Here is a 115,343-nt window from a genome sequence, read left to right as displayed (position 1 = left end):
TCGCCTCGAAAGCGAGTGTGGCGCAAGTCACCGAGGGTTCAAATCCCTCCGCTACCGCTGAAGAAGGGCCCCGTCGAGAGACGGGGCCCTTTGTGCGTGGACCTGGTGAGCATCGCGATCACCACAATTCCCGCGAACACATGCCCGAGATACACTCACCGCCGGCAATCAGGGCCCATGGGGCGCAGGAGACGGGGGAGGCCTCGTGGCAGTACAGGGAAAGAAGATCGCGGTGTATGTGCTCGTGGTCTTCGTGCTCTACGTGATCATCACCGATCCGGAGAAGGCAGCCGAGTACGTCCAGATAGGGTTCGAGGGCGTCTCGAGCGCCGCCCAGGCCATCGGCGACTTCATGACGTGGATCGTCAACGGGGGCGAGTGACCGCCCCGTACCCCTGGGAGCGCCCATGATCCGCCACCTGGTCCTCTTCAAGCTCAACGACGGCGTCGAGCGCGACGACCCCCGCGTCGTGGCGGGCGTCGAGGCCTTCCGCGCCCTCGGCGGCCTCATCGAGGAGCTGCGCTTCTGGGAGCTGGGCTGGAACATCTCCCCGCGGCCCATCGCGTACGACTTCGCGATCAACTCGGCGGTCGACGACGCGGACGCGCTCCAGCGGTACCTGGAGCACCCGGCGCACCAGGAGGGTGTCGCGCTGTGGCGCGAGTTCGCCACCTGGGTGGTCGCCGACTACCAGTTCTGAAGCCGCCGTTCCACTCCCGCCGGAGCTTTCCGCTCCCCCCCTCGCCGGAGCCTTCCGCCGAAGTGGTGGGGGGCTCCGCTGCGTCGTGCTGCGTCGTACGGCTCAACCCTTGGTCCCTCGTTCCCGCGCATCCTCAACACGGCGATATGCGGTGCTTGATCGCAACGCGCATGTCTTGTGATGCTATGACCGGTTTTGACGGATGCGTTGACGGATCACGAGGTGGAGTTGACCGTGCCGGCCAGTACTGCGCCTCAAGCACCGCACCAGTCGACGGGCGAACCGTCCCGCGTCCGGGCCGAGCCTTCCGAGTCGCCGTCCGAACCATCCCCGGAACCCGCGCCCCAGCGCAGGCGGGGCGCCGACACCCGTGCCCTCACCCAGGTGCTCTTCGCCGAGCTCAAGCACCTGGAGCCCGGCACCCCCGACCACGACCGTGTGCGCGGCGCGCTCATCGAGGCCAACCTCCCCCTCGTCCGCTACGCCGCCACCCGCTTCCGCAGCCGCAACGAACCCATGGAGGACGTGGTCCAGGTCGGCACGATCGGGCTGATCAACGCCATCGACCGGTTCGACCCGGACCGGGGCGTCCAGTTCCCCACCTTCGCGATGCCCACCGTGATCGGCGAGATCAAGCGCTACTTCCGCGACAACGTCCGCACGGTCCACGTCCCGCGCCGCCTGCACGAGCTGTGGGTGCAGGTCAACAGCGCCACCGAGGACCTCACCACCTCCTTCGGACGCACCCCCACGACCGCCGAGATCGCCGAGCGGCTGCGCATCACCGAGGAGGACGTGCTGTCCTGCATCGAGGCCGGACGCTCGTACCACGCGACCTCGCTGGAGGCGGCCCAGGAGGGCGACGGGCTGCCGGGCCTGCTCGACCGGCTCGGCTACGAGGACCCGGCGCTCGACGGCGTCGAACACCGCGACCTCGTACGCCACCTCCTCGTCCAACTCCCCGAACGGGAACAGCGCATCCTTCTGCTGCGCTACTACAGCAATCTGACCCAGTCACAGATCAGTGCCGAGCTCGGCGTCTCCCAGATGCATGTCTCACGCTTGCTCGCCCGCAGCTTCGCCCGGCTGCGGTCGGCGAACCGGATCGAGGCCTGAAGGCCACCGGCGGGGCACGGAACCGCGGCCGCCCGGGGGGCCGCGTACCCCCGTCGCAAATGATGTCCAGCATCCGGGATGACCTGCGAAAGCGGAGGTGGTTGGCGGGGCACGCGGGGCGCACAAGGGCAGACGGGGCGCACAGAAAAGCCGGGTCCGACATGGGCCCAGGCCATGACGGGTAACCGAAAGTAAGGCCGGGTTGTCACCTGCGCGAGCGAATTGCCCATCGGGCTATTTTCCGGCATCTCTGCGCTGAAACACCCTCAGACCCCCAGTTACCAGGGCTGATGCACCCTAGCAATGTCGACATGTCACTACAGCGCGTTGCCGACATGTGACATTCTGCGGGAAGCGCGTTTGCCGCAGCCGCGCCGCCGGTATTCAGGTGGAGGCTGCGTTCCCTACGACGGGAGCGTCCGCCGCGTCCGTCCGCGACCCAAAGGGGGTGGCATGTCCGCAGACCAGGGCAGCTCGAAGGTGCTCACGCTCGACAAGAGCGAGTCCGCGCCCGACGCTCTCCAGGCCCCTCAGGACCTTAAGGACCCGCAGGACCTTCCGGGTCCCCCGGTCCTCCCGGCCGTATCGGCTTCGGAGTCCATCGACACCCGCACCCTGTCCCGCTCCCTGTTCCTGCGGCTCGCCGCACTGGACGAGAACAGCCCCGAGCGTGCCTACGTTCGGGACACCCTCATCGAGCTCAACCTCCCGCTGGTGCGTTACGCCGCCGCCCGCTTCCGGTCGCGCAACGAGCCGATGGAGGACATCGTCCAGGTCGGCACGATCGGCCTGATCAAGGCGATCGACCGCTTCGACTGCGAACGGGGCGTGGAGTTCCCGACGTTCGCCATGCCGACGGTCGTGGGCGAGATCAAGCGGTTCTTCCGCGACACCTCATGGTCGGTCCGGGTCCCGCGCCGCCTCCAGGAGCTGCGCCTGGCGCTGACCAAGGCGAGCGACGAACTCTCCCAGAAGCTCGACCGCTCCCCGACGGTCACCGAACTCGCGGCCGTACTGGGCGTGTCCGAGGAGGACGTGGTCGACGGCCTCGCCGTGGGCAACGCGTACACGGCGTCCTCCCTCGACTCCCCGGCCCCCGAGGACGACGGCGGCGAGGGCTCCCTGGCGGACCGCCTCGGCTACGAGGACACCGCCCTGGAGGGCGTGGAGTACCGCGAGTCCCTGAAGCCCCTGCTCGCCAAGCTGCCGCCCCGCGAGCGCCGCATCATCATGCTGCGCTTCTTCGCGAACATGACGCAGTCGCAGATCGGCGAGGAGGTCGGCATCTCCCAGATGCACGTCTCCCGCCTCCTCACCCGCACTCTGGCCCAGCTGCGGGACGGGCTGATCTCGGACTGACCGAGGGGCTGAGCGACTCCGGGAAGTCCGGGCCGGTCCTCGGAGTTGCTCACGCCGGCGTTGCTGACGGGTTCAACCGGTTCCTAATTGACGCCCCGTCAGCCACACTGGCGCGATGCCTCACACGACGTGGACACGTGACCGTCGGGGTGCCCTCATCGGCGCCTCGGCGGTTCTCGTGTGTCTGGGCGGAGCACTGGCGTCCTGCGGAAGCGCCGACGGCGACGGCTACGTGGCCGTGGGTTCGGGAGCCGGCTCGTCCCGCCCGGCCGTGGCGCCGACGGGGGACGTGACCTTCGTACCACTCGACGACGGGGGACCGTCGGCCGACCCCGGGCGCCCCGGCGCGGCCGATCCGCCCGAAGGGCAGGGTGGTTCGGCCGCGGCGAACCCGCCGGGTACGGCGAACGGCCCGGCTATCGGGCCCGACCTCCCTGGCGCGTCGGGCGACCGGCCCGCAGACGATGCCGGCTCCGGCTCCGGTCGTACGACGACGGAGACGCCCTCCGCCTCGACGCCGCCGCCCTCCTCGGACTCCCCGGCCGACGGCGGTACGCCGGCACCGTCCCCCACCGGCCCCGCCGGACTGAGCGTGAGCGAGCCCGAGCGGGAACCCACCGACAAGCGGTGGTGCGAGAAGGTGACCGTGGAGTTCCGCAACACCGGTGGCACCGCGGTGCGTTCGGGAAAGGTGACCTTCGGTACGCATGTCATCGGCCCGCTCGGCATCGACTGGGCGACCGTGGAGTCCACGAGGAGACTCCCCGCCCCCATCACCGGCGGGTCGAGCCGCGAGAAGACCTGGACGGTGTGCGTCGAGGAGTGGCGGGTGCCGCTCGGCATGCACATCGAGACACAGGACGTCTCGGCGAAGTGGAAGTGACTGCTGAAGGCGACTGCTAAGACGACTGCTGAAGGTGACCGTTGAAGGTGACCGATGAAGGTGACTACTTCAGCGCGAGCCAGATGACAGCGGCGACGACCGCCACGGCCACCACGACGCCGACGATCACGCCGATACGAGGGCCGGAGGACGCGGCCGCCGCCTGCTGACGGCCCTGGGGCTCGTCGACGAAGGCACGGAACATCTGGGTGCTGCCGGCGGGGTCGTTGTTGCCCTGCGGGCCCTGGGTGTTAGCCATGGCCCAGGACCCTAGCGAATGAGAAGGGGATCGCCCCAGTGGGGTGCCCTCGCCCGGTGATCCTGGCTGTGGAATACCGGACGGGCCATCGGCACGGGCCCTGCCTGCGGGTTTACGTTCGCCAATGCTTGCCTTTGCCAAGGTTTTAGCCCGGAAGTACCCGTTCCTATTTGCCTGTAGCAACCAATCAAACTTATGGTTGCTCAAAGCAACAAGCTCGGGAGGCGACCGGCGATGGCCGAGAAGACGCAGTACGAGGAGCTTGCCCGTTCGTTCAGTGCCATCGGGGTCGTGAAGCGGGACATGGGGCGGATCCTGCCGCCGGACTGCCCCGGAGGGTCGGCCGGAGTGCTGACGCTGCTCGGACGGCACGGCGACATGCGGATGAGCAGGCTCGCGGAGCTGCTTTCCGTGGACATGTCGGTGACCAGCCGCCATGTCGCCCACGTCGCCGAGCGCGGCTGGATCGAACGGCTCCCCGACCCGGACGACAGACGCTCGCGCATCCTGCGCCTGACGCCCGCGGGCCGGGACCGGCTCGACGACCTCTACGAGCGCACCACCCAACTGCTCGCCGACCGGCTGGGCGACTGGTCCGACGACGAGGTCGGGCTGCTCATCGGACTCATGACCCGGCTGCGCGAGAGCTTCGACGACTGCCGGGCCGGGCCACGGATCACGCCCACCGCGCCCGTCACGGAAGCCATCGCACCCGTCGCAGAAGAGAACACCACCGAACCCACCCCCCGTACACCCGCATAAGCAGCAACGAAGAGAAGGAAGCCCATGGCAACGACCACACCAGCCGGTGTGCGGGCCCATGCCAAGCACGCGGGCGCAGCCCCGGGCGGCGCCGCGATGTCGCACCGGCAGATCATGGAAGCGCTGACCGGGCTGCTGCTCGGCATGTTCGTCGCGATCCTGTCGTCGACGATCGTGTCCAACGCCCTGCCCGACATCATCAAGGACCTCGGCGGCGGCCAGAACGCCTACACCTGGGTCGTCACCGCCTCGCTGCTGACGATGACGGCGTCCACCCCGCTGTGGGGCAAGCTCGCCGACCTCGTCTCCAAGAAGCTGCTGATCCAGATTGCCCTCGTCATCTTCGTGGCGGGTTCGGCGGCGGCCGGTCTGTCGCAGAACCCGGGCATGCTCATCACGTTCCGCGCGGTCCAGGGCATCGGCATGGGCGGCCTGTCCTCGCTGGCCCAGATCATCCTGGCCGCGATGATCTCGCCGCGTGAGCGCGGCCGCTACAACGGCTACCTCGGCGCCACCTTCGCCACCGCGATGGTCGGCGGCCCGCTGATCGGCGGTGTCATCACCGACACCAGCTGGCTGGGCTGGCGCTGGTGCTTCTACGTCGGCGTGCCCTTCGCCGTGCTCGCCCTGATCGTGCTGCAGAAGACCCTGCACCTCCCCGTCGTCAAGCGGCAGGTCAAGGTCGACTGGGCGGGCGCCTTCTTCATCAGCGCGGCGGTCTGCCTGCTGCTGATCTGGGTGACCTTCGCCGGTGACAAGTACGACTGGCTGTCCTGGCAGACGTACGCGATGGTCGGCGGCACGCTGGCGCTGCTGCTGGTGTTCCTCCTCGTCGAGACGAAGGCGAGCGAGCCGATCATCCCGCTGCGGCTGTTCCGCAACCGCACGATCACGCTGGCCTCGCTGGCCTCCCTCTTCGTCGGCATCGCGATGTTCGCGGGCACCATCTTCTTCAGCCAGTACTTCCAGCTGGCCCGGGACAAGTCGCCGACCATGTCCGGCGTCATGACCATCCCGATGATCGGCGGACTGTTCGTCGCCTCCACCGTCTCCGGCCAGATCATCACCCGCACCGGCCGCTGGAAGGCCTGGCTGCTGGCAGGCGGTGTGCTGCTGACCGCGGGCCTCGGCCTGCTGGGCACGATCCGGTACGACACCCCGTACTGGCACGTGGCGTCCTTCATGGCGCTGCTGGGTCTCGGCGTCGGCATGATGATGCAGAACCTGGTGCTGTGCACGCAGAACCAGGTGGCTCCCACCGACCTGGGTGCCGCCAGCTCGGTGGTGAACTTCTTCCGCTCGCTCGGCGGTGCCGTGGGCGTCTCCGCGCTGGGCGCGGTCCTGGCCCACCGGATCACCAACTACGTCGAGGAGGGCGTGGCCGGCCTCGGCCCCAAGTACGCGTCCGCGCTGGCCGGTTCGGACTCCTCCAACAGCATCCCGGACGTCGACGCGCTGCCGGCGCCGCTGCGCACGGTGGTCGAGAGCGCCTACGGCCACGGTGTGGCGGACGTCTTCCTCTACGCGACCCCCGTCGCGCTGATCGCCCTCCTCGTCGCCGCCTTCATCAAGGAGGTCCCGCTGCGGACGAAGAACGCGCTGGCCCAGGCCGCCGAGGAGCAGGCACCGGCCACGGCTGCGTCTCCGGCCACCGTGGCTTCGGCGCAGGCCGCCGAGGCTCCCGCGGCGCTCGCCACGGCCGAGTCCAGGGTCCCGAGCTGGGCCACCCCCGCCTCCACCGCCCCGGAGGCCGAGCCCGAGGGCACCCTGAAACTCGCGGCCGTCGCCACGGTGGCTCCCGGCTCCGAGTCGTCCGCCGCCACCGGTGGCACCCCGATCCACGGCCACGTCCGCGGCGCCGAGAGCACCCCCCTGCCGCTGGCCTCCGTCACGCTGATCTCCCTCGGGGGACGGCAGCTGGGCCGTGCGGTCGCCCATGCCGACGGCGCCTACAGGGTGGACGCGCCCGGCTCGGGCTCGTACGTCCTGATCGCCGCCGCCGACGGCTTCCAGCCCCAGGCGTCCACGATCGTGGTGGACGGCGGGCCGGTCACGTACGACATCCTGCTCAGCGGCACCAGCGGCCTGAGCGGCACGGTCCGCGACGCTGGAACGGCTGTCCCGGTCAAGGACGCGATGGTCGTCGTCACGGACGTGCGCGGAGACGTGCTGGCCACCGGAACGACCGGTCGGCAGGGCGAGTTCACCTTCGCCGACCTCGTGCCCGGCACGGTGACGGTCGCCGTGAACGCGACGGGCCACCGCCCCCGCGCCCTCCCCGTCGACATCGGCGGCACCGGCGTCACCCGGATCGAGGTCGACCTCCACGCCGGAGCCCGCCTCCAGGGTGTCGTACGGGCCTTGGGCGGCTCCCCCCTCGGCGACGCCCGCGTCACCCTGGTCGACGCGGCGGGCAACGTCGTCGGTACGGCCACGACCGGCACGGACGGGGCGTACGCCTTCACCGACCTGGACGGCGGCGAGTACACCGTCATCGCGACGGGCTACCCGCCGGTGGCGACCGCCCTCACGGTCACCGGCCCGGGAGTCGACGGCCACGACATCGAACTGGCCCACCCCGGCGAGTAGTTCACCCCGCTCACCAGAACCCCGGCCCGTGGAGCCAGGGCCTGTGTCGAAAGTGGCGCCTGCCGGGCGACGCCTGGCACGCTCCCCCACTGCCTTAAGGGCGTGGGAGGTGCCCCCACTCGCCGCACCGAGCGAAAGCCCAAGTACGTCCAGTACGAGGGCTTCCGCCCGGTACGCCGAGAGCACGCACCAGACGCCGCCCGGCCCGCCCTCCGGGCGGACGACGCCACTTTCGACACAGGCCCTGGCGCAGAGCGGACGCGTGCTCCACGGGCCGGCCTCATCCAAGGAGTCACCCACGATGGGACTGACGGCGAAGATCCGTACCCGTGACGGTTGGGCCGTGTCACACGCGGTCGTCACGCTGACCGACATGACGGGCAGGCAGATGCTGCGTGCCGCCGCCGACGACGAGGGCACGGTACGCGACACCACCGCCCTCGCCCCCGGCGCGTACACCGCGATCGTCACGGCCGTCGGCTACACACCCACCGCGTCCACCGTCATCGTCACGGCCGGTACGGGCCGGGCCGAGATCGGCACCGTGACCCTCACCCGCCAGGGCGGGACCGAACTCCCCCCGCCCGGTCCGTGGACCATCGACCCGGCCCACTCCTCGATCACCGCCACCACCCGTCACCTGGGCATCTCCACCATCCACGGCCGCTTCACGGACTTCTCCGGCCAGATCGAGGTGGCCCCCGACGACGCGGCCAAGTCCCGGGTGGAGGCCGTCATCACGGCCGCCTCCATCGACACGGGGAACGGCATGCGGGACGACCACCTCCGCTCCGCGGACTTCCTGGACGTCTCGGCCCACCCGGAGATCACCTACCGCTCGACCGGCCTCACCCCCGGGCCCGGCCCCGACCGCTGGACGCTCCACGGCGACCTCACGATGCGCGGCGTCGCACGCCCCGCCGACCTCGCCCTCACCTATCTGGGCACCGGCACGGACCCCTGGGGCGGCATCCGGGCCGCCTTCCACGCCACCACCGAACTCCACCGCGACGACTTCGCCATGAACTACAACCAGGTACTCCAGGCAGGTATCGCCGCGGTCGGCACGACCCTCAAGGTGGAGCTGGACATCCAGGCGGTCCAGGGCGAGACGCTGCCGCAAGCGTAGGACTGCCGGAAGCATGAACGAAAGGGTCACGCTCGGCAGGCGCACCAGGGCCTAGGCTGCGGCCATGGCACCGAACATCGCGACGAACACCTCCGTCACCCTCGACGAGCTGCTGGACTTCGTACGCCCGCGCCACCGCGCGATCCTGCTCACCCGCCGCACCGACGGAAGCCCCCAGGGTTCGCCCCTGACCTGCGGTGTCGACGACTCGGGCCGCATCGTGGTCTCGACCTACCCGGAGCGCGCCAAGACCCGCAACGCCAAGCGGGACGCCCAGGTCAGCCTGATCGTCCTCAGCGACGAGTGGAACGGTCCCTGGGTCCAGATCGACGGCACGGCCGAGGTCATCGACTCCCCCGACTCCGTCGAGCCCCTCGTGGAGTACTACCGGAACATCGCCGGCGAGCACCCGAACTGGGACGAGTACCGGGCGGCCATGGTCAAGCAGGGCAAGTCGATCATCCGCGTCACCCCCACGAAGTGGGGCCCGGTGGCCACGGGGGGCTTCCCGGCGCGGCTTGCTCCGCAGGAGTAGGGGGTCGGCGTCTGCCCCGCTGGGGCCGGTGGGCGGCTGCGGGTTTGTGGTGGCTGGTCGCGCCCACGCGGCGGAGCCGCACATTCAAAGCAGCCCCGCGCCCCTGAAAAGCACGGGCGCACCCAAGCCCGCGAGCGCACCGCACCGCACGCCGACCGCACCGCCCACGCACCGCAGCCGTGCCCGCACCCGCCACGCACGGGCAGCCGTGCCCGCAGCCGCCACGCACGGGCAGCCGTGCCCGCAGCCGCCACGCACGGGCAGCCGTGCCCGCAGCCGCCACGCACGGGCAGCCGTGCCCGCAGCCGCCACGTACCGGCAGCCGTGCCCGCACTCCGACGCGCCCGGCAGTCGCGTACGCGCGGCAGGGGGTGTGTCGGGAGGTGTCCGCCCGCAGCGGCCGGCGTCCGCCGCCGGGCACCTCGCACCTCCCAGAACCGCCGGACCGAGGACGGAGACCTCCCGGCGCGCCCCCGACCCCGTACGAACCCCGGGCGCCCAAGCCACAACGGCGGGAAACGCGCGGGCCGAACACGCACTCCCACCGGCAGAACTCATCCGACCCGCGCCACCCGCGCCTCGATCCCGCCGATCACGATCTCCAGCGCGGTGGAGAAGTCCCGCTCGAACATCTCGCCCACCGTGTCACCCCCACGGGCCTCCATGATCGCCTTGGACCTCTCCATGACGTGGCTGATCTCCGGCACCTGCATCACCGCGGCGATGGCATCGCTGAAGTACTCGTCGTGACTCACTCCGGCCGCCGCGCAGCGCTCGATGAAATGCCCCTCGATCGTGCCGAACCCGTACACGAACTGGAAGACCGCCGAGATCGCCGCCGTCTGCTCGGACATTGGCAGCCCCGTCCGGCGGATCACGCGCTGAACGGCGAAGGAGAACTCCAGGTAGTTCGGCCCGATGTTGAGGAAGGTCCCGGCGAGCGGCGACACCCACGGATGGCGGACCAGCACCGCCCGGTAGTCCACGGCGAGCTCCCGCAGCAGGTCACGCCAGTCCGCCGTGGACTCCTCTTCGTCGCCCGGGATGGTGGCGGGCACCCCCGTCTCACCGAACACCGTGTCGAGCGCCAGCTCCAGCAGATCGTCCTTCGTGTCCACGTACCAGTACACGGACATCGCGGTGACGTTCAGCTCCGCGGCCAGCCGTCGCATCGAGAACTTGGCCAGCCCCTCGGCGTCCAGCAGTGCCACCGCCGTCGCGACGATCCGGTCCCGGTCGAGGCCGGAGGGCTGCCCGCCGCGCGCCGCCCCGCCGCGTCGCGCCTTGTCCTCCAGCCAGACACTGGCCCGAGCCGAACGACGCTTCGCCCTCTCGGCTGCCACCATGGCGCACCTTCCTCGACACTCCAACAGCTGGTCACGATGCTAGGCGCCCGCGCCCCTTTGAGGCGCGCCGCAAAGGGGCGCGGGGCAGTGCCGATATGCGGCTCCGCCGCGTGGGCGCGATCAACCACGAACAAACCTGTAGTCCCACGCACAGTTTCGACGGAGCTATCGGGCGCCCACCCGCTCAGCCCTGCGCAGCAGCACCGCCGCGACCACACCACCGAGCAGCACCGCCAGGGCCCCCACCAGCTGACTGGTCTCCAGACCTGAGGAGAACGCCTCGGTGATCCGGTCCCGTTCGTCCTCCGACCCGGCCGCGGCCAGCGCCGCCGGCAAGGAGGACGCCGCGACCGGGATCAACGCCGCGAAACGCGAGTTGAGGACGGCGCCCAGCACGGCCACGCCCAGCCCGTTGCCGAACTCCGCCAGCGTGCCGTTGATGCCCGCGCCCACGCCCGCCTTCTCCGGCGGGATGGCGCTCATGATGGCGTACGCCATGGCCGGGCTGGCGATCGCGGCACCGGCGCCGATGAGCACCAGACCGAGGAGCGTGCCCGGGTAGCCGTACTCGGTCAGCGTGGCGATCGACACCAGTCCGCCGGACGTCAGGATCATGCCGACGAGGATGGCGATCGGGGTGCCGAGCCGCGTCGCCCACTTCGCCGCCAGACCCGAGAAGTTCAGCACCACGATCGTGACAGCGAGCGGAGCCATGCGCAGACCGGCCTCCATGGCGTCGTAGCCGAGGACGAACTGCAGGTACTGGGTGAGCAGGAACAGCGAGCCGGCCATGCCGAAGGCGATGAGCACCGCGCCCGCGACGGCGCCCGTGAACCGGCGGTCGCGGAAGAAGTGCATGTCGAGCATGGGATACGGGATGCGGCTCTCCCAGTACGCGAAGCCGGCCAGTACCAGCGCGGCCACCGCCGCGGTCGCCAGGACCCGGCCGGAGGTCCAGCCGTGCTCCGGCCCGGAGATGATCGCGAAGACGAGCGAGCCCATACCGATCGTGGACAGCAGCGCGCCCAGCAGATCCGGACGGTCCCCACGCGGGTCCTTGGACTCGGGCACGAGAGCCGCCACGGCCACCACGCCGAGCGCCGCGACCGGCAGGTTGATCATGAAGATCGCACCCCACCAGAAGTGGTCGAGTACGAAGCCGCCGACAAGGGGGCCGGTCGCGAAGCCGAGCGCGTTGACCGCTGCCCAGATGCCGATCGCCTTGGGCTGCTCCTCGGGCGTGAAGATCTGCATGGCGACCGCCAGCGTGGTGGTCATCAGCAGCGCACCGCCGATGCCCATGCCCGCGCGGGCGGCGATCAGCTGGCCGGTGGAGTCGGCGAGTCCGGCGACCAGCGAGCCGACACCGAACAGGGCGAGTCCCGCGATCAGCATCTTCTTGCGGCCGTAGCGATCGGCGGCGCTGCCCGCGGTGAGCAGCAGACCGGACTGCACGAGCGAGTACGCGTTGATCATCCACTGGATGTCGGAGGTGGCCGCGCCGAGTTCCTCGGTGAGGGACGGGATCGCCACGTTGAGCACCGTGTTGTCGAGCACCACGGTGAGCAGCGCGAGGCTGAGGACGCCCAGGATCAGCCAGCGTTGGGGGTGCCCCTGGGCGGTGGGTGGGGAGGTGTCGGCGGTGGTCGGCGCCGTCATGGGAGGGCCCTTCTACGGTGTACGGGAATGGGTCGTCGTACACCGTAGAACGACTCCCATACGCCGTACAAGGAAATTTCGGCGGCGTACGGAAGGGCGGTGGCCCGGGGCGTGAAACCCCGGGCCACCGCCCTTGAGGACCCCCGAACGATCAGGCGCCGCTCGTCGGCTGGGTCAGGTCGTAGAAGGTGGAGTTGCCCACCGTTACCTCCTTGAAGTTCTCCTGGACCCAGGAGCTGATCTGCGAGGCGGTGCCGTTGCTGCCGCTGCCGCTGCCGCTGCCGCTGCCGCTGCCGCTGCCGCTGCCGCTGCCGCCCATGCCGGGCCCCATGCCGCCGCCGAAGCCGCTGGACACGAAGTAGTGGATCCTGCCTTCCTCCACGTACTTCTTGAACTGGGCCAGTGTCGGGGACGGGTCGCTGCCGTTGAAGCCGCCGATCGCCATCACCGGCTCACCGGTGGAGAGCTGGTAGCTCGCGGCGTTCTGGGCGCCGATGGCCGCGGCGACCCAGGTGTAGTCACTCGCGTTCTTCTCCAGCAGTTCCTTGGCCTCGGAGCTGACGGAGGCGCCGTTGAGCAGGCCGCCCATACCGCCACCGCCGCCCATGCCGCCCTCGGCCGGGCCACCCTGCGGGCTCTGGCCCTGCTGCCCCTGCTGCCCTTGCTGGCCCGGCTGGTTCTGGCCGCCGCCGGGGAAGCCGCCACCCGGGAAACCGCCGCCGGGGAAGCCGCCGTTGCCGCCGGTCGGGGGTCGGCCCGTCTGACCGTTCTGGCCGTCGCCGGGGAAGCCGCCGTCACCGGGACCGCCCCCCGGGAAGCCACCCCCACCCGGGCCACCGCGACCGCCCGCGACGGCGGGACCGGCCGTGACGATCGAGCCGCTGTGGCCCTCGTTCAGCGTGGTGAGCGTGTAGGCCGTCGGACCGGCCAGCGCCGCGACGAAGCTCAGCCCGACGACACCCATGGTCAGTTGACGACCGAGTTTGCCGACGAAGACCAGGCCCAGCGCGGCGACGAGACCGCCGACGAGCACGACCCACTTCAGCCAGGGGAGGTAGTCCGAGGAGCGGTTGAGGAGGACGTACCCCCACACGGCGGTCGCCGTCATCGCGCCCGCCAGTGTCAGCGACGCCCAGGCCCTGCCGCGTTCCTCCCACAGGACGGCCGCGCCCATACCGATCAGCGGCGCGACGTAGGGAGCGAGGGCCACGGTGTAGTACTCGTGGAAGATGCCCTGCATGAAGCTGAAGATCACCACGGTGATCAGCAGCGAGCCGCCCCAGACGAGGAAGGCGGAGCGGGCGGTGTCGGTCCTCTTGGCCCTGCGCGTCATCCAGAGTGCCGCCACGAGCATGATCAGCGCGGCCGGGATGAGCCAGGAGATCTGGCCGCCGATGTTGGAGCTGAACATCCGGTCCCAGCCGGACTCGCCCCACATGCCGCCGCCGTTGCCGCCACCGCGGCCGCCGCCTCCTCCGACGCTGCCGGTCTCGTCACCGTTGATGCGGCCGAGGCCGTTGTAGCCGAAGGTCAGCTCCAGGAAGGAGTTGTTCTGCGAGCCGCCGATGTACGGGCGCGAGGACGCCGGCCACAGCTCCACGATCGCGACCCACCAGCCGCCCGCGACGACCATCGCGAGCCCGGCGAGCAGCACCTGGCCGACGCGCTTCTTCCAGGGGGCAGGCGCGAGGACCACGTACACCAGCGCGAGGACCGGCAGGATCAGGAAGGCCTGGAGGGTCTTCACCAGGAAGGCGAGGCCGATCGCGGCACCGGCCCACATCAGCCACTTCGTCTGCGCCTTCTCCAGCGCGCGCAGCGTGCAGTGGACCGCGGTGGCCATCAGCAGCGCGAGGGCCGCGTCCGGGTTGTTGAAGCGGAACATCAGCGCGGCGACGGGCGTGAGCGCGAAGACCGCCATGGTGATGAAGCCGGCCGCGGCACTGAACCTGCGGCGCACGGACGCGTAGAGCACGGCCGCCGTGGCGACGGCCATCAGAACCTGCGGGAACAGGATCGCGAAGGAGTTGAGGCCGAAGACCCTGACCGACAGCGCCATCGGCCACAGCGAGGCCGGCGGCTTGTCGACGGTGATGGCGTTGGCCGAGTCGAGCGAGCCGAAGAAGAAGGCCTTCCAGGACTGGCTGCCCGCCTGCACGGCCGCCGAGTAGAAGGAGTTGGCGTACCCGGAGGCCGTGAGGTTCCAGGTGTAGAGGCCGCCGATCACCAGCAGCGCGAGGAGGAACGCGGGGCGCACCCAGCGGTTGTCCTCGGGGCGCCCTCTCCAGAGGCGGCGCCCGAGGGGCTGCTTGGGTTCGCCGGCGCCGTCGCCGACATCGGTGCCGGCACCGGGGGCAGGGGCAGAGACCGGGGCAGGGGGCGACGGAGTGCGGGAGGCCTGCGGAACCCCCGGCTCCTGGGCGGCCGTTCCGGTCGGCGGCCCCCAGGCGGGACTCGCCCCTCGTGGGGGAGTGGTGTCGGGCTGAGTGGTCATCGTGCGTTCCTCGAATCGTGATCGTGCGGGCGCACCGGCTCCAACTGCACGGTCGCGTCCCCCCAGGTGCGGTCCGCGGCGTCACCGGCGCGGAACTGGGATGCGGAGTCCGGGTTGGTGGAGTCCGGCGTGGCGGAGTACGGGGCGGAGGAGTACGCGGCGGCGGAGTACGGGCCGGCGGCATACGGCGACGGGGCGACGCCGGTCGGGACCCCCGGACCCTCAGGGCCCTGAGGGCCCTCAGGGCCACCCGGACCTCCCGGGCCCCCGTCACGCCGGTCGGCAAACACCCACGCCCTGAAGAGCAGAAACCGCAGCACCGTCGCCGCCAGGTTGGCGGCGATGAGGACCGCCAGTTCCGTGGAGTGCGAGGGGCTGCTCGTCGCCGCGTTCAGGGCGGCGAGCGAGCCGCTGGTGAGGGCGAGCCCGATGCCGAACACCACCAGGCCCTGGGCCTGGTGCCGCACGGCACGGTCCCGGCCGCGGACGCCGAAGGTCAGCCGCCGGTTGGCCGCGGTGTTGGCGATCGCCGAGACGAGCAGGGCGAGCGCGTTGGCGAACTGCGAGCCCATGAACGGCCGGAAACCGGTGTAGAGCAGCAGGTAGAAGAGGGTCGACAGGGCGCCCACGACAAGGAAGCCGAGGAGCTGACGGGCGAGGCCGCGCGGCACGCCCTGGATGTCGCGGTCGCGGGGGTCGTCCCCGAAGGGCCGGGCGAGCCGGTCCAGCGGCAGTGAGCCGCTGGCCAGGGCCTTGCCCACCCGCCAGACCCCCTTGAGGTCGTCGGTGGCGGTCTTCACGATGTGGACCGTCGAGTCCGGGTCGTCGACCCAGTCGACCGGCACCTCGTGGATCCGCAGGCCCGCGCGCTCGGCGAGGACCAGCATCTCGGTGTCGAAGAACCAGCCGGTGTCCTCCACCAGCGGCAGCAGCAGCTGGGCGACGTCACGTCGTATGGCCTTGAAGCCGCACTGGGCGTCCGAGAAGCGGGCCTGCAGCGAGCCGCGGAGGATGAGGTTGTACGCGCGGCTGATGAACTCCCGCTTGGGGCCGCGCACCACCCGCGAGGAGCGGGCGAGCCGGGAACCGATCGCGAGGTCGGAGTGCCCCGAGATCAGTGGCGCCACCAGCGGAAGCAGCGCGTTGAGGTCGGTGGACAGGTCCACGTCCATATAGGCGAGGACCGGCGCGTCGGACGCGGACCACACCGTCCGCAGGGCCCGCCCGCGCCCCTTCTGCTCCAACCGGAAGGACGTGACCTCGGGGAGCTCCGCCCCCAGCCGTGCGGCCACCTGCGGGGTGGTGTCCGTCGACGCGTTGTCCGCGATCGTGATGCGGAACGCGTACGGGAACGTGCGTGTCAGGTGCTCGTGCAGTCGGCGGACGCACGGCTGGAGGTCCTTCTCCTCGTTGTAGACGGGGATCACTACGTCCAGGACAGGCGTACCGGCATCTCCGGCCGGGAGGTGCTCCCGCGCCGGCAGATTGCCGGGAGAAGAGTCGGTTCGCATGGAGACGACTCTTGTCAGGCCCCCTGTTGTACCCGTGTGGTGACGCTGTGCTGTGCCTGTGAGTCCGACTGCCGGTTTGTTGCCCAGTTTGTTGCGCGGTCGAGCGAGGGCAACGGCCTGGCGAGGGCGGGCAGATGAACCGTGAAGACGGTCCGCCCGGGAACGCTGTCGACGGTCACGGCACCGCCGTGCGCGGTCGCCACGGCCTGCACGATGGCGAGGCCCAGACCGGTCGACCCGGAGGCTCGGGAGCGCGACGAGTCGCCGCGCGCGAACCGCTCGAAGACGTGCGGGAGCAGCTCCACCGGGATGCCCTGCCCGTCGTCCTCGACGTCCACGCACATCCACGGCCCGCGCCGCTGCACGCGCGCGGTGACGGTCGTACCGGGTGGTGTGTGCGTGCGCGCGTTCGCGAGCAGGTTGACGAGGACCTGCTGGAGCCGTGCGCTGTCGGCCGACACGAGCGCGGGTTCGTCGGGCAGGTCGAGCCGCCAGTTGTGGTCGCGGCCTGCGGCCCGTGTGTCGCTGATGGTGTCCACGACGAGCGGGATGAGATCGGTCTGCTCGAACTGCAGCGGCCGCCCCGCGTCGAGCCGAGCGAGCAGCAGCAGATCCTCCACGAGGAGCGTCATACGCCCCGACTCGGACTCGATCCGCCCGAGCGCGTGCCGGGTGTCGGGCCCGATCTCCTCCCTGCCGCGTCTGGTCAGCTCGGCGTATCCGCGGATGGACGAGAGCGGCGTCCGCAGTTCATGGCTGGCGTCCGCGACGAACTGCCGTACCCGCGTCTCGCTCTGCTGACGTGCGTGCAGGGCGCCGTGGACGTGGTCGAGCATGCGGTTGAGGGCCGTGCCGACCTGGCCGACCTCCGTGTGGGGGTCGGTCTCGGATTCGGGGACCCGCTCGTTGAGGGTCACCTCGCCGGTGTGCAGGGGGAGTTCGGATACCCGGGTCGCGGTGGCGGCCACCTTGCGCAGGGGGCGCAGGGCGACTCCGACGAGCACGGAGCCGGCGATGCCCGCGGCCACGAGACCGGCGGCGGTGACGCTGACCTCGACGAGGATCAGGGTGTTGACGGTGCTGGTGACGGACTCGGTGGGCAGGCCCACGTAGAAGGTGTCGCCGCTGCCGTTGGTGTGGAAGATGACCTGGTATTCACCCTGGTCGGGAAGGGCGACCGAGTGTGCCTTGCCGTCGCGCGGGACCTGGGCGAGCGCGCTGAGGTCCGCCCTGCTCAGCGTGACGGCCTCCATGTCCTGCTGCTGGCCGGTGCTGGAGCTCGCGAGCTCGGAGACGACTCCCTTGACGATGGTGCCGTTCTGCACCAGGGCGCCGATGGTGTTCTCCGGCGACCCGCCCTTTGTCACGAACAGGAGTTTCTCGTTCGTCGTCAGGGTGCCGGTGCCGCCCGGGAGGGGTACGGGGAGGCCCGCGGGCGGCTTGGGCCCGTCGGTGCGCTTGGCGACGTCCTCGATCTTGGTGCCCAGCTGCTCGTACAGATGGGAGCGCAGCGCGAGGGTGGTCACCGTCCCGATGACGGCGCACACCACCGCGATGAGCGCCACCGCGGAGACGACCAGCCGGGTCCGCAGAGTGCGCGGCCGGCGTTCCCGCCTCAGCCCCTGCGTACGCGACCGTCGTCGTCCGCTCACGACGCCCCGGGCTTGATCAGGTATCCGGCGCCCCGCCGGGTGTGGATCATCGGCTCGCGCCCGGCGTCGATCTTCCGGCGCAGGTAGGAGATGTACAGCTCGACGACGTTGGCCTGGCCGCCGAAGTCGTACGACCACACGCGGTCGAGGATCTGCGCCTTGCTGAGCACGCGCCGCGGGTTGCGCATCAGGAAGCGCAGCAACTCGAACTCGGTGGCGGTGAGATGGATGTCCTGCCCGGCCCGCGACACTTCGTGACTGTCCTCGTCGAGAGTGAGGTCCCCGACGACGAGCACGGAGTCGGAACGCCGGTCGGCGGCGCCGGAACGCCGTATGAGCCCGCGCAGCCGCGCGACGACCTCTTCGAGGCTGAACGGCTTGGTGACATAGTCGTCCCCGCCTGCGGTGAGCCCGGCGATACGGTCCTCGACCGCGTCCTTGGCGGTCAGGAAGAGAACGGGCACCTCGGGCAGCTCCCGCCGCAGCCGTCCGAGAACGGCCAGCCCGTCCATGTCCGGCAGCATCATGTCGAGGACGACCGCGTCGGGCCGGAACTCACGTGCGGTCTGCACAGCCCCCTGCCCGTCACCCGCGCTGCGGATCTGCCAGCCCTCGTAACGGAGGGCCATGGACAGCAGCTCGGTGATCGACAGCTCGTCGTCCACCACCAGCACTCGGACGGGGCTCCCGTCCGGCCTCAGCAGTTCGGTGCGCCCCTGGGGCGAGGTCGTGGTCATGCTGGAACCATGGCGCTCCCCTCTGAGAGCGCCCTTTCCGCAACCTGTGATTTCCCTGAGAAACACACAGGCACCTTTCAGCCCTGCCCGCCGCCCCACCACCCTGATCAGGCGCTTGGGCTTGTGGGTGCGGTCGTCCGGGGACGCAGTGGGCGATGCGGACGGACTCTGTGCGTCTGCTGATGAGGCCGTCAGAGGAATCCGTTAAACGAATCCGTCAGAGGTATCTCAGAGGTATCCGTCAGAGGAATCCGTGCGGAGAGTTCGTCAGAAGAGCCCGCCCTGAACCCCACCCCCGCCGTTCCTCAACTCCCTCACAGGAACTCCGAGCACGTCCTGTTCCCCCGCCTCCACCGCGACCAACTCCCACCCCGTCATCAGCCGTGTATCGAGGACGACGACCCCGCGCCCGGTGGCCAGATGCAGATCGGGCCCGGCAACGGCGACCACCGCACCGCCCACAACCCCTCCCGCGACCAGCTCGGTCACCACCCCGTCCGCGCCCGGCAGTCCGTCGAGCCCGAACACCTCGGCGTGGTCGACCGTCCGGCACGGCATCCGCTCCAACGACTCCGGCCAGCCGTCGAGCGCCACCGCTCGCGCGTGCAGCTCCGCCACCTCGGCCGCCCGCTCCCCGGCCTCGGGCAACGCGGACCGTACGACCCGCTTGTCGGCGTACGGGATCCGGTCCGGCACCCCGAGCGCGGCCCGCAGGACTTCCTCCACCCGCCGCGCTGCCATCAACGGTCCACGCCCCAGCCGGCTGAAGCAGACGGCTCCCTGCTCCAACAGCCGTGCGTCCCCGCGCTCGACCGCGGTGATCCCCACCTTCACCATGCCGGGCCCGAACCACGCGAGATACACGTGATACGGCCGCGGATCGTCCGCGATGGTGTCGGCGGCGACGGAGTGCGCCCGGTCCAGTCGCGCACACTCCTCACACCGCGCCCCCGTGCTCCGCCCCGACACTCCGGCCCGCGTGGGACACCCGTGCCCCCGGGCTCCCACACACGTCCTCACACCCCCTGCCACCACCCCGAAGGCCACCTTCTTCCCCCGTGGCAGAGCACTCCCGCGCCCGCCTTTCCACAGCAGCACGGGCTCGGCGCCGGCCCACCGCAGCCCCGCACATCTCCACGCCTGTGTCATCCCTCACGAGACTAGGCGCTGCCACTGACAATGCGCCTTGACCTGGCAGAACGCGAGACCACGGCACCAGCCCACAGGGACAGGCCCACAGGGACAGGCCCACAGGGACAAGCCCACAAGGACCAGCCCACAAGGGTCAGGCGCCGGTCTTCTCCTGCGGAGGGCGGTAGGCGGTGAAGGGCAGCGCCGACGTGCGGTGCCGACGGACGGCCTTGCGCGGCGGACGAGTGAGGGTGATCTGGCGGACGAGCTGCTGGAAGCAGGCAAGGGCGGCGAGAGTGGGAAGAGCCGCGGTTGCCACGCCGGTGATGCTCTTGGGCGCCTGGGCAATACACAGGAGCATGGCAACGCCGGAGAAGAACAGCACAACGGACCAGGAGTGCGCCGCGCGACGCCGGTGCAGAGCGGCCCGCAGAATGGACAACGTAGCCACCATCCATGGGCCGTAGACAAGCAAAGGACACAGACCGGCGGCCCCATAGGCGGCGTGGAGACCCGGCAGACGACGGAGAGGGTCGTACGTGATGACGCCGCCGAGCACGCTGACCATCGCGACGACAACAGCCGCAACCGCGACGATCAGATAACTGACCTTCTGCAGCGGACTGAGCGCCGGCCTTCGCGGTCCGACACGGCGGTGCCCGGGCACGGGACGCACGCGCGTCAGCTCTTCGGTGACGTGCGCCAAACCGGCGAGACGATCGGCTCCGGACATTTCCTCGCCGGATTCGCCCACGGCTGGTTCAGAGGGGAATGCGCCGCTTGCGCCGCTCTCGGCCGCGGCCTGATCCCTCAGCAGATACGCCAGCTCTTCCGCCGGGTCCCACGATGCGTCCAAGGGGGCGAACGGAGGGGCGAACGAGGTGAAAGACTGCTGTACGGACGCCGGGGACGAATACTCGTAATCCTTGTACGGCCACGCCCTCGCGGCCGGATCGAGGTGGGTTCCACTCACTCCATAGCTGCTGTACGTCTCAGACATGACGGCTCTGTCCCACCCAACCGCCGTGGCGTGCGACGACCGAATCCCCTGACCACAGGCGCTCGAACTCATCCTGGATCTCGCTCATCTCCGCCAGGAAACCCTCAAAGACCGTGGACGAGTGCAGCAATTCAATGCGATTACCGCGATAGCACAGATAGGCGTTCGCGTCCGGGGTCGACGCGGGTCGCGGCGTGAAGGTCCACCCTCCCTTCGACAGCACGCGGGCGTCAACGCGGAAATCCGGGCTGTTTGAAGGGCCCCAGGGCGCGGTAGAGGATGTTGCTCCAGTCATACCCCTCCAACGCCGGACACAATGACGCAGATGCGTGGCATTCAGGTGATGGGGTTGGGCCATACAGGCGTTTCGCGATGAGTAAAGTCCGATGCCGCATGGCGCAGCACCACTGATGTGATCTTGGGTGTTATGGGGAGGGCGCCCGCGGCAAATGGGTGACCTCCGGGGAAACCGACAGGACGCCCCTCATCTCACGCGTCACCGGCGAATGAACATACGGCCACCGCGACGAAGCGCATGCGTATGCGTGTGGGTATGCGCATCTTCCTGTTGGTCGCGCTTCCAGCCCAGCGTTCCCGGTACTCCGCAGGGTGCCCCATGGCACACCTGTCCAGTGAACCCACGCATCCATATGGCTCATTCGTTCGAGTCGAGGTCCTCGAACGAGGTAGGCACTGTGCGTGATCAAGAACCTCAAGCGCGCCGCTCTCGCGGCCGTACTCCTCGCCATGCCCTTCGCGGCACCCACTCCAGCCCATGCGCAGGAACGTTTCTCCGTGGCAGTAACCCTCCCGGTGGCTGCCGCGGCCCATGCCCTCCCACTTGCCGCGGAGGTGCGGGACGGCTACCAGCGCACGAGCTTCCGGCACTGGAACGCGGGCAAGAACCCCACCGACGGCTGCAACACCCGAGCGGAGGTCCTGCTCTCCGAGGCTGTCGACCCACCCGAAGTTCTCCCGGGCTGCAAGCTGTCCGGAGGCCGCTGGTGGTCGTACTACGACTCCAAGTGGCTGACCTCCGCCTCCGCCCTGGACGTCGACCATGTGGTGCCGCTCGCCGAGGCCTGGGACTCCGGGGCATCGCAGTGGACCGCGAAGCGTCGCGAGGCCTACGCCAACGACCTCGACGCCCCGACCTCCCTGGTCGCCGTCTCGGCGGCCTCCAATCGCAGCAAGGCCGACCAGGACCCCGCCGAGTGGCTGCCGCCGACCACCGAAGTCGCGTGCAGATACGCCTCGGAGTGGATCGCGACCAAACTTCGCTGGGGACTCACCACCGACACCGTCGAACGCGAAGCACTCACCCAACTCGCGGACGAGTGCCCCGGCACCACCGTGACGTACGAACCCGCCCCGTAGACCAACGCGTACCGACCCGGCACCCCGCCCGGCCACCGCAGGACCCGGGCCGTCGCCGAGTGCCGGGTCGGCAACCTGGCGACGGGTTGTCCGGGACGTGCGGTTCATGGCGCTCGGCGAGGCGGGGGCGCGGACGCAGAGGCGCGGTCGAGGGAGCGGGGAGCCGCAGCTGCCCGTACAGCTGCCAGTACGTTGCGGGCGGTGCGCCGACCGTCAGACGTCGCCCTCAGCCTGGGGCCCCTCACTTTGGGACCCTCCACTCTGGGACCCACCACTCTGGGATCCCTCACGCTGAGGGCCGTCATTCTGAGGCCCCTCGGTCTGGGGTCCCCCATTCTGGGAGTCACCGCTTTGGGAGCCCCCGCTCTGGGATTTGCACTGCTCCTGCTCTCTTGTGTTGTTCCCGGGCCCGAACACCACGGTCCAGAGAATGTCCTCAAGGCCCTGCTTCGTCTTGACGGACACCGCGCATCCGTCGTGAACAGGCGCCGGGGCGGCCTGGGCCGCGGCGGATGAGGCGTAGAGCATGGCCGCCGCAAGGCTGATGACGGCTGCGGCAGCCGAGTGCGCGAGGGAACGGTGCACAGAGTGCAGTCGCGGAGTCTTCATGATCACACTGTGAGCGGAGTGAACTCCGGGAGGAAGGCCGACAGCCTCTCGCGTAGTCAACTCGACCCGATCGTGTGATCCGCCAACCGACGCTTGGTAGCGCGGAGGGAGTAACAGCTACTCAGGGCTGACGACGCCCGCGTCCTTGTCCGGCACAGGGAGTTCCGCAGCAGCGGGTCATTGGGCGCTTGCGGCGGGACGGACGACGATCTCGTTGACGTCGACCTGCGGAGGCTGGGAAACGGCGTAGGCAATGGCCTGCGCGATGGCGGAGGCGGGCAGTGCCACGGCGCGGTAGGTCTTCATGGCCTCCCTGGCGGAAGGGTCGGAGATGCTGTCGGCGAGTTCGGACTCGGTCACGCCCGGCGAGACGAGGGTGACCCGGACATCCCCGGCGGACTCCTGGCGCAGTCCTTCGGAGATCGCGCGGACGGCGAACTTGGTGGCGCAGTAGACGGCGGCGGTGGGCGATACCTCGTACGCGCCGACGGAGGCGATGTTCACGAAGTGCCCGCCGCCCTGAGCACGCATCACGGGCAGCGCGGCGGCGATGCCGTGCAGGACTCCCCGCACGTTCACGTCGATCATGCGGTCCCACTCGTCGGTCTTCAGCGCGTCCAGCGGCGAGAGCGGCATCACTCCGGCGTTGTTGACCACCACGTCCACGCGCCCGTAGCGCTCGCGCGCGGCGGACACGAAGGCCCGGACGTCGGCCGCGTCCGTGACGTCCAGTCGCTGGAACGCGGCGGTGCCGCCCGCGCCGGTGATCTCCTCGGCAAGCGCATCGAGACGGTCGGTGCGCCGCGCTCCGAGGAACAGGCGGTGGCCGTCGGCGGCGAGCCGGCGGGCGGTCGCCTCTCCGATTCCACTGCTCGCTCCGGTGATCGCCACGACCTTGGCTGTGTCTGTCATACCTGCTGTTCCTCTCGGTAGAGCACGAGGTGCTCGTGATGGAGCACACCGTCACGGATGTCGCCCGTCGCGGTGAACCCGGAGTCGTCGACGTAATCGATGTGGCTGCCTGTCACCGTGTAGCGGCCTGTGTACGCACTGTGCCGGTTGCCGCGGGCCTCGTCGTACCGGCCGTCCGCCCGCAGTTCCTGGCGGATGTGACCGTCCGCGGTCACCCACATGCCGACCACGTCGGCAGCACCGTCCTCCGTGTTCCCTGTCATGACGGACTCCCTGGTCCATGAGTGCGGATCTGTCCTGTTGCCCGACCGAGTCTGGACAGGCCGAAGGCCGCTGACCAGGACGTCTGCTGCCTGGGTGCGGTACACCCAGGCAGCCCGCACTCCTGCGGCCTAGCCTGAGGACATGACCGGCAACCACCTTGGGGAGTTCCTACGCGCTTGCAGGGCGGCCCTGCGGCCGCAGGATGTCGGCATGTCGAGCTACGGCGTACGCAGAGTCAACGGGCTGCGTCGTGAAGAGGTCGCTGTCCTGGCCGGGGTGAACGCGGATTACTACACCCGCCTGGAACAGGGGCGCGAACGCCGCCCCTCGGCCCAGGTACTCGACGCACTCAGCCGCGCCCTGCGACTGGACCCCGACGCCCACGCGCACCTCCACCAGCTGGCGGGCACAGCGCCGGGCAACCAGTTCACCCACACCACGGACCAGGTCAGTCCCGCCCTTCGCCAGTTGATGGACGGCTACCCGGGCGCCGCGGCGTTCGTCATCAACCGGACCCTGGACGTCCTGGCGGCCAACGCCTTGGCTCAGGCCCTGCACTCACCCTTTGAAAAGCTGGACAATCTGGCCCGCATGACCTTCCTCGACCCGGCGGGCCGGCAGTTCTACACCCGGTGGAGCCACACTGCCCAGGCCACCGTGGGCCACCTACGCCAGGCAGCCGGCCGTGACCCGGACAACCTGCGGCTACGGGAGCTCGTCCGCACCCTCACCGAGCACAGCGCGGACTTCACCCGCCTCTGGAGCACCCACACCGTGCGCGGCAAGACCCAGGACGCCAAGCACTTCCTCCACCCGGACGTCGGCCCCCTGACCGTCACCTACCACGCCTTCGACGTACGCGACGCTCCAGGCCAGCAACTCATCATCTACCAGGCCGAACCCGGCAGCCCCCACACCCAGGCCCTGGCCTTGCTCGGCTCCATCCACGCCACCTCGAACCAGGCCGCCCCCACACAGCCAAGGTGACGACTTGAACCTGCCGAGCGACTGCCCGGGGAAGGAAGGGCGAAGGCGTGCATATCAGACCTGACCGTAGAGGGCTGCCAGCCGGAGTAGTGACTCGATGCTTATCCGGCTCGACTGACGAGGGCCAGGAGCAAGCCGGGACGCTCAGTTGGGAAGCTACGTCCATCTGAGGCCCTCCAGCCCTTCAGCCCTTCAGCCCTCCAGCCATCCAGCACCAGAGGTGTGCCAGGCGGCAATAGTTGATCAGCGCGCCGACGTGGGCGGAGTAAACATCAAGTCGCGACGGAGCATGTCGAACGACGGCGTTGGGTAAGTACCTCAGTCCCGGCTGACGAGGGCATGGCGAGGGCACGACGAGGGAGCCCCATGACGGCGATGGCCCTGTTCTGCGGAGACATCGCGTTCGACGTCGCGCTGCGGGTTCCCCACTTTGCCGACGCGGACCAGAAGACGCACGCGTTCGAGAACCTGGTGAGCGCCGGAGGGGTGGCCGCCAACTCCGCGGTCGCCTGCGCCCGACAGGGCGTCACCACAGCTCTGCTTGCCGTTGTCGGGGATGACGTGCTCGGCGCCTACGCCATTGACTTCCTTGCGGCGCGGGGCGTCGACGTCACCGGCGTCACCACGACACCTGGCATGACGGCGGTCTCGGTTTGCACCCTGGCCGAGGAGGACGGAGAAAAACGTCTCGTCTACACCTCGTCCGTGTCGCAATACCCGCCTCCGGAGCGTCTGCGCGACGCCGAACTGGACGGAGTGGACTGGATCCACACCTCGTGCCTAGACCCCGAGGCCGCCGCAGTGCTCGCGGAGCGGGCGCGAGCCGCCGACATTCCCAGGTCGATCGACTTGGAACCCTCCGCGCTCGCCCACGGCGCGGAAGCCCTCGCTCCGGCCCTGTACGAGGCGGAGGTCGTCTTCCTCAACGAGCGGGCCACGGCCGAGATAGGCGACATACACGCCTTCTGCGCCCGACACCGTCTCAAGCTGGTCGTGTGCACCCGTGGTTCGCATGGGGCGGCGCTGACGGACGGCTCCAGCGAGATCACCGTCGCTCCGCCGCCCACCGGCCCGATCGTCGACACCACCGGCGCCGGCGACTGCCTGGCCGGGGTCTACATCGCCCGCTCCCTGTCCGGCTCGGACCCGCGCTCGGCGCTGCGGGCGTCGGTGGCTTCGGCGACGCACGCCTGCCACCACCTCGGAGCCCAGGGCGGGTACCCCGACAGAGAGACGACAGACGAACTCCTCGCGAACGGCTGGCTCCGGGAGCCGGGCACACCCCGGGAGCCGAGGGCCTAGTACACGCACGGCTGCGGAGACGACGACGAAGGCCCCGACCGGCGAACGGTCAGGGCCTTTCATCTGCCCTACTGGGCGGCTGCGGAGGATACGAGATTCGAACTCGTGAGGGGTTGCCCCCAACACGCTTTCCAAGCGTGCGCCCTAGGCCTCTAGGCGAATCCTCCGCCGGAAACATTACATGACGGCGGGGAGTGCTTGCGAACTCGTTCGGGGCCCGGGGAGGGGGGACGGGTGGGGGTGGTGGATCGGGTAGGCTGGGGGACAGCCCCTCACGCGGCGCTATCTGACTGAACTCCCCCAGGGCCGGAAGGCAGCAAGGGTAGGTTGGCTCTGGCGGGTGCGTGGGGGGTCTTTCTGTTTCCCGGTCCCTGTATCTCCGCTCCCCGCATCTCTGCTCACCGCGTCCCCGCTGTTGTGGGACGGCTCGTGCACGAGCCCGGTCGGGGGCGGCGGGCGTCGGAGAGGTGGCTGAGTTGGGTGGGGTTCCGGGTGGGCCCCTGGGCGGGCCGGGATGTCAGTGGGCGGCTATAACCTCGTATGCGTGTCGTCTCTCGCGCTGTACCGCCGCTATCGCCCGGAGTCGTTCGCCGAGGTCATCGGGCAGGAGCATGTTACTGACCCGCTGCAGCAGGCGCTGCGGAACAACCGGGTCAATCACGCGTACCTGTTCAGCGGTCCGCGTGGGTGCGGGAAGACGACCAGCGCGCGGATTCTCGCCCGTTGTCTGAACTGCGAACAGGGGCCCACGCCGACGCCCTGCGGTGAGTGCCAGTCGTGTCAGGACCTCGCGCGGAACGGGCCGGGGTCGATCGACGTGATCGAGATCGACGCCGCCTCTCATGGTGGTGTGGACGACGCTCGTGAGCTGCGGGAGAAGGCGTTCTTCGGGCCGGCCGGCAGCCGGTACAAGATCTACATCATCGACGAGGCCCACATGGTCACGTCGGCCGGTTTCAACGCGCTGCTCAAGGTGGTCGAGGAGCCGCCGGAGCACCTCAAGTTCATCTTTGCGACGACCGAGCCCGAGAAGGTCATCGGGACCATTCGGTCGCGTACGCATCACTATCCGTTCCGGCTCGTGCCGCCGGGGACTCTGCGGGACTACCTCGCCGATGTGTGCGGGAGGGAGAAGATCCCCGTTGAGGAAGGGGTGCTGCCCCTTGTGGTGAGGGTGGGGGCCGGGTCCGTGCGTGACTCCATGTCCGTCATGGACCAGCTGCTGGCGGGGGCGGCGGAGGACGGCGTCACGTATGCCATGGCCACCTCGCTGCTGGGGTACACGGACGGGTCCTTGCTCGACTCCGTCGTCGAGGCGTTCGCGGCGGGGGACGGGGCCGCCGCTTTCGAGGTCGTGGACCGGGTCATCGAGGGCGGGAACGATCCGCGACGGTTCGTTGCGGATCTGCTGGAGCGGTTGCGGGACCTGGTGATCCTGGCCGCCGTCCCGGACGCCGCCGAGAAGGGGCTCATCGACGCGCCTGCCGATGTGCTGGAGCGGATGCAGGCCCAGGCCGGGGTCTTCGGTGCCGCCGAGCTGAGCCGGGCCGCCGATCTCGTCAATGAGGGGTTGACGGAGATGCGGGGAGCCAATTCGCCCCGCTTGCAGCTTGAGCTGATCTGCGCGCGCGTGATGCTGCCGGCGGCGTACGGCGACGAGCGTTCCGTCATGGCCCGCCTGGACCGGCTCGAACGTGGCGTGAACTTCTCCGGAGGTGGGGCCGCGCCCGCCATGGGGTACGTGCCAGGGCCTGAGGCTCATGAGTACGCGGGGGCGCCTGCCGGAGTTCAGCAGCCTGCGGTTCCGCCCGGGGGCGGGCCCGCAGCTGCTCGGGCCGCGGTGCGGTCGGCCGGTGGGCCCGGTGGGCCCGGTGGGCCCGGTGGTGCCGGTGGTGCAGGGGGTGCAGGGGTCGGTCCCGGGGCGGGGCAGGGGCAGGGTGGGCCTGCCGGGAGTCCGCGCGCTGTCGTGGAGCCTGCTGCGCCTGCTGCGCCTGCTGCGCCTGCTGGGTCCGATACGGGCTCGGGTATGGGTACTGGTATGGGTGTGGGTACTGGGGCGGGGGTGCCTACCGCGGCACCGGGGCCCGCACCCGTCGCCGAGCAACCGTCCGCTCCCGCCGCTCCCGGAGCCTGGCCCACCCCCGCCACCGCGGGCAGTGGCCGTCGGCCCGGCGGCTGGCCGACAGCGGCCCCTGCGGGTGGGGGACAGGGAGGACCAGGACAAGGGGGGCGGCCACCGGCGGCTCCCGGACCCGCGTCCGCGTCCACTCCGGCCGCATCCCCCGGCGGTCCCGCCGCCGGTCCGCCCGCGTCCATGCCCCCCGGTTCCGCGCCCGTCGGCGGGGGGCTCGACCCCCGCATGCTCTGGCCGAACATTCTGGAGGCGGTGAAGAACCGTCGCCGGTTCACCTGGATCCTGCTCAGTCAGAACGCCCAGGTGACCGGTTTCGACGGCACCACCCTGCAGATCGGTTTCGTCAACGCAGGGGCCCGGGACAACTTCGCGGGCAGCGGCAGCGAGGACGTACTGCGGCAGGCACTGGCCGAGCAGTTCAACGTGCAATGGAAGATCGAGGCGGTCGTCGATCCGTCGGGAGGCTCGGCGTCGGGCGGCGGGGGCGGTTCGGCCGGACCGGGCGGTTACGGCGGAGCGGGCGGCCCGGGTGGTTATGGCGCCCACGGCGGAGCGGGCGCCGCTGGTGGCGGTGGTGGTGGATACGGCGGGGCCCCCGTCTCGTCGACGCGTCCCTCTGCATCTGCACCCCAGTCCTCGGCGCCGGCATCGCGCCCCTCGTCCCCGGGAGGGCCGGGGTCAGCCGCAGGTCAGGGGAGACCAGCTCCGGCCACAGGGTCGGCGCCCACGCCACCACCCTCCGCTCCGGAGCCCCCGCCCATCTCGCCCGAGGACGACATTCCCGAGGAGGACGATCCCGACCTCGACGAGTCGGCCCTCTCCGGGCACGATCTGATCGTGCGGGAGCTGGGGGCGACGGTGGTGGAGGAGTTCACCAACGAGTAAGTGGCAGGGGGCGCTTTCCAGCGGTACTCCAACGAAACGCGTGAAGGCGGTGAGGGTTTCCTTGGGGCCTCTTGGGGCCTCTTGGGGCCTCTTGGGGCTCCTTGGGGCCCTTGCCGAGCCGCGACACCCGTAAGCGTGGGGTGCGTCCGTGCGACCCCGAGCACCGGTATCCCCCACAAGGACCCACTTCCGCGCCCGTTAGGCTGACCCCGTGAAGGTCCTCGTCATCGGTAGCGGCGCCCGCGAACACGCCCTGTGCCGTTCCCTGTCCCTCGACCCCGATGTCACCGCCCTGCACTGTGCCCCCGGTAACGCGGGCATCGCGGAGGTGGCCGAGCTGCACCAGGTCGACGCCCTCGACGGCAAGGCCGTGGCCGCGCTGGCCTCGGACCTCGGTGCCGAACTGGTCGTCGTGGGGCCGGAGGCTCCGCTCGTCGCCGGCGTCGCCGACGCCGTGCGCGAGGCCGGCATCTCCTGCTTCGGCCCCTCCATGGAGGCCGCTCAGCTGGAGGGTTCCAAGGCCTTCGCCAAGGATGTGATGGCGGAAGCCGGTGTGCCGACGGCTCGCTCGTACGTGTGTATGACGCCGGCCCAGGTCGACGAGGCGCTCGACGCGTTCGGGGCACCGTACGTCGTGAAGGACGACGGTCTCGCCGCGGGCAAGGGCGTCGTCGTCACCAGCGACATCGAGCAGGCCACGGCGCACGCGAACGCCTGCGAACGCGTCGTCATCGAGGAGTACCTCGACGGTCCCGAGGTCTCGCTCTTCGCGATCACCGACGGCGAGACCGTCCTCCCGCTCCAGCCCGCCCAGGACTTCAAGCGCGCCCTGGACGGCGACGAGGGACCGAACACCGGCGGCATGGGCGCGTACTCCCCGCTCCCCTGGGCCGAACCGAAGCTGGTCGAGGAAGTCCTGCAGACCGTCCTCCAGCCGACCGTGGACGAGATGCGGCGCCGTGGGACTCCGTTCTCCGGCCTGCTCTACGCCGGACTTGCGATCACGTCGCGCGGTGTACGGGTCATCGAGTTCAACGCACGCTTCGGCGACCCCGAGACCCAGGTGGTCCTGGCACGGCTGAAGACCCCGCTGGCCGGCATCCTGCGCGCGGCCGCGGACGGCACCCTCGCCGACCTCGAACCCCTCCGCTGGAGCGACGACGCGGCCGTCACCGTGGTCGTGGCCTCGCACAACTACCCCGGCACCCCGCGCACCGGCGACCCGATCACCGGGCTCGCCGAGGTGGCGGCCCAGGACGGTCCACAGGCGTACGTCCTGCACGCCGGCACCAAGCGCGACGGTGACGAGGTGGTCAGCGCGGGCGGCCGGGTGCTGTCCGTCACGGCGGTCGGCGCGGATCTGACCGAGGCGCGCGAGCGGGCGTACGCGGCGGTCGGGCGCATCCGGCTCGACGGTTCGCAACACCGGACCGACATCGCGGCGAAGGCAGCGGCCGGAGCCCACGGAGCTTCGTAACCCTGGGTGGTCTCCCTCTGCTTTTTGGGCCCCGATTTCTCCTGGTGTCACCTGGGGAAATCGGGGCCTCATGCTTGCTCAGTGTCATCCACCTCTCCCCAGAGCCATTCCATCGAGTGACCGATGCCCCATCCGGCTGACGGGGCGCACGGCCCCAACTAGGGTGCGGCGCAAGCGGTCCGGCACTTGGCCCACCGACATTGCGATGTCAGTGGCGGGTGCCACAGTGGGGGAATGAGCAACACCAGGCCATCCGGCGGCGAGCGCGGTGACGGACAGCGTCACGGCGCGCGTCGTGCGGGGTACGGGACAGTCGGGACGGGAGGGGGTGACGGCCGGTCGTGACCGGTATGGGTGTGGAGCTGGGCGCGCAGGCCGCGCGTTCCCGGGCCCTCGCCGTGCTGCGTATCCGCAGCAGGGCGCTGGCCGTCGCCCTGTTGCCCGCGGCCGTCGCCGTCGTGTTGTTCGTCGGCGGGGCCACTGGCCACATCACCGGCGGGGTCTGGCCCGTGACGCGCTGGATCATGGCGGTGCTGGCGGCCGTCGTGCTCCTCTGTGCCACGGGCATCGCACTCGTCGTCACCCGCGCCCGGCCCGCCACGAGCCCCACGGTCCCGATCGCCGAGGAGTCGGCCCCCGACCTGTACCGCATGGTGCGGGACCTGGCCGACCGTCTCGACGTCCCGGCCCCCTCCGCGATAGCGCTCACCCCGGACTGCGACAGCTGGCTGGAGGACCGCACCCACCGCTCACACGGCCCGCCGCCGTCCCCGGAGCGCAGGGGCGGAGGAGAAGGTCTGTCGGGCATGAGCGGCGGTATGAGCGGCGGCATACGGGGCGGTGCGACGACGCACGGCCGACGCGGCGAGCCCACCGCACCCGTGCTCGTGATCGGTTCCCCCTTCCTGTGGTGGATGCGGGTAGGGGAGCTGCGCGCGGTCCTCGCCCCGGTCATCGCGGGTACGGGGCCGTCGGCCCACCCGGACATAGCCGCCGCCCGCCGTTTCGTACGAGGGCTGGACGCGGCCGTGGCCGTGACGACGGCACCCACACATGGACCTCTGGCCCGGACGGTGCTGGCCGGCGCGGGCTGGGTGGCCCGGCTGCTGCTGCGCGGTTGCCGGGGGCACGCGGCCGAGATGGAACGGGGCGTGGCGGCCGCGGCGGCCGAGCGTGCACAGGCTGTGGATTACGGTCTGCGGATCGTCGCCCAGGAGCAGGTCGGTCTCGCGTACGCGGGCTGGGACCGGCTGCTCACCCGGGTGGCGCTGCCGGCCTGGCGGATGGGCCGCTGGCCGTCCCGCCTCGACGCGGGCGTCGTCGCGGCCCTCACGGAGCTGTCCCGTCGCGACCGCCTGGCCGAGGGCTTCGCCTCCCGGCTGGGTGAGCGGCCGGCCTGCGACCTCCTGGAGGAGCCCGGCGCGGTCGACGAGGCCGCGTCCCTGCTCGCCGCCCGCCTCTTCCACGGCGGCCCCGCCGAGTCCGGGCCCGACTGGGCTCCGGTGGACTGGCGCGAGTACCCGGACGAGGTCGTCGACCGGAAGTGGCGCACGGACGCGGCAAGGCTCCACCGGGTCCTGGACTCCTTCGGAGTCAGGCACACGGCGGACACGGGGGAGCCTGAGCCCGGCGGACCGACCCTGGCCCGGGTGCTGGACCACCTGACGGTCCGGGGGCCGACGGTGCGGGGAGGGACGGTGCGGGGCGTTGAGCCGGGGACGGCGCTTGGGGGCGAAGGTGAGAGTCAGGCCGGCGGCGGGAGGGAGCGGCTGTGCGGCTACACCGAGGGGGAGGGTGAGCATGCGGGAGCCGAGCGTGCCGAGGGAGCCGGGGGCGCAGAAGGCGTCGAGGGGGCGGTCGGGGACGCGGATGCGGCGGGTGACAGTCACGATGACGCGGGTGCCGGACGGGCCGTTGAGAGCGAGAGACCGGCCGCAAGCAGACCAACGGGAGGCACAGCCGGTGGGCCGGAGACCGCAGACGCGGGCGCCGAGCCGCCCGACACCACGAAGGCCAGCACCACGAAGGCCAGCACCGTGAAGGCCAGCACCTTGAAGGCCGCCACCGCGAATCCCGGGAACACGGGCGAGGAGTCGGCGGCGGACGACGATGCACGCCCGGTCGTGCCCCGGGGCGCGGAGTCGGCGGACGCGGCCCTCGGTGACGAACTGGGCCTGGGCAGCGAGCGGGCGGCCGCGCTGGCGGCCGGGCTGAGCGCCGAGGTGGCACGGGAGGAGGCGTCGGCGGGCCCGACGACGGCCCCTGGTGGCACGGCGGAACCGCAGGGACCGGACCGAGCCCTGTGGGACGACATGCCGCCGTTCTTCCCCCTGCAGCCCCCGCGCACGGGCCGCGAGCTCCTCACCGACCACGTCACGGCGATGGTGTGCTGCGCCGCGATGGACACGGCCGGTGCGGCACCAGGGCTCGACTGGCTGGACGGCCCGTCCCTCCTGATCAACGGAAAACGAGCCGTCGACCTCGCTCCCCGGGTCCTGACCCTCGTCGAGGACGGCGACCCGGCCCCCCTCCGGGACTGGCTCCGGCGCCTGGGCGTCCGCCCCGAGAAGCCGGTCCGCCTCGTCTGAGCGCGAGTACAACGCGCCCCACCGCACCCACCGGCAAGCGGAACCCCACCTTTGGGCGGAGCCCCACGTTCCGTTCACGTCAATTCACGACAAACGGTGACGGAGCACGTGCTTAATGTGATGTGCTGGGATCGTTCGAGCACATGGCACGGGCATAGACGGATGGGCGGACCGGTGACGGATCGGTGCCCGCCGAGCCGCCGCCCGAGCCGCAACCTGTCCGCGAGAACTCCGAGCACGCGGGCCGTCCGACCGGCCGCACAAGCATCAGAGTCACCACTCGCACAACGCACCACAGCCATGAGCGCAGCCACCACAGCGGCCACTACGGCAGCCATCACGAACGACCAACGCAGGACAACGGGGGCATGAGGGAGGGGAGCACGTATGGGGTCTGAGAAGATCCGACGCTGGGAGTCGGGCGCACTCGCACATGCCGTGACGGACCCCTTTGGCCAGGGCCCCGTCCCCTGGCTCCGGGGTACCGAGATGTACTTCGACGACAGCGGCCAGATCGTCCCTTGGTACGTCGACCAGAACGACACCGCGCCCGGGGGTCCTTCGGTGCGCGAAGGGGCCCGCGGCACCCACGCCACGCCCGCCACCCGCGATACCCATGGCACCCATGGCACCCATGGCACCCATCGCACCCGCACCACCCGGGTCCCCGGCCCCCGGGCCGAGCGCCCCCACATCAACGGCCCCCGCGCCGCCGACGACGTGAACCTCCAGATCAAGGGCTTCACGAAGACCGGCGCCGCGGTCCCCGGTGAGTCGATCGACTTCCACATCACCGTGGACCCGCCCCAGGAGTTCAGCGTCGACATCTACCGGATCGGGCACTACGGAGGTGAGGGCGCCAGCAAGATCACCACCAGCCCCCGCCTCTCCGGCATCGTCCAGCCCGCGCCGCTCACGGCCGACCGCACGGTCTCCTGCCACCACTGGTGGCTCTCCTGGCGTCTGCAGATCCCGAGCTACTGGAAGATCGGCGCGTACGTGGCCGTCCTCACCACCGTCGACGGCTACCGGTCCCACGTCCCGTTCACCATCCGCGACAGCCACCCGGCCGACCTGCTCCTCGTCCTGCCGGACGTCACCTGGCAGGCGTACAACCTCTACCCGGAGGACGGCCGCACCGGCGCCAGTCTCTACCACGCCTGGGACGAGGACGGCCGTCTCCTCGGCGAGGCGGACGCCGCGACCACGATCTCCTTCGACCGCCCGTACGCGGGTGCGGGCCTGCCCCTCCACGTCGGCCATGCCTACGACTTCATCCGCTGGGCCGAGCGCTACGGCTACGACCTCGCCTACGCCGATGCCCGCGACCTGCACGCCGGCCGCATCGACCCCACCCGTTACCGCGGCCTGGTCTTCCCCGGACACGACGAGTACTGGTCGCAGGCCATGCGCCGCACCGCGGAACTCGCCCGTGACCAGGGCACCTCCCTCGTCTTCCTCTCCGCCAACACCATGTACTGGCAGGTGGAGTTGGCGCCGTCCCCGTCCGGCGTCCCCGACCGGTTGCTGACCTGCCGTAAACGAAAAGGACCGGGTAAGCCCGTGCTGTGGCGCGAAATCGACCGCCCTGAGCAGGAAGTGGTCGGTATCCAGTACGCGGGCAGGGTGCCCGACGCCCACCCGCTGGTCGTTCGCAACGCGGACCACTGGCTGTGGGAGGCGACCGGCACCCAGGAGGGCGACGAGCTGGAGGGCATGGTCGCGGGCGAGGCCGACCGTTACTTCCCGCGCGCCCCGCTCCCCGAGCACCAGGGCCGCATCCTTCTCGCGCACTCCCCGTACCGGGACAGCGAGGGAGTCATCCGTCACCAGGAGACCTCCCTCTACCGGGCTCCCTCCGGCGCCTGGGTCTTCGCGTCCGGAACGTTCGCCTGGTCCCCGGCTCTCGACCGCCCCGGTCATGTCGACACCCGTATCCAGCGAGCCACGGCCAACCTCCTGGACCGCATCTGCAAACGAGAATGACCTCTGCAAACGGGAACGACCTCTGATCTGCAAGCAGCGATGGCCTCCGCAAGCATGGACGGCCTCTGCAAGCAGGCATGGCCTCCGCGAGCGGGAAACGGCCTCTGACCCGCAAGCGCGAATGAGGGAATGCCCCCTTCCGGGCAGACCCACAGCTGGACCGATCCCCCGCATACGGGAGAATCGAGCCACTTGGACATCACCACGCGGAGGAACCGTGCCCGGATTCGTAGAAAAGCCCGAACCCATCCAGGTGCCGGGCCTGGTGCATCTGCACACCGGCAAGGTGCGCGAGCTGTACCAGAACGCGGCCGGCGACCTCGTGATGGTCGCCAGCGACCGTACGTCCACCTACGACTGGGTGCTGCCGACCGAGATCCCGGACAAGGGCCGCATCCTCACCCAGCTGTCGCTGTGGTGGTTCGACCAGATCGCGGACCTGGTCCCCCACCACGTCCTGAGCAGCGATCTCCCGCCGGGCGCCCCCGCCGAGTGGGAGGGCCGCACCCTGGTCTGCAAGTCCCTGCGGATGGTGCCGGTGGAGTGCGTGGCCCGCGGCTATCTCACGGGCTCGGGCCTCGCCGAGTACAACGAGACCCGCACCGTCTGCGGCCTCGCCCTCCCCGAAGGCCTCGTCGACGGTTCGGAACTGCCCGCTCCGATCTTCACCCCCGCCACCAAGGCCGCGGTCGGCGAGCACGACGAGAACGTCTCGTACGAGGAGGTCGCCCGCCAGGTCGGTGCCGACACCGCCGCCCAGCTGCGCGAGGCCACCCTCGCCGTCTACGCCCGGGCCCGCGACATCGCCCGGGACCGCGGCATCATCCTCGCGGACACGAAGTTCGAGTTCGGCTTCGAGGGAGACACCCTCGTCATCGCCGACGAGGTCCTCACCCCGGACTCCTCCCGTTTCTGGCCCGCCGACCAGTGGCAGCCGGGCCGCGCGCAGTCGTCCTTCGACAAGCAGTTCGTACGGGACTGGCTCACCTCCCCGGCCTCCGGCTGGGACCGCAAGGGCGAGCAGCCCCCGCCGCCCCTGCCGGAGGAGATCGTCGCCGCGAGCCGCGCGAAGTACGTGGAGGCGTACGAGCGACTGACGGGCACGAGCTGGAGCTGCTGACCGCACCCGCACGACGAAGGCCCCGGTCGAGGTGACCGGGGCCTTGCGTTCTGGAGACTTCCTGGAGCGGACGACGAGGCTCGAACTCGCGACCTCAACCTTGGCAAGGTTGCGCTCTACCAACTGAGCTACGTCCGCACTGCGCCGAGGCGCGAGAGCAACTATACCCAACCTCGCTCACGTGCGAGCCGTACCGCGGCATGACGGTTCTCGGCCCCGAGTTTGGTGGCGGCCGACGAAAGATAGTTGCGTACGGTCCCCGGTGACAGCGCGGCCCGCTGGGCGATCTCCGCGACGGGCGCCCCGTCGGCGGCCAGCTCCAGCACCTCGGCCTCCCGCGTGGTCAGCGGCGAGTCACCGGCGGAGATCGCGTCGGCGGCCAACTCCGGGTCCACGTAACGGTTCCCGGCGTGCACCGTGCGGATGATCTCCGCGAGCCGCTGCGCACTGACGGTCTTCGGGACGAACCCGCGCACCCCCGCCTCCAGCGCGCGCTTCAGATGTCCCGGCCTGCCGTGACTGGTCACGATCAGTACCTGGCAGCCGGGCAGTTCGGAGCGCAGGGATGTGGCGACCTTCACACCGTCCGCGCCGGGCATCTGAAGATCCAGTACGGCGACATCGGGGGCGTGCGCCCGAGCCATCGCCAGTGCCTCGGGCCCGTTGGCCGCCTCGGCGACGATCACGAGGTCGTCCTCCAGCGCGAGCAGCGCCGCCAGCGCGCCCCGGATCAGATGCTCGTCGTCGGCGAGCAGGAGCCGCACACTCACGCCGTGACCTCGTTCGCTGCCAAGGGCACCTCGGCCACCACCCGGAACACGCCCTTGCGGACCCGGCCGGCCTCCAGCGTCCCGTCCACCGCGGCGAGCCGCTCCCGCAGCCCGGCCAGCCCAGAGCCGCGGCTCTCCGGCGGGCCGTCGGACGCCCCGCCGTTCTCCGCACTGCCGTTCTCCGCCCCTTCGTTCTCCGTCTCCTCGCTCTCCGCCCCGTCGTTCTCCACGGTCAGCACCACGCGCCCCTCCAGCACCCGTATCCCCACCTCGCACCGTCCGGCATCCCCGTGCCTCAGTACGTTCGTGGTCGCCTCCCGGACGACCCAGCCCAGCGCCGACTGCACCTCGGCCGGCAGCCCGGCCGTCTCCCCGCGCACCTCGCACGCGATCCCGGCCGCGTTCAACACCCCTTGCGCGCCGGTGAGTTCGACGCCCAGGTCGGCCTCCCGGTATCCGCGTACGACGTCCCGGACCTCGCGTTGCGACTCCTGTGCGATCCGCTGCACCTCGATCATCTGCTCCACGGCCTCGGGACGCTCCCGGCGCGCCAGTTGGACGGCCAGTTCGCTCTTGAGCGCGATCACGGCCAGGTTCCGGCCGATCACGTCGTGCAGGTCGCGCCCGAAACGCAGCCTCTCCTCGGCGACGGCGAGCCGGGCGCGGGTCTCCCGGGCCTCGTCGAGCTCGTACACGGCGTTGAGGAGCCAGACGGAGAAGATGGCGGCGAAGACCATGAACCCGGGGAAGAGCATCAGCGCGAACGCCGCCATCACCGCGTCGTCCGGGGCGGCGTGCAGCATCAGCGCCAGGGTGAGGCAGCCTGCGGCGAAGCCCACGACCAGGGCGGCCATCCACCGCTTTCTGCGCATGCCCAGAGTGACCGTGCCGATGCCGACTCCCATCGCGCCCGTCGCCAACGAGCCCAGTGCGCCCAAGTAGTCCGAGTCGGCGGGCTGGGCCTTGGTGACGAGCAACGTGGCCGCGGCGAACACCGCTGTCACCGCACCGAGCGTCCACATGATCCGCACGGGCTGCTCGCGGCTGCCCCGGGTCCAGTCGACCGCCCGCGAGGCGGTTGCCGCAGTGAGCAGGGCGTGCCCGCAGAGTGCCGCGAACAGCCATCCCGAGAACCGCAGGGGCACCTGCGCGAGCACCGGGAGGCCGAACAGCACGATCTCGAACACCGCGAAGAAGTGGTACGACCACCGTGTGTATGCCTCGATCTTCGCCGGCGTGCTCTTGCTCCGCCACCATCCCCTGGGCATGCGCATCCCCTGCTCGTCCCCCTGCTCCCCGTACGTCAGCGCCGCGGTTCCCAGCGGAACCACCGCTGTACAGCAAACACCGCGAGCACGGTCCAGGCCACCGCCGTGGCGACGGCACCCAGGGTGTCGTACCCGGACAGATTCCCGGTCCAGCCGCCCCGCAGCAGGGTGATCACCGGTGTCAGCGGCAGCAGTTCGCACACCGCGGCCAGACGGTCGGGCATGACCTCCAGCGGTGCGATCGTGCCCGAGGCGAGCATCGAGACCAGCAGCAGCGGCATGGCGGCGACCTGGGCGCCCTCCACGCTCTTGCTGAAGCTCGCGACAAGGGCCGCGAGCGCGGGCCACATGACGAGCCCCAACAGCAGCCCCAGGACGGCGAGATGAGGTGCCTCGGGCGCCCCGACGTCCAGAAGCGCGGTACAGGCGAGCACCAGGACCACACACTGGACGAGGCCGATCACGACCGACGGCAGCGCGGCGCCCGCGAGGATCTCCAGGTCCCGCAACTCGCCGGTGCGCAGCCGCTTGAGCACGAGTTCCTCGCGCCGGGCCGCGTACACGCTCACCAGGGAGCTGTAGACCGCGAAGAGCAGCGAGAAGCCGATGGAGGCGGGCAACAGGACGGAACCCACCGAGAGTCCGGCGCCCTCCAGGTCCATGTCGTCGATGGCCGACCGCGTGCTCAACGGCAGCACCAAGGGCACGAACAGCGCCGCCACCAGCGTCGCCTTCGTCCGGCTCAGCAGGGTCAACTCGGCCCGCGCCAGGGCCGCCACGCGCCCGACGGAAGTCGTCGTCCCCGCGGAAGCATCCGTCCGCACACTGGTCACCGTACTCATACCGCCGCCCCCTTCCGGGCCGTCGCGCCGCTCCGAGGTCCTTCGGGGGCCGCCTTCGTGGCACCTGAAGCCTCACGCGCTATCTGCAGGAACGCCTCCTCCAGGGAGGCCGACCGGATGTCGAGGCCGCCCAGCTCGACGCGGGCGCGCTCGGCCCACACCAGGAGCCGGGTGGCGGTGCGCTGGAGTTCGTGCGTACGGAGCCGGATCGTGCGGCCCACCGCTTCGTGGTCGGTCACGCCCAGTTCGGCCAGTGGGGGCAGGTCGCCCAGGAAGTAGCCGTCGGGCAGGTCGAAGACGATGCGGGACGGCTGGGACGCGGTGACCTCCTCCGGGGTGCCGGTCGCCGCGATACGGCCCTCGTGGAGGATCGCCAGGCGGTCGGCCAGGTCTTCAGCCTCCTCCAGATAGTGCGTGGTGAGCAGGACCGTCGTCCCCGCGTCGCGCAGCTCGCGCACCAACTCCCAGGTGCCCTGGCGCCCTTCCGCGTCGAGCCCGGTCGTCGGCTCGTCGAGGAAGAGGACCTCGGGCCGGCCGAGGAGCGCCAGCGCCAGGTCGAGGCGCCGCTTCTCACCCCCGGACAGCTGCTTGACCCGTACCCCGGACCGCTTCCCGAGGCCGACGATCTCCAGGGCCTCCTCCACGGGGCGCGCCCCGCTCGTGCAGCCGGCCCACATCCGTACCGTTTCCGCGACGGTCAGCTCGGACGGAAAGCCGCCCTCCTGCAACATCACGCCGATGTGCGGCCGTACAGCCGCCCGCTCCTCGTACGGATCGTGCCCGAGGACCCGCACCCGACCCGCGGTCGGCGGTGCCAGTCCCTCCAACAGCTCGACCGTCGACGTCTTGCCCGCGCCGTTCGTGCCCAGGAGTGCGAAGAGTTCGCCCCGGCCCACGGAGAACGTGATCCCCCGCACGGCCTCGAAACCGCCCCCGTACACGCGCCGCAGGTCAGTGACCTCAATCACGTCCTTGTGCCCGTTCGTGTTCATGCCTTCAGCGTCTCGGCAGTTCGACGGCGACAGCAGTGCGGCCTGTCATCACTCCACATGACAAATGTCAGTCGCGAACTTCGAGCGAGGCCACGACGACGCCACGGCGAGACCATGACGAATCCACAAGGAGGCCACAAGGAGGCCACGACGATGCCACCAAGGCCGTAAGGGCGTATGAAAAAGGCCCCGGTCAAATGACCGAGGCCTTACTTCCTGGAGCGGACGACGAGGCTCGAACTCGCGACCTCAACCTTGGCAAGGTTGCGCTCTACCAACTGAGCTACGTCCGCATTGCTTCCGACCGGCTCTCACCGATCGGCGCGAGCACCAGCCTACCTGATCCACAACTGTGGTCGGACCGGCGATGCAGAGCGGGTGACAGGAATTGCACACTGCGCCTTCCCCCTGGAAGGGGGATGTTCTACTACTGAACTACACCCGCGTGACTCCGTGAGCCGGGCCTTTCGGCCTTGCCCCTCGGCGTGCTCCAGACTCTAGCTGATCAATAGGGGTGCTGCGCAAGTCGATTGTCTTCACAGCGGATGACCGACTGTTGGCGCACCCCCGAGCCCCGGGGTCCCAGAGCCCCGGGGCTCGGAGTCAGAGCCAGGCGCCAAGGGGCGTAGCCCCGGCTCAGTGCGCCGCCGCGAACGCCTCGTAGACCTTCTTGGGGATCCTCCCGCGGGCGGGGACGTCCATCTTGTGGGACTGGGCCCACGCGCGGACCGCGGACGGGTCGGGCGCCACGTCGGTCTGTTTGTACGTCCTGCCGGACCTCGACCGCTTGCGGCCGGCCTCCACGTAGGGGGCCAGCGCCTTGCGCAGTTTCTTGGCATTGGCTTGATTGAGGTCGATCTCGTACGACTTGCCGTCGAGTCCGAAGGCGATCGTCTCCGCCGCTTCCGAGCCGTCGATGTCGTCGAAGAGAGTGACTACGACACGCTGCGCCACGAATATCGGTCCCTTCGTGCGACACCTCGGTGATGCGATCACCTCCATGACGTGCTGCTACGCCATCTAGGTGATCGGACGAGATGTCGACTGTCCGGCTGTAATTGGGCTATTGGGCAAAGTATCGACTATTGCCAATTACTTTGTACAGGGCCCAGCATTGCAATGTGAAGCTCAACTAAAACTGTCAGCGTGTCCGCCGGGCAATAGGTGTCCCCGATCTTTCCCGGAACTTTCCATCAAGTGAGCCGCCCGATACCGGATCGTGACGGTGCTCACGTAGATTCCTACCAATCTACTCGCGTAGAAATTTTGTGCGGGTAGTCTGAAGGAACCTGCTCAGCACCACACACCGGGAGTGCCAGTGGCACGCGTCGTAGTCGACGTCATGCTCAAGCCGGAGATCCTCGACCCCCAGGGCCAGGCGGTGCAGCGCGCGCTGCCGCGCCTCGGTTTCGAGGGCGTCTCCGACGTACGTCAGGGAAAGCGTTTCGAACTGGAAGTTGACGGACCGGTGGACGACGCCGCGCTCGCCCGCATCCATGAACTGGCGGAATCCTTCCTCGCCAACACCGTGATCGAGGACTTCACCGTGAAGGTGGAGGAAGAGAAGGCGGAGGCAGGAAAGTGACCGCCCGTATTGGGGTCGTCACTTTCCCGGGCAGTCTTGACGACCGTGACACGCAGCGCGCGATCAGGCTGGCAGGTGCCGAGCCGGTCGCTCTCTGGCACAAGGACAAGGACCTGAAGCAGGTCGACGCCGTGGTCCTGCCCGGCGGATTCTCGTACGGCGACTATCTGCGCGCCGGAGCGATCTCCCGCTTCTCGCCGGTGATGGAGACCGTCGTCGAGCAGGCGAAGGCGGGCCTCCCGGTGCTCGGCATCTGCAACGGCTTCCAGGTGCTCACCGAGGCCCACCTGCTGCCCGGCGCGATGCTCGGCAACGACCACCTGCACTTCATCTGCCGCGACCAGAAGCTGCGAGTGGAGAACGCCACGACTTCCTGGACCAGCGACTACAGCGAGGGCCAGGAGATCCACATCCCGCTGAAGAACATGGACGGCCGCTACGTCGCCGACCAGTACACGCTGGACAAACTGGAGGCCGAGGGCCGGGTCGCGTTCCGTTACGTGGACTTCAACCCGAACGGCTCGCTCAACGACATCGCCGGCATCACCAACGAGGCCGGCAACGTCGTCGGCCTGATGCCGCACCCCGAGCACGCCGTCGAGCCGCTGGTCGGCACCGGCCGTACCGACGGCCTCCCCTTCTTCACCTCGATCCTCAAGAAGCTGGTGGGCGCATGAGCCGGACGCCACTGGACACGGTCGAGCACGCGACCGCGACCCCCGACGTCGAGCTGCCCTGGGCCGAACTCGGCCTGAAGAAGGACGAGTACGAGCGGGTCGTCGAGATCCTCGGCCGCCGGCCCACCGGTGCCGAGCTCGCCATGTACTCGGTCATGTGGTCCGAGCACTGCTCGTACAAGTCCTCCAAGGTCCACCTCCGCCAGTTCGGCGAGAAGGCCCCCGAGTCCGACGCCCTGCTCGTCGGCATCGGTGAGAACGCCGGTGTGGTCGACGTCGGTCACGGCTACGCGGTCACCTTCAAGGTCGAGTCGCACAACCACCCCTCGTACGTGGAGCCCTACCAGGGCGCGGCCACGGGTGTCGGCGGCATCGTCCGCGACATCATCGCGATGGGCGCCAGGCCGGTCGCCGTCGTCGATCCCCTTCGCTTCGGTGCGGCGGACCACCCGGACACCAAGCGCGTCCTGCCCGGTGTCGTCGCCGGCATCGGCGGCTACGGCAACTGCCTGGGCCTGCCGAACATCGGCGGCGAGGTCGTCTTCGACTCCTGCTACCAGGGCAACCCGCTGGTCAACGCCGGTGCCATCGGCGTGATGCGGCACGAGGACATCCACCTCGCGAAGGCCTCCGGCGCGGGCAACAAGGTCATCCTGTACGGCGCCCGGACCGGTGGCGACGGCATCGGCGGCGCGTCCATCCTCGCCTCCGAGACCTTCGACGACGCGAAGCCCTCCAAGCGTCCGGCCGTCCAGGTGGGCGACCCCTTCCAGGAGAAGCTCCTCATCGAGTGCACCCTGGAGGCCTTCAAGGAGAAGCTGGTCGTCGGCATCCAGGACCTGGGTGCGGCCGGTCTCTCCTGCGCCACCAGCGAGCTCGCCTCCAACGGCTCGGGCGGCATGCGCGTGACGCTCGACGACGTCCCCCTGCGCGACTCCACGCTCTCCCCCGAGGAAATCCTCATGAGCGAGTCGCAGGAACGGATGTGCGCGGTCGTCGAGCCCGACAAGGTCGACCGCTTCCTGGAGATCTGCGAGAAGTGGGACGTCATCGCCACCGTCATCGGTGAGGTGACGGACGGCGACCGTCTGGAGATCTACTGGCACGGCGGCAAGATCGTCGACGTCGACCCGCGCACGGTCGCGCACGACGGCCCGGTCTACGAGCGCCCGTACGCCCGCCCGTCCTGGCAGGACGAGCTCCAGGCCGACGACGCGAACAAGCTTCCGCGCCCCGAGACGTCCGAGGAGCTGAAGGACCAGGTCCTGAAGCTGGTGGCGTCCCCCAACCAGGCCTCCAAGTCCTGGATCACCTCCCAGTACGACCACTTCGTGCAGGGCAACACGGTCCTCGCCCAGCCCGAGGACTCCGGGATGATCCGCGTCGACGAGGAGACCGGCCTCGGTGTCGCCATCGCGACCGACGGCAACGGCCGGTACGCGAAGCTCGACCCGTACGCGGGCGCACAGCTCGCGCTGGCGGAGGCGTACCGCAACGTCGCCACCACCGGCGCCAAGCCGCTCGCCGTCTCCGACTGCCTGAACTTCGGCTCGCCCGAGGACCCGGCGGTGATGTGGCAGTTCGCGGAGGCCGTGCGTGGTCTCGCCGACGCCTGCCAGCAGCTGGGCACGCCGGTGACCGGCGGCAACGTGTCCCTGTACAACCAGACGGGCGAGGTCGCCATCCACCCGACCCCGGTCGTGGCCGTCCTGGGTGTCATCGACGACGTGGCCCGGCGTACGCCCGTCGCCTTCCAGGAGGAGGGGCAGCTGCTCTACCTCCTCGGCGACACCCATGAGGAGTTCGGCGGTTCGGCCTGGTCCCAGGTGATCCACGACCACCTGGGCGGGCTGCCGCCGCAGGTGGACCTGGAGCGTGAGCGTCTGCTCGCCGAGATCCTGATCTCCGCCTCCCGCGACGGCATGATCGACTCCGCGCACGACCTGTCCGACGGCGGTCTGATCCAGGGCGTGGTCGAGTCGGCCCTGCTCGGCGGCAAGGGCGCGCGGCTGGTCGTACCGGACGGGCTCGATGCCTTCACCTTCCTGCTCTCCGAGTCGGCGGGGCGCGCGGTCGTCGCCGTACCGCGCTCCGAGGAGGTCCGCTTCAACGACATGTGCGGCGCGCGTGGCCTGCCGGTCACCCGCATCGGTGTCGTCGACGGTGACTCCGTGGAGGTCCAGGGCGAGTTCGCGCTGAGCCTGGACGAGCTGCGCACGGCCCACGAGGGGACGATTCCGGCGCTGCTGGCCTGAGTCATCACCTGTTGCGAAGCCCCCGCCCGGGTCTCACGGGCGGGGGCTTCGCCGTTGTGTTCACGGCTTCACGGTCCGCGGCTTCATCCAAAACGCTTGAACGTAATTACGTAGTTCCGTAATATCCAGGAGTGCAAGTGGAACTCGAACAACGCGTCGCCGACCTGGAGCGTCGGCTGGCGGCACTGGAGAACGCCCACCGCACCGCCCCCCAGCTGGACGCGAGCGACTTCTGGGCCCTGAACGGGCTGAAGGAGCGGCTGGCCGAGCTGGGTGCGACCGACGGAGGTGTCCTGTTCACCGGGGCCGTACGGCTGCCGACGGGGGAGCGGTACGAGTGGCAGTACGGCGCGCGGACCGAGGACCTGGTGGACGACGACTGGACCCGGGCCGCCGAGCCGTTCGCGGCCCTCGGCCACCCGGTCCGGCTGCGCCTGCTCCGCGAGATCCTCGGCGGCCGGCGCACCGCGGCCGAGCTCGCCGAGCTGGACGAGGTGGGCACGACCGGCCAGATCTACCACCACCTGCGCCAGCTCTCCGCCGCGGGCTGGCTGCACACGACCACACGCGGCCGCTACGAGGTACCGGCGGGCCGGGTGGTGCCGCTGCTGGTGGCGCTGGCCACGGCCAGGAACTGACCGGGACAAGTCATCACTGTCACAGGGGGAAATGATGACCGCACGCAAACTCGCCATGGCCGTCTTCCGCTGCCTGCAACTGGCCTTCATCGGGCTGGTGATCGCTCACATATCGCTCGGCTTCGGGTATCCCGTGCTGTGGAACCTCCTGCTCCTGGCGCTGGCGTACGTCGTCGTCATCGTGATGAACCGATGGGGCGGTACCCCGGACAGCAGGCCCGCGGCCGATGCGCCCGTCGCGGTCGCCCCGCCGGTGACCGGCCGCTGGTCCGCGCTGAACAGCCCGGCGAACCGCACCCCCAGCCACGGCACGCACGCCTACGGCCAGACGTTCGCCATCGACATCGTCGCCGAGCCCGAGCCGGGCGCCCGTCCGTCCTTCCGCTGGCTGTGGCCGCTCGCCCGTCGCAACCAGGACTTCCCGGCCTTCGGCGCCCCGCTCCTCGCCGTGGCCGACGGCACGGTCGTACGGGCCACCGACCGCCACCGCGACCACCTCAGCCGTACGTCGCTGCCCGCGCTGCTGTACCTGATGCTCGCCGAGGCGTCGGTGCGCGAGATCTCAGGGGTCGGCCGGATCCTGGGCAACCACCTGGTGCTGGATCTGGGCGACGGTACGTACGCGGCGTACGCCCACGTGCAGCGCGGCTCGCTCGCCGTCCGCGAGGGCGACCGGGTACGTGCCGGACAGCTGCTCGCCCGCTGCGGGAACTCGGGCAACTCGACCGAGCCGCACCTGCACTTCCAGCTGATGGACGGCCCGGACCCGGACACTGCGCGAGGCATTCCCTTCGAGTGGCACGGGATCGGTGTGCCGGGCAACGGCGAGGTGTTCGAGGCTCCCACAGGGATGTCCGAAGCCCCCACCACGGTGTCCGAGAAGGCGTCAGCGACCCCGGCTCCCCACATAGGCTGACGTCCATGCCCCCGGCCAGGAAACGCCCCCGCGCCTACGACCCCGCCAAGATCCGCACGGCGGTGTTCGCCCAGTTCGGGCACGTACGGAAATCCGTAGGTGCCCTGAGCGCCGATCGGCTGGACCGGCCCACGCGCCTCGGGGACTGGACGGTACGGGAGCTCGTCGCGCACATCGCGATGGGCACCGAGTCCGTGAGCCGCGCCATCGACCAGGAGCCGCCCGCGAAGACGGAGCTCTCCTTGCCGGCGTGGCCGCCTGCGACCGCCGCGTTCGCCGACGCCAACATCGACCGCACCCGCGCCTTCACCCGCGAGAACCCGGACCTCGACGTGCTGTACGCCCGCACCGAGCAGCGTTTGGCCGAGCGGTTGGCCGCCACTCCGGGCGAACGGCTGCTCGCCACCCGCCCCGGTGCCATGAACCTGGCGGACTACCTGGTCACCCGCACCGTCGAACTCGTCGTCCACACCGACGACCTGAACGCGGCCGTGCCCGGCCTGGACGTCCCGTACGACCGTCAGGCCCTCGCCGCCTGCACCCGGCTGCTCGCCGACGCGCTCGCCGTGAAGGCGCCCGGCGGCTCGACCGAGGTGCGCGTGCCGCCGTACGCCGTCGTGCAGTGCGTCGAGGGCCCGCGGCACACGCGCGGCACGCCGCCCAACGTCGTCGAGACCGACCCGCTGACCTGGGTCCGGCTGGCGACGGGACGCGAGGAGTGGCAGGACGCCGTACGGGAGGCGCGTGTCAGGGCGAGCGGAGAGCGCGCCGATCTCGGCGGACTGCTGCCCCTCATGCGCTGAGACCCGCCCGGACACGCGCTATTGCGTGTCCGGACTCATGCACTGCGATCTGTCCGGAAAAGAACCTGAGACCTGTCCGAAAAGAAGGGGAACCGCTCGCCCACCCCACCCGTCCCAGCGTCATGAACATGCAGCGACTGACCCTCAGCGCCCTGATTCTGCTTCCGCTCGTCGCGGCCTGCGGCGGCGAGTCGGGCAGCAGTTCCGTCGGCTCGAAGCCCGGCTCCGCGGCGTCCGTCGCCGGTGTCCGCTGGAGCGTCGACAGCCTCACCCTCGACGGGAAGAGCGAGCAGGCCCCCGACAGCGCGTATGTGAAGATCACCAAGGATGGCGAGGTCGACGGCAACTACGGCTGCAACGGCTTCGGTACGACCGCGACCGTCGAGGGCGACAGCATCAGGTTCGGCAACGCCCGGTCCACCGACATGGCCTGCGACGACGTCCCGATGTCGTTCGAGCAGTCCCTCCGCAGCACCCTCGACGACGGTCCGCTGAAGGCCGAGACGAGCGACGGAAAGCTGACGCTCACCTCCGGCTCCGGCGACAAGGTCGTCCTCAGCGAGGAGGCGCCCGCCCAGCTGTACGGCACGACGTGGAAGGTCACTTCACTCGTCAAGGACGGCACGGCTCGGTCACTGCCGTCCGACTCGGCCGACAAGGCCTGGTTCACCTTCGACAAGAAGGAGGGCAGGCTCTCCGGCATCCTGGGCTGCAACCGTGTCTCGGCCGACGCGACCGTACGCGACGGATCGCTCACCCTCGGCACCCCCGGCACCACCCGCAGGATGTGCGACGGCTCACTCATGGACACCGAGCGGACGCTTCTGGAACTCTTCAGGAGTGAGGTCAGCTATGAAATCGATCATCGAACCATCACGTTGACCAGCGAAAACGGCGAGGGCGTCAGCGCGGTCGCCAGTAAGTGACGTACGCGGGTCAGGGTCGCCTTACCGGCATGAACCGAGATCACGGGATTCGGACCAGTGCGCGATCTCGCCTACACTCGGTGCCGTGCCACGTGGTGACGGTCGACTCAATCACGATCTGCTCCCCGGCGAGAAAGGCCCCCAGGACGCGTGTGGCGTCTTCGGTGTCTGGGCTCCGGGTGAAGAGGTCGCAAAGCTCACGTACTTCGGGCTCTACGCCCTCCAGCATCGGGGCCAGGAATCCGCCGGAATCGCGGTCAGCAACGGCCGCCAGATCCTCGTCTTCAAGGACATGGGCCTCGTCTCGCAGGTCTTCGACGAGACCTCGCTCGGTGCGCTCCAGGGGCACATCGCGGTCGGTCACGCCCGCTACTCGACGACTGGCGCCTCCGTGTGGGAGAACGCCCAGCCGACGTTCCGGGCCACCGCGCACGGCTCCATCGCGCTCGGCCACAACGGCAACCTGGTCAACACGGCGCAGCTCGCCGAGATGGCCGCCGACCTGCCCAGGCAGGAAGGCCGGTCCACCCGGGTGGCGGCCACCAACGACACCGACCTCGTCACGGCGCTCCTCGCTGGCCAGACCGGCGAGGACGGTGAGCCGCTGACCGTCGAGGAGGCCGCCGCCACGGTCCTCCCGCAGGTCAAGGGCGCCTTCTCGCTCGTCTTCATGGACGAGCACACCCTCTACGCGGCCCGCGACCCGCAGGGCATCCGCCCGCTGGTCCTCGGTCGTCTGGAGCGCGGCTGGGTGGTCGCCTCCGAGACCGCCGCGCTCGACATCTGCGGCGCCAGCTTCGTCCGCGAGATCGAGCCGGGCGAGTTCGTCGCCATCGACGAGAACGGTCTGCGCACCTCCCGATTCGCGGAAGCGAAGCCCAAGGGCTGCGTCTTCGAGTATGTGTACCTGGCCCGCCCGGACACGGACATCGCCGGGCGGAACGTCCACCTCAGCCGCGTCGAGATGGGCCGCCGCCTCGCCAAGGAGGCACCTGCCGAGGCCGACCTGGTGATAGCGACCCCCGAGTCCGGCACCCCCGCCGCGATCGGTTACGCGGAGGCCTCCGGTATCCCCTTCGGCTCCGGTCTGGTCAAGAACGCGTACGTCGGACGTACGTTCATCCAGCCCTCCCAGACGATCCGTCAGCTCGGCATCCGGCTGAAGCTGAACCCCCTGAAGGAAGTCATCAAGGGCAAGCGCCTGGTCGTCGTCGACGACTCGATCGTGCGCGGCAACACCCAGCGCGCACTGGTGCGCATGCTCCGCGAGGCCGGCGCCGCCGAGGTCCACATCCGGATCTCGTCCCCGCCCGTGAAGTGGCCCTGCTTCTTCGGCATCGACTTCGCCACCCGCGCCGAACTCATCGCCAACGGCATGACGATCGAGGAGATCGGCACCTCGCTGGGCGCCGACTCGCTGGCGTACATCTCCATCGACGGCATGATCGAGGCGACCACCATCGCCAAGCCGAACCTGTGCCGCGCCTGCTTCGACGGCGAGTACCCGATGGAACTCCCGGACCCCGAGCTGCTCGGCAAGCAGCTCCTGGAGACCGAGCTGGCCGCCGGGCCCGCCGCCACGGCCGCCACCGACGCGATCCGCCGTCCGTAAGAGCCCGTGATCCCTGCCGTACGACACGAAAGTGCCCTTTGCCATGTCTGAGACCGGTGCCAGCTACGCAGCCGCGGGCGTCGACATCGAGGCGGGCGACCGCGCCGTCGAGCTGATGAAGGAGTGGGTGAAGAAGAGCCGACGCCCCGAGGTGCTCGGTGGCCTCGGCGGCTTCGCCGGACTCTTCGACGCCTCCGCCCTCAAGAACTACGAGCGCCCCCTGCTCGCCTCCGCCACGGACGGCGTGGGCACGAAGGTGGACATCGCCCGTCAGCTCGGCGTGTACGACACGATCGGCCACGACCTGGTCGCCATGGTCATGGACGACATCGTGGTGTGCGGGGCCGAGCCGCTGTTCATGACCGACTACATCTGCGTCGGCAAGGTCCACCCCGAGCGGGTGGCGGCCATCGTCAAGGGCATCGCGGAGGGCTGTGTGCTCGCCGGGTGCGCCCTGGTGGGCGGCGAGACGGCCGAGCACCCCGGTCTGCTGGGTCCGGACGACTTCGATGTCGCCGGCGCCGGTACGGGCGTCGTGGAGGCCGACCGGCTGCTGGGCGCGGATCGTATCCGTACAGGGGACGCGGTCGTCGCGATGGCGTCCTCCGGGCTTCACTCCAACGGGTACTCGCTGGTCCGGCACGTCCTGCTGAACCAGGCCGGCCTGTCCCTGGACGCGACGATCGACGAGCTCGGCCGCACGCTCGGCGAGGAGCTGCTGGAGCCGACCAGGATCTACTCGCTGGACTGCCTCGCGCTGATGCGGGCCACCGAGGTGCACGCCTTCAGCCATGTCACCGGCGGCGGACTCGCGGCCAACCTCGCCCGTGTCATCCCCGACGGCCTGCACGCGGTCGTCGACCGCTCCACCTGGACCCCCGCCCCGGTGTTCGACCTCGTCGGCCGTACCGGCGACGTCCAGCAGCTGGAGCTGGAGAAGACCCTGAACATGGGCGTCGGCATGATCGCGATCGTGCCTCAGGAATCGGCTGACGTCGCGCTGGCGACCCTCGCCGACCGTGGGGTCGACGCATGGATCGCGGGTGAGATCACCGACCGCGGTGAGCACACGACGGGCGCGGCTCTGGTCGGCACGTATTCAAGCTAAGAGCGCCGGCACGTGATTTCCGCGGTGACAGCGCAAAACCCGGTCCGGCAGCGATGTAACGCTCCGGACCGGGGCAGGCGCGACTGGATCGTCAAGCGCCGCGGCGCTGTGACGCGGGACCGGACTCGTCGTCCTCATCGTCCTCGTCGTCGTTGTACAGATCCGCGTACTGGGCGTACGGGTCATCGTCTTCGTCGTCCTCGAACGGCTCGCCGTTCGGCGGCTGGCTCGAAGTCGATGCGCCCAGCTCGCTGGCCAGACGCGACAGGTCAGTCCCGCCGCTGTTGTACTTCAGCTGGCGGGCGACCTTCGTCTGCTTGGCCTTGGCCCGGCCGCGCCCCATGGCTCGACCCCCTCGGTGACGGGGCTCGACGGCCCCAGAGTCTTGACGCGTTCATAATCCAGAACGGGCTCTCCGCAGAGAGACCGCCCCTAGGGCTTCCACGGTACCTGAGCCCGCGCCCATACGGTACGTCGCCCGCACTGCGCGCGTGTGCACAGGCCCTGCGAGGCGCCCTGTCCTCGCTGGTCAGTGGCGATTTTAACCACTTCTTGGCGAGCGACCCGCCGACGAACGTGAGAGTTCTCTCCAACTGACCCGCGGCAGGTACCGGCCGAACCCGTGGGGCACCCTCGCGGGCGCCCCACGGAACCTCAGCGTCCGTGACCGCGCGCCGACGACGCCTCATGCATCCGCTGCTCGGCGATCCGGTCGGCCGCGGCGGCCGGCGGAATGCCGTCCTCATTCGCACGTGCGAAGATTTCCAACGTGGTGTCGTAGATCTTCGTGGCCTTCGCCTTGCACCGCTCGAAGTCGAACCCGTGGAGTTCGTCGGCCACCTGGATGACCCCTCCGGCGTTCACCACGTAGTCCGGCGCGTAGAGGATGCCGCGGTCGGCGAGGTCCTTCTCGACGCCCGGGTGCGCGAGCTGGTTGTTCGCGGCGCCGCAGACCACCTTGGCGGTGAGGACGGGCACGGAGTCGTCGTTCAGGGCGCCGCCCAGCGCGCAGGGGGCGTAGATGTCCAGGCCCTCGACGCGGATCAGCGTTTCCGTGTCGGCGACGGCCCGGACGCCGGGGTGGCGCTCGGTGATCCGGCGCACGGCCTCCTCGCGTACGTCGGTGATCACGACGTCGGCGCCCTCGGCCAGCAGGTGCTCCACCAGGTGGTGCCCGACCTTGCCCACGCCCGCGATGCCGACCGTACGGTCGCGCAGCGAGGGGTCGCCCCACAGGTGGTGGGCCGAGGCCCGCATCCCCTGGTAGACGCCGAAGGCGGTCAGCACGGACGAGTCGCCGGCGCCGCCCTTCTCGGGGGAGCGGCCGGTCGTCCAGCGGCACTCGCGTGCCACGACGTCCATGTCGGCCACGTACGTCCCGACGTCGCAGGCCGTCACGTACCGCCCGCCGAGTGAGGCCACGAACCGCCCGTACGCCAGCAGCAGTTCTTCCGTCTTGATCTTCTCGGGGTCGCCGATGATCACGGCCTTGCCGCCGCCGTGGTCGAGACCGGCCATGGCGTTCTTGTACGACATCCCACGAGCGAGGTTCAGAGCGTCGGCGACAGCCTCGGCCTCGGTCCTGTACGGGTAGAAGCGGGTGCCGCCGAGGGCGGGGCCCAGGGCGGTGGAGTGGATGGCGATGACGGCCTTGAGGCCGCTCGCGCGGTCCTGGCAGAGCACGACCTGCTCATGGCCCCCCTGGTCCGAATGGAACAGGGTGTGCAGTACATCAGCAGGCGCGCCGGTTACGTCGGTCACGGTGGTGACTCCAGGCTGAGTGCGGCGGTGTCGGGACGGACTCCCGTACGGGTGGCGGGGCCCGTGGCATGAGGGTAGAGCCTGTGCCCGCTCGTCATCCGCGCCGTGCTCAGCAGTGTTCAGGATCACCCTCCCCAGGAGTACGTTCGCACACGTGCGTGGGACGATTTGCAGTGTTTCCCCGCGGCCCGCGCGCGGGAAGCGACAGGGTTTCGTGTCGGGTCCCATGGGGAGGGAGCAGGCGTGCCCAAGGTGTCCTCGGTGGTCGTTCCGTACACGTCGTACCTGCGCGTGTACGAACCGCTGGTCGCGTTCCCGGAACCCGAGCGCACCCACTGGGCGCGCTACGCGCGTCGGCCGGACCGCCCCTCCTACCAGGACGAACTGCGCCGCTCGCTGGCCGATCTGCTGCCCACCCCGCCGATTCCGGTGCCGGTGCACGAGAGCAGCGACGCGTTCGTGCTGGAGGTCGAGGGTGTGCTCTGCGTCTGCCCCTGGCGCACCAGGCTGCGCGGCTGGCAGGCGCTCGGCGATCTTGCCGAGGAGTTGCCCACGCCGGTCCTGGACGCGGTGCTGCCGCCGGTCGTGCGCCGCCAGGCCGCCCAGGACTACGAGCGCTGGATGGCCGGCCATCCGGACGCCCGGCCGTGGATCCGTACCTCGACCTGGCACGTGCCGCTGAACTGGTTCGTGCTCGTGGGGGACGAGGAGCGGCGCTACGACAAGGGGTCGGACGAGGTCCCGCCGGCGCTGCGGTACCGGACGCCGATGGTGCAGGCGCGGCGGCGGGTGGCCCGGGGGCTGCGGGCGATGCGGGACATGATCGACGAGGGGCCGCTGATCGACGGCCTGGTGGACGTGGGGCGCTGGCTGGAGGAGTTCCACCCGCGCTCGCTGGTCGAGCTGGACTACGGCGGCCTGGTGCACGTCCTGCCCGCCGACCAGCTCGACGGCGATCACTCGGCGGCGGACGTCGCCGAGGGCATCGAGGCGCTGCGCACCGGGGACGAGGGGGCCGCCGGGGAGGCGTACGGACGTCTGGCGGAGCGCTGGCGGGCCGTACGGGACCGCCGGTCGGCGAACTGAGGCCCGCTGCCCGCGGGTGCCGAGGGGCCGGTCCGGCGGGCGCCTGGCGGGTCGTACGGCCGTGAACTGGTGGCTCGCGAAACACAGTTGGTCATCTGTGATGGAACGAGCTTTCCGCGATCTGTGATGTCATGGTGAACTATCGACCCTTGGCCCAGGCTTGACGCACCGAAGCGTGCGTTGAGGGGTGACGGGGGGCGTATGGGCCCTGATCCGGTCTTTTTGCGTCAAGTAGCCGTTAAGGGTGACGGACTGCACTAACAAGGGTCTTGCCTCTTACGCCCCTCCTCGTGCCAAAATAGGACAAGGAGTCCGGGGGAGACTTCTTCTGCCCAAGTATGGGTGGAATCTCCGCATTGCACGCTATGGGGGGTCCGGTGACTCCTGATCGCTGGTGTGACTGATCGTCACAGTGGCGTGACTGTCCGCTATGGCATGGTCCATCGGCTTCCGTCGGTGATGAACGCCTGGGGGGGCAATTCCATCGGTTTGGCCGACGTGGCTGGACAGATGGTGTAGTTGTAGTGCCGAGGACAAGCCGTTCGTCCTATAACCGACTCGACCCGCGTCCGCCATTTCGGGCAACGCGGGTCAAGGTGCAGAATTTAGAGGAAAGAACCGAGAAGGTTCGGTTCTCCCGAGGAGGCCGCTCATGACCGCTCGCACCCCTGATGCCGAGCCGCTGCTGACCCCGGCTGAGGTCGCCACGATGTTCCGCGTGGACCCGAAGACGGTCACGCGGTGGGCGAAGGCCGGCAAGCTCACGTCCATCCGTACGCTCGGCGGGCACCGCCGCTACCGCGAGGCCGAGGTCCGCGCACTGCTCGCGGGTATTCCGCAGCAGCGCAGCGAGGCCTGAACAATCGCATAACCGGGCGAATCGGCAGGTACCCCCAACATGCCGAGCCGTCCGACCTAAAGCTCCAAGCGACGCGGGTTCCTGCCCCAACAGGGCCCACGCCCAAGCTCTCCGGCACCGCCCAGGATGTTCTGGGCGGGCCGTGCTCTCAAGACAAGCAAACATAGGGTGCGTCGTTGATCGCGCTGGACTCCGCCGGGTCCAGCGCGATCTTTTTTGTGCGTGGACGTGGGTGGGTGCGGGGTGTGGGTGGCCCCGGGCCGGGGGCTGCGCGTGGGGGTGGGATGCGGGCTGCGGGTGGATGTGGCGGTCCTGTGCGGGGGTTGTGGGGGTCCGGGCTACCGCCCTGTGAGCGGCCTTGTTGGACTCTGGGGAGGGGTGTCGGATCTTCTGTGGGGCGGCTCCGGGGGTGGTGCAATTGCACATATTAAATTGACCTGTTGTGGCAGGCTGGTAAGTTCCCCGACTCCGGGAACTTGTGGGGTGACACCCGTCACATGTCGCGGCGCTTGTTGGTGGTGGTGCATCTGCGCTATTGGGGGCGGGAGTTGGGGCCTTGGTGGGATGAGGGTGCCTGCGGCTCGTGCGGGTGGTGTGTCCCGGATCGGGGGTCTCTCACGCCTTCGACGGGCTCTGGGGGCCGGGGAGGGGTGAGAGGGGATCTCTTCGTCGCCGGCCGTCCGGGGGTCGTCCTCGCCGTACTCTCCTGGCTCCATGGCCAACCGCAGGAGTTGGTGGCAGATCGGGCAGTGCCGTGTCAGGTGGCGGTACGAGGAGGCGGCCGCCAGGTGGGCACGGAGCAGTGCGCGCGTCTCGTGCCGAGTGGTCGCCGTCATACGCCACCTCCGGGTCGGGAAGCCCTTGCTTTCTGGGTACCCAGGGAATGTGACGGCGTCAAGACACGCGGGGCCATGCCGGGGTGGGATTCGCGGGCTCCTTCGCCCCCGCCGCCCCTACCCGTCCCATCCCAGGGGCTCAGCCCCTCAGCCCCCGCCAAGGGGGCTGCGCCCCCTGGACCCCCAGGGTTTCGGGGCTCCGCCCCGGACCCCGTTCGGGGGCCGGCCCCCGGACCCCCGCTCCTCAAACGCCGGAGGGGCTGGAATGTGCGGGCGGCGCTGGAAGGCGGGGGCGGTACTGGAAGGTGCGGGGGTGGGGCTGGATGGTGTGAGGGGTGCCGGAAGGTGCGGGGGTGGGGCTGGAAGGTGGGGGCGGTACTGGAAGGTGCGGGGTGGGGCTGGAAGGTGGGGGCCGTACTGGAAGGTGCGGGGCTGCAGCTGGAAGGTGTGAGGGGTGCCGGAAGGTGCGGAGTGGAGCTGGATGGTGTGGTTGCGCCAAAGGCTTGTGTGGCGCTGGGTTTTTGCCGGAGGGGCTGGGGGCCCCGGCCCGGGCTGGGACTTTGTCGGCCGGGGCTGGGAGCTTCCCGTTGGGGGCCGTCGATGCCAGGTGCCCGTCGGCCCGTCCGGCGTTTGAGGGCGGGGCTGTTCGGGTCGGCATGCCGGGGGTGGGGGCGGAGCCCCCAGGGATGGGAATGGGTAGGGGCGGCGGGGGCGAAGGAACCCCCGCGAGGTGGTGGGGGCATGGCGAAGGGCCCGCAGCCTTGGTAGGCGCGGGCCCTTCGAATGATGCGGTCCTGACGGGATTTGAACCCGCGGCCTCCACCTTGACAGGGTGGCGAGCACTCCAAACTGCTCCACAGGACCAGGTTTCGCGGCGCCTCCCGGCGGAGCCGGATAGTGACTCTGCCGTGCGTTGCGCTGCGAGAAGAGACTGTACAGGAGGGTGAGCCCCCGGTCGAACTCACCCGGAGTACCGGGGCGGTTACGGTACCGCCGCGTCGATGGCCTTCACGATGCGCTTGTCGGAGACGGGGTACGCCGTGCCCAGCGCGTGGGCGAAGTAGCTGACGCGGAGTTCCTCGATCATCCAGCGGATGTCCAGGACGGAGGCGGGGACCGGGCGGCCCTGCGGCATCTGTTCCAGGAGCCAGGCGTACTCGTCCCGCATCTCGTGGATCTTCTCCATGCGCGTGGTGTCCCGCTGGACGTTCGTCGGCATCTGCTGGAGGCGACGGTCCACGGCCACCAAGTAGCGCATCAGGTCCGGCAGTCGGCGCAGACCCGTCTCCGTCACGAAGCCGGGCTTCACGAGGGCGTCCAGCTGAGCCCGTACGTCCTGGAGGTTCGGCAGGAGCGCGGGGCTCCGTACGGTCTTCAGGCGGCGCTCACAGGCCTGCCAGGCGGCCAGCACCTGCTGCACCTGGCCGACCGTACGGACCGTGGTGTCGACGATCTCGGCGCGCACCTTGTCGTACAGCTTCCGGTACGACGACTCGTCCCAGGCCGGTCCCCCGAGGTCCCCTATCAGCCGGTCGGCCGCGGCCGTCGCGCAGTCGTCGAAGAGGGCCTGGATCGAGCCGTGGGGGTTCGCGGACAGGGCGAGCTTCTGGGGGTTCGTCAGCTTCTCCGAGGCGAACTTCGCCGGGTTCACCGGGATGCCCAGCAGGATCAGGCGGCGGGTGCCCTTCCACATGGCCTCCGCCTGCTCCGCCTCCGTGTCGAAGAGGCGGACCGAGACCGTGTCGCCGTCGTCGACCAGCGCCGGGTACGCCTTGACCGGCTGGCCGGCGCGGCGCGTCTCGAAGATGCGGGTGAGGGAGCCGATCGTCCAGTCGGTCAGGCCGGAGCGCTCCAGGGACTCGCCGCCCTGACGCTCCGCCGTGGCCGCGGCGGCCTGCGAGATGGCCTTCCTCGCCTTCGGCTTCAGCCTGAGCTGCAGGGCCTGAAGGTCCTTGTCCTCGGCGAGCTTGCGGCGACGCTCGTCGACGATACGGAACGTGACGCGCAGATGGTCCGGCACCTTCGCCCAGTCGAAGTCGTCGGCCTCGAAGGGGACTCCGACCATGCGCTTCAGCTCGCGCGCCATGGTCACCGTCAGCGGTTCCTGCAGCGGGACGGACGTGCCCAGGAACTTCTTCGCGAAGTTCGGCGCCGGTACGTAGTTGCGGCGGATGGGCTTGGGGAGGGAGCGGATGAGCTCCGTGACGAGCTCCTCCCTGAGGCCCGGGATCTGCCAGTCGAAGCCCTCGTCGGTGACCTGGTTGAGGACCTGGAGCGGGACGTGGACGGTCACACCGTCGGCGTCCGCGCCCGGCTCGAACTGGTAGGTGACGCGGAACTTCAGCTGCCCCTGCCGCCAGGAGTCCGGGTAGTCGGCCTTGGTGACCGCCTCCGCCGACTCGCGGATCAGCATCTCCCGCTCGAAGTCGAGGTGGTCGGGCTGCTCGTGCCGCTTGCGCTTCCACCAGGAGTCGAAGTGGGCGCCGGAGACCACGTGTTCGGGCACGCGCTGGTCGTAGAAGTCGAACAGGGTCTCGTCGTCGACCAGGATGTTGCGGCGGCGGGCGCGGTGCTCCAGCTCCTCGACCTCTGTCAGGAGCTTGCGGTTGTCGGCGAAGAACTTGTGGTGGGTGCGCCAGTCACCCTCGACGAGGGCGTTGCGAATGAAAAGCTCACGGCTCGTCTCCGGGTCGATACGGCCGTAGTTGACCTTCCGCTGGGCGACGATCGGGACGCCGTACAGCGTGACCTTCTCGTACGCCATCACCGCGGCCTGGTCCTTCTCCCAGTGCGGCTCGCTGTAGGTGCGCTTGAGGAGGTGCTCGGCGAGGGGCTCGATCCACTCGGGCTCGATGCGCGCGTTGACGCGGGCCCAGAGGCGGGACGTCTCGACGAGCTCGGCCGACATGACGAAGCGCGGGGGTTTCTTGAAGAGGGCGGAGCCCGGGAAGATCGCGAACTTGGCGTTGCGGGCGCCCAGATACTCGTTCCGGCCGCCCTCCTTGCGTGCGCCCTGGCCGGAGTCCTTGGACTCCCTCACGTCCTTCATGCCGATGTGCGAGAGCAGGCCGGCGAGCAGCGAGACATGGATGCTCTGGTCGGCCGCGTCCTCCTCGTTGAGCCGGATGCCCATCTGCTTGGCGACCGTGCGGAGCTGGCTGTGGATGTCCTGCCACTCGCGGATGCGCAGGAAGTTCAGGTACTCCTGCTTGCACATGCGGCGGAAGGACGACGATCCCCGCTCCTTCTGCTGCTCCCGGATGTACCGCCACAGGTTCAGGTACGCGAGGAAGTCGCTCGTCTCGTCCTTGAAGCGGGCGTGCTGCTGGTCGGCCTGGGTCTGCTTGTCGGCGGGGCGCTCGCGCGGGTCCTGGATGGAGAGCGCGGCGGCGATGACCATGACCTCATGGACGCAGCCGTTCCGGTCGGCCTCCAGGACCATACGGGCCAGGCGCGGGTCGACGGGGAGCTGGGCGAGCTTGCGGCCGGTCTCCGTGAGGCGCTTCCGCGGGTCTTTCTGGGCCGGGTCCAGCGCGCCCAGTTCCTGGAGGAGTTGGACGCCGTCGCGGATGTTGCGGTGGTCCGGCGGGTCGATGAAGGGGAACTTCTCGATCTCGCCGAGGCCGGCCGCGGTCATCTGGAGGATGACGGACGCGAGGTTCGTCCGCAGGATCTCGGCGTCGGTGAACTCCGGGCGGGTGGTGAAGTCGTCCTCGGAGTACAGGCGGATGCAGATGCCGTCCGACGTACGGCCGCAGCGGCCCTTGCGCTGGTTGGCGCTGGCCTGGGAGACCGCCTCGATGGGCAGCCGCTGCACCTTGGTGCGGTGGCTGTAGCGCGAGATGCGGGCGAAGCCCGGGTCGATGACGTACTTGATGCCGGGGACGGTGAGGGACGTCTCGGCGACGTTCGTGGCGAGGACGATCCTGCGGCCGGTGTGCGGCTGGAAGACGCGGTGCTGCTCGGCGTGCGAGAGCCGGGCGTAGAGGGGGAGCACCTCGGTGAAGCGGTAGTTCTTCTTCACCAGCGCGTCCGCTGTGTCGCGGATCTCGCGCTCGCCGGAGAGGAAGACGAGGATGTCGCCCTTGCCCTCGGCCATCAGCTCCTCGACCGCGTCCGTGATCGCGGTGATCTGGTCGCGGTCGGCGTCGTCGGAGTCCTCTTCCAGGAGCGGGCGGTAGCGCACCTCCACGGGGTACGTCCGGCCGCTGACCTCGATGATCGGCGCGTCGCCGAAGTGGCGCGAGAAGCGCTCGGGGTCGATGGTGGCGGAGGTGATGACGACCTTCAGGTCCGGCCGCTTCGGCAGCAGCTGGGACAGGTACCCCAGCAGGAAGTCGATGTTGAGGGACCGCTCGTGGGCCTCGTCGATGATGATCGTGTCGTAGGCGCGCAGCTCGCGGTCCGTCTGGATCTCGGCGAGCAGGATGCCGTCCGTCATCAGCTTGACGAAGGTGGCGTCCGGGTTCACCTGATCGGTGAAGCGCACCTTCCAGCCGACGGACTCACCCAGGGGTGTGTCCAGCTCCTCCGCCACACGCTCGGCGACCGTCCGGGCGGCGATACGGCGGGGCTGCGTGTGCCCGATCATGCCGCGGACGCCACGGCCCAGCTCCATGCAGATCTTCGGGATCTGCGTGGTCTTGCCGGAGCCCGTCTCACCGGCGACGATCACGACCTGGTGGTCGCGGATCGCCTCGGCGATCGTGTCCTTCTTCTGGCTGACGGGCAGTTGCTCGGGGTAGGTGACGGCGGGCACGCGGGCACGCCGCCCGGCCATCCGGTCCTCGGCCGTCGCCACCTCCGCCTCGATCTCGGCGACGACGGCGGCGCGGGCCTCCGGATTGCGGATCTTGCGCGCGCCTTCGAGCCTGCGCCCGAGCCGGTGCGCGTCGCGCAGGGACAGCTCGGCCAGGCGGGGGGCGAGGGCGCCGAGGGCGGGGGCAGGATGCGTAGACATACGGGGACCAGGATCTCACCTCGCCGAAATTGCTGGCGAACGCTTTTGCGCTCCGCACGGGGGCGGCGGGCCGGGGCCACGAAGGCGATCCGGTGCCGCTCCCTCTCCGGGCGCCCAGGCATCCCTACCCACGGTCTCCGTGTGCCTCGGTCTCCCGCAGCCCTACGCCGCCGCTTCGCCCGCCCGTGGTGCCGGTTCGCGTTCCACCAGCTGCGTGCTCTGCTCGTGGGCCGAGGACGAGGGCTCCGGCGTGGAGGGTTCGGGGGCCGGGGACTCCGGTTCCTTCGTGGGCGGGGGCTGCTCCGGCGTGCGCGTGGGGGTCGGCTCGTCCTGCGGGGGCTCGGGCTTCTGCGGCCCGTCGTCCTTGCCGCCGCCCTTGTTGTCCTTCGCGGTCGCCCCGGGGGACGGCTTCCTGGTTCGGGAGGCGGAGGCCGAGGGGGACGACGACGCGGACTCGGACGTGTGGGGCCCGGCCGCCGAGCCCTTCTTCCCGCGCCCGCCCTGGTGGTCGGTGCCGCCACCGTCGGACCCCGCCGTCCCGCCGTCCGGCTCCTCGCCGCCCCGCTGCCGGGCCGAGTGCGAGGGCCCCGGCCTGGCCCCGTCGTCGTCGCCCACGCTCACACAGCCGGCGGCCGCGGCGAGGGTCATGACCGTGGCGGCCAGACGGACGGGTACGTACAAGGCGCGCACGGGCAGCCACCTCCGAGGGCGGGCGGGAGAAGTCAACCTGCCCAACTCCCGCCGCCCACAAGAGGACACGCGCCCCGGATGAGCGTGGCTCAGCCGTGACCGAGGGCGTACAGTACGCCGCCGCGCCCCCTGCTCCGCGAGCGACTCGCGGACGGCGGGCAACCCCGTCCCGCTCCCCCGGAGCGGCCGTCCGTGACAATGGCCGTGTGCTGGAGATGACGCGCGAGGCGTTCGAAGAGCTGGTGAGTGAAGCCCTGGACCAGATCCCGCCGGAGCTGACACGGGTCATGGACAACGTGGCCGTGTTCGTCGAGGACGAGCCTCCCGCGGACGACCCGGAGCTCCTGGGCCTGTACGAGGGGACCCCGCTGACCGAGCGCGGGGAGTGGTACGCCGGAGTGCTCCCGGACCGCATCACGATCTACATGGGCCCGACCCTGCGCTACTGCGAGACGGCGGAGGACGTGGTGCACGAGGTGGCCGTCACGGTCGTCCACGAGGTGGCGCACCACTTCGGCATCGACGACGAGCGGCTCCACGAGCTGGGCTGGGGCTGACCTGGGGCCGCCCGGCGCCCACAGGCCTCGAGAGCTGCACGACGAGACAGAGGACACAGCCGACACAGACGACACAGACGAGTCGGACGACGCAGACGAGTCGGACGAGACATTGGTCACCTCGGTCTCCACCATCAGCCCCGCATAGCCACCCCCGTAACCGGGCATACGGGATCAATGGCCCGCGTCCCCGCTCTCGCTGTCGCCGCCCTGCGGCGCGTACGGCAGTCGCCCGGCGCCCTGGTCGGTCAGTACCGGGCGCGCCGTTCGCACCCGACCGTCGAACTCGTCAACCAGCCCCACCCCTGGACCCGTGCCCTCGGCCTCGTCGCCGTGGTGCTGCTCGGCGCGTGGCTGGGCCTGCTGATCGTGGGGAACGTCCGCACGCCGGTCGGTCCCATGAACACCACGATGACCCTGCGTCCCTCGCTCGACGGCGGCACGAAGATCAACGTCTCGCCGCTCGGCGCGCTGGAGCTGCGCAGCCATGTCGCGCCCGTCCGCCTGGACGTGAACGTGGACCAGCTCGACCCGGTCCGCGCCCAGGCCCTGGTCGACCACCCCGAGCGGATCTCAGGCCTCCAGGACGAGATCGCGAGTGACGTCCGGCACGGCACGTTCGACCTGGCCCTGCGCTCCTGCGTGGCCGTGGTGTCGGGGGCCACCGCGCTCGGGCTCGCCGTCTACCGCCGCCCGCGCCGCGCCCTGGCCGCCGGCGGCCTCGCCCTGGGCCTGCTCACCGTGTCCGGCGGCACGGCCTTCGCCACCTGGAACCCGAACTCCGTCCTGGAGCCCAAGTTCTCCGGGCTGCTGTCCTCGGCGCCCTCCCTCGTCGGCAACGCGCGCAGCATCGTCACCGAGTTCGACGTCTACCAGAAGGAGCTGGCGCGCCTGGTGACGAACGTGACCAAGCTGTACGACGTCACGTCCACCCTCCCCGTGTACACCCCCGACCCGAGCACGATCCGGGTCCTGCACGTGTCGGACATCCACCTCAACCCGGCGAGCTGGAAGATCATCGCCTCGCTGGTCGAGCAGTACGACATCAACGTCATCGTCGACTCCGGCGACACCATGGACCACGGGACCGCGGCCGAGAACGGCTTCCTGGACCCGATCGCGAGCCTCGGGGCGCCGTACGTGTGGGTGCGCGGCAACCACGACTCGATGACCACCCAGCGCTATCTGGAGAACATGAAGAACGTGCACGTCCTGGACGAGGGCCGGGCGCTCTCGTTGGGCGGGCTGCGCTTCGCGGGCATGGGGGATCCCCAGTTCACTCCCGACCGCTCGGCGAAGCTCGGGGCCGCCCAGTCGGAGGAGCTGGCCGGTGCCCGGCTGGCGTCCGCGCTCCGGGATCAGGAGAAGGCGGGCAGGCCGGTGGACGTGGCGATCGCCCACAACCCGGACGCGGCCCGCCAGGCGGACGGCGAGGTACCGCTGGCGCTGGCGGGGCATCTCCACCACCAGGAGATGGAGGTCATGAAGTACGGCACACGGCTGCGCCTCGAGGGTTCGACGGGCGGCAGCGGGCTGCGGGCGGTGGAGGGCGAGTACCCCGACCCCATCGAGGCCTCGGTCCTCTACCTCGACCGGGAGACCCGCCGCCTCCAGGCCTGGGACGAGATCAAACTGGGCGGCCTGGGCCTGACGACGGCCGAGGTCAGCCGTCACCTTCCGGAGGAGAACCAGCCCGGGGCGACTCCGTCACCCACTCCGTCTCCCAGCCTGTCCTCGACCCGGTCCCCGGGTTCGTCCCCGGGTTCGCCGCCGGGCCTGTCGCCGAGTTCGGCTTCGCGTCCGTCCGGCAGTCCGTCGCCCACAGGGCGGTGAGGGCCGGTCGCCTACCGGGACCCAAAACGGTTTTGGCGAACCCTCCTCGCATCGCCTATGCTTCTCACGTCCCCGACGCGCTGCAAAGCGCCCAGGTGGGCCGATAGCCCTCATCGTCTAGCGGCCTAGGACGCCGCCCTTTCAAGGCGGTAGCACGGGTTCGAATCCCGTTGGGGGCACCAAATGCGCTGCGTCAGCAGCGCTTTCTTTTTCCCATGCCGCTGCCGGTGCACGCTTCTAACCGAAGCGTGCACCGGCAGCGAGCTGTGTGGGTGGTGTGGGCTGTCCGGGCGGTGCCGGCGGTCGGGCCCCGGCCTTCTCGTTCACCTGGGTGACTGGCGCGGCCATCCGCGCGGCCCGGGTCCTGGGGCCGAAGACCGCCAGGGTGACCACGCCGAGGATCCAGGCGCCGGCGATGAAGTGGGCAGGTCGGTGGCGCGGAAGAAGGGCCCGCGCGAGGTGCCGCCCCGCAGGAACCAGCAGGGGATCGCGGTCTGACCGCCGCGCGGGCGGGGTGCGCACCGCCTCGGGCGCCGCCGTCTCGGGCTGCTCCATCGCTTCCCCTCGGTCTTCCGCACTCGGGTGTGTCCCGGAGGGCACGGCACGACAACCTGGGCGCTCGCGTCGGGGGACATGGTGCCGGGCCGGCGGCTCATCGAGCAGGAGCTGTCCGACACCTTCCAAGCGACGCGCAGCTCCGTTCGCGAGGCGTTGCAGGACCTCGCCGCCGAAGGGCTCGTCGAGCTGATCCCGCGCCGGGGCGCCCTGGTCCGGGTGATCTCGGTGGAGGAGGCCATCCAGATCACCGAGTGCCGGGCCTCCCTGGAGGGTCTGTGCGCCGCCCGGGCGGCACAGCTCGCCACCGAGGAGGAGCGGGAGGCGCTGCGGGAGATCGGCGTCCGGATGCGCGAGGCGGTCGGCGACGGCGCCCTCGACACGTACTCCCTGCCTCAACCGCCGGCTGCACGAGTCCATCGCGCGCATCAGCGGCCAGAAGGTGGCCGAGGGGCTGCTCGACCGTCTGAACGCGCGGATGGTGCGCTACCAGTTCCGGCTCTCCCTGCGCCCGGGCCGCCCCACGCGCTCGCTCCCCCAGCACCTGGAGATCATCGACGCGATCGGCGCGGGCGACGCCCCCGCCGTCGAGGCCGCGGCCCGCGCCCACCTGGACAGCGTCATCGCCGAATGGCGGGCCGCACCCGACCGCCCGGAACCCGCGACCGGCCCGGCGGCCCCGTAAGCCGGCCACCGGCCGGGGGCACCTGTACGGCAATTACCACCCCGTCGGCACGGCGCAACCCAACACGCCGAGTACCGGCCCCTCAAATGACGGGGTTCGGTGACCGCGCAGGTAGGGGGCACTACGGGTTGAGACCACCACCGTCCAACTGTCACTAATAGTGGTCTCGGGTCGTCACCGGCTCGCGCCGAGAACGGTCCGATGTCCGATCACTCGGGCCGTGCCGGCCGGCCTGCTGCGCCAGTTCAGAGAGAAGGACGGTGGACGCCGTATGACTGAACCCCCCACTGGCCACGGCGTGACGGTGAGTCCGTTACGCCGCGTCACCGAAGCACACCGCGTCCAGTCGTCGGCCGGCACGAGCACGCAGGGCCTGGCGGACCGGGCGACGCCACCGTTCTCCGTCGTGCTGGGCACCGACTACGCGGGCAAGTCCGCCGCGCTGAAGGAACTCGCCGGACGCGCCGGCGGCGTGCGGATCGTCTCCGCCGACGAGGAACTGCTCGACCCCGGGCACTCGTTGATCGCCCGGCTGCGTCGCGGACTGGTGGGCGACGTGATGCCCGCCCTGCACCACGACTACTCGGCCGACTTCATGCTGACGATGTTGCAGACGGCCGTGCTGCACCTGAGGGACAGCATCACGCGCAGTCCTGCCGGCGCCCCCGTCCTGGTGGATTCCTACTACTACAAGATGCTCGCCAAGTGCCGTCTCACCGGGCTGGACGAGCACCCGTTGTTCGACTGGTGGCGGTCCTTCCCGCGGCCCCAGCAGGTCATCTTCCTGGAGGTGTCCGCCGAGACGGCCTGGCGGCGCTGCGGCGAGGGCCGCGATCTCAACCCGCTGGAGCACTACGGACAGCACGGCGACCGCGCGTCCTTCGAGAGCTTCCAGGCCGACCTCAACGAGGCGCTGCGGGAAGAGGTCCGTTCCCTGCCCGTCTCGTTCATCGGCGAACAGGACCAGGTGTCCACCGTCGCGCAGGAGATCCAGGAGGTGCTCGGCGTCCATGAACTTGTCTGAGGAGTGGGCGGACCCCGACCGTGTCCGCCGCTACCGGCGGCGGGTCTTCGGCGAGCGCGAGGAGATCGTCGCCGCACTGGCCGACGCTCGGGAGGAGCAGCAGCGTGTGCTGCGTGAACTCACGGAGTTCAACGCGGGCACCGAGTACGGACGCGCCCACGGCTTCGACTCGGTCCGCGATCTGAGCGACCTCCGCAAGGCCGTCCCGATCAACGACTACGCCGCCCTGGGGCCGTCCATCGAACGGATGGCGGCCGGCGAGAGCAACGTGCTCAGCGCCGACGATCCCGCCGTGTACTTCACCAGCAGCGGCACGACCGGCGCGCACAAGAAGGTCCCGGTCACCCCGAGCTTCATGCGGCGCACCTTCTTTCCGTTCTACTACGCCGCCTGGGCCCCGCTCATCGAACACTTCCCCGACGTGCTCGCCCGCCCGGACGCCGTGCTCAACCTGAAGCACGATCCCCTGAGCGCTCCGCCCACCACCGCCTCGGGACGGCCGCATGTAGGGGCCAGCCAGGTCGACTTCGGTGCGAAGTTCGGTGAGCCGCTGTCGGCCGAACCCGGCACGGGTGCGCCCTGGGGCACCCTGCCGGTGCCCGTCGAGGCGCACGAGCACCTGGAGAAGGCGTACCTGCGGCTGCGCCTGGCGGTCACCAGCGACGTACGCTGCGTCATCGGGATCAACCCGGCCATGGTCGCCGCCCTGCCGTACCAACTCCGGTTGTGGTGGCCACGGTTGGTGAAGGAGATCCACGACGGCACGCTCGGCGGTCTGCACCGCACCGACCCCGATCCCGAGCGGGCGCGGGAACTGGAGCGCCTCGCCCACCACTTCGGCACGATCCGCCCGGCCCACGTCTGGCCGCACATGCGGGCGCTGTTCTGCTGGACGACCGGCATGGCGTCGCTCTATCTGCCGCGACTGCGCGAGGAGTTCGGCCCCGGCGTGGCCACGCTGCCCGCGCCGGTCGCGGCCTCGGAAGGGCCGGTGGGCGTCGCGCTCGACCGGCACACCTCGGCCTGCTCGCTCACCGTGGGCGCCTCGGTGTACGAGTTCCTGGACGCCGCCGACGACATCAGGCCCGACGCCGAGACGCTGGCGTGGGACGAGCTGGAGGCGGGACGTGACTACCACGTCGTCTTCAGCCACATCGGCGGGCTGTACCGCTACGCGGTGGGTGACGTGGTCCGTGTGGTGGACCGCGTCGACGGAGTGCCGCGGGTCGAGTACGCCGGGCGCGCCACCCGGTCGGACGCCGCCGGGGAACGCCTGCGGGACGCGCAGGTGCTCCGGGCGCTGGCCGCGGTGGCCCGGAGCACGGGCCTCGATGTGCGCAACGCCGCCTGCCGGGTCGTGGGTGCGGACGGCAGCGCGCCGCCGGACGGCAGTACACCGTCGTACGGCAGTACGCCGTCGTACGAGTTCGCGCTGGCACCGTACGGGGCGTGGTCGCCCGCGGAGACCACGCGCTTCGCCGCGCTGCTCGACACCGCGATCGGCGGTGAGTCGGGCGACTACCGCACGGCACGCTCCGAGGGGCGTCTGGGTGCCCTGACGGTGGGCCTGCTGGACGAGGACGCGTTCCTGGCGGACTGGCACACGGCCGTCGCCACCGGCATCCGGCCGACCCAGGTGAAGGACCGGCTCTTCCGGCAGGACCCGGCACTGTGGGAACGACTGACCGGCGCCGCACGGCCCGTCGGGGAAGGACAGGCATGACGAACACCCTGGACGCCGTTGAGCAGACGTCCCTGCTGACGGCCGCTCTGCGCGCGGCGGAGACGAGCCGCGAGGACCGGCTCTTCGACGACCCCTACGCCGCCCGGCTGGCGGGGGACGCGGGAATGGCGCTGCTGCGGGAGATACGCGAGACCACGTTCCCGCGCGACGGGGAACGCACCGTGCCCAGCACCCCCGACTACAACGCCATCCGCACCCGCTTCCTGGACGACCTCCTCCAGGGTGCGGCCCGCGCCGGCGCCACTCCGCAGGTCGTGCTCGCTCCCGCCGGAATGGACTCGCGGGCCTACCGCATGCGGTGGCCCGACGGCACGCGCTTCTTCGAGCTCGACCGGCCCGCCGTGCTGGCCTACAAGGAGGAGCAGCTGCGGTCCGAGCAGCCGCGGGTCGACCGGCGGGCCGTGGCGCTCGACCTCACCCGGCCCGGTTGGCAGGACGGACTCCTCGCGGCCGGATACGACCCGGACCGCCCCTCCGTCTGGCTTCTGGAGGGCCTGCTCTACTACGTCGGCCAGGAGGACGCCCACCGCCTGCTGGACCAGGTGGCGGCCCTCATGGCGCCGGGCAGCCGGATCGCCGCGGACCTCGTCAACGCGGCGGCGCTGACGCTGCCGGACGTCCAGGCGCTCCTGGACGTGTTCGCCGGCTGGGGCTGCCCATGGGTGTTCGGTACGGACGAGCCCGAAGCGCTGTTCGACGCGCACGGCTTCCAGGTGGAGGCGGTACAGCCCGGCGACCCGGACGCCGACTACGGCCGCTGGCCGGACCCGGTGCCCGCGCGCTCCGTGACGGGCGTGCGGCGGGTGTTCTTCGTCCACGGGCGGAAACGGCCGGCATGAACGGCACCCTGACCGCACAGGACCCGGCCGTCGCCGCGCAGGGGCGCCGGCCGGGCAGGCCCCGTGTGCTGCTGGCGCCGATCACCGTCACCCCGTCCAAGCCGCTCACCCCCAGCCATCTCAAGGGCCTGCTGTGGACCGATGTGATGTACCGGGCCAGCAGCGGGCTGGCCGACGTCACCTATCGCTACAGCCCCACCACCTATCACCTGACCGAGCAGACGCTGGGTTTCTGGGAGTACCTCGACCGTACGGTCGGGGACGCCGACTACTCCGGGCTGTCGGAGGAGCAGGTCGGTGAGATGTACGTCGGTTACCGGGCGCGGCAGGAGAAGGCCGGCGCTGCGGCCCTGCGCCCCTACGCCGAGGCGGTGGAGGCGCACGGCTGGGTGCACCCGGCGGGCGCCCGGGTCCTGGAGCTCTGGGCGGCGCACTACGCGCGCCTCGGCATGCACGACCCCGGGCTGCTGGCGCACCAGCCGCCCGCTCTCGACGCCGAGGAGTCGGTCGAGCGGCTGTCCGCCCTGGGGTTCTGCCTGGATCTGCGCGCCTGCGGGGGGCCCGTGTACCTGGACGCCACCCGGTACGGTCTGCCGCTGCGCCAGATCGTCGACTCCCACGGCCGCCCCAACTACCTGGCCTGCATGATGCGCGAACTCCTGCCGCTGGCCCCGTCCTTCGACGAGGTCGTCCTGCTGTACGACCGGGAGCTGGAGGCCGACTACCACCTGGTGGAACGCGTGCTGGTGGCCACCGGCACCACCGTACGCCGTGTCGTTCTCGGCCGTGTCCCGATCGACGGCCGGATCCGGTCCGCGCGCCACGGCGGCTGGCAGGGGCACACGGTCGATGCCCTCCTGGACGAGGTGGGCGAAGGGTGTGATGAGGCGGTGCTGCGTCTCGGTATGCGCCTGTACTTCATAGCGGTGCTCGGTACGGGCCAGCAGCAGTCGTTCCGCAAGGACGTACTGCGCCAGAGCCTGACCCGTGCCACCCGGCTGCTGTCGGACGGCCGGAGCCCCGACCGGGCCGCCGTGCCGGAAGTGCTGGCCCGCCACCGCAAGGACCATCTGCACGTCAACCCCTACCGTCTGACGGCCGGCCTGCTGGCCAGGCACCGCCCCGCTCCACCCCGGGACCTCCTGGAGGCGGTCTACCTGTGATCATCTCCCAGCAGCTGCTGCGTGCCGAGAACGCCCGGCGCATCCGTGACGTCCGGCCCGAGCTGGCCGCGCGGGTCGATCTGCTGACCGACGAGGGACTGCTGGCGGCGCGCGAGGAGGTGGCGGCGGCGAGCGAGGATCCCAAGGTGCTGGCGGTCTGCGTGCTGCGCGGCTTCGACCTGCCCGCCTGGCTCGGGGAGACGTACGCCTTCGCCCGCCGGGTCGGTCACGAGGCGGCGGCAGCGTGGCGCCACGACTTCACGCGCACCGTCTTCCTGGCCGGTAACCCGGCCAACCTGCGCGAGCGGTTCGACTTCGACCATGTCGCCGACGACGGCTCGGCCGCCTGGCTCGGTCCGGCGCCCGCCGAACACAGCACGGCCCTGCGCCGCCTGCTCAAACTGTTCCCCGTCACCGCCGAGCTGCCCGCCCTGCCCGGTACGGTCGTCGAACTGCCCGCGGACGGCCCTGCCGGTGACCGTGCCCCGGTGCACCGCGAGCTGTACCTGGCCACGGCCGGCCTGACGATCGCCGCGTGTCTGGTCCACCTGCACCATCTGGTGAGCGAGGCTGTCCTCGACGGCCTCCTGGGCCCCGGCGATCGGCTGACGCTGCGGCCGGTCCCGCACCTGGTCGGGGTCACGGGCCCCTTCGCGGCCCTGCGCGTCGGCACAGTCGGCACATCGCACGGGCAGTCCCACCAGCTACGCGCCTACGCGGCCCTCAGCGCCGAGTAGGCGAACGGCCTGACGGCGTGCCCTTGGTTTCTTCTTGCGCCTCTTTCCGGTCGATCGCGCCGTAAGCGTCGCGTGCCGCGCCGGGCGCCCTTTCAAACCTGTACGGAATTGAAAAGCAGGCCAACCTGTGGCGACGCGCCGTTACTTGAGGCCCCGGGATTTCGGTGCGGTGTCGAATCCCCGAGGAGATTGAGGGGGTCTCAGGGGATGAACAGGGGCCGTGGTGATTTCTACGATTGCCGTGTCCGGCCGGGTCGTAGGAATTTCCGAACCTCGATGTCGAATGCCTGAAGTACCGCAAGTACCCCCGCACAGCCGACTGATTCGGGCAGATTCGGAGGGATCGCAGCATGCAGGTCGCGCACGATTTCCCCAGCCGCGTCGCGGAGCTTCGCTCCATTCGGGAGGAGGTCCGCCGCGGCCCCAGTGAGAAGGCGACCGAGGCCCAGCACGCCAAAGGCAAGCTGACCGCCCGCGAGCGGATCGAATTGCTGCTGGACGAGGGTTCGTTCAACGAGGTGGAACCCCTTCGGCGGCATCGGGCGACCGGGTTCGGCCTGGAAGACCGCAAACCGTACACGGACGGTGTCGTCACGGGCTGGGGGACGGTGTACGGAAGGGCAGTCTTTGTGTACGCCCACGACTTCCGTGTCTTCGGCGGTGCCCTCGGCGAGGCCCACGCGCAGAAGATCCACAAGATCATGGACATGGCCCTCACGGCGGGCGCGCCGATCGTGTCCCTGAACGACGGTGCGGGCGCCCGGATCCAGGAGGGCGTCTCGGCGCTCGCCGGCTACGGCGGGATCTTCCGGCGCAGCACGAGGGCTTCCGGGGTCGTCCCGCAGATATCGGTGATGCTGGGACCGTGCGCCGGGGGCGCCGCCTACGCCCCCGCCCTGACGGACTTCGTGTTCATGGTCCGTGGGACCTCGCAGATGTTCATCACGGGCCCCGACGTGGTCCGTGCGGTGACCGGGGAGGAGATCTCGCACGACGGCCTTGGCGGAGCGGACGTGCACGCCGGGACGAGCGGCGTGGCGCACTTCGTGTACGACGACGAGGAGACCTGCCTCGAAGAGGTCCGCTATCTGCTGTCGCTGCTGCCGGGCAACAACCGCGAGAACCCGCCGGCCGTCGAGGCGGACGACCCGGCGGGCCGGCGGTGCGAGGCCCTGCTCGACCTGGTGCCGGCCGACGGCGGCCGCGCCTACGACATGCGCGAGATCATCACGGAACTCGTCGACGACGGCGACTACTTGGAGATCCACGAGCGCTGGGCCACCAACATCGTCGTCGCCCTGGCCCGGCTCGGCGGCCGTGTGGTCGGCGTCGTCGCCAGTCAGCCCGCCTCGCTGGCCGGAGTCCTGGACATCAAGGCCTCGGAGAAGGCCGCCCGGTTCGTGCAGATGTGCGATGCCTTCAATATTCCGCTGGTCACCCTGGTCGACGTACCCGGATTCCTACCCGGAGTGAGCCAGGAGCACGACGGCATCATCCGGCACGGCGCCAAACTGCTGTACGCCTACTGCAACGCCACGGTGCCCCGGATCTCGGTCACCCTGAGGAAGGCGTACGGCGGTGCCTACATCGTGATGGACTCCCAGTCGATCGGCGCCGACCTCGCGTTCGCCTGGCCGACGAACGAGATCGCCGTGATGGGTGCGGAAGGCGCCGCGAACGTCATCTTCAGGCGCCGGATCGCGGAAGCTCCCGACCCGGAGGCGATGCGGGCACGGCTGGTCAAGGAGTACAGGACCGAGCTGATGCACCCGTACTACGCGGCCGAGCGCGGGCTGCTCGACGATGTGATCGACCCCACCGAGACCCGTGAGGTACTGATCCGCTCCCTGGACATGCTGCACAGCAAGCATGCGGACCTCCCGCTTCGGAAGCACGGAAACCCGCCCCAGTGACGCGGTGATCCGTCCGGCCCGCCCCCTGGGGAGCCCCTAGGGACCCCTGACCTGTCGTCCAGGGGTCTCAAGGCGCACTCGTCCGGATAGAGAAACAGTCATGACCAGCCTGTGCGCGATGAGGAGCGGCTGCCTGCCGACCGCCGACGACCCGCCAACGCCACCTGGTGTGGTGACTGGTCGTACCATCCGTCCCCCTACTGTCGTGACGTCGCGAGGCTCGGGCCCGGCGCCGAGGCCGACGAGCCGCGGGACCTTCTCCCCCGGCGTTCCCCTGACGTAAAAACCGCGCCACAGGTTCATTGGGGTGTCAAAAAAACATTCCCACCGAACTTTAAGCGGAAGGTGATGTACCGTGAGTCCCATCGGGATTCCTCGGGTCGCTTGCGAATGATCGGCGACGCAGTAGCCTGAGGAGAAGGGGGAGTGCCGAAACGGTCGCCGTGGTATCACACGGCAGGACCGGAGTGGAATGTCGCCCGACTGAGAAAGATGGCTGTAATTTGCTGGTGGATCACGACGAGGCCCTGCAGTTGGTTTGGGACGACATTCTAAATCCCGGTCGTAAGGGGGGTGGAATAGCCGTCGTCAGGGGATTTACGGGATCGGGTAAGACCACCCTCCTCAACCGGCTCGCCGAGCGGGCCGGTGGGGCGGGAATGGTCACCCTGTACGCCACCGGGTGCCCGGGCGAGCAGCGGTCTCCGCTGAGCGTCATCGAGCAGTGGTTCAGCGGGTGCGCCGAGGCTCGCGACGGCGTTGCGGCCCAGCTGAGCTCCCTCCTCGCGGAGCACGGGGAAGCCACGTCGGGCTCGCCGGGCCGCGACGAGGAGCTTCTCGTGCGGCAGGCGCAGGCCCTTGTCGGCGACACTCTGCGAGACCTCGCCGAGCAGGGCCCCGTGGTGGCCGTCGTGGATGACGCACACTACAGTGACGCCGCCTCAATAAAAGTCCTGGGCTTTCTGAGCAATCGGCTCCGTCGGCGAAAAGTGTTCCTCGTGCTGACCGACCGGACGGATCAGGGCAAGGAATACCGAACCTTACGGGCCGCCATTATGAGGAATGCTCGTCCGCTGGTTCTTCAGCTCACGCACCTCACGCATCGGAGTGCGGCGCAACTCCTTCACAGATTAGCGGGACACCGATTTTCCGAGGATTACGTCAAGGGTTCTCTGGAAATAAGCGGAGGGAACCCACGCCTGGTGTCGGCGATCGCGTACGACTCCAAATATGTGCATCGGGATGTTCCTCCCGAGAAATGGACTCCCGTTCTGGGGGCCGCATTCCGAGAGACGGTCTCCCTCCTGATCTCCGCGCATCGGCCGGAGAGCGTCGAGACGGTCGCCCGTGCCCTGGCGGCGCTCGGCGACGTCCCGTCGCCGGACCTGCTCAGCGCGCTGAGCGGGGTCGAGCCGGTGAAGGTCGTGGCGGCTCTGGACCTGCTGGAGGACAGCGGCCTGGTGACCGGCGGACGCTTTCGGCATCCGGTGATGCAGGCGGCCGTCTGGGAGGACACCGGTTTCACCGGCCGCGCCGAACTGAGCAGGAGCGCCGCCCGGCTGCTCTACGAGTCCGGGGCGCCGTCCCTCGACGTCGCCCGGTGCATCACCGCGACGGGAACCGTCACGGCCGACTGGGAGGTCTCCGTCCTGCGCGAGGCCGCCAGGCAGGCGAAGGCCGAGGGACGGTGGCACAAGGCCGTCGAACTGATGGAGTCGGCGCACGGCTTCAAGGGCGGCGCGGACGATCACACCGAACTGCTCATGGCGGTCACCCGGGCCAAATGGCAGGTGGACGCCTATGTGGCCGCGCGTCATCTGGCCGACCTGGTGACCGCCGCACGCGAGGGCCGGCTGCGGGACCGTGACCTCATGCTGCTGGCGCAGATGCTCGTCTGGCACGGGCGCCTCGACGAGGCGGGAACAGTACTGCGGCTGCTGCGGGACCGAGCCGGCGAGAGTCCGGAGACGGCCACCGAACTGGCCGTCGTCGAAAAACTGTTGAGCCTGTTCTTCACCGGTCTGCGAGGAGCGGACACGGAGGGGTCGCCCGCACCGGACACGGCCTCGTGGCAGGTGTTGTGCCGGACCGCTCCGCCCTGGCCGCAGGCGGTTCTCACCACGCCCGACCTGATGCGGACCAAGGCGGACGGCCTGTATCGCGCCATCGTCGGTCAGTTGGCGTCGGCCTTCTTCGCGTCGGGAGACGCGGTCGCCCAGACGGCGGACATCACCCACTACCACTTCTGCTTCCTCCTGATGCGCCACGTCAGCGCCACCTGGCCGGCCATGCCGCAGATCGACGGAGTCTCCGCGGAGCACTTCGAGCGTCTGAGCCCCTTTCAAGAGTCCCTGCTCCGAGGTCTGCAAGCGGCAGGTTTCTTCGCCCAGGGAAGGCTGGAGGAGGCCGAGGCCCATGCCCGGGTCGCGCTCGAACGGCCGCAGGCCTGGGGAGTGGCCGTCGGTCTGCCGCTGAGCGTCCTGATCCTCGCGCTGATCCGGCGCGGGAAGCCGGCCGAGGTGGCCGACGTCCTGAACATCCCGGTGCCCCCGGCGATGCTGGAGTCGCACTTCGGCAGGGTGTATCTGAACGCCCGAGGGCAGTACCACCTCGCCACGAACAACGCCTACGCGGCGCTCCGTGACTTCCTCGCCTGTGGCGAGGCCGAGCAGCAGGGAGGCTACCCTCCGGTGCCGTCCTGCCCGTGGCAGGCCGGCATCGCCGAGGCGTATCTGCTCCTGGACCGGAAGGACGAGGCGGTCCGGATGGCGGAGGAGGCGATCGCCACGGCAGGCGCCGACCTGGCCCGGCTGAAGGCCCAGGCACTGCGCGTCCTGGCGCTGACGCGGCCCGTCGAGCGGCGAGGGGGACCGCTGCGCGAGGCCATGAGCCTGCTGGAGGAATCCGGTGACCCTGTTGAACTTGCCTATGTCATGGATGAGTTGGGTCAGGTCCACTACGCACTCGGACATGCGGAGACCGGTCGTTCCCTGATGCGGCGGGCTCTGCGTATGGCGAGGGCAGGCGGTTTCGAGGGCGCTCTGAAACGGAGCCTGAGGGAAACGTCCGGTATGGAGTCCGTGATCCCCAGCCCGGCCGTCAGGGTCGCGCCCCCACCGGTACTGGGCACCCGGGCCGGTCAGGAGTCCGAGGCGAGCGAGGCGTTCAGCGCCCTGAGCCCGGCCGAACAGCGCGTCGCCTGGCTGGCCAGCATTGGTTACAGCAATCGTGAGATAGCTTCCAAGCTATTTGTCACCGTGAGCACAATCGAGCAGCATCTCACCCGGATATACCGGAAACTCAAGGTCAAGCGGCGGGAGGATCTCGCGGCGGCCTGCCCCGTACCAGCGGACGTGGCCTTGTTGTAAGGGGCCCCAGGCCCTTGTCGTAAGGGTCCCCAGATCTTCTCTTCGGTGCGCCGGGTGTCGTACGTATTTCGTCGCGACACCCGGCGCACCGTTTTTGTGCACCTCGTCTTCCCCACCCCTCATCGCATGGCCGAAGGTGTTGGGAAGAGGGGGTTGTCGGGGTGAGGTAGGGGTGGCCCGGCATTCGCTCCGGTAAATAGAGTTCAAGTCAGTTCAAGCCTCGGCGCGATGCAAAGCCCGGTAAGGCAAGCCTCACACATCGTAGAGCGCCGCATCACGGAAACTCAATTCGGCAGGATGGTTATGGCTCGAATACGGGAAGAAGCGGTATCCGAATGATGGCCTCGACCGCCGGAGCGCCCTGTGTGCTCTTCCCCGGGCAGGGGTCCCAGGCCAGGGGCATGGGTTCGGGCCTCTTCGACCGCTTCCCCGGGACGACGTCACTCGCCAACGACGTCCTCGGCTACGACCTCCCCCGGCTCTGCCTTCAGGACCCGGAGGGAAGGCTCGACGACACCCGCTTCACACAGCCCGCCCTGTACGTCGTCAACGCGCTGTCCTACCGGGATTCCCTGGAGCGGGGGGAGCCCGAGGCCGAGTACCTGCTGGGGCACAGCCTCGGTGAGTACAACGCCCTGCACGCCGCGGGAGTCTTCGACTTCGAGACCGGTCTGAAGCTCGTCATCAAGCGGGGCGAACTCATGGCCCGCGCCTCCGACGGGGCGATGCTCGCGGTCGTCGGGATGAGCGAGAGCGAGCTGCGGGCCTTCCTCGCCGAGGAGAGCCTGGCCCGGCTCGACATCGCCAACCTCAACACCGGTACCCAGACCGTGCTCTCCGGCGCCCGGGACGAGATCGAACGGGCCCACCGTCTGCTCGGCGAGCGCTCGGTCAGAGCCGTCCCGCTGAAGGTGTCGGCAGCGTTCCACTCCCGGTTCATGGCTCCCGCCCGCGACGAGTTCCACGCGTTCCTCAAGGGCTTCCGCTTCTCCCCGCCGCGGGCCACGGTGATCGCCAACCTCACCGCGCGGCCGTACGACGCGGAGGTCCCCGGGACCCTGAGTGAGCAGATCGCCGCACCGGTGCGATGGGCCGAGAGCGTCCGGTACCTGCTGGAGCGCACCTCCGTCGAGGACTGTCGTGAGGCCGGCGACGGCAGCGTCCTGACCCGCATGGTCCGGCAGATCGCCGCGGAGGCCGGCTCGCGTGCCGGTGGGCGACCGTCGACGGCCGTCGCGCCCCGGAGGCACACCGAGCCGGACACGGAGCCGCACACACCCGGGGCCCGGCCGCTCCTGTTCTGCGTCGCCTACGCCGGCGGCGACGAACGCGCCTACGCCCCCTTGACGGAGCACTGCCGCGACATCGAGCTGGTGGCGCTGGAGCGGCCCGGCCGCGGACGGCGGGCCGGTGAACCGCTGCTGCGGGAGCCCGCCGCCATCGTCGACGACCTGTTCGCCCAGCTGCGAGGCCGCCTCGGCGCACCGGACACGCCGGACACCCCGTACGCCCTCTACGGGCACAGTCTCGGTGCCCGGCTGGCGTTCCTGCTCTGCCGGCGGCTGCGCGCGGAGGGCCTGCCCCCGCCGGTGCACCTGTTCGTCTCCGGGGAGAGTGGCCCGGCGATCCCGAGCCGGGAGCGCGACACCTGGCGGCTGCCGGACGAGGCCTTTCGGGACCATCTGAAGCAACTCGGTGGTATCCCGGCGGAGTTGTGGGAGTACGGCGACCTGATGGCGTTCTACGAGCGCGTCCTGCGGGCCGACTTCACCGCCCTAGGCGCCTGCGAGCACATGGCCGAGCCGCCGCTGGACATCCCCGTCACCGCGATGGCAGGCGAGGACGAGTGGTTCAGCCGGGCCGACATCGACGCCTGGCAGCGGGAGACCACCCGGCCGCTGACCGTGCACTGGTTCCCGGGCGACCACTTCTTCATCCGGACCCAGTGGCCCGCGCTGGCCCGGATCGTCACCTCCGGGCTCGCGGCTGCCTAGGGCCCTGGCCCGGCACCCGAGCGGAGCGCGGCCGCGCGGCGGGCCCGCACGGCGAACAGTCCACGTACACGGCGTGCCTCGTGCCCGCCCGGACGAACCGATGGCACCAGACGAACCGACGGCAGGGGACAGCGAACCATGCAGCAGGAAATCAGGACGTACATGGAAGAGCAGTTCATGTTCGAGTTCGACTCGGAGATCACGGAGGACACCGACCTGTTCAAGGCGGGCGTCCTCGACTCGTTCGGCTATGTCTCGCTGATGGCGCACATCGAGCAGCACTACGGCGTGCGGATCGGCGAGGAGGGTCTCCTCGACAACGTCAGGGTCTCGCTGTCCGGCATCGTCGAACTGGTCGAGGCGGCGCGCGAGCGGACCGCCGGGAGCCGGTGACCCCATGTGCGGCATCGCCGGCTTCTACCGCAGCGCCCTGCCCCCGCTGGAGTACCCGGACCTGATCCACGGCATGCTCGCCCAGATCGAGCACCGAGGCCCCGACGAGGCGGGCTGCTTCCTCGACGACCGGCTCGCCATGGGCACCGTGCGGCTGAGCATCATCGACCTGTCCACCGGCTCCCAGCCCATCGGCAGCCCCGACGGCCGCTACTGGCTCTGCTACAACGGCGAGCTCTACAACTACCGGGAACTGCGCGACGACCTGACCGCCCGCGGCTTCGCGTTCCGCACCGAGTCCGACACCGAGGTCGTCCTGGCCGCCTGGGCGACGTGGGGGCACGACTGTCTGCCGCGGTTCAACGGCGCCTTCGCGTTCGCGGTCTACGACACCGTCTCCGGCGAACTGCACCTGGTCCGCGACCGTTTCGGCAAGCGGCCGCTGTTCGTGGCCCGGCACGGGGGCGCGTGGCTGTTCGCCTCCGAGATGAAGGCGTTCCTGGCCTACCCCGGCTTCCGGTTCGAGTTCGACGAACAGCAACTGTCGTCCGTCTTCGCCACCTGGACCCCGCTGCCGGGGCAGAGCGGCTACCGCGGGATCGAGCAGATCCCGATGGGCGAGTACCTGTCCGTCCGCGGCGACGAGGTCCGGCGGGGCCGCTGGGCCACGCTCGACCTGACCCCCGGCCCGGCACCGCGGAGCGAGCGGGAGGCCGTCGAGCTGGTCCGGGCGGAACTTGAGGCCGCCGTCGACGTACGGCTGCGCAGCGACGTCGAGGTCGGGGTGTTCGCGTCCGGTGGACTGGACTCGTCGATCATCGCCCACCTCGCCGCACAGCGCACGGACCGTCAACTACGCACTTTCTCGGTGGAGTTCGAGGACGCCGAGTTCGACGAGTCGGCCGAGCAGAACGAGCTGGCGGCACGCCTGGGGACCCGCCACTCCACCGTGCGCGTGGCCGACTCCGACATCGTCGAGGCCTTCCCCGACGCGGTCCGGCACGCCGAGGTGCCCGTCTTCCGCACCGCCTTCGTACCGATGTACCTGCTGGCCCGCCATGTGCGCGGCGAAGGCGTCAAGGTCGTCCTCAGCGGTGAGGGCGCCGACGAGGCGTTCCTCGGCTACGGGATCTTCAAGGACACCCGGCTGCTCGCCGAATGGCACACGCTGGACAACGACGCACGGCTGAGCCGGCTGAGCCGTGTCTACCCCTACCTGCGCCACCTCAGCGGCGAGGACGGCCACCGCCGGATGCTCGGCCTGTACCAGCAGTTCACCGAGGAGAGCCTGCCCGGACTGTTCTCGCACCAGATGCGGTTCCAGAACGGCCGGTTCGCCGTCCGCCTGCTCAGGAACGCGGGCGATCCGTTCGCCGCGGCCCGGCAGCTCGTGGCCCAGGAGCCCGGGTACGCGGAGCTGTCCCCGGTGCACAAGGCGCAGTGGCTGGAGTTCAGGACCCTGCTCAGCGGCTACCTGCTGTCCACCCAGGGCGAGCGGATGACCCTGGCGCACGGTGTGGAGAACCGCTGCCCCTTCCTCGACCCCGCCGTGCTCCGCCGCGCCGCCTCGCTCAACCTGCGGTTCGGCGATCCGGACGACGAGAAGTACCTGCTCAAGCGCGCCTACGAAGACGTATTGCCGGAACGGATCGTGAAGAAGGGGAAGTTCCCCTACCGCGCCCCCGACAGCGCGGCGTTCGTGCGGTCCCGCCCGGACTACCGGGACATCCTCACCGATCCCGGCACCCTCGACGACATCGGCGTGCTCGACACGCGTTTCGTCCGGAGGTTCACCGACCGGGTCTTCGAGGGCCCTCCGGAGCGGATCGGCACCAAGGAGAACCAGGCGTTCGTCCTCCTGGCCTCGACGGTCTGGCTCCACCACTGGTACGTGCGCGGGCTCGCCCGCCGCGACGCTCCGCTCGGTGTCCCCCTGCACGTCGTCGACCGGCGCGGCAGCGCCCTGTCGGCCTGAACGGAGAGCGTGTGATGCAGAACGAATCCGGAGTCCCCGCCGATGACGAGGACATCGCCGTGACCGCCGATGACCAGGACATCGCCGTTGTCGGTCTCTCCCTGCGGCTGCCCGGCTCCCGTACCCCGGAGGAGTTCTGGGACCACCTGGCCGAGGGCCGCTCGCTGATCAGCGAGGTGCCGGCCCGCCGCTGGCGCAAGGAGGACCACCTCGGCCACCCGCGCCGGGAGTTCAACAAGACCAACAGCGTCTGGGGAGGCTTCGTCGACGACATCGACTGCTTCGACGCGGACTTCTTCCGCATCTCCCCGCGCGAGGCACAGTCCATGGACCCGCAGCAGCGGCTCGCCCTGGAGCTGAGCTGGCACGCGCTGGAGGACGCCGGGTACCGGGCCGACCTGCTCGCCGGGTCGCGCACCGGGGTCTTCATGGGCGTCTGCCACTGGGACTACGCGGAGCTGATCGAGCAGCAGGTCGAGGAGATCGACGCCTACTACCCGACGGGCACGGCCTACTCGATCATCGCCAACCGGGTGTCGCACCACTTCGACTTCCACGGCCCCAGCGTCGTCAACGACACCGCCTGCTCCAGCTCGCTGGTGGCGGTGCAGCAGGCGGTTCAGGCCCTCAAGGCAGGCGACTGCGACCACGCGCTCGCCGGCGGGGTCAACCTGACCTGGTCTCCCCGGCACTTCATCGCCTTCGCCAAGGCGGGCATGCTCTCGCCCCACGGCCTCAGCCGGACGTTCGACGCGGACGCCAACGGATACGTACGCGGTGAGGGCGGCGGCGTCCTGCTGCTCAAACGGGCCGCCGACGCCCGCCGCGCCGGCGACCCCGTGCACGCGGTGATCAAGGGCATCGGCACCAACCACGGAGGCCGGACCAGCTCGCTGACGGTCACCAACCCCGCGGCGCAGGCCGAGCTGATCACCGATGTGTACCGTCGCGCGGGCATCGCCTCCGAGAGCGTCAGTTACGTCGAGACGCACGGCACCGGCACGCCGGTCGGGGACCCGATCGAGATCCGCGGCCTGAAGCAGGCCTTCGCGGCACTCAGCGGGGAGCGGGGGGAGGGTGCGGGTCGGTCCGAGGGTGCGGGCCGCTCGAAGGGCGCGGGTCGGTCAAAGGGTGCGGGTCGGTCCAAAGGTGCGGATCGGGCCGAGGCCGAGGGGAGCGCTCCGGCGCATCGGTGCGGTATCGGCTCGGTGAAGACCAACATCGGCCACCTGGAGGGCGCCGCCGGAGTGGCGGGCATGCTCAAGGTGATCCTCGCCATGCGCCACCGCAAGCTGCCCGGGACCGTCAACTTCCGCAGGCTCAACCCCCTCGCCAAGCTGGACGGCAGCCCTCTGTACGTGGTGGACCGCCTCACCGACTGGACCACCGAGGGCCCCGGACCGCTGCGCGCGGGCGTCAGCTCGTTCGGGTTCGGCGGAACCAACGCCCATGTGCTGCTGGAGTCCGCCGACCCGCTCCCCGCCACCGAGGACAGCGAGGAACAGTGGCTGCCGGTGTCGGCCCTGGACGCGGACCGCCTGCGGGAGCTGTGCGGCACCCTGGCCCACTGGGTCCGGGCCCGTGTCGTCGAGAACGATCCGCCGTCCCTGACCGACGTGGCGCGCACCCTCCGCGAGGGCCGGGTGCCCCTGCGCGAGCGGGTGGTGTTCCGGGCGGGCACGCCCGAGGAGTGGGCGGACCAGCTGGAGCGCGTGGCCGCGGGGGAGAAGCCGCCGTCGGGCTGCCCGTACGGCCGGGCCGACGCGAGCGCCCCCGACGGGCTGGACGCGGACGACCTGACCGCCCTGGCCGACCGCTGGCTGGAGCAGGGGCGGGCGGACAAGTTCGCGACGGCCTGGGCCCAGGGCCTTCCGGTCGACTGGGCGCACTGGCCGGAGCAGGGCACCCGTGTGCATCTGCCGGGCTACGCGTTCGCGCGCACGCCCCACTGGTTCCGGCCGGACGCGCCGCAGCTGCGGACACCGGCCGCCGGTACCCCCGAGCCGGTGCGCGGAGAGGCGCGGCAGGGCGGTACCGCCGGGACATTGCTCGGAGAGGGCCGGAAGGACGGTGGCGACTGGTCGTTCCCCGTGCGGTTCGACACCGCGCAGGGCTTCGTACGGGACCACCTCGTCAACGGCGCCCACATCGTCCCCGGCGTCGTGGCGCTCGCACTCGCCACGGCCGCGGCCGGGCAGCCGGCCGTCGCGGGCCCCCGCGCCGGGCAGCCGCCGCGTCTGCGCAACGCCGTGTGGATCCGGCCGCTGCTCGTCGGCGGTGCCGGTCTGTCCACGCGGCTCCGGCTGACCGCCGCGGGCGACGGTTACGACTACGCGATCACCGACGAGCAGGGCACCCCGTACACCAGCGGCCGCATCGCGTACGGCGCCGCCCCGGCCGGGGAGACCGACCTGGACACCCTGCGCGAGAGGTTCCCCGAGCGCCTCGACGCCGCTGAGGGGTACGCCGCGCTGCGCTCCGGCGGCATCGAGCACGGCCCCGCGCTGCGCGCCGTGCACGCGGTGCATCGTGGACCGGACGGAGTGCTGGCCGAACTCAGGCTGCCCGCCGAGGCCCCGGCGGACCTGGCGCTGCAACCCGCGGTCCTCGACAGCGCCCTGTTCACGGCTCTGGCCCTAGGCCCGGCCGACGGCGGCTGGCGTATGCCGTCCGCGCCCGAGGTGCCGTTCGCGCTGGACGGCCTCGCCGCGCACGCGCCCACGACGGCGACCATGTGGGCCTGGCTGCGGCCCGCTGAGGGAACCCGCCCGGGTGCGACCAGGATCGACGTCGACCTGTTCGACGAGAGCGGCCGACTGTGTGTCAGTTTCAGTGGTTACTCCTCCCGGGCGCTGCCGGCCGCCGGGACCGCGGACCCCGCCGCGGAGACGGAGGCGGAGATCTTCGAGGTCACCGGGGTCTGGTCCCCGGCCGAGGCCCCGGCCGACGCCCCGGAGGGCGCATCGGAGGGCGCATCGGAGGGTGCACCGGCCGGACCGGTGACGGTGCTGAACGCCGTACTGGACAGGGATCTGGTGCAGGCGAGCGCCGACCGGCTGGGGATGGACGTCCTTCACTTGACGGTTCCCCACGGCGATGGCGATGGTGACGCCGCTGCCATGAAGGCGGCCTTCGAGGCCTGTTACCCCCATGTGCGGCGGCTGGCGGGCGAAGGGCGGCGCGTGCTCGTGGTCGCGCCCGGTCGGCCCGACTCGCCGGTCTTCGCACCGCTGGCGGCGCTGCTGAAGACCGCGCACCAGGAGAACCCCTCGTTCACGGGCTCCCTCGTGCTCCTCGACGGGTGCGACTCCCGCGACACCGAACGCTTCGAGCGCGTCGTACGGGCGGAGGCCGCCGCTCAGGACGACGCGGAGGTCTGTTACGACACCGGTGGACGCCGGCTGCGCCACCAGACCGTCGAACTGCCCCCGACCGACACCGGCGAGAACCTGCTGCGGGACGGCGGTGTCTACTGGATCACCGGCGGCGCGGGGGGTATCGGCCGGCTGCTGGCGGAGCGCCTGTGCGAGCGGTACGGCGCGACGGTCGTCGTCGGCGGCCGGTCGGAGCGCGGCGAGGAGATCGACGCGCTGCGGACGCGCCTGTCCCGGGGCACGGTGGTGTACCGCCGCACGGACGTGACCGACGCGCAGAGCGTACGGGCCACGGTGGCGGCCATCGTCGCGGAGCACGGCAGGCTCGACGGGGTGTTCCACGCGGCCGGGGTCCTCGACGACGACTACCTCGTCAACAAGCCACTGGAACGTACGGCGGCCGTGCTCGCCGCCAAGGTGGATGGTGCCGCGCACATCGACGCCGCGACCCGCGACCACGCCCTGGACTTCCTGATGCTGTTCGGTTCCGTCGCGGGCGCGTTCGGCAACGCCGCGCAGGCCGACTACGCCGCGGCCAACGCCTTCCTCGACGCGTTCGCCGCGCGCCGGCAGTCCTCCGGCCGGGTGACCCGGGCGGTCGACTGGCCGCTCTGGGCCGACGGAGGCATGCGGATCGACGATACGAGCCTGGCCTATCTGCGCAAGCGCACCGGCACCGTCCCCCTGCCGGCCGAAGCCGGGCTGGACGCGCTGGAGCGCGCGCTGCGCACCGAGGGTCCGGCCCGCCGCGTGGTCCTTTACGGGGAGCGGCCGAAGCTGCGGAGGTACGCGGGCCTCGACCGGCCCGCGCGGCCCGCGCCTTCACGCGGCGGGGACCAGAAGGCTCCGGCCACCGCCCTGGACGACCGCACCCTGGCCGCGCGGACGCACGACCTGCTGCGAGAGCTGTTCGCCGAGGTGACCGGGCAGGCCGCGGAGCGCATCCTCGTCGACGAGAGGCTGGAGACGTACGGCATCGACTCGATCGCCATCGTCGACCTGACCAGCAGGCTGGAGGACACGTTCGGGTCGCTGCCCAAGACGCTGTTCTTCGAGTACGTCGACCTGAAGGGCGTGGCGGACTACTTCCTGGCCGAGCACCGCGACCGGCTCGTGGACGTGTTCGCCGCGCAGGAGCCGTCCCCCGAGGTCACGGACGGGCCCGCGGCCGAGGCTCCGGCTGTCCTCGCACCCGCACCCGCACCCGCGGCCGCGGCTACGGCTACGGCTACGGCCACCGTGGTGCATGCCGCCGCTCGTCCCGCCGACCCCGTTCGTCCCGCCGACCCCGCGCGGCACGACATCGCCGTGATCGGTATGGCCGGGCGGTACCCGGGCGCCGACACGCTGGAGGAGTTCTGGACCCTGCTGAGCGAGGGCCGGCACAGCTTCGAACCGGTCCCGCGCTCGCGCTGGCGGCACAGCGACATCTACTTCGACGAACGCGACGTGCAGGGCAAGACGGTCGTCAGGACCGGCACGTTCCTGCGGGACGTCGACGCGTTCGACCCGCGCTACTTCTCCATCTCCCAGCGCGACGCCGAGCTGCTGTCCCCGGAGGTCCGGCTGCTGATGCAGGCGGGTGTGACGGCGCTGGAGGACGCGGGCTACTCGCGGGAGACGCTACGCCGCCGCTATGACGGCGACGTCGGCGTCCTCGTCGGCTCGATGAACAACAGCTACGCGCTCTACGGCTTCCAGAACATGCTGATGCGCGGCACCGCGACCAGCGGCAGCGAGATCGGCGTGATGGCCAACATGCTGTCGTACTACTACGGGTTCACCGGGCCGTCGATGTACCTCGACACCATGTGTGCGTCGTCGTCCGCGTGCGTGCACCAGGCGGTGCGCATGCTGCGCGGCGGGGAATGCCGTATGGCCCTCGTCGGCGGCGTCAACCTGATGCTGCACCCCTACGACCTGATCGCCACCTCGCAGGCGCACTTCACCACCAAGTCGGCCGAGGTCGTGCGCAGTTACGGGCTCGGCGCCGACGGGACGATCCTCGGCGAGGGCGTGGGCATGCTCGTGCTCAAACCGCTGGCCGAGGCCGTCGCCGACGGCGACCAGGTCTACGGCGTCATCAGGGGCAGCGGCATGACCAACGCCGGGGTGCGCAACGGCTTCACGGTGCCCAGCCCGCACCAGCAGGCGCGCGCCATCGAGAAGGCACTCGACGACGCCGCCGTGGACGCGCGCACCATCAGCTATCTGGAGGGCCACGGCTCGGCGACCTCCCTGGGCGACCCGATCGAGATCAAGGGCGCGAGCCTCGCGTTCGGCCGCGACACCCAGGACCTGGGGTTCTGCGCGATCGGCTCGGTCAAGTCCAACATCGCGCACCTGCTGTCCGGATCGGGGATCGCCGGTCTGACCAAGGTGCTGCTCCAGCTCAAGCACCGCACGCTGGCGCCGTCCCTGCACGCGGAGACGCTCAGCTCCGCGATCGACTTCGACAGGACACCGTTCACCGTGCAGCGCCGCCGTGAGGAGTGGCGGCGTCCCGTGGTCGGCGGCGAGCCGGTGCCGCGCCGCGCGGGCGTCACCTCCATCGGGGCGGGTGGCGTCAACGTGCACCTCGTCGTGGAGGAGCACACCGAGCACACCGAGCACACCGAGCACACCGAGCACAGCGAGTACAACGCCGAGAGCAGCGGCTCCCCGCGGCTGATGGTGTTCTCCGCCATGACGCCCAAGGCTCTGGGCCGGGTGCTGCGCTCGATGCTGACGTACGTACGGGACACCGCTCCCGGTCCGGACGCGCTCGCGTACACCCTGCAGACCGGCAAGAACGAGCTGCCGTGTCGTCTGGCGTTCGTCGCGCACGACCTCGCCGACGTCCGGTCCCGGCTGACCGGTCTGCTCGACGTGGACTGGGAGGCCGAGACCCCCGAGGTGCCCGCGGACACGCACTTCAACGCGAGCACACTGCGGCAGCGGCGGACCGCCGACCCGGAGGCCGTCGCACAGGCCCTGCGGGAGGCGGATCCCCACGGACTCGCCCGGCACTGGGTGGCGGGCGCGAGCCTCGACTGGGACCTGCTGTGGCCGCCGGGCAACCGCCCAGCCAAGGTGTCGCTGCCCGGCTACCCGTTCGACAAGGTCCGCTGCTGGTACCCCGAGTACGACGACGCGCCGAGCGTGCTGAGGCCGTTGTCCCTCACCGGGCGGGCCCACCCGTGGGTCGGCGCCAACCGCTCGGATCTGCACGGGGTGCGCTACGCGCTCCAGCCGCGCGGGGAGGACCTGCTCGACTACGTCTACTCCGTCGGCCGTGACCGCCGCTATCTCACCCCTGTCCTGCTGGACGCGGCGCTGGCGTTCGCCCGGCTCTCCGGGCTGACGGGGCCGCTGCGGCTCCGGAACGCGCGGTGGGCCGCGCTGCCGTCGCCCGCCGAGGCGCCGGAGACGTTCGAGTGGCGGATCGGCACCTCGGGTTCCGGTACGCACCGCGTCGAGCTGTGGCACGCCGGTGAGTCCACGCTGCGGTTCGCCGCCGACGTCGTACCGGGGACGACGCCCGAGCCGGCCGCGGAGCCGCAGGTCCCGCCGGCGTCGGCGACGATCGACGGGGACGGTTTCTACGCGGGGCTGTCCGCGCTCGGCGTCGACGCCCGGCCGTACGCACGCGCCGTCGAGGGCGTCACGGTCCTCGACGGGCGGCTGCTGGTACGGGTCGCCGAGCCGCCCCTGTGCCAGGACCCGCACAAGCAGAACGTGCACATCCCGGCGTGGGTGCTCGCCGGGCTGGTCCAGGGCGTCCAGCACGCGCTGGGCCGTGCGGAGGTGACCGTCGCGGCGGTCGCCGCCACGTACGGCGAGGACCTGGCGCGCACCCGGGCGATCCTGCTGACCCGGACCTCCGACGCCGTGTTCCAGGCGGCCTTCCTCGACGAGGACGGCCGGACGCTGGGCCGGGTCGAGGACGCCGAGTTCACCGGCGCGCCGCTGCCGCCGGCCCTCCGGGGCGAGGCGGCATCCAGGCCGGTGGCCGTGATGCCCGTGGCCGAGGTGGCGCCTGAGGTGGCGCCCAAGTCCGTGCCTGAGTCCGTGCCTGAGTCCGTGCCTCAGTCCGTGCCTGAGTCCGTGGCTGATGTGCCCGAGCCCCTGCCGTCCGGCCATGAGGAGCGGCAGCCCGTGGCCGTGATCGCGACCGTGGCCGGGGACCGGGAGGCGGCACTCGTCCGGATCGTGCGGGAGACCGTCGCGGACCTGCTGAAAGCCGACCTCGGCGACATCGACGACGACACGTACTTCCACGCGTACGGCTTCGAGTCCATCGCGCTCGCCCAACTGGCGACGGAACTGGGCGGCGTGCTCGGCGCGAACCTCAGCCCTGCGCTCTTCTACGAGTGCCCCGACATCCGCAGCCTCACGGAACATCTCCTGGACCGTTACGGCGCGCGGCTCACCGTTCCGGCCGCCCCCGAGGAGCCGACCCCGGCACCTCCTGCACCTCTGGCACCTCTGGCACAACCCGAGCCCACTCATGGGGCCGAGCCGGTGCCGGTGCCGGTGCCAGTGCCAGTGCCGGTGTCCGCGACCCGTCCCCTGCCCGACGACGACGCCGTGGCGATAGTCGGCGCCGCGGGACGGTTCCCCGGTGCGGAGGACCTGGACACCTTCTGGCAGCGGTTGCGCGCGGGCGCCGACCTGATCGCCGACTATCCCGGCGACCGCTTCGACGAGCGCTACGCCGGCGTCGTGGCGAAGGCCGACTTCCCGAAGTTCGCGGGCCGGATCGCCGACGTGGACCGCTTCGACGCCGACTTCTTCTCCCTGTCGCCGCTCGAGGCCGAGCTGATGGACCCCCAGCACCGGCTGGCGCTGGAGACGGTGTGGGCCGCACTGGAGAACGGCGGCTACGCCCCGGCCAGGCTGCCCGCGAACACCGGTGTCTACTTCGGGGTCTCGGGCAGCGACTACCACCACCTGCTCAACGCGAGCGGGGTGTCCCCCGACGCCTTCACCGCCACCGGCAACGCGCACTCCATGCTCGCCAACCGGATCTCCTTCCTCCTGGACGTGCACGGGCCGAGTGAACCGGTCGACACGGCCTGCTCCAGCTCGCTCGTCGCACTGCACCGGGCGGTGGAGAGCATCCGGTCCGGCCGTTGCGACATGGCCGTCGCGGGCGGCGTCAACCTGCTGCTGAGCGTCGACACCTTCGCCGCCACGCAGCTGGCCGGGATGCTCAGCCCGGACGGCCGCTGCAAGACCTTCTCCGCGGACGCCGACGGCTACGTCCGCTCCGAGGGCGTCGCCGCCGTCCTGCTCAAGCCGCTCGCACAGGCGCGCCGGGACGGCGACGCCGTCTGGGGCGTCGTCCGCGGCAGCGCCGAGAACCACGGCGGGCGGGCCGGTTCCCTCACCGCCCCCAACGGCAGGGCGCAGGCCGACCTGATCCAGGACGCCATGCGCGGCATCGACCCCGACAGCATCGGCTACGTCGAGGCCCACGGCACCGGCACCGCGCTGGGCGACCCCGTCGAGGTGAACGCCCTCGTCCGTGCCTACGGCGCCCTCCGCGCAGCTCACGGCAGGCCGGCCCGCGCGGAGCAACCGTGCGCGCTCGGCTCGGTGAAGACCAACATCGGCCACCTGGAGGCGGCCGCGGGCCTGGCCGGGGTACTGAAGGTGCTGCTCGCCATGCGCCACGGCGAGTTGCCGCCGACCCTGCACTGCGACCGGCTCAACCCCCAACTCCCGCTCGCCGACGAAGGCTTCGACGTCGTGCGCGAGCTGCGCCCCTGGACACGGCGCCGTGCCCCCGAGGGGCGGGAGTGGCCGCTGCGGGCCGGGGTGAGCAGCTTCGGCTTCGGCGGCGCCAACGCCCACGTCGTCCTCGAAGCGCCCCCCGCGCAGCAGACCGAGCCACGCACCGGGCCGACGCGCACGGCCCCACCCCAGCTGATCGTGCTGTCCGCCCGGGACGGCGACCGGCTGCGCGCGTCGGCCGGACGGCTGCGGGACTTCCTCGAAGGGGCCCGCCACTACGGAGGAACCCCTGATCCGGCGGACCTGGCGTTCACCCTCCAGGTCGGCCGGGAGGCCATGGAACGGCGACTCGCCTTCGTCGCCGGAAACATCGGCGAGGTCCTCGGCGCCCTGAACCGGTTCCTCGCCGGAGACGAGGCGTCCGGCCTGCACTCCGGCGCCCTGCGGCGGTCCCGCGGCTCCGGCGTACGGCGCGAGCCCGCGCAGGACCCCGAGGTGACGCAGGCGCTGCGGGAGGGACGGCTCGACACGGTGGCGGCCCTGTGGTGCGAGGGCAGGCTCGTCGACTGGCGGGCCCTGCACCCCACCGGCGAGCGGCGCACCGTACGGCTGCCCTCGTACCCGTTCGCGCGTGTCCGCCACTGGGTGCCCGCGAGCGACGAGCCTCCCGCGCCGCCGCCCCGGACCGCGTTCGACGCCGGGGCCCGGGCGGCACTGCTCGACGCGATCCTCGACGGCCGCGCCGACCCGGACGCCCTGAGCGGCGACTGACCGACGGACCCCGCCTTCACCCCCTCCGCCCCGATCAGGCGGCCGAGGCTGCCCTGCGAACCCGAAACGGAACGGAACATGAGTCGAACCATCCTTCGTGTCCCGACGTGGCGCGACGAACCGGCGCTGGGGCGGGCCACGGTGACGGGCGCGCGGCGGCTGGTCGTGCTGTGCGACGTGCCCGACGAGGCCGCCGCCGTTCTGCGCCGACGGCTGCCCGGTGTGTCCTTCGCCCGGGTGGACAGCCGCGACGACGGGCCCGCCGCTGCCTACGAGCACGCGGCGACCCGCCTGCTCGGCGAGTTGCAGCGCCTGCTCGACCGGCCGGCCGGCGGCCCCCGCCAGGTGCAGGTCGTGTGCCGGGAGGGGACGCGGAACGGCTACGCGGGGCTCATCGGCATGCTGCGCACGGCCACCCAGGAGGACCCCGCGCTGCACGGCCGGCTGATCGAGTTCGTCCGGTGGCCCTCGGGCGACGAACTCGCCGATGTGCTGGACGTCGAGGCCGGGCAGGGGCAGGGGCAGGAGCAGGGGCAGAGCCAGGGACAGGGTTCGGGGCGGGACCAGGACCATGTGCGGTACGTCGACGGTCGCCGCCACGTACGGGACTGGACCGCCGCCCCGGCCCCCGAGGCGGCCGTACCGGTGTGGAAGCCCGGCGGCGTCTACCTCCTCACCGGCGGGGCGGGCGGCATCGGGCGGCTGCTCGCGGCCGACATCGCGCGGCACGCCCCCGGCAGCCGGATCGTCGTGTGCGGGCGCTCGGCCGAGGGACCGCCGGGACCCTGGACCGAGTACCGCCAGGTGGACGTCACCGACCCGGGCGCAGTGGCCGAGCTGGTCCGCGCGGTCGTACGGGCGCACGGCGGGCTCGACGGCGTCGTGCACGCGGCGGGTCTGACCAGCGACGACTACGTGATCCGCAAGTCCCACCAGGACGCCCAGCGGGTGCTCGCGCCGAAGACCGCCGGACTGGTGAACCTGGACGAGGCCACGCGGGAGGTGCGCCTGGAGTTCCTGGCGGCGCTGTCCTCCGCCGCCGGGACGCTGGGCAACGCCGGACAGGCCGACTACGCCGCGGCGAACGGCTTCCTCGACGCGTATCAGACCCACCGCGCCGCGCTCGTCGCCGCGGGAGAGCGGCACGGCCGGAGCCTGGCGGTCGGCTGGCCGCTGTGGCGGGACGGCGGGATGAGCGTTCCGGCGGAGGACGTGCCCGCGCTCACCGCCCGGTTCGGCCGCCCTCTCGAAACGGGCACCGCGCTGCGCGCCCTGCACGGTGCGCTCGCACTGGACGCACCGCATCTGCTGGTCATGGACAAGGAGAGCGACGAGAACAGCATGGACAAGGGAGCCGAGCCGGTCGAGGGAGCCCCGGAGACGGAGACGGAGACGGAGACGGAGACGGAGACCGGGACGGTTACGGGGACTGCGGGGCTCCGCGCGCGGGTGCTGCCCCGGCTGAAGGAGCTCGTCGCCGAGACGGTGCGGCTGGACGTCGCCAGGCTGGACGCCGCCGTGCCGCTGGACAGCTTCGGTATCGACTCGCTCGCCGTCACCCGGCTCAACCAGCGGTTCGCGCGGTGGTTCGGCGCCCTCCCCAAGACGCTGCTCTACCAGTACCCGACGCTGCACGACCTGGCCGGATACCTGGCCGATGAGCACCCCGACGGGTGCCACCGCTGGCTCGGGGACGTCCCTTCCACGACTCAGCCCACCACCCGGTCCGTCGCCACCCGGGCCGCCGCCACCCGGTCCGTCGCCACCCGGGCCGCCGCCACCCGGGCCGCCGCCGTCCCGCAATCGTCGCGTCCCGCCGCCGGCGGGACCGCGGAGCGGCCACGCCCCGTCCGCGCGGACGAGCCCATCGCCATCATCGGCCTGAGCGGGCGCTACCCGGACGCGCCCACCCTTCAGGCGCTGTGGAACAACCTGCGGGCGGGCCGCGAGAGCAGCCGGGAGATCCCCGCCGAGCGCTGGTCGCTGGACGGCTTCTACGAACCGGACCCGCAGCGCGCCGTGAGCCAGGGCGCCAGCTACAGCAAGTGGGGCGCCTTCCTGGACGGCTTCGACCGGTTCGACGCCGCGTTCTTCGGGATCGCGCCGCGCGAGGCCGCCGACATGGACCCGCAGGAGAGGCTGTTCGTCGAGACCGCGTGGTCCGTGCTGGAGGACGCCGGCTACACACGGCAGCGGCTCGCCGAGCGGCACGGCTCGCGGGTCGGCGTCTTCGCCGGGATCACCAAGACCGGGTACGACCGGCACCGCCTGCCGGCGGTCGACGGGGTGCCGCCGGCGCCGCGCACCTCCTTCGCGTCGCTGGCCAACCGGGTGTCGTACCTGCTGGATCTGCGCGGCCCGAGCATGCCGATCGACACCATGTGCTCGTCGTCGCTGACCGCGGTGCACGAGGCCTGCGAGCACCTGCGCCACGGCGCCTGCGAACTGGCCATCGCCGGCGGCGTCAACCTCTACCTGCACCCCTCCACGTACGTCGAACTGTGCCGCTCCCGGATGCCGGCCACCGACGGGCACTGCCGCAGCTTCGGCGAGGGCGGCGACGGGTTTCTGCCCGGCGAGGGCGTCGGCGCCGTCCTGCTGAAGCCACTGTCGCGGGCCGAGGCCGACGGAGACCCCGTGCACGCCGTGATCCTCGGCTCCGCCGTCAACCACGGCGGCCGCAGCAACGGCTACACCGTGCCCAACCCGCGCGCTCAGGCGGCGCTCATCCGTGAGGCGCTGGACCGCGCGGGGGTGTCGGCGGCCGACGTCGGCTACGTGGAGGCGCACGGCACCGGCACCCGCCTCGGCGACCCCGTCGAGATCGACGGCCTCACCCAGGCCTTCGCCCCCGACACGGGCACGACCACGGGCACGACCACGGGCACGACCACGGCCACGACTGGTGCCTGCGCCCTCGGTTCGGTGAAGTCGAACATCGGCCACCTGGAGGCGGCCGCCGGTATCGCGGGCCTCACCAAGGCCGTACTCCAGCTGCGGCACGGCGAGTTCGCGCCCACCCTGCACGCCGAGCGGCCCAACCCGGACATCGACTTCCCGGCGACCCCGTTCGCCCTGCAGACCACCGCCGCGCCCTGGCCGCGCCCGGCGAACGGCGCGCCGCGGACGGCCGGCATCTCCTCCTTCGGCGCGGGCGGAGCCAACGCGCACGTGATCGTCGCCGAGTACCGGGCGCCGGAGGCCGGTCACACGGCGCCCGGGACGACGCCCGCACCGTCCTCGTCCGCCTCGCCGCTCGCCTCACCTGCCACGTCTCCCGCCGCGTCCGATCAGCCCGTACTGCTGCCGCTGTCCGCACGCACAGCCGACGACCTCAGGGCCCGCGCCCGGCAACTGGCCGACTGGCTCGACGACCAGCCGGCCGCGGTCGACCTGCACGCCGTCGCCGTCACCCTGCAGACGGGCCGCGAGGCGATGGACGAGCGGCTGTGCTGCGTCGCCGCCACACCCGCCGAGTGGCGCGAGCAGCTCCGCGCCTTCCTCGACGACCCCGAGGGCGAGAGCGAGGGCGCGTTGCGGCGCGGCCGGGTCAGGGCCGCCCGCGAGACGCTGGCCGCGCTGGCCGAGCAGGACGAACTGCGCGAACTCGTCGCCCAGTGGATCGCGCGCGGCGACCTGGACGAGCTGGCGGCGTTCTGGGCCAAGGGCATGCCCCTGGACTGGACTCTCCTTCACACGGACACCGACACCGGCACCGAGCCCCCCGCGCGGGTCCATCTGCCCGCCTACCCCTTCGCCGGCCGGAGTTACTGGCCCGGCCCGGCGGCCACCACGAAGACCACGGAGACTGGGGTGCCCGTACTACCGGCCGTGGACGCGCGACGTGCCACGGCGGCGCGGGCCGTGAACGTCGAGTCGGTCGAGTCGGTCGAGTCGGTCCTGCTGGACGCGCTCGGCGACGCCCTCCAGATGCCGGTCGCCGAGATCGAGCGCCGTCGCCCGTTCGCGGACTACGGCCTGGACTCCATCCTCGGTGTGCACCTGGTCCACACGCTCAACGCGTCCCTCGGCACCGCGCTGGAGACCGCCGACCTGTTCGACCACGGCACCGTGGAGCGCCTGCACGCGCACATCACCGACACCTACGGCGACGTGCTGCGGGCGGATGCGGACGGTTCGGCGACGCTCTCCGCCGAACCGGCTGCCGCTGCCGCTGCCGCCGTGAACGACGCCGACGATGCCGATGACGATGCCATCGCCGTCATCGGCATGGCCGCCCGGTACGCCGACGCCGAGGACCCGCGTGCCCTGTGGGACCACCTGATGGCCGGCGCGGACCTCGTCGAGCCGGTGACCCGCTGGCCCCTCGGCCCGGACGTGACCTGCCGGAACGGCGGATTCGTGCGCGGCTTCGACCAGTTCGACCCCGTGTTCTTCGCGATCTCCGGGGTCGAGGCGGCCGCCATGGACCCGCAGCAGCGCATCTTCCTGGAACAGTGCTGGAACGCGCTGGAGGACGCCGGCCACACCGGGGAACGGCTGCGGAAGAGCACCTGCGGTGTGTACGTGGGCTGTTACGCCGGGGACTACCACGAGCACCTGGCCGCCGCGCCCCCGGCGCAGGCGCTGTGGGGCACCATGGGCTCGCTCGTGGCGTCCCGGATCGCCTACCACCTCGACCTCAGGGGCCCTGCTCTCACCACGGACACCTCCTGCTCCAGCTCGCTGGTCTCGCTCCACCTGGCCTGCCGCGACCTGCGTGCCGGTGCGGCGGACCTGGCCCTGGCGGGCGGGGTGTTCATCCAGACGACCCCACGGCTCTACGAATCGGCCGGCCGCGCGGGCATGCTCTCGCCCAGCGGCCGCTGCCACAGCTTCGACGCCCGCGCCGACGGCTTCGTCCCGGGCGAGGGCGCGGGCGCGGTCGTCCTCAAACGGCTGGCCGACGCCGTGCGCGACGGTGACCACATCTATGGCGTCATCCGCGGTTCTGGCCTCAACCAGGACGGCACCACCAACGGCATCACGGCCCCCAGCGCGGCGTCACAGGAACGGCTGCTGCGTGAGGTGCACGCCACGAGCGGAGTGGAGCCGGGCGGCATTCAGCTCGTCGAGGCGCACGGCACCGGTACGCAGCTGGGCGACCCGATCGAGTTCCGTGCGCTCAGCCGGGTGTTCGAGGGGGCCCCGGCCGGAAGCGTGGTCCTGGGCTCGGTCAAGTCCACCCTGGGCCATACGCAGTTCGCCGCCGGTATCGCGGGCGTCATCAAGGCGCTGCTGGCCCTGGAGCACCGGCAGATCCCGCCGTCGGCGCAGTTCCGCGAGGCCAACCGTGCCATCGCGCTCGACGGCAGTCCGTTCACGGTCACCACCGCGCCGCGGCCCTGGCCGGCGCCTGCCCGCGGCCCCCGCCGCGCGGCCGTCAGCTCCTTCGGGGCCAGCGGCACCAACGCCCACGTGGTGCTGGAGGAACACCGGGCAGCCCACGTCGCGGAACCGGGCGGGGAGTACGCGTTCCTGCTGTCGGCGCGCACCGGGTCCGCACTCCGCGCCATCGTGGAACGGCTCCTCGGCCACCTCGACCGCGAGCCGGGCCTGCCCGCCGGCGCCGTCGCCCACAGCCTGGCAGCGGGGCGCTCCCACTTCGCCCACCGGCTGGCGGTCGTCGCCGCCGACCTGCCGACGCTGGCGGACCGGCTGCGCGCCTGGCTGTCCGGCACCGCCGGTGACACGGTGGTCCAGGGGGAGACCGCCGCCGAGCCCAGGCCCGTCGGGGGCGTGCGCGTGCTTGCGCCCGCCGCGCTCGCCGAGGCGTATGTGCGCGGCGAGGCCGACCGGTTCACCGAGAGCTTCCCGCCCGCCGTGCGCCGTCAGGTGCCGCTGCCCACCTATCCCTTCGAGCGCCGCCGCTACTGGGCCGACACCCCGTCGCAGCAGTCGGCCCCGGATGCGGCTCCGGACACCGGCACGAGCACGGGCATGGACACGGACGGGGACACGAACGCGCTCCGAGTCCGGCTCAGCGGGGCGGAGTTCTTCCTCGCCGACCACCATGTGGGCGGCCGGGCCGTCCTGCCCGGCGTGATGTCGCTGGAGTTCGCACGCCGTGCCGCCACCGGCGACCGAAGCGGGGGCTCCTTCCGGCCGGTCGGCCTGCGCGATGTCGTCTGGCCCGCGCCGTTCCCTGTCGACGCCGATGCCGACGGCGCCGAGCTGCGTGTCGACCTCGACGGCGACGCCTTCCGGGTGCTGCGCGACGGCTCGACTGTCCACGCCCAGGGGCGCGTCACCTCACCCGGCTCGCCCGGCTCTTCCCACAGGCCCGGGTCCGCGTCGCTGGACGAGCTGCGGGCCCGGTGCACGCGCCGCACCCTGACGCGGGAGCAGTGCCGTGCCGCCCTCGACGGCGTCGGCATCCGGCACGGCGACCGGCTGCGCGCCATCGACACCCTGGCCGTCGGCGACGGCGAGGTCCTGGCCCGGCTCGTCCTGCCGGACGGCGCCCGCGACGGTGCGTTCGGGCTGCATCCGGCGATGCTCGACAGCGCCGTCCAGGCCGTCGTCGGCCTCCACGCCGACGCCGACGGCACGCTGCCCGAGGAACCCGGCGCCGCCGCGGTGCCGTTCGCGCTGGACGCCGTGGACCTCCTCGCCCCCACTACCGAGCGCATGTGGGCCCACCTGCGCCACACCGAGGGCTACACGCCCGTGGCGGGACGGAACGTGACCAAAGTGGACATCGACCTGTACGACGACGCCGGACGCCTCAGCGTGAGCCTGCGCGGCTACACCTCGCGACGTCTGACCGGCACGGTGACACCGCCCACGACACCACCGCCCACGGCCGACGCATCCCCGCACGCCACCCTGCTGGCCCCGGTGTGGGACGCCCTGCCCGCCGTACCCGACGCCCCCCACTGGCCCGCTCCGTCGGCCCGCGTTGTGCTGCTCGGCGGCACCGCGGACGAGCAGGCCGGGCTGCGCCGCCACTGCCCCGGAGCCACCGTCCTGGACGCCGAGGCCGATGCCCAGGCCGGGCTGCCGACCGGTACCGAGCACGTCATCTGGCTCCCCCCAGTCGACGCTGACCCAGTCGACGCTGACCCGGCCGCCGATGAGCCGTCAGCCACCGGCACCCGGGCCGCACTGGCCGTCTTCCGGCTGGTCAAGGCACTCCTGGCGGACGGCGCGGACGCCCGCGAGCTGGGCCTGACCCTCGTCACCCGGCGGACACGCCTGCTGCCGGGCGACACGCACGCCGACCCCGCCCACGCCGGTGTGCACGGCCTGGCCGGCACGCTCGCCAAGGAGTACCCGCACTGGCGCGTCCGCGTCGCCGACCTCGGGGCCGCCACGTCCGTACCGTGGCCGGACCTGCTGGCGCTGCCCGCCGACCCGCGCGGCGAGGTCCTGGCGTACCGGCACGGCGAGTGGTACCGCCAGCGGCTGCTCGAGGTGCCTGAGCCGGGCACGGCCGCCACCCCGCCCGCGACCGGCGGCGTGATCGTGGCCATCGGCGGCGCCGGAGGCATCGGAACGGTGTGGACCGAGCACATGATGCGCCGTCACGGCGCCCAGGTGGTCTGGATCGGCCGCAGCCCGCACGACGCCGACATCGCGGCACGCCAGGACGCCGTGGCCGTGGCGGGGCACGGCCCGCGCCCCGACTACGTCCAGGCGGACGCGACCGACCGCGACGCCCTCCGGCGCGCCCGCGACGAGATCGTACGGCGGCACGGCCCGGTCCGCGGGGTGCTGCACACCGCGCTCGTGCTGGGCGACCGGACGCTGGCCCGCATGGACGAGGAGGGCTTCCGTACCGCGTACGCGGCCAAGGCGGACGTGTCGGTCAACCTCGCCGACGTCTTCGCCGGCCAGCCGCTGGACTTCGTCGCCTTCTTCTCGTCCATGCAGTCCTTCTTCAAGGCGCCGGGGCAGGCCAACTACGCGGCCGGCTGCACCTTCGCCGACGCCTTCGCCGAGCAGCTCGCCCCCCGGCTCGGCTGCCCCGTCAAGGTGATGAACTGGGGCTACTGGGCCGGCGTCGGCAGTGTCACCGCCGACGGCTACCGCGAGCGCATGGGCCGGCTCGGGCTCGGCTCGATCGAGTCCGACGAGGGCATGGCGGCCTTCGACGCCCTGCTCGCCTCCCCGCACCCCCAACTCGCCCTGCTCAAGGCCACCGACAGCCGGAGCATCGACGGCATCTACGGCGCCGACGCGCTCACCCGCCGGCCCGCCGCCACCCTGGCTACCACGGTCCCGTCCCTGATCACCGCGCTGCGTGACGGCCGCCCCGACCGGCGGGACGAGATCGCGCGGCTGCGCGTGAAGGCCGACGGGCACGCCGGGATCATGCACGACGCGCTCGTCCGCATCACCTGGGCGCTGCTGCGGTCGCTGGGCCTGTTCTCCGACGGCCGCGCGGCCACCGCCCACGAGTGGCGTGCCGTCGGCGGCATCGACGACCGTTACGAGCGCTGGACGTCCCACACCCTCGCCGTCCTGGCCGACGCGGGCTTGCTGCGCCGCGCTGGCGACGACCGGTACGCGGCCGTCGACCCCCGCTCCGTGTCCCTCGACGACGCCTGGGCGGACTGGGACCGCGCACGCGACCCGTGGCTGGCCGACGAGGCCAAACGCCCGCAGGCCGTCCTGGTCGACACCACGCTGCGCGCGCTGCCCGCCGTCCTCACCGGCCGCCGCCCCGCCACGGACGTCATGTTCCCGAACGCCTCCCTGGAACTGGTCGAGGGCGTCTACAAGAACAACCCGGTCGCCGACTACTTCAATGACGTCCTCGCCGACACCCTCGTCGCCTACGTCGAACGCCGCCTCGCCGACGACCCCTCCGCGCGACTGCGCATCCTGGAGATCGGAGCGGGCACCGGAGGCACCAGTGCCGTGGTGTTCCGCCGGCTGAAGCCGTGGGCCGACCGCATCGAGACGTACACCTACACCGACATCTCCAAGGCGTTCCTGCTGCACGCGCGCAGGGCGTACGGCCCGATCGCGCCCTACCTGGACCCCCAGCTCTTCAACGCCGAGCAACCCCTGGCCGGGCAGCCGCTCACCCCCGCCTCGTACGACGTGGTGATCGCCACCAACGTCCTGCACGCCACCCGCAACATCCGCACCACCCTGCGCAACGCCAAGGCCGCCGCGCGTCCGAACTCCCTGCTGCTGCTCAACGAGCTGAGCGACAACATCCTCTTCAGCCATCTCACCTTCGGTCTGCTGGACGGCTGGTGGCGCTACGACGACCCGGCACCACGGATCGCCGGATCTCCCGGCCTGGCGCCCGGAAGCTGGCTCCGGGTGCTGAAGGAGGTGGGGTTCCACGGCGGCTTCGTGGGCGCCGAGGGCGCCGACGACCTCGGCCAGCAGGTGATCGTCGCCGAGAGCGACGGCATGATCCGCCAGCCGCGCCCGGACGGAGTGAGCGCCTTCCGCGGCACCCTTCCCCCGGCCGACGACGCCGTACGCCCCCAGGCCACCGCCTCGTCGCAGCCCGTGCCGCAGTCCGCACCGCAGCCGTCACCGCAGTCCGCCGCCGACCGTGACGAGCGGCTGCTGGACCTGGCCCGGGATCATTTCCGCGCGCTCGTCGCGGAGGTCCTGGACCTCCCGGTCGGCGAGATCCGGGCCGATGTGACCTTCGACCGCTACGGCATCGACTCCATTCTCGTCGTCCAGCTCACCGAAGCGGTCCGCAGGGACTTCGACGGCGTCGGCAGCACCCTCTTCTTCGAGGTGCGCACGGTCGACGGCCTCGCCCGGCACTTCCTGCGGACACAGCCCGAGGCGCTCGCCGCGGTCGTGGGCTCCCGAGACGAACCGCGCGACGAACCGCGGGACGGGCAGCAGGTGCCCACCGAGGCCGTCGCCCCCGCACACCTCTCTGCCGTCGCGCGGCAGCCGGAGCCGGAGCCGGTCCCCGCTCAGGAGCAGGGCATGGCCGTCGCGATCGTCGGGATGGCGGGCCGCTACCCCGGGGCGCCCGACCTGGAGACGTTCTGGGACAACCTGCTGAACGGCCGGGACAGCGTGACCGAGATCCCGGCCGGACGCTGGGACCACGACCGCTACTTCGACGAGCGGCGAGGCGTCCCCGGCCGGACGTACAGCAAGTGGGGCGGCTTCCTCGACGGGGTCGACGAGTTCGACCCACTGTTCTTCGGCATCTCGCCCAAGGCGGCGTCGACCATGGACCCGCAGGAACGGCTGTTCCTGCAGTGCGCCCACGCCACGCTTGAGGACGCCGGCTACACGCGGGACGCCCTGCGCTCCGCCGCCCGCGCCCGGGTGGGCGAGGACGCCGGTGACATCGGGGTGTTCGTGGGCGCGATGTACTCCGAGTACCAGCTCTACGGCGCCGAGCAGAGCGTGCGCGGCGAGCCCCTCGTCGTACCGGGCAGCCTCGCGTCCATCGCCAACCGGGTGTCGTACTTCTTCGACGCGAGCGGCCCCAGCGTCACCGTCGACACGATGTGCGCCTCGGCGCTGACCGCCGTCCATCTCGCCTGCGCCGCCCTGCAGCGCGGGGAGTGCGGCGTGGCGGTGGCGGGCGGCGTCAACCTGTCGCTGCACCCGAGCAAGTACCTGATGATCGGCGAGGGTCAGTTCGCCTCCGGCGACGGCCGTTGCCGCAGCTTCGGCGAGGGCGGCGACGGCTACGTGCCCGGTGAGGGCGTCGGCGCGGTGCTGCTGCGCCCGCTCGCCGACGCGCTCGCCGACGGCGACCGCGTCCTCGGGGTGATTCGCGGGACCGCCGTCAACCACGGCGGCCACACCCACGGCTTCACCGTGCCCAACCCCCTCGCCCAGGCCTCGGTGATCCGCGGCGCCTGGCGACGCTCCGGCAGGGACCCGCGCGACATCGGATGCATCGAGGCCCACGGCACCGGAACGGCGCTGGGCGACCCGATCGAGATCGCCGGACTGAGCGCGGCCTTCGCCGAGTTCACCGACGAACGGAACTTCTGCTCCATCGGCTCGGCGAAGTCGAACATCGGCCACCTGGAGTCGGCCGCGGGCATCGCGGGCCTCACCAAGGTGCTGCTCCAGATGCGGCACGGCACGCTGGCGCCGACCCTGCACGCCGAGCGCACCAACCCGGAGATCGACTTCGCGGCCGGACCGTTCGTGCTGCAACGTGACGCCGCGCCCTGGCCGAGGAGGGAGGGGCGCCCACGACTCGCCGGAGTCTCGGCGTTCGGCGCGGGCGGCACGAACGCGCACGTCCTCGTGGAGGAGTACGTGGAGGAGTACGTGGGGGAGTACGTCCCCGGGGCGTCCGCACAGCACGGAGGCCCCGTTCCCGTCGTCGTCGTACTCTCCGCACGCGACGAAGAGCGCCTGCGCGCGTACGCCCGGCGGCTGGGCGACGCGCTGCGGGCCGGGCAGTGGAGCAGCACGGACCTGCCCGACATCGCCTACACGCTTCAGGTCGGCCGAGAGGCCATGCCCGCCCGGTTCGCCGTGGTGGTCAGCGGCCTTTCCGACCTCATCGACGCGCTCGACGCCTGCGCGGGCGGAAGGAGCCTGCCGCAGGGTGCCTACCTCGGTGCCGGGGAGGGCCGGGCCGGCGCGGTCGGTCGGTTCCTGGCCGACGAGGAGTTCCAGGAGACGGTCGTGCGCTGGTCGCGGCGCGGCAAACCGGCACCGCTCGCCGAGGCGTGGGCGAGCGGCCTGCCGGTGGACTGGGCGCGCCTGCACGCCGACGCCGACGCACCGAAGCCGCGCAAGGTCGGGTTGCCGGGCTACCCGTTCGCCCGCGAGCGGTACTGGTACACCGACGGGCTGGACCAACCCCCGTACAGCGAAGGGGAGTCGACGCGGCGGCCCACTGGTACCGAGGCGAGCCCCACCGACGCCGGCCCCGTCCGGGCCCGCCCCGCCGACCCGCGCCCTGCTGAGGCCGCACCTCCCGCTCCCACGGTCCCCGTCCGCCTGTCCGACTCCCACGAGATCCCCGCGGGCGACCTCACCCTGCACCCGGTCTGGGAGCCGACGCGGCTGCTGCGCGGCAGGCCGTACCCGGCCGAGTCGGCGCGTGTCGTCGCGGTCGGCCTCGAACCGGAGGTCCTCGCGGCGCTCACCGCCCACTGCCCGGACGTCGTGCCGCTGCACCCCGGTACGTCGTCCGTGACGGAGCTGCGCGAGGAGCTGGCTGCAGCCGGCGCCTTCGACCACGTGGTCATGCAGTTCCCGACCACGGCCCCCGCGGGCCCGGACGCCGGGCAGCCGATCGCCGAGCAGCGGATCGCCGAGCAGCGTGAAGCCGTCCGGCGCATGTTCCGCGTGCTCAAGGCGGTGTCCGAACCCGGCGCGGACGAGCGGCGGCTGGGGCTCACCCTGGTGACCCGTGGCGCCTTCGCCCCGGACGGTGACGTGCCCGCCGACCCGGCCCAGGCGAGCCTGCACGGCCTGATCGGCGGTCTGGCCAAGGAGGAGCCGCACTGGCGTGTCCGCGCCGTGGACCTGACCGACGGCGAGCCGTTCGTCGCGGGGGAGGTGTTCGCGCTGCCCGCCGACCGCCGTGCGCACCCGTTCCTGCGCCGCGGCGGCCAGTGGCTGCGCAGGCAGCTCCTGCCGGTGGACGCCACCCCGCTCCCGGCCGAGCCCGTCCTGCGTCCCGGCGGTGTGTACGTGCTCCTCGGCGGCGCCGGAGACCTCGGCGTGCTGCTCAGCGAGTACCTGGTCCGCCGGTACGACGCGCGCGTGGTGTGGGTCGGACGCCGCGCCGAGGACGAGACGATCCGGGACAAGGCCGCGCGCGTGGCCAAGGGCGGCGGGCGCCCACCGGTCTACCTGTCCGCCGACGCCTCCGACCCCGCGGCGCTCGCCCGGGTGCGCGACGAGGTGACCGGACGGTACGGCCGCATCGACGGTGTGGTGCACCTGGCGATGGTGTTCAGCCACACCCCGCTGGCCCGGATGGGCGAGGACGAGCTGGAGGCCACCCTGGCCGCCAAGGTCGACCCCTGCGTGCACTTCGCCAACGTCCTCGCGGGCCTGGACCTCGACTTCGTCCTGCTGATCTCCTCGCTGGTGAGCTTCATCCGCAACCCGAACCAGGCCCACTACTCGGCGGCCTGCGCCTTCGAGGACGCGTACGCCGCCACGCTGCGCACGGCGCTCGCCTGCCCGGTCAAGGTCGTCAACTGGGGCTACTGGGGCAACGTCCCCGACGCACTCCTGCGCGACGTGACCGACATGGGGCTGGCCCCGATCGACCCGGCCGCGGCGATGGACGCGGTGGAGCGTCTGCTGGCCGGCCCGCTCGACCAGATCGGCTTCATGCGCCTCGGGCGTCCGCTGCCTGTCGAGGGCGTCCTGACCGGGGAGACGCTGAGCTCCCACCCGCACGGCGCGGTGGCGTCCGGCGAAGCCCCGGCCGTGCCCCTGCCGGACGACCTGGCCGCGCATCACGCCGGCCCGGTGCCGGGCGAGATCGACGCGTTCCTGCACCGCCGCCTCGCGGTGGAGCTACGCCGGGCCGGACTCGACGAGCCGCGCGACGGCCTGGCCGAGTGGAAGGCACGGCACGGTGTCGACGCGCGGTTCGACCGCTGGCTCACGGCCACCCTGCGCACCCTGACCGACCACGGGCTGATCGACGCACGGGGCCGCTGGAACGACGCCGGCCCGGCCGGCCCAGCCGTACCGGACGCCGAGGCCCTGCGCTCCGACTGGGACCGGGCCGCCGCCCGGTGGGCCGACGCCAACGCCGATCTGCGCGCCCCGCTCAGGCTGCTCGGCCGGACCCTGCCCGCGCTGGTCGGCATCCTGCGCGGCCAGGTGCTCGCCACCGACGTGCTCTTCCCGCAGGGATCGTTCTCCCTGGTGGAGGGCGTGTACCGGGACAACCGCGTGGCCGGGCACTTCAATGCCGTACTGGCCGAGCACGTCCTGTCGTTCCTCCGTGCCCGCAGGCAGGCCGAACCGGGCGCCCGCCTGCGCGTCCTGGAGATCGGCGCGGGCACCGGCGGTACCACCGGTCCCGTGCTCGACCGTCTGAGCCAGGCCGGACTGGACCTGGCCGAGTACCGCTGCACCGACCTCTCCCAGGCCTTCCTCCAGCACGCGCAGGACACCTTCGGACCCCGCTACGACGCCCTGACGTACGGCATCTTCGACGCGGGCCGGCCCCCGCACGTCCAGGGGCTCGACATCGGCGCGTACGACGTCGTCATCGCGGCCAACGTGCTGCACGCCACCGACAACGTCCGCCCGGCCCTGCGCCACGCCAAGGCGCTGCTGCGCGGAGGCGGGCTTCTCGCGCTGAACGAGATCAGCGGCTTCTACCTGGTCAACCATCTGACGTTCGGCCTGCTCGACGGCTGGTGGCTCTACGACGACCCCGAGTTGCGCGCTCCGGGCAGCCCCGCGCTGTCCCCGGAGAGCTGGCGCCGGGTGCTGGAGCAGGAGGGCTTCACCGGCGTCGGCCACCCGGCCGGGGACGCCCTGGCGCTGGGGCAGCAGGTGGTGGTGGCCCACAGCGACGGCCTGGCGCGCGGTCCCCGGGTCGTGCCCGCCGAGTCGGCGGTCCCGGTCCCGGCCCCGGTACCGGTTGGTGCTTTGGCCGCCGCCCCGGTCGCCGTTGCCGTCGCCGCTGTGGAGACGGCTCCGGCCCGGTCCGTGGCGGATGTGGTGCTGGCCGAACTCGCGGACGCGCTGCGCATGCCCGTGGAGAGGATCGACCCCGACGGGACGTTCGCCGACTACGGCCTCGACTCCATCGTCGGCGCGAGGTTCGTCCAGCGCCTCAACCAGGAACTGGGGATCGACCTGCTCACCACGGTCATCTTCGACCACCGCAGCGCGGCGCTGCTGGCCGCGCACATCGTCGAGAGCCACCGGCCGCGGCTGCCCGCGCGGGAGGTCGGGCAGGTTCGGGAGGTCCGGGAGGCTCGGGAGGTCCGGGACGTGCCGCAGCCCCAGCCCGCGGTGCAGCCGTCCGTCGTCTCGGAGGCATCCCCCGCCGCAGAGCCGTTCTCCGCCTCACCGGCATCGTCCGCCGCGGGCGCGGGGCGCCGGTCCGTGGAGCGCGAGCCGATCGCCATCGTCGGGATCAGCGGCCGGTTCGCCGGGTCGGACGACGTCGACGCGCTGTGGCGGCACCTCGCCGCCGGTGACGACCTGGTCGGCCCGGTCGAGCGGTGGGACCTGTCCGCCCACAGCGACGAGGAACTCGCCTGCCGTGCGGGCAGCTTCATCGACGGCATCGACGAATTCGACGCCCGCTTCTTCAACCTGACCGGCCTGGAGGCGACGTACACCGACCCGCAGCAGCGGCTCTTCCTGGAGCAGGCGTGGACCGCCCTGGAGGCCGCCGGCCACGGTAGGGCCTCTCTGGACGGCCGCCGCTGCGGTGTGTACGTCGGCTGCACCGGCGGCGACTACCACGAGCTGTTCGAGGACGCGCCGCCCGCCCAGGCGGCGTGGGGCAACGCACCCTCCGTCGTACCCGCCCGCATCGCCTACCACCTCAACCTCCAGGGGCCGGCCATCGCGGTCGACACGGCGTGCTCCAGCTCTCTGGTCGCCGTCCACCTCGCCTGTCAGGGGCTGTGGAGCGGCGAGACGGAACTGGCCGTCGCGGGCGGGGTCAGCGTCCAGGCGACGCCCGGCACCTACCTGGCGGCGAGCCGTGGCGGGATGCTGTCGCCGACCGGCCGCTGCCACACCTTCGACGCCGCGGCCGACGGTTTCGTACCCGGCGAGGGCGTGGGCGTGGTGGTGCTCCGGCGCCTGTCCGACGCCCTGGCGGACGGCGACCACATCCACGCGGTGATCCGCGGTTCGGCCGTCAACCAGGACGGGGCGACCAACGGCATCACCGCACCGAGCGCCCTGTCGCAGGAGCGCCTGATCCGCCAGGTGCACGACGAGTTCGGTATCGACCCGGCCGGGATCGGCATGGTCGAGGCGCACGGCACCGGCACCCAGCTCGGTGACCCCATCGAGTGCCAGGCCCTGGTCAACGCCTTCTCCGGGGCGGGCCCGGAGGGCTCCTGCGCGCTCGGCTCGATCAAGACCAACCTCGGGCACACCACCTCCGCGGCGGGCGTGGCCGGCCTGCTCAAGACGGTCCTGTCGATGCGTCACGGCCAGATACCCGCGTCGCTGCACCACCACGAGATCAACCCGGCGATCCGGCTCGACGGCAGCCCGTTCCAGGTGAACACCGAGCTGCGGCCGTGGCGGCCGAACAGCCGGGGCAGGCGGGTCGCCGCCGTGAGCGCCTTCGGCTTCAGCGGCACCAACGCACACCTGGTCGTGGAGGACTTCCCGGGCCCCGAGGAGCGCCGGGCCGAAACGCGCGAGCACCTGTTCGTCCTGTCCGGTGGGGCGCCCTCGGCCCTGCGCCGCCGCGTCGAGGACCTGGCCGAGCACCTCCGACGCACGCCCGACGCCGTGCTCGGCGACGTCAGCTACACGCTGGCCGTCGGCCGCGACCACTTCGCCCACCGCGCCGCCTTCACCGCCGACAGCCGCGACGCACTCCTGCGCCGGCTCGACGCCTGGCTCGCGGGCGGGGACGGCGGTACCAGCGACCGGAGCGCCGAGCCGGCGTCGGAGCTCGTCAGGGTCCGGTACCTCGACGGCGCCCCGGTCGACTTCGCTCCGCTGTACTCCGGCCTCGACGTCCGCCGGACGCCGCTGCCGACGTACCCCTTCCAGCGCAGGAGCTACTGGGTGACCACGACGACTCCGGCCCGGCACGACCGGAACCGGCGGCCCGCGGCTCCGGCACCGGGCGCCGCTCACCGGGAGCTGCCCCACCTGCGCCCGCTGGTCGGTGCCCGTCTGCTGGCCGAGGTGGCCCGCGTCCTGATGATGGAGCCCGAAGAGATCGACCCGCAGGCGTCGTTCTCCGACTTCGGCGTGGACTCGGTCCTCAGCGTGAAGCTCGTCGACTCGGTGAACCGCGCCCTCGGCGTCGGCCTGCCGAGCACCACGCTGTTCGAGCACAGCTCGCTCGACCGGCTGACGGACCATCTGGTCACGCGGTACGGGGAGAGTTTGCGGTCGTCCGGCGCCCTGGGCGACGACTCGTCCGGGGAACCCGAGGGGGGCCCGACGCAGGACCCCGCTCCCGCACCGGCCCCCGCTCCGGTGGTTGTCCCGTCCGCCGCCGCCGATGACCAGGAGGGCGCCGAGGACGCCGACGAGGACGCCGTCGCGGTCGTCGGAATCGCCGCCCGGTTCGCGCAGTCACCCGACGCGGCGGCACTGTGGGCGCATCTCGCGGCCGGTGACGACCTGGTCGGGACCGTCACCCGCTGGGACATGGCGAAGGAGCTGGGGCCCGGTGCCCCGCGCCAGTACGGCAGCTTCGTGGACGACATCGAACGCTTCGACGCCTGGTTCTTCCGCATGTCGGGCAAGGAGGCGACGTACACCGACCCGCAGCAGCGGATCTTCCTGGAGGAGTGCTGGCACGCGCTGGAGGACGCCGGTTACGCCGGTGAGCGGCTCGACGGCCGCGGCTGCGGGGTCTACGTCGGCGGCTCGCCCAGCGACTACCAGCAGCTGATCGGCGACGACGCGCCGCCGCAGACGCTGTGGGGCAACATCTCCTCGGTCATCGCCTCCCGCATCTCCTACTTCCTCGACCTCCAGGGGCCCGCGCTGTCGGTGGACACGGCCTGCTCCAGCTCGCTGGTGGCCATCCACCAGGCCTGCCAGGACCTCCGCCAGGGCCACACGACGATGGCGCTGGCAGGCGGGGTGTTCGTCCAGTCCACGCCGATCTTCTACAAGTCCGCGGTACGGGCCACCATGCTCTCCACCCGCGGCCGCTGCCACACCTTCGACGACCGCGCCGACGGCTTCGTACCCGGCGAGGGCGCCGGAGTCGTCGTACTCAAACGGCTCGTGGACGCGCTGCGGGACGGCGACCACGTCTACGGTGTGATCCGCGGGTCGGGCGTGAACCAGGACGGGACGACCAACGGGCTCACCGCGCCCAGCGCCCGCTCCCAGGAACGCCTGCTGCGCGCCGTGTACGAGCGGGCCGGCGTCGACCCCGCCGGCGTCCAGCTCATCGAGGCGCACGGCACGGGCACACCGCTCGGCGACCCGATCGAGTTCGAGGCGCTGCGCGCCGTGTTCGGTGACGCGCCCGCGGGCGGCTGCGCGCTGGGCTCGGTCAAGACCAACCTGGGACACACCCAGTTCGCCGCGGGCGTGGCCGGTGTCATCAAGGTGCTGCTGGCGCTCCGGCACGAACAGCTGCCCCCGTCGCTGCACTTCCGACGGAGCAACCCGGCCATCGCGCTGGACGGCAGCCCCTTCCACGTCCCCACCGAGCTGCTCCCCTGGCCCGCGCCCGCCTCGGGGCCGCGCCGTGCCGGCGTCAGTTCGTTCGGCGCCGCGGGAACCAACGCACACGCCCTGATCGAGCAGGCCCCGGAGCCGGACCGCACCCCGCACGCCGACCGCCCGCGGTGGCTGTTCGTGCTGTCCGGCCAGGACGAGGCCGCGCGCCGCGCCCAGGCCGAGCGCCTGCTGGACCACGTCCTCGCCCACCCGGACCTGGACCTCGGCGACGTCGCCCACACCCTGGCCACCGGCCGCCGCCACTGCGGCCACCGGTGGGCCTGCGTGGCGGCCGACCGCGAGGAGCTGATCCAGGCCCTGCGGACCTGGCTGCGCGACGGCCGCGCCCCGAGCGTGTCCACCGGTGAGGCCGCGGACGGACACCGCCGCCAGGACCACGCCGCACTCACCCGAGCCGAGCAACTGATGGCCGAGCACGCCCGCCACGACAGCCACGCCCGAGATGACAGTCACAGCCGTCACGACAGCCACGGCAGCCTGACCGAACTGGCCGGGATCTTCGCCGACGGCGTGGACCTGCGCTTCGCCCCGCTCTTCGCCGACGGGGGCTTCCGGATCGTGCCCCTGCCGGGGTACCCGTTCGGCGGTGAGCGGTACTGGGTCGGACAGCGCGCACGACGGGCCCCGGCACCGTCGGCATCCCGGGCCGCGCACTCGCCGCTGACCGGCCGCAAGCGTCCCGGCGAGCCCGACGCGCCGTGCTACGCCGTCGAGTTGACCGGGAGCGAGTTCTTCCTGGACGACCACCGCGTACGGAACGTGCCGGTGCTGCCCGGCGTGGCGTACCTGGAGCTGGCGTGTGCCGCCGCGCGGGCGGAGGGCATGGAGCCCACCGCACTGCGGCTGCGTGACGTCGTCTGGTCGCGCCCGGCACGGATCACCGGGCCGACGTCGGCCGAGATCGCGCTACGGCGCCGGGCGGGCGGCGGCCTCGGCTACGGGATCACCACGACCGGCGCGGACGGCCGGCCCGTACCGCACGGGCAGGGACGCATCGAATCGTGCGCGGCGTCCGAGCCCGCGCCCGCACGCCTGGACATCGCCGCGCTGCGCGCCCGGTGCGACGTGCGGACGCTGGACCACGAAGACTGCTACCTGCTCTTCGAGAGCATGGGCATCGGCTACGGTCCCGCGCTGCGGGGCCTGCGACGGCTCGACATCGGCACCGGGCTCGCCGTCGCCCGTCTCACCCTTCCCCAGGCCGCGCGCGACGGCGGCGGCTGGACCCTGCACCCGTCGATGCTCGACGCCGCGTTCCAGGCCACGGTCGGCCTGTCGCTCGCCGAGGGCACCGACGGCGACACGGTGGCGGCGGCGCTCCCGTTCGTCCTGGAGGACGTGCGGATCCTCGCGCCGACCCCGGCGAGCGGCTGGGCCGTGGCGCGGCCCGCGGCGGACGACCGCGGCGGCGCCGTGCGCCGCGTCGACGTGGACCTGTGCGACGACGACGGGGCCGTGTGCGTGCGGCTGCTCGGGCTGAGCACGCGGGTGCTGCCCGCGACGGCCGACGATCCGTCAAGGACGGTGCCCGAGAAGGGCAGTGCGACCGCCGACGGCGCCTCGCTCACCCTCATGCGGCCCGGCTGGCGTCCCGCCGAGCCCGCCCGCGCCCCGCGCCCGCTCGCGCGGCACTGGGTCCTGCTCGGCGGATTCGACGGACCTGACGGACCTGACGGACCCGACGTACACGACGTACGCGAAGGAACCGGCGGAATCGACCCGTCAGCCGTGGCGGCCGCCCTCGGCGTGCCGTGCGACGCGATGCCCGCGGCGGACGACCTGGTCCTGCGGTACACCAGCGCCGCCGAAACCGTGCTGGAGCGGCTGCGGCAGGCCATCCCGGCCACCAAGGAAGGCCCGGTCCTGCTCCAGGTCGTCGTACCGGCGCACGGTGAGTCCCGGCTGCTCGCCGGACTCGGCGGCCTGCTGCGTACGGCCCGTATGGAGCACCCCAAGGTGGTGACCCAGCTCATCGAGATGGAGCAGCCGGTCGACAGGGCCACGCTGTGCCGACGGCTGCGCGACGAGACCGCGAGCCTCGACGACGTGGCGGTGCGGTACGCCGACGGCCTCCGTCAGGTGCCGAGGTGGACCGCCCTCGACGACGCCCCTGCGGCCGGGCCGTGGCGGGCCGGTGGCGTCTACCTCGTCACCGGCGGAGCGGGCGGGCTCGGCGGGCTGTTCGCCCGGGAGATCGCCCGGGAGGCGCCCGGCGCCGTCCTCGTCCTGTGCGGACGGTCGCCCGAGGGCCCGGCGCAGCGGCAACTGGTGCGCGAGCTGAGCGACATGGGCGCCCGAGCGAAGTATCGAGCACTGGACGTCGCACGGCGCCCGGAGGTGGACGCGTGCGTGCGGGCGGTCGTCGCCGAGCACGGCCGCCTGGACGGTGTCCTCCACACGGCCGGAGTGGTGCGCGACGGCTACCTGGCCATGAAGAGCGCCGAGGAGCTGCGGGAGGTTCTCGCCGCCAAGGTCGCGGGCCTCGTCCACCTCGACGAGGCCACGGCCGCCCACGACCTGGACTGCTTCATCGCCTTCTCCTCGCTGTCGGCCTTCGGCAACCAGGGCCAGGGGGACTACGCGGCGGCCAACGCCTTCATGGACGCGTACGCGGCACACCGCCGGGACCTGGTGGCCAGGGGCGAGCGCCACGGCCGCACGCTGGTGGTCGGCTGGCCCCTGTGGGCCGACGGCGGTATGACGGTCGACACCGCGACCGAACGCAGGCTGCGGGAGACGGTCGGCATGGTGCCGATGCGCGCCCCCCAGGGCGTCGAGGCGCTGCTGCGCGCCTACGGCAGCGGCGAGCCGCACGTCCTGGCCGTCTACGGCGACCGCGCCCGTGTCGACGCCACGCTGCTGGCCGACCCGGCCGCCACTGAGACCGCTACCGAGGCAGCTGCCACCGAGACCGTCACCGTCAGCCGTGCCGACACCCACGCCCACGCCACCGTCCTCCACCGAGTGATCACGCTCGCCTCGGCCGTGCTGGGCGTACCGGCGGACGAGATCGACGGTGCGGTGGACATCGGGGAGTACGGGTTCGACCCGGTCACGCTCGCGGAACTCACCGGCAGGCTCGCGGCGGAGTACGGGCTCTCGCCGGCGCCGAGGCTGTTTCTCGATCACCCCACCCTGGAAGAGGCCGTGGACCACCTCCTCGACAACCACCCCGATCACTTCGCGGCAGCGCCGCCGGCCCCCGCCCCCGCCCCCGCGCCCGTTCCCGAGCCCCTCCCCGCACCCGCCCCGGTCGCCGAGCGCGGCCAACGGCACAAGGCGCTGCTGAAGCGGCTGATCGCGCGCGTGTCGGAACTGCTGGACGTGCCCGCGGAGCGGATCAGCGGCACGGCGGAGATGAGCAAGTACGGCTTCGACTCCCTGTCGTTCGTCAGCTTCGCCAACGAACTCAACGCGGAGTTCGGACTGTCGCTCGCCCCGACCCTGTTCTTCGAACACCCCACCCTGAACGAGGTCGTGGACCATCTCCTCGACCACCACGCGGACTTGATCACCGCCGCCGAACCGGAGGCCCCGGAGGCCCCGCAGGCCCCGCAGGCCCCGCAGGCCCCGCAGGCCCCGGAGGCCCCGGAGGAGCCGCCCACGCAGGAACCGGACGTCCGGGCACCCGCCGTGACCGGCACCGCGACCGTGACCGGCACAGCTCCCGCGCCCGGCACAGCTCCCGCGCCCTGCGCAGCCCCCGACGACGAGCCGATCGCCGTGATCGGCATGAGCGGCCGCTTCCCGATGGCCGACGACATCGACGCCTTCTGGAAGAACCTGCACAACGGACGCGACTGCACCCAGGAGGTCCCCGCGGACCGCTGGGACTGGCGCGCCCACTTCGGCGACCCGGTCAAGGAGCCCAACACCTCCAACGTGACCTCGGGCGGCTTCATGAACGGCGTGGGGGACTTCGACCCGCTGTTCTTCGACATCTCCCCGAAGGAAGCCGAGCTGATGGACCCCCAGCAGCGGCTGCTGATGCTGTACGTGTGGAAGGCGCTGGAGGACGCGGGGTACTCGGCGAACGCCGTCGCGGGCACCGACACGGCCCTCATCGCGGGCACCACGAGCACCGGCTACTCCACCCTCGTCACCCGGTACTCCCCGGTGATCGAGGGATACGACATCACCGGAGCCGCGCCCTGCATGGGCCCGAACCGGATGAGCTACTTCCTCGATCTGCACGGACCGAGCGAGCCGGTCGACACCGCGTGTTCCAGCGCCCTCGTCGCCATCCACCGGGCCATCCAGGCCATGCGCGCCGGCCAGTCCGAGATGGCCATCGCGGGCGGGGTCAACACCATCGTCAGCGTCGACGGGCACATCAGCATCTCCAAGGCGGGGATGCTGAGCCCCGACGGCCGGTGCAAGACCTTCTCCGACCGCGCCGACGGCTACGCACGCGGTGAGGGCGTGGGCATGCTCGTGCTGAAGCGGCTCTCGGCGGCCGAGCGCGACGGCGACCACATCCACGGCCTGATCCGCTCCACCACGGAGAACCACGGCGGCCGCTCCAACTCCCTGACGGCGCCCAACCCCAAGGCCCAGGCCGCACTGCTGCGCGAGGCCTACCGGAAGGCGGGCATCGACCCGCGGACCGTCGGCTACGTCGAGGCGCACGGCACCGGGACCAAACTCGGCGATCCCGTGGAGATCAACGGGCTGAAGGCGGCCTTCCGCGAGCTGTACGAGGACCACGGCGCGAGCGTGGAGGAGACGCACTGCGGGATCGGCTCGGTGAAGACCAACATCGGTCACCTGGAACTCGCCGCCGGAGCCGCCGGGGTGATCAAGGTGCTGCTCCAGATGCGGCACCGCACGCTGGTGAAGTCGCTGCACTGCGAGAACGTCAATCCGTACATCGACCTGGAGGGCAGCCCCTTCCGGCTGGTGCGGGAGCGGCAGCCGTGGCCCGCGCCGCGGGACGCCCAGGGCCGGGAACTGCCGCGCCGGGCCGGTGTCAGCTCGTTCGGCTTCGGCGGAGTGGGCGCCCATGTGGTGCTGGAGGAGTACGTGCCACGGCACACCCCCGGACCGGACCGCGACCGCGCACCCGCCGCCGGGGTCCCGGTCCTGCTGTCGGCGAGTCACCCCGAGGTACTGCGCGACCTCGCCCAGCGATGGGTGGACGCGCTGCGGCGCGGCGACCATACGGACGCCGACCTGGTGTCGATCGCGTACACCTCCCAGACGGGGCGTACGGCCATGACGGAGCGCCTCGCCTGCCTGGCCCGCGGCGTGGGCGAACTGAGGGAGGGACTGGAGTCCTGGCTGCGCGGTGAGCCCATCGCCACCGTGGTCACCGGGCGGGTCCCGCGCGGCACGGACCTCCCGGACGTGCCGGCCTGGTTCGAGGCGTTCACGGACCTCGCCGACGTGGAACTACAGGACTGGGCACGCCTGTTGGACGCCTGGGTGCGCGGCGCCGACGTGGCATGGGACCGGCTCTACACCGCGCGTCGCCCACGTCGTGTCCCGCTGCCGACGTATCCGTTCCGCCTGCGACGCCACTGGGTCGACACCACCCGGCCCGCGAACGCCCTGCAGACGGCGATGACACAGACAGCGGTGGCACAGACAGCGGTGGCACGGACGGAGGCGGCGCAGACGGTCGTGGCCCAGACGCCGGCACCGCACCACCCACTGGTGCACACGAACACCTCCGACCTCGACGAGCACCGCTACACCTCGCGCTTCACCGGCCGGGAGTTCTTCCTCACCGACCACCGTGTGGCCGCCCGGGTGATGAGGGAGGTGTCCGGATGGCGTCCGGGCGCCGACACCGGGCCCTCGGGCGACAGCGCGCACGCCGTGCCCGTCCTGCCGGCCGTGTCCTACCTGGAGATGGCGCGCGCCGCGGCGGCCCGCACCGTCGGGGGCGACGCCGGGACCTGGTCGCTGAGGCTGGCGTCCTGGCTGCGTCCGCTCACGGTCGGCACGGAGACCGATGTGCACGTCGCGCTGTCCTCCCGGGCCGACGACGAACTCGGCTACGAGGTGTACACCGTGGACGACGGCGGCGAACGCCTGGTGTTCGGCCGCGGCCGGTTGCGGCGTCGGACGGACCGTCATACGAGCGGTCAGGCTGCAGTGCCGGGCGAGCGGCTCGACATCGCCGCCCTGCGGGCACAGTGCGAGGGGCCCGTGCTGGACCACGAGACATGCTATGCACGCTTCTCCGACATCGGCATGGCATACGGCCCGACGCTGCGGGCGATCGAGCGGCTCCACACCGGCTCCCGGCAGGCGGTGGCCCGGCTGAGGCTGCCCGCCGAAGCGGCCCGCGAGAGCGGTTTCGTGCTGCACCCGAGCATGCTCGACGCCGCCCTGCAAGCGACGGCCGGGCTCTTCGCCGACGAACTCGGCACCCCCCGCACGGCGTTGCCGTACGCCCTGCGCGAGCTTGAGGTGGTGCGTGCCGCCCCGGCCTCAGGCTGGGCGGTGGCCCGTTTCTCCGCGGACGACCATCCGGGCGCCGTCCGCCACCTCGACCTCGACCTCTGCGACGACGACGGCGACGTCTGCGTACGCTTCCGCGGCTTCAGCGCGCGCACCCTCGGCGGCGGTACGCCCACCGAACCGGCACCGGCCACCCCGTCCGAGCCCGACGACGCCTTTCTGCTGCAACTGATCGAAGCCATCGGCCGACGCGAACTGAGCGCGGACGACCTCAGGAGGAGCCTGATATGAGCGCCCGAATCGACTCCCTGGACGAACTGCACCGGCTCATCCGCGAGGGACGGGTGGAGCAGGACGAGGCGCTCCGCCTGCTCCGCGACTGGAAACAGGACCGCGCCGAGCGGCAGACCGGCGACCTCGACACCGAGACCCTGACGGAACGCGTGCGCGAGGTCCTGGTCGACAAGGTCTGCGAGCTGCTCAAGGTGAGCGTGACGGACCTGGACGTGGACGTGGAGCTCAGCGAGTACGGGCTGGACTCGATCGTCATCACCCAGTTGGTGACGATGGTGAACGACTCCCTGGGCCTGGAACTGGTGCCCACGGTGCTCTTCGAGCATCCGACCCTGCGGGCCTTCAGCGGGCATCTGGTCAGTGCGTACGGCCCGTTACTGGCACCCCGGCTGGGCCTGCGACCGCCAGGAACCGGGCCGGCCGAACCGGCCTCCGTACAAGAGCCCACGCCCGAGCCCATTCCCAAGCCGGCGCCGGCCGTGGCCCTGCCCGCTCCCACCCCGACACACCGCCAGGACCGCCAGGAATGGCGGGACGAGCCCATCGCCGTGGTCGGTGTCAGCTGCCGGTTCCCGCAGGCCGAGGACCTCGACGCGTT

The 115,343-nt window shown here is 71.2% G+C and carries 66 protein-coding genes, 7 tRNA genes, 1 other RNA gene and 1 pseudogene (2 of these 75 only partly in view); 47 read left to right on the top strand and 28 right to left on the bottom strand.

All coding sequences use genetic code 11. The features are described 5' to 3' along the window. From E0500_RS08170 to E0500_RS08145, 6 genes are all read left to right on the top strand, one after another. Positions 1-57 (top strand) — tRNA-Ser (locus E0500_RS08170); it begins 28 nt to the left of the window's first position. Between the two features lie 148 nt (positions 58-205). After that, complete coding sequence (locus E0500_RS08165; protein ID WP_131565759.1) at positions 206-382, top strand: hypothetical protein; 177 nt, start codon at positions 206-208, stop codon at positions 380-382. Positions 383-407: 25 nt separating this feature from the next. Beyond that, positions 408-701 carry a Dabb family protein gene (locus E0500_RS08160; RefSeq protein ID WP_131565757.1) on the top strand — a complete coding sequence of 98 codons (294 nt, stop codon included), beginning with the start codon at positions 408-410 and terminating at the stop codon, positions 699-701. Between the two features lie 195 nt (positions 702-896). Beyond that, positions 897-1,817: an RNA polymerase sigma factor SigF gene (locus tag E0500_RS08155; protein WP_165935069.1), complete on the top strand. Its 921-nt coding sequence runs from the start codon at positions 897-899 to the stop codon at positions 1,815-1,817. A gap of 453 nt (positions 1,818-2,270) precedes the next feature. After that, entirely contained in the window at positions 2,271-3,176 is a 906-nt protein-coding gene (locus E0500_RS08150) for an RNA polymerase sigma factor SigF (RefSeq protein WP_131565753.1), read from the top strand. A 115-nt stretch (positions 3,177-3,291) separates the two neighbouring features. Next, complete coding sequence (locus E0500_RS08145; protein ID WP_165935068.1) at positions 3,292-4,059, top strand: hypothetical protein; 768 nt, start codon at positions 3,292-3,294, stop codon at positions 4,057-4,059. A gap of 64 nt (positions 4,060-4,123) precedes the next feature. Here the strand turns inward: E0500_RS08145 and E0500_RS08140 are convergent, their stop codons facing one another. Further along, positions 4,124-4,318: a hypothetical protein gene (locus tag E0500_RS08140; RefSeq protein ID WP_131565746.1), complete on the bottom strand. Its 195-nt coding sequence runs from the start codon at positions 4,316-4,318 to the stop codon at positions 4,124-4,126. Positions 4,319-4,552: 234 nt separating this feature from the next. On the opposite strand from E0500_RS08140, the gene E0500_RS08135 reads away from it, so the two are divergent. The 4 genes from E0500_RS08135 (at position 4,553) to E0500_RS08120 (ending at position 9,333) form a co-directional block, all read left to right on the top strand. After that, on the top strand, positions 4,553-5,080 hold the full coding sequence (locus E0500_RS08135; protein WP_131565744.1) for a MarR family winged helix-turn-helix transcriptional regulator: 528 nt from the start codon (positions 4,553-4,555) through the stop codon (positions 5,078-5,080). Between the two features lie 24 nt (positions 5,081-5,104). After that, a complete protein-coding gene (locus E0500_RS08130) occupies positions 5,105-7,669 on the top strand; it encodes an MFS transporter (protein WP_165935067.1) in 2,565 nt (854 codons plus the stop codon). A gap of 301 nt (positions 7,670-7,970) precedes the next feature. Further along, positions 7,971-8,798, top strand: coding sequence for a YceI family protein (locus E0500_RS08125; protein WP_131565742.1), 828 nt, complete (start codon positions 7,971-7,973; stop codon positions 8,796-8,798). 64 nt (positions 8,799-8,862) lie between these two features. Further along, entirely contained in the window at positions 8,863-9,333 is a 471-nt protein-coding gene (locus tag E0500_RS08120) for a PPOX class F420-dependent oxidoreductase (protein WP_131565740.1), read from the top strand. 554 nt (positions 9,334-9,887) lie between these two features. Here E0500_RS08120 and E0500_RS08115 read toward each other — a convergent pair. The 9 genes from E0500_RS08115 to E0500_RS08075 all read right to left on the bottom strand — a co-directional run bounded on the left by E0500_RS08115 (position 9,888) and on the right by E0500_RS08075 (position 21,158). Continuing rightward, on the bottom strand, positions 9,888-10,679 hold the full coding sequence (locus E0500_RS08115; RefSeq protein ID WP_131565738.1) for a TetR/AcrR family transcriptional regulator: 792 nt from the start codon (positions 10,677-10,679) through the stop codon (positions 9,888-9,890). A gap of 165 nt (positions 10,680-10,844) precedes the next feature. Then, positions 10,845-12,338 carry an MFS transporter gene (locus E0500_RS08110; protein WP_131565736.1) on the bottom strand — a complete coding sequence of 498 codons (1,494 nt, stop codon included), beginning with the start codon at positions 12,336-12,338 and terminating at the stop codon, positions 10,845-10,847. A gap of 151 nt (positions 12,339-12,489) precedes the next feature. Beyond that, positions 12,490-14,832: a glycosyltransferase family 39 protein gene (locus E0500_RS08105; protein WP_181586913.1), complete on the bottom strand. Its 2,343-nt coding sequence runs from the start codon at positions 14,830-14,832 to the stop codon at positions 12,490-12,492. Continuing rightward, the gene (locus E0500_RS08100; protein ID WP_131572148.1) at positions 14,829-16,343 is read right to left on the bottom strand and encodes a bifunctional glycosyltransferase family 2/GtrA family protein; all 1,515 of its coding nucleotides are present in this window, start codon (positions 16,341-16,343) and stop codon (positions 14,829-14,831) included. Before E0500_RS08100 ends, E0500_RS08105 begins: the two co-directional genes overlap by 4 nt. 14 nt (positions 16,344-16,357) lie before the next feature. Then, positions 16,358-17,995 (bottom strand): cell wall metabolism sensor histidine kinase WalK, encoded by a 1,638-nt coding sequence (locus tag E0500_RS08095; RefSeq protein WP_131572147.1) that lies wholly within the window; start codon positions 17,993-17,995, stop codon positions 16,358-16,360. Then, entirely contained in the window at positions 17,992-18,732 is a 741-nt protein-coding gene (locus E0500_RS08090) for a response regulator transcription factor (protein WP_131572146.1), read from the bottom strand. Before E0500_RS08090 ends, E0500_RS08095 begins: the two co-directional genes overlap by 4 nt. Positions 18,733-18,999: 267 nt before the next feature. After that, positions 19,000-19,881 (bottom strand): DUF2797 domain-containing protein, encoded by an 882-nt coding sequence (locus tag E0500_RS08085; protein WP_181586912.1) that lies wholly within the window; start codon positions 19,879-19,881, stop codon positions 19,000-19,002. A gap of 136 nt (positions 19,882-20,017) precedes the next feature. Then, complete coding sequence (locus E0500_RS08080) at positions 20,018-20,863, bottom strand: DUF2637 domain-containing protein (protein WP_258572672.1); 846 nt, start codon at positions 20,861-20,863, stop codon at positions 20,018-20,020. After that, a complete protein-coding gene (locus E0500_RS08075; protein ID WP_131571709.1) occupies positions 20,856-21,158 on the bottom strand; it encodes a hypothetical protein in 303 nt (100 codons plus the stop codon). The genes E0500_RS08080 and E0500_RS08075 overlap by 8 nt, the downstream gene beginning before the upstream one ends. A gap of 404 nt (positions 21,159-21,562) precedes the next feature. Here E0500_RS08075 and E0500_RS08070 point away from each other — a divergent pair, with 404 nt between their 5' ends. Continuing rightward, positions 21,563-22,240 (top strand): HNH endonuclease family protein, encoded by a 678-nt coding sequence (locus tag E0500_RS08070; protein ID WP_131571712.1) that lies wholly within the window; start codon positions 21,563-21,565, stop codon positions 22,238-22,240. A 786-nt stretch (positions 22,241-23,026) separates the two neighbouring features. Here the strand turns inward: E0500_RS08070 and E0500_RS08065 are convergent. Beyond that, on the bottom strand, positions 23,027-23,761 hold the full coding sequence (locus E0500_RS08065; protein ID WP_131571715.1) for an SDR family oxidoreductase: 735 nt from the start codon (positions 23,759-23,761) through the stop codon (positions 23,027-23,029). Beyond that, on the bottom strand, positions 23,758-24,024 hold the full coding sequence (locus E0500_RS08060) for an Atu4866 domain-containing protein (RefSeq protein ID WP_131571718.1): 267 nt from the start codon (positions 24,022-24,024) through the stop codon (positions 23,758-23,760). Before E0500_RS08060 ends, E0500_RS08065 begins: the two co-directional genes overlap by 4 nt. 142 nt (positions 24,025-24,166) lie before the next feature. On the opposite strand from E0500_RS08060, the gene E0500_RS08055 reads away from it, so the two are divergent. Both E0500_RS08055 and E0500_RS08050 read left to right on the top strand, forming a co-directional pair. After that, positions 24,167-25,012: a helix-turn-helix transcriptional regulator gene (locus E0500_RS08055; RefSeq protein ID WP_131571721.1), complete on the top strand. Its 846-nt coding sequence runs from the start codon at positions 24,167-24,169 to the stop codon at positions 25,010-25,012. 366 nt (positions 25,013-25,378) lie between these two features. Continuing rightward, positions 25,379-26,314 (top strand): carbohydrate kinase family protein, encoded by a 936-nt coding sequence (locus E0500_RS08050; protein ID WP_165935242.1) that lies wholly within the window; start codon positions 25,379-25,381, stop codon positions 26,312-26,314. A gap of 82 nt (positions 26,315-26,396) precedes the next feature. Here E0500_RS08050 and E0500_RS08045 read toward each other — a convergent pair. After that, positions 26,397-26,481, bottom strand: a tRNA-Ser gene (locus tag E0500_RS08045). Positions 26,482-26,577: 96 nt separating this feature from the next. Here E0500_RS08045 and ffs point away from each other — a divergent pair. The 6 genes from ffs to E0500_RS08015 all read left to right on the top strand — a co-directional run bounded on the left by ffs (position 26,578) and on the right by E0500_RS08015 (position 36,504). After that, positions 26,578-26,674, top strand: an RNA gene (gene ffs / locus E0500_RS08040) — signal recognition particle sRNA small type. A gap of 184 nt (positions 26,675-26,858) precedes the next feature. Next, positions 26,859-29,333: a DNA polymerase III subunit gamma and tau gene (locus E0500_RS08035; RefSeq protein WP_181586911.1), complete on the top strand. Its 2,475-nt coding sequence runs from the start codon at positions 26,859-26,861 to the stop codon at positions 29,331-29,333. Positions 29,334-29,544: 211 nt separating this feature from the next. Continuing rightward, positions 29,545-30,810: a phosphoribosylamine--glycine ligase gene (purD, locus tag E0500_RS08030; RefSeq protein WP_131572149.1), complete on the top strand. Its 1,266-nt coding sequence runs from the start codon at positions 29,545-29,547 to the stop codon at positions 30,808-30,810. A gap of 350 nt (positions 30,811-31,160) precedes the next feature. After that, positions 31,161-33,398 (top strand): hypothetical protein, encoded by a 2,238-nt coding sequence (locus E0500_RS08025; protein ID WP_181587218.1) that lies wholly within the window; start codon positions 31,161-31,163, stop codon positions 33,396-33,398. A 387-nt stretch (positions 33,399-33,785) separates the two neighbouring features. Continuing rightward, the gene (locus E0500_RS08020; RefSeq protein WP_131567338.1) at positions 33,786-35,384 is read left to right on the top strand and encodes a N,N-dimethylformamidase beta subunit family domain-containing protein; all 1,599 of its coding nucleotides are present in this window, start codon (positions 33,786-33,788) and stop codon (positions 35,382-35,384) included. A 217-nt stretch (positions 35,385-35,601) separates the two neighbouring features. Beyond that, positions 35,602-36,504: a phosphoribosylaminoimidazolesuccinocarboxamide synthase gene (locus E0500_RS08015; RefSeq protein ID WP_131567340.1), complete on the top strand. Its 903-nt coding sequence runs from the start codon at positions 35,602-35,604 to the stop codon at positions 36,502-36,504. A gap of 62 nt (positions 36,505-36,566) precedes the next feature. Here the strand turns inward: E0500_RS08015 and E0500_RS08010 are convergent. The 8 genes from E0500_RS08010 to E0500_RS07975 all read right to left on the bottom strand — a co-directional run bounded on the left by E0500_RS08010 (position 36,567) and on the right by E0500_RS07975 (position 41,330). Beyond that, a tRNA-Gly gene (locus E0500_RS08010) sits at positions 36,567-36,642 on the bottom strand. Positions 36,643-36,665: 23 nt separating this feature from the next. Next, positions 36,666-37,274 carry a response regulator transcription factor gene (locus E0500_RS08005; RefSeq protein WP_131567343.1) on the bottom strand — a complete coding sequence of 203 codons (609 nt, stop codon included), beginning with the start codon at positions 37,272-37,274 and terminating at the stop codon, positions 36,666-36,668. Beyond that, positions 37,271-38,548, bottom strand: a complete 1,278-nt coding sequence (locus tag E0500_RS08000; RefSeq protein WP_131567378.1) for a sensor histidine kinase — start codon at positions 38,546-38,548, stop codon at positions 37,271-37,273. Before E0500_RS08000 ends, E0500_RS08005 begins: the two co-directional genes overlap by 4 nt. A gap of 29 nt (positions 38,549-38,577) precedes the next feature. Beyond that, positions 38,578-39,384 carry an ABC transporter permease gene (locus tag E0500_RS07995; RefSeq protein WP_131567345.1) on the bottom strand — a complete coding sequence of 269 codons (807 nt, stop codon included), beginning with the start codon at positions 39,382-39,384 and terminating at the stop codon, positions 38,578-38,580. Beyond that, a complete protein-coding gene (locus E0500_RS07990) occupies positions 39,381-40,376 on the bottom strand; it encodes an ABC transporter ATP-binding protein (RefSeq protein WP_131567347.1) in 996 nt (331 codons plus the stop codon). The genes E0500_RS07995 and E0500_RS07990 overlap by 4 nt, the downstream gene beginning before the upstream one ends. 217 nt (positions 40,377-40,593) lie before the next feature. After that, a tRNA-Gly gene (locus tag E0500_RS07985) sits at positions 40,594-40,669 on the bottom strand. An 80-nt stretch (positions 40,670-40,749) separates the two neighbouring features. Further along, a tRNA-Gly gene (locus tag E0500_RS07980) sits at positions 40,750-40,821 on the bottom strand. A 191-nt stretch (positions 40,822-41,012) separates the two neighbouring features. Then, on the bottom strand, positions 41,013-41,330 hold the full coding sequence (locus E0500_RS07975; protein ID WP_131567350.1) for an Lsr2 family protein: 318 nt from the start codon (positions 41,328-41,330) through the stop codon (positions 41,013-41,015). A 364-nt stretch (positions 41,331-41,694) separates the two neighbouring features. Here E0500_RS07975 and purS point away from each other — a divergent pair, with 364 nt between their 5' ends. The 9 genes from purS (at position 41,695) to purM (ending at position 50,896) form a co-directional block, all read left to right on the top strand. Beyond that, a complete protein-coding gene (gene purS / locus E0500_RS07970; protein ID WP_131567352.1) occupies positions 41,695-41,961 on the top strand; it encodes a phosphoribosylformylglycinamidine synthase subunit PurS in 267 nt (88 codons plus the stop codon). Beyond that, positions 41,958-42,638, top strand: coding sequence for a phosphoribosylformylglycinamidine synthase subunit PurQ (purQ, locus tag E0500_RS07965; RefSeq protein ID WP_131567354.1), 681 nt, complete (start codon positions 41,958-41,960; stop codon positions 42,636-42,638). The genes purS and purQ overlap by 4 nt, the downstream gene beginning before the upstream one ends. Then, positions 42,635-44,893, top strand: a complete 2,259-nt coding sequence (gene purL / locus E0500_RS07960) for a phosphoribosylformylglycinamidine synthase subunit PurL (RefSeq protein WP_131567357.1) — start codon at positions 42,635-42,637, stop codon at positions 44,891-44,893. Before purQ ends, purL begins: the two co-directional genes overlap by 4 nt. 137 nt (positions 44,894-45,030) lie before the next feature. Further along, positions 45,031-45,531: a helix-turn-helix transcriptional regulator gene (locus tag E0500_RS07955; RefSeq protein WP_131567359.1), complete on the top strand. Its 501-nt coding sequence runs from the start codon at positions 45,031-45,033 to the stop codon at positions 45,529-45,531. Positions 45,532-45,565: 34 nt separating this feature from the next. Next, on the top strand, positions 45,566-46,447 hold the full coding sequence (locus E0500_RS07950; RefSeq protein WP_131567361.1) for a M23 family metallopeptidase: 882 nt from the start codon (positions 45,566-45,568) through the stop codon (positions 46,445-46,447). 5 nt (positions 46,448-46,452) lie between these two features. Continuing rightward, the gene (locus E0500_RS07945) at positions 46,453-47,250 is read left to right on the top strand and encodes a maleylpyruvate isomerase family mycothiol-dependent enzyme (RefSeq protein ID WP_131567364.1); all 798 of its coding nucleotides are present in this window, start codon (positions 46,453-46,455) and stop codon (positions 47,248-47,250) included. A 128-nt stretch (positions 47,251-47,378) separates the two neighbouring features. Next, positions 47,379-48,176, top strand: a complete 798-nt coding sequence (locus E0500_RS07940; protein WP_309504989.1) for an META domain-containing protein — start codon at positions 47,379-47,381, stop codon at positions 48,174-48,176. Positions 48,177-48,261: 85 nt separating this feature from the next. Further along, positions 48,262-49,788 (top strand): amidophosphoribosyltransferase, encoded by a 1,527-nt coding sequence (purF, locus tag E0500_RS07935; protein ID WP_131567368.1) that lies wholly within the window; start codon positions 48,262-48,264, stop codon positions 49,786-49,788. A gap of 43 nt (positions 49,789-49,831) precedes the next feature. Then, a complete protein-coding gene (purM, locus tag E0500_RS07930) occupies positions 49,832-50,896 on the top strand; it encodes a phosphoribosylformylglycinamidine cyclo-ligase (RefSeq protein WP_131567370.1) in 1,065 nt (354 codons plus the stop codon). A 91-nt stretch (positions 50,897-50,987) separates the two neighbouring features. Here the strand turns inward: purM and E0500_RS07925 are convergent, their stop codons facing one another. Together E0500_RS07925 and E0500_RS07920 are read right to left on the bottom strand one after the other, a co-directional pair. Beyond that, positions 50,988-51,239: a DUF3073 domain-containing protein gene (locus E0500_RS07925; RefSeq protein ID WP_131567372.1), complete on the bottom strand. Its 252-nt coding sequence runs from the start codon at positions 51,237-51,239 to the stop codon at positions 50,988-50,990. Positions 51,240-51,550: 311 nt separating this feature from the next. Further along, positions 51,551-52,657: a Glu/Leu/Phe/Val dehydrogenase dimerization domain-containing protein gene (locus E0500_RS07920; RefSeq protein WP_131567374.1), complete on the bottom strand. Its 1,107-nt coding sequence runs from the start codon at positions 52,655-52,657 to the stop codon at positions 51,551-51,553. Positions 52,658-52,900: 243 nt separating this feature from the next. Between E0500_RS07920 and E0500_RS07915 the strand changes: the two genes are divergently transcribed. Continuing rightward, positions 52,901-53,743: a hypothetical protein gene (locus E0500_RS07915; RefSeq protein WP_131567376.1), complete on the top strand. Its 843-nt coding sequence runs from the start codon at positions 52,901-52,903 to the stop codon at positions 53,741-53,743. Positions 53,744-54,395: 652 nt separating this feature from the next. Continuing rightward, positions 54,396-54,602, top strand: coding sequence for a developmental transcriptional regulator BldC (gene bldC, locus E0500_RS07910; protein ID WP_003949541.1), 207 nt, complete (start codon positions 54,396-54,398; stop codon positions 54,600-54,602). Positions 54,603-54,940: 338 nt separating this feature from the next. Here bldC and E0500_RS45365 read toward each other — a convergent pair whose 3' ends face one another. The 4 genes from E0500_RS45365 to E0500_RS07895 all read right to left on the bottom strand — a co-directional run bounded on the left by E0500_RS45365 (position 54,941) and on the right by E0500_RS07895 (position 61,088). Next, positions 54,941-55,438 (bottom strand): DUF6274 family protein, encoded by a 498-nt coding sequence (locus E0500_RS45365; protein WP_258572670.1) that lies wholly within the window; start codon positions 55,436-55,438, stop codon positions 54,941-54,943. Between the two features lie 789 nt (positions 55,439-56,227). Further along, a tRNA-Asp gene (locus E0500_RS07905) sits at positions 56,228-56,302 on the bottom strand. 118 nt (positions 56,303-56,420) lie between these two features. Further along, positions 56,421-60,398: an ATP-dependent RNA helicase HrpA gene (gene hrpA / locus E0500_RS07900; protein ID WP_131560442.1), complete on the bottom strand. Its 3,978-nt coding sequence runs from the start codon at positions 60,396-60,398 to the stop codon at positions 56,421-56,423. 162 nt (positions 60,399-60,560) lie between these two features. After that, positions 60,561-61,088 carry a hypothetical protein gene (locus E0500_RS07895; RefSeq protein WP_131560440.1) on the bottom strand — a complete coding sequence of 176 codons (528 nt, stop codon included), beginning with the start codon at positions 61,086-61,088 and terminating at the stop codon, positions 60,561-60,563. A 206-nt stretch (positions 61,089-61,294) separates the two neighbouring features. Between E0500_RS07895 and E0500_RS07890 the strand changes: the two genes are divergently transcribed. The 3 genes from E0500_RS07890 to E0500_RS07880 all read left to right on the top strand — a co-directional run bounded on the left by E0500_RS07890 (position 61,295) and on the right by E0500_RS07880 (position 63,660). Further along, positions 61,295-61,645: a metallopeptidase family protein gene (locus E0500_RS07890; RefSeq protein WP_131560439.1), complete on the top strand. Its 351-nt coding sequence runs from the start codon at positions 61,295-61,297 to the stop codon at positions 61,643-61,645. Between the two features lie 177 nt (positions 61,646-61,822). Further along, on the top strand, positions 61,823-63,478 hold the full coding sequence (locus E0500_RS07885) for a metallophosphoesterase (RefSeq protein WP_131560437.1): 1,656 nt from the start codon (positions 61,823-61,825) through the stop codon (positions 63,476-63,478). Between the two features lie 106 nt (positions 63,479-63,584). Further along, a tRNA-Glu gene (locus E0500_RS07880) sits at positions 63,585-63,660 on the top strand. 55 nt (positions 63,661-63,715) lie between these two features. Here the strand turns inward: E0500_RS07880 and E0500_RS07875 are convergent. Beyond that, entirely contained in the window at positions 63,716-64,033 is a 318-nt protein-coding gene (locus E0500_RS07875; RefSeq protein WP_309505252.1) for a hypothetical protein, read from the bottom strand. A gap of 78 nt (positions 64,034-64,111) precedes the next feature. Here E0500_RS07875 and E0500_RS07870 point away from each other — a divergent pair. From E0500_RS07870 to E0500_RS43615, 14 genes and pseudogenes are all read left to right on the top strand, one after another. After that, positions 64,112-64,718 (top strand): annotated as a pseudogene (locus E0500_RS07870) (GntR family transcriptional regulator). A gap of 271 nt (positions 64,719-64,989) precedes the next feature. Further along, positions 64,990-65,742: a hypothetical protein gene (locus E0500_RS07865; protein WP_258572666.1), complete on the top strand. Its 753-nt coding sequence runs from the start codon at positions 64,990-64,992 to the stop codon at positions 65,740-65,742. Beyond that, positions 65,729-67,465, top strand: a complete 1,737-nt coding sequence (locus E0500_RS07860) for a GH3 auxin-responsive promoter family protein (protein WP_131560435.1) — start codon at positions 65,729-65,731, stop codon at positions 67,463-67,465. Before E0500_RS07865 ends, E0500_RS07860 begins: the two co-directional genes overlap by 14 nt. After that, complete coding sequence (locus E0500_RS07855; RefSeq protein ID WP_131560433.1) at positions 67,462-68,325, top strand: SAM-dependent methyltransferase; 864 nt, start codon at positions 67,462-67,464, stop codon at positions 68,323-68,325. Before E0500_RS07860 ends, E0500_RS07855 begins: the two co-directional genes overlap by 4 nt. Further along, a complete protein-coding gene (locus E0500_RS07850) occupies positions 68,322-69,488 on the top strand; it encodes a hypothetical protein (RefSeq protein ID WP_131560431.1) in 1,167 nt (388 codons plus the stop codon). The genes E0500_RS07855 and E0500_RS07850 overlap by 4 nt, the downstream gene beginning before the upstream one ends. Continuing rightward, complete coding sequence (locus tag E0500_RS07845; RefSeq protein ID WP_131560429.1) at positions 69,485-70,225, top strand: DUF6182 family protein; 741 nt, start codon at positions 69,485-69,487, stop codon at positions 70,223-70,225. Before E0500_RS07850 ends, E0500_RS07845 begins: the two co-directional genes overlap by 4 nt. Positions 70,226-70,575: 350 nt before the next feature. Continuing rightward, positions 70,576-72,138, top strand: coding sequence for an acyl-CoA carboxylase subunit beta (locus E0500_RS07840; RefSeq protein WP_131560427.1), 1,563 nt, complete (start codon positions 70,576-70,578; stop codon positions 72,136-72,138). A gap of 509 nt (positions 72,139-72,647) precedes the next feature. After that, the gene (locus E0500_RS07835; RefSeq protein WP_131560425.1) at positions 72,648-75,506 is read left to right on the top strand and encodes a LuxR family transcriptional regulator; all 2,859 of its coding nucleotides are present in this window, start codon (positions 72,648-72,650) and stop codon (positions 75,504-75,506) included. 335 nt (positions 75,507-75,841) lie between these two features. Beyond that, entirely contained in the window at positions 75,842-77,500 is a 1,659-nt protein-coding gene (gene fabD / locus E0500_RS07830) for an ACP S-malonyltransferase (protein WP_131560424.1), read from the top strand. Positions 77,501-77,638: 138 nt separating this feature from the next. Beyond that, complete coding sequence (locus E0500_RS07825) at positions 77,639-77,893, top strand: acyl carrier protein (RefSeq protein WP_131560422.1); 255 nt, start codon at positions 77,639-77,641, stop codon at positions 77,891-77,893. A gap of 4 nt (positions 77,894-77,897) precedes the next feature. After that, positions 77,898-79,868: an asparagine synthase (glutamine-hydrolyzing) gene (gene asnB / locus E0500_RS07820; RefSeq protein ID WP_131560420.1), complete on the top strand. Its 1,971-nt coding sequence runs from the start codon at positions 77,898-77,900 to the stop codon at positions 79,866-79,868. Between the two features lie 14 nt (positions 79,869-79,882). Continuing rightward, the gene (locus E0500_RS07815) at positions 79,883-89,731 is read left to right on the top strand and encodes an SDR family NAD(P)-dependent oxidoreductase (protein ID WP_131560419.1); all 9,849 of its coding nucleotides are present in this window, start codon (positions 79,883-79,885) and stop codon (positions 89,729-89,731) included. Positions 89,732-89,809: 78 nt separating this feature from the next. Next, positions 89,810-114,742, top strand: a complete 24,933-nt coding sequence (locus E0500_RS07810) for an SDR family NAD(P)-dependent oxidoreductase (protein WP_181586910.1) — start codon at positions 89,810-89,812, stop codon at positions 114,740-114,742. Further along, positions 114,739-115,343, top strand: partial view of a beta-ketoacyl synthase N-terminal-like domain-containing protein gene (locus tag E0500_RS43615; protein ID WP_258572664.1) — the start only. The gene runs 1,996 nt beyond the window's last position; only the first 605 of its 2,601 coding nucleotides appear in the window; the start codon lies at positions 114,739-114,741; its stop codon lies off the right edge, out of view. Before E0500_RS07810 ends, E0500_RS43615 begins: the two co-directional genes overlap by 4 nt.

Source organism: Streptomyces sp. KM273126 (assembly GCF_004337435.2).
In the GTDB taxonomy this organism is placed as follows: domain Bacteria; phylum Actinomycetota; class Actinomycetes; order Streptomycetales; family Streptomycetaceae; genus Streptomyces; species Streptomyces acidicola.
This window is presented reverse-complemented; position numbering and strand designations above follow the sequence as displayed.

Bases quoted from the DNA above. Each gene is read 5' to 3' on its own strand.
- E0500_RS08160 (WP_131565757.1), top strand. From the start codon at position 408: ATGATCCGCCACCTGGTCCTCTTCAAGCTCAACGACGGCGTCGAGCGC.
- E0500_RS08150 (WP_131565753.1), top strand. From the start codon at position 2,271: ATGTCCGCAGACCAGGGCAGCTCGAAGGTGCTCACGCTCGACAAGAGC.
- E0500_RS08145 (WP_165935068.1), top strand. From the start codon at position 3,292: ATGCCTCACACGACGTGGACACGTGACCGTCGGGGTGCCCTCATCGGC.
- E0500_RS08140 (WP_131565746.1), bottom strand. From the start codon at position 4,318: ATGGCTAACACCCAGGGCCCGCAGGGCAACAACGACCCCGCCGGCAGC.
- E0500_RS08135 (WP_131565744.1), top strand. From the start codon at position 4,553: ATGGCCGAGAAGACGCAGTACGAGGAGCTTGCCCGTTCGTTCAGTGCC.
- E0500_RS08130 (WP_165935067.1), top strand. From the start codon at position 5,105: ATGGCAACGACCACACCAGCCGGTGTGCGGGCCCATGCCAAGCACGCG.
- E0500_RS08125 (WP_131565742.1), top strand. From the start codon at position 7,971: ATGGGACTGACGGCGAAGATCCGTACCCGTGACGGTTGGGCCGTGTCA.
- E0500_RS08120 (WP_131565740.1), top strand. From the start codon at position 8,863: ATGGCACCGAACATCGCGACGAACACCTCCGTCACCCTCGACGAGCTG.
- E0500_RS08115 (WP_131565738.1), bottom strand. From the start codon at position 10,679: ATGGTGGCAGCCGAGAGGGCGAAGCGTCGTTCGGCTCGGGCCAGTGTC.
- E0500_RS08110 (WP_131565736.1), bottom strand. From the start codon at position 12,338: ATGACGGCGCCGACCACCGCCGACACCTCCCCACCCACCGCCCAGGGG.
- E0500_RS08105 (WP_181586913.1), bottom strand. From the start codon at position 14,832: ATGACCACTCAGCCCGACACCACTCCCCCACGAGGGGCGAGTCCCGCC.
- E0500_RS08100 (WP_131572148.1), bottom strand. From the start codon at position 16,343: ATGCGAACCGACTCTTCTCCCGGCAATCTGCCGGCGCGGGAGCACCTC.
- E0500_RS08090 (WP_131572146.1), bottom strand. From the start codon at position 18,732: ATGACCACGACCTCGCCCCAGGGGCGCACCGAACTGCTGAGGCCGGAC.
- E0500_RS08085 (WP_181586912.1), bottom strand. From the start codon at position 19,881: ATGACACAGGCGTGGAGATGTGCGGGGCTGCGGTGGGCCGGCGCCGAG.
- E0500_RS08080 (WP_258572672.1), bottom strand. From the start codon at position 20,863: ATGTCTGAGACGTACAGCAGCTATGGAGTGAGTGGAACCCACCTCGAT.
- E0500_RS08075 (WP_131571709.1), bottom strand. From the start codon at position 21,158: ATGACTGGAGCAACATCCTCTACCGCGCCCTGGGGCCCTTCAAACAGC.
- E0500_RS08065 (WP_131571715.1), bottom strand. From the start codon at position 23,761: ATGACAGACACAGCCAAGGTCGTGGCGATCACCGGAGCGAGCAGTGGA.
- E0500_RS08060 (WP_131571718.1), bottom strand. From the start codon at position 24,024: ATGACAGGGAACACGGAGGACGGTGCTGCCGACGTGGTCGGCATGTGG.
- E0500_RS08055 (WP_131571721.1), top strand. From the start codon at position 24,167: ATGACCGGCAACCACCTTGGGGAGTTCCTACGCGCTTGCAGGGCGGCC.
- E0500_RS08050 (WP_165935242.1), top strand. From the start codon at position 25,379: ATGACGGCGATGGCCCTGTTCTGCGGAGACATCGCGTTCGACGTCGCG.
- E0500_RS08025 (WP_181587218.1), top strand. From the start codon at position 31,161: ATGGGTGTGGAGCTGGGCGCGCAGGCCGCGCGTTCCCGGGCCCTCGCC.
- E0500_RS08020 (WP_131567338.1), top strand. From the start codon at position 33,786: ATGGGGTCTGAGAAGATCCGACGCTGGGAGTCGGGCGCACTCGCACAT.
- E0500_RS08000 (WP_131567378.1), bottom strand. From the start codon at position 38,548: ATGCGCATGCCCAGGGGATGGTGGCGGAGCAAGAGCACGCCGGCGAAG.
- E0500_RS07995 (WP_131567345.1), bottom strand. From the start codon at position 39,384: ATGAGTACGGTGACCAGTGTGCGGACGGATGCTTCCGCGGGGACGACG.
- E0500_RS07990 (WP_131567347.1), bottom strand. From the start codon at position 40,376: ATGAACACGAACGGGCACAAGGACGTGATTGAGGTCACTGACCTGCGG.
- purL (WP_131567357.1), top strand. From the start codon at position 42,635: ATGAGCCGGACGCCACTGGACACGGTCGAGCACGCGACCGCGACCCCC.
- E0500_RS07950 (WP_131567361.1), top strand. From the start codon at position 45,566: ATGACCGCACGCAAACTCGCCATGGCCGTCTTCCGCTGCCTGCAACTG.
- E0500_RS07945 (WP_131567364.1), top strand. From the start codon at position 46,453: ATGCCCCCGGCCAGGAAACGCCCCCGCGCCTACGACCCCGCCAAGATC.
- E0500_RS07940 (WP_309504989.1), top strand. From the start codon at position 47,379: ATGCAGCGACTGACCCTCAGCGCCCTGATTCTGCTTCCGCTCGTCGCG.
- purM (WP_131567370.1), top strand. From the start codon at position 49,832: ATGTCTGAGACCGGTGCCAGCTACGCAGCCGCGGGCGTCGACATCGAG.
- E0500_RS07925 (WP_131567372.1), bottom strand. From the start codon at position 51,239: ATGGGGCGCGGCCGGGCCAAGGCCAAGCAGACGAAGGTCGCCCGCCAG.
- bldC (WP_003949541.1), top strand. From the start codon at position 54,396: ATGACCGCTCGCACCCCTGATGCCGAGCCGCTGCTGACCCCGGCTGAG.
- E0500_RS45365 (WP_258572670.1), bottom strand. From the start codon at position 55,438: ATGACGGCGACCACTCGGCACGAGACGCGCGCACTGCTCCGTGCCCAC.
- hrpA (WP_131560442.1), bottom strand. From the start codon at position 60,398: ATGTCTACGCATCCTGCCCCCGCCCTCGGCGCCCTCGCCCCCCGCCTG.
- E0500_RS07885 (WP_131560437.1), top strand. From the start codon at position 61,823: ATGGCCCGCGTCCCCGCTCTCGCTGTCGCCGCCCTGCGGCGCGTACGG.
- E0500_RS07875 (WP_309505252.1), bottom strand. From the start codon at position 64,033: ATGGAGCAGCCCGAGACGGCGGCGCCCGAGGCGGTGCGCACCCCGCCC.
- E0500_RS07865 (WP_258572666.1), top strand. From the start codon at position 64,990: ATGACTGAACCCCCCACTGGCCACGGCGTGACGGTGAGTCCGTTACGC.
- E0500_RS07860 (WP_131560435.1), top strand. From the start codon at position 65,729: ATGAACTTGTCTGAGGAGTGGGCGGACCCCGACCGTGTCCGCCGCTAC.
- E0500_RS07855 (WP_131560433.1), top strand. From the start codon at position 67,462: ATGACGAACACCCTGGACGCCGTTGAGCAGACGTCCCTGCTGACGGCC.
- E0500_RS07850 (WP_131560431.1), top strand. From the start codon at position 68,322: ATGAACGGCACCCTGACCGCACAGGACCCGGCCGTCGCCGCGCAGGGG.
- E0500_RS07840 (WP_131560427.1), top strand. From the start codon at position 70,576: ATGCAGGTCGCGCACGATTTCCCCAGCCGCGTCGCGGAGCTTCGCTCC.
- fabD (WP_131560424.1), top strand. From the start codon at position 75,842: ATGATGGCCTCGACCGCCGGAGCGCCCTGTGTGCTCTTCCCCGGGCAG.
- E0500_RS07825 (WP_131560422.1), top strand. From the start codon at position 77,639: ATGCAGCAGGAAATCAGGACGTACATGGAAGAGCAGTTCATGTTCGAG.
- asnB (WP_131560420.1), top strand. From the start codon at position 77,898: ATGTGCGGCATCGCCGGCTTCTACCGCAGCGCCCTGCCCCCGCTGGAG.
- E0500_RS07815 (WP_131560419.1), top strand. From the start codon at position 79,883: ATGCAGAACGAATCCGGAGTCCCCGCCGATGACGAGGACATCGCCGTG.
- E0500_RS07810 (WP_181586910.1), top strand. From the start codon at position 89,810: ATGAGTCGAACCATCCTTCGTGTCCCGACGTGGCGCGACGAACCGGCG.